Raw genomic sequence first — 113,558 nt, 5'->3', positions numbered from 1 at the left:
CCACTGTGTGGTTGTGGCGGTGTCCGTGGGCGTACTCGAGCGCCAGAGTGCTCTTGCCGACGCCGCCGAGGCCATGGATGACTGCAGTCCTGGCGGCTCGCTGACGTGGCTCCGCCTCGAACGTGCCGCGCAGCCGGCCCAGCATGTCCGTGCGGCCGAGACATAGCGAGAGCGGCGGCAGGTTGGTGAATCCGGCAGGCGCCTGGACATCGCGCGCCGAGTTCAGCAACTCGGTCGTGAGGACGGTGACTGGGCCGGTGACCGCCGTCTCGATGCGATGAGCGGCGACAGACCCGGCTCCTGTCGCCTGAAAGGTGAAGTTCGTCATCGTAGGGCCCGTCGCCCCCCGTCGTCGGCGATGTCCGCGGAGTGTTCTCTGCCGCTCCCCGGCGCGGCCCGGCCCGGAAAAGACTGCCGCACCGACGGCTTGCCGAGTGCACTCATTTCAGTCCCTTCTCCGGGCTGACCGGATGTCTTGCTCTTTCAGAATGGAGCGTACGTGGTCCCCATGCCGTGGGAAGTGGGCGCTGGTTGAATGCTGTGGTGATCGAACTGGTGGTTCTTCTGGCAGTGGCCGGGGTGACGGGGTGGGTGGTTCGTCGGGGAGCGGTGCGGCGGGGGGAGAGTGCCGCTCGGGGGGAGGAGGTCAAGGTTCCCTGTCTGCTCCGGCATCCGTCGGTCGAAGGGCGGTGGCTGCGGGGGCGGCTGGTGACAGGGCCGGCCGGGACGGGGTGGGAGGGGCGGACCAGGGCTGGTGCCGCCTTGTCCTTGCCGGACGGGCTGCGGTGCGTGGGGGTGCGGAAGCCGTCGTTGCGCGAGGCGGTGAAGATCAACGGGGGGTCCCGGATCGTCGAGTGCGCCTCGTCGGAGGGAGCCCTTCTTGTTGCCGTGATGCCGAACGAGTTGGATCACGTGCTCGCGGCCTTGGGAGCGGATCGGCTGGGGCGATAGAGGGGTTCGGGAGACGGTATGGGGTGGGTGTTGTGGTGTGGGGGGTGGGGGCCCAGGGTTGGGGGGGTGAAGTGAGGGTGTCGGGCCGGTTGGCCGGGCGTGTACGTGGAGGTGCGGGCGTGGAGCGGTTCACCGTTGTCGTCAACGGGGAAGAGCAGTACTCGATCTGGGCCGAAGGGCGCGAACTGCCCGCGGGCTGGCGGGACGCGGGTGTGACCGGGACCAAGGAGGAGTGCCTCGCGCACATCGACGAGGTGTGGACCGATCAGCGGCCGTTGAGTGTGCGGTAGGGGCGAGACGTCCTACGGATCCGGGGGGAGCCAGCCTCGTTGGACCGCCCTTGCTCCGGCCTCGAAGCGGCTGCGGGCGCCGAGGCGGTCCATGAGGACCGTGGCGATGCGGCGGGCCGTGCGGTGGGAGACGCCCAGGCGCTTGGCGATGCCCTCGTCCGTGTGGCCCTCGGCCAGCAGGCGCAGGGTCGCCGCCTCCTGGTGGTCGAGTTCGCCCTCGTCGCGGCGGGGTGCCTCGCCGAGCGGGCGGGCGTTCGCCCAGACCGTCTCGAAGAGCGTGCACAGGGCCGTCAGGATGCCCTGGCCGGTGAGGACGACCCCGCCCGCGCTGCTGTCCTCGCTGTTGACCGGAATGACGGCCGTCGTCCGGTCCACGATGGTCATCCGCAGCGGGAGCGTGGCGATCGTGCGGACCTGCCCGCCGAGCTCCGTCAGCCACTTGGCGTGCGCCACGCTCGCCGGGCTGTTGCGCACGCTGTCCAGGTAGATGGTCCGCATCGTGACGCCCCGGGTCAGGAGCCGTTCGTTGAGGGGGCGGGAGGCCGCCATGTTCGCCTCGGTCTGTGCGCCGCCGGGCGCGAAGACCGTCACCTCGGTCCGGACGTTCTCGGTGAGCACCGCGAGCCGGGCCCGGATCTCGTCCACGTCGGCGAGGTGCTCCACACCCACCGGCGGGTCGGCCGGGCGTAGTTCCTCGTACTCGGAGATCAGCCGTTCGGCCGCCGCCCGGGCGCCGGCGATCCGCTGGCGCTGGAGTTCGAACTCGGCCTGGCGCCGGGTGAGGAGGTACTCCAGGCCGACCTCGGGGTTGACCGCGCGGGGCGGCGTCGACGCGTCGGCCGGATGCCCGGTGGGGTACTGGGCGAGGGAGAGCTCGGCCAGCCGCTGCCAGGCCTCGCGTACGGACTCCTCCGGCATGCCGAGCCGTGCGGCCAGCGCGTCCGCCGGGGTCTCTGGGTAGGTGAGCATCGCCCGGTACACGGCCTCGGTCGGTTGATCCAGTCCCAGCGCTTCGAGCATGCGTTCCCCTCCGTTCGTCCCGGCCATTATCCCCGGGGTGGCCGAAACAGCACGGAGGGTGGCCCCATTGGGTCAGGACCCAATCCGGCCACGCGGAAGGCTTTCCTCCCCCTGTGACCAGCGGTGATGCTGAGGACACAGAGACCACGCCGTCACAGGGGGACGTTCTTCATGTTTCGCGATCGTATGGTCCGGGCTGCCTCTGTCCTTGTTGTCGCCACCGCCGCACTCGTCGCGCCCGCAGCCGTCGCGCAGGCCGACACCCCGGTGCCGCCGGCCGGGTCCGGGGTGTCCGCCGGGCCCGTCGAGCCGGTGTCGGACGGCACGGACGACATGGGCTGGCAGTGATCGTTCCGGCCCTTCCCACGCGGGACAGCGCATGGACCTGAAGCAGCTGACCACCTTTCACCGCGTCGCCACGATGCTCAGCTTCACCCGGGCCGCTGCGGACCTGAAGTACGCGCAGTCCAGTGTGACCGCCCAGGTCAAGAGCCTGGAGGTGGCGCTTGGCGTGGAGCTCTTCGAGCGGCTGCGGGGGCGCATCCGGCTGACGCCGGCCGGTGAGCGGCTCGTTCCGTACGCGGAGCAGATCCTCTCCCTCGTCGAGGAGGCCCGGGACCGGACGACCGGCCAGGGGGAGCCGTCGGGGGTGCTCACCATCGGCACGATGGAGAGCTTCACCTCCTACCGGATGCCGCCGGTGCTCGAGTACTTCCACCACCGCTACCCCCGGCTCCAGCTCGCCCTGCGCCCGAGCCTGTGCCAGGACACCTGCGAGTCGCTCCGGCAGGGCACCTTCGACCTGGGGTTCCTCATGGAGCCCGAGACCGAGCACCCGGGCGTCAGGACCGAGGTCCTGGGCTCCGAGCCGCTCGTCGCGGTCGCCGCGCCGGGGCATGTCCTCGCCGGCGCCCGTGACGTCTCCACCGGCGATCTGCGCACCGTGCCGATCCTGGCGCCCGAGCCGGGCTGCTCGTACGGGGCGATGTTCGAGGCGGAGCTCAACGCCGGGGCGGCCGAGCCCGTGCCGTTGCTGCAGTTCGGCAACATCGAGTCGATCAAGCGCGGGGTCTCGGCCGGTCTCGGCATCAGCGTGCTGCCCGCGATGGCGGTGGCCGCCGAGGTCGAGGCGAAGTCGCTGACGGTCCTCGACTGGAAGGCCCCGTTCGAGGTGTACACGCAGATCGCCTGGCGGTACGGCCGCCGGCTCACGCACGAGATGCGGGTGTTCATCGACTGGACCATCCGGTTCATGGAGCAGGAACGGCCCCGGCCGGCCTGCTGACGGCAGGGATCACAGAGTGCCGCGCGCGAGCAGTTCCTCCACGATCCGTACGGCGTCCAGCGCGCCCCCGACCCGGAGGTTGTCGGTGGCCAGCCACAGCCAGAAGCCGTCGGACGCGTCGGCGGCGACCCGGACCCGGCCCACATGGACGCGGTCCGGGTCCCCCAGGTCCGCCGGGGTGGGCGCCCCGGGGGAGTCGTGGACGGTGACCTCGGGCAACGCCCTCAGCAACGCGAGGAGTTCGGTACGGTCGACGGCCGCCCGGCACTCCACCCACACCGCCACGCCCTGCCCGCCGACCACGGGGACCCGGACGCACGTCGCCGTCACGTCGAGGCCGGGCAGGCCGAGCACCTTGCGGATCTCCTCGGTCAACTCCCGCTCCTGGCGGGTCGAACCGTCCTCCAGCGCGTCGCCGATGCCCGGCAGCACGTTGAAGGCGAGCGGCGGCGAGAACACCGCCGACACCGGGGTGGCCTGCGGGTCCTGCAGAACGGTCCGCGCGCCGTCCTGGAGCTCCTCGATCCCGGCGTGCCCCGCGTCCGACGCGCCCTGGTACGTACTGACCACGATCCGGCGGATCCCCCAGCGGCGCTCCACGTCCCGGACCACCCGCACCACCGGGACGGTGGCCGCGCCGGGCACCGCGATCACCCCGCCGCTCGGGCGCCGGTCCAGCAGGTCCGCGTCGAGCTCCGTGACGACCAGAGGCGTGTCCGGGGCCGTGCGGAAGGCGGAGGTGCTGTCGACGACCAGCGCGCCCTGCGCCACGGCGACCGGGACCCACTCCCGGCTGACCTCGGCGCCCGCGCAGAAGAACGCGAGGTCCACGGAGCGGAAGTCGAACCGGGTGAGGTCGGCGACCCGCTGGTCGTGGCCGTCGACCCGGATCGTCCGGCCCGCCGAGCGCGCGGAGGCCACCAGGTGCAGGTGCCGGTACGGCAGCCTGCGGTCCTCGATGAGTTCGAGCAGGGTCCCGCCCACCGCGCCCGTCGCGCCGACGACGGCGATGCGGGGGGCGGCCGGTGTGTCGGCCAGGAGCATGGGCTTCTCGGATCCGCTAGGCAGTGGCGCCACAGCTTCCCCGGCCGCTCCCCGGGCAGGAGGCGTCGGCGGTCGGCTGCGCGGCCGTGGGGACCGGACGTCGACCCTGTGGGAGTACGTGCCGGACCTACGGCAGTGGGGCGGGGCGCGATCGGCGCCGGTTCGATCATCGGGGTCGCCGGGGGGCTCGGCAACGGGCGCCCGCCAGGCATCTCCGATGGCTCCCATCAGTGGGAACGATCGGTTCGGGGCAGGGGGAACGATCGCTTCGGACCGTCGGCGAGCGTCGTCGAACACCTCATCGGAAAGTCCGAATCCCGGCATCGGAACTCCCGTCGGGCGAGCGTTGACCTGCACGTGGGCTTCGCGAAGGCTGTGGCCGGTCTTGATCGGTTGGAGGGGCGGTCGGACGCCGGCATCGGGCCCAAGGGCCGGCCGGAGGGGGTGGTCGGACGCCGGCATCGGCCTCAGAGGTCGGTCGGAGAGGCCGTCGCACGGCCGGAAGTCGGTCACCCACAGAACCACCGCACCACACACGGAGCGAGCCGGTGAGCCGGACGCACCACGCGAAACGGGGAGTTCATGCAGCAGGCCGTGAAGGTCGTCGGAATCGGGGGGTCCTCCCGGCCCGGCTCGACGGCGGAGCTGGGTCTTCGAGTGGTCCTCGCGGAGGCCGCGCGGCTCGGCGCCGAGGTCAGCCTCGTCGGCGGCGCCGACCTCGTCATGCCGCTGTACGACCCGAGGGCGGCGAGCTGCCCGCCGCCGGCGCGCCGGCTCCTCGACGAGGTGGCCTCGGCGGACGGTGTGGTCCTGGCCAGCCCCGCCTACCACGGGACGGTGTCCGGGCTGCTGAAGAACGCCCTGGACCACACCGAGGCGCTCCGGGACGACGCCCGGCCCTACCTGTCCGGCCGGGCGGTCGGCTGCCTCTCCGTCGGCATGGGCTGGCAGGGTGCGGTGACCACGCTCGCCGCGCTGCGGGACGTCGTGCACGCCCTGCGCGGCTGGACGACCCCGCTGGGGGTGGCGCTCAACAGCGCGACCGCCGGGTTCGGCCCCGACGGGCAGTGCGACGACCCGCACGTCCAGGGCCAGTTGCTGGCGATGGCCGGGCAGGTCGTGGAGTTCGCCGAGGCGCGCCGGGCCCATCAGGCGCTGCGGGCCGAGGCGGTGCCCACCCGATGACCGCCGACGCCCACTGTCCCGACGGCCGTACGGTCGCCATGCTCCCGCCGAGTCCCTGGATCCGCTGCTTCCACCCGAAGCCGGCCGCCCGGCACACCCTGGTCTGCTTCCCGCACGCGGGCGGGGCGGCCAGCTACTACTTCGACCTCTCCGCCGCGCTCGACCCGGACATCGAGATGCTCGCCGTCCAGTACCCGGGCCGTGAGAACCGCCTCTTCGAGGAGCCCGCCGCCACCGTGGCCGAGCTGGCCGACGGCGTGGTCGAGGCGCTGCGCCCCCGGCTGCGGCGCAGGCCGGCGTTCTTCGGCCACAGCATGGGCGGGGTCATCGGCTTCGAGGTCGCCCGCCGCCTGGAGCGGGCCGGCGGCCCCGCCCCGCACGTGCTCGTCCCCTCGGCGAGCTCCGCGCCCTCGGTCCGTACCGAGCGGCTGACCGCGGCCGGCGCCTCCCAGGGCGAGGAGGAGTCCGACGACGTCGTGCTCGCCCGCCTCATGGGCCTGGGCGGTACGCGCGAGAACGTGGGCCAGGACCCCGAGTTGATGCAGCTCGTCCTCCCGGCGATCCGGGCCGACCTGCGCGCCCTGGAGACCTACCGGGTCGCCGAGGGGGCCGTCGTCGACTGCCCGGTCACCGTCTTCGTGGCCGATGCCGACCCCGACGTACCGCCGGGCGAGGCGGACGCGTGGGCCGCCCACACCACCGCCGAGGCCGAGGTCCACCTCTTCGAGGGTGACCACTTCTACCTGGGCTCGCTGCCCCCGAGGTTCCTCACCCTGCTCCAGGACGCCGTCCGCCACTCTCGCCCCGGGACACCACACGCATGACAGCCATGGGATTCGTCGAGGAAGAACTCGCCCAGATGTGGGCCGAGCTGCTGCCCAGCAACCCCACCGACGTGACGCTCGACGCGGACTGGCACGCACGCGGCGGCAGCACGCCGGGCCTCCAGCCCCTCGCCGACCGGATCGACGACGAACTCGGCGTACGCGTCGGGCCGGAGGAGCTGGCGGGCGCCGCCACCCTCGCCGGGATGGCGAAGCTGGTACGGGACGCCATGGCGGCCCGCGCCGCGGCCGCCCGGACGACCGGAGTGCCGGCCGGGGGCCGCCCGGAGCGTCCCGTGCTCTCGTTCGCGCAGCAGCGCCTGTGGTTCATGCAGCAGATCGACCCCGACACCACGCTCTACAACGTGCCGACCGTGCTCCGGATGCGCGGCGCCCTGGACCGCGACCGGCTCGGCCGGGCTCTCGGCGCGCTCGTCGCCCGCCACGAGGTGCTCCGCACCACCTACGAGGCACCCTCGGGGATCCCGCACCAGGTCGTCGGGGAACCCGGAGAGCTCGCGCTGCCCTTCACCGATCTGTCCGGCTCCGCCGACCCGGCGGCCGAGGCGGAGCGCCTGACCGCCGAGGAGGGCCGGTGGGTCTTCGACCTCGCCGCCGCCCCACCCGTACGGGCCAGGCTGCTCGGGCTCGCGGCCGACGAGCACCACCTCGTGGTGACGTTCCATCACATCGTCATCGACGGCTGGTCGGTGGAGATCTTCTTCCGCGAACTCGGCCTGCTGTACGGGGACGAGAGCGCCGGGACCGTCCCGGCCCTGCACTACGCCGACTACGCCGCCTGGCAGCGCGCGTGGCTCCAGGGCGACACCCTGGACGCGCTCACCGCCCACTGGCGGACGGTGCTCGGCGAGAATCCGCAGGCCCTCGCCGTACCCACCGACCACCCCCGGCCCCGGCACCGCTCCTTCCGCGGAGCCGTCGTCACCCGCACCCTCGGTCCCGAACTGACGGCCCGCATCCGGCGGTTCGGCCGGACCGAGCGCGTCACGCTCAACATGACCCTGCTCGCCGGCTTCCAGGCGCTCCTCGCGGGCTGGGCCGGGGCCGACGACATCACCGTCGGCACCCCGGTCTCGGGCCGCACCCGGCCGGAGCTCCAGGACCTCGTCGGCTGCCTGATCAACATGGTTCCGGTCCGGGTCGGGCTGGAGGGGAACCCGGACTTCCGGGCGCTGCTCGCCCGTACCCGTACCGCGCTGATCGACGCCTCCGCGCACCAGGACCTGCCCTTCGACAAGCTGGTCGAGGCCCTGGTCTCCCGGCGCTCCCGCGACTTCCTGCCCGTCTTCCGGGTGATGTTCAGCTTCCTCAAGGAGCAGTCCGTACCGGTCTTCCCCGGCCTCGACCACTGCGCCCTGGACCTCACAGGCCCCCAGGACACCGCGAAGTACGACCTCAGCCTCTACGCGCAGGAGAGCGGCGCGGGCGTCGCGCTGACCCTCGAATACGACACCGATCTCTTCGGCCCGGACACCCCGGCCGAACTGCTGGCCGCCTACGAGCAGGCGCTGGACGACGCGACGACCTTCCCGGGCACACCGGTCCTGGACCTCGCGGCGGTCCGGTTCCGGGCGCCCGGCTCCGACGGCTCTGAGAGGAACACCCACCGTGACCGTTGACGGAGTGCCCACGGCAGGGCCGGGCACCATCGACGCCCGGTTCGCACGGCAGGCGGCGGAGCGGGGCGACGCGATCGCCGTGACCGGCACCGACGGCCGGCTCGGCTACCGCGAGCTCGACCGCGCCGCCAACCGCCTCGCCCACCATCTGCGCACCCTCGGCGTCGGCCCCGAAGTGCCCGTCGCCGTCTGCATGGAGCGCACCACGTCCCTCGTGACGGCGCTGCTCGCCGTGCTCAAGGCCGGTGGCGCGTACGTGCCCCTGGACCCGGCGAGCCCCGACGACCGGATCGCCTTCACCCTCGCCGACGCGGGAGCCACGGTCCTGGTGACCGACCGGGCCGGGCGCGGACTGCCCGTCGCGCACACGGTCGTGACCGGCCCCGACGGCACCGACCTCACCTCGTACCCGGACACCGCGCCCGAGCACCCCGGCACCGGCCCGAGCAGCCTGGCGTACGTCATCTACACCAGCGGCTCGACCGGCACCCCCAAGGGCGTCATGGTCGAGCACCGCAACGTGACCGGCCTGCTCGACGGCACCCGCCGCCACTTCGGATTCGGGCCCGACGACGTCTGGTCGATGTTCGCCTCCGCCGCGTTCGACGTGTCGGTCTGGGAGATGTGGGGCGCGCTCCTGCACGGCGGCCGCCTCGTCGTCGTACCGGAGGAGACCCGGCGCGCCCCGCAGGAGCTCCACGCGCTGCTGGGCCGCGAGCGGGTCACCGTCCTGAACCAGACGCCCGCCGCCTTCCGCCAGCTGATCCGGTACGAGGAGGAGGCGCGGGCCCTCGGCGGCGAGCCCGCCGCCCTGGACGCGCTGCGGCTCGTGGTGTTCGCCGGGGAGGCGCTGCCGCCCGAGATGCTCCGGCCGTGGATCGCCCGCCACGGCGACGAGAAGCCGGAACTGGTCAACATGTACGGGATCACCGAGACGACCGTGCACACCACCTACCGCCGGATGACCTCGGCCGACCTCGACTCGGGGGCCGGCAGCGTCATCGGCGGCGCCTTCGACGGCTGGACCATGACCGTCGCCGCGCCCGACGGGACCGAGGCGCCGGCCGGTGAGGCGGGCGAGCTGTTCGTCGGCGGCGCCGGAGTGGCCCGCGGCTACCTGGGCCGCCCCGCGCTGACCGCCGAGCGGTTCCTGCCCGACCCCGACGCGCCCGTGCCCGGTGCCCGCCGCTACCGCTCGGGCGACAGTGCCCGGCGCACGGCCGACGGCGACCACGTGTACCTCGGCCGCCTCGACCACCAGGTCAAGGTGCGCGGCTACCGCATCGAACTCGGCGAGATCGAGAACACGCTCACCCGGCACGCCGCCGTCCGCGACTGCGTGGTGACCGTCGACGAGGACTCCGTCGGCGAGCCGCGCCTCGTGGCGTACTGGGTGCCGTCCCCCGAGGGCGCCGCCGACGGCACCGTCGAGCTGCGCGAGCACCTGGGCCGGACCCTGCCCGCCTACATGCTGCCCAACGTCTTCGTCGCCCTCGACCGGCTGCCGCTGACCCTCAACGGCAAGGTCGACCGCCGCGCGCTGCCCGCCCCGGAGGCCGTACGCCCCGACCTGGGCGGCGCGTTCGAGGCGGCCGTGACACCCGTCGAGAAGGCGCTCTCGGAGATCTGGGCCGAGGTGCTCTCGGTCGACCGGGTCGGCCTGGACGACGACTTCTTCGACCTCGGCGGGCACTCGATGCTCGCGACCCAGGTGGTGGCCCGCACCAAGGAGCAGTTCGGGGTCGCCGCGACGCTACGGCTCTTCTTCGACGCGCCGACGGTGCGCGAACTCGCCCAGGCCGTCGAAGAGCTGCTCGCCGCACAGTCCACAACCCACCCGCACGGGGAGAACGCATGACGTACGAGCCGGAACTGCCGCTGCCCGAGCAGTCCGTGGCCATCATCGGGATGAGCGGCCGATTCCCCGGAGCCGGTGACGTCGACGCCCTGTGGCGCATGGTCGCCGCGGGCGAGGAGGGCCGCCGCGCCTACTCCGACGAGGAGCTGGCGGCCGCCGGGGTGCCCGAGGGGCTGCTCGCCGATCCGGCATTCGTGAAGGCGGGCTTCCCGCTCGACGGGTTCGACCGGTTCGAGGCCGAGTTCTTCGGCGTCACCCGCGCCGAGGCCGAACTGATGGACCCGCAGCACCGGGTGTTCCTGGAGACCGCGTGGCAGGCCCTGGAGCGGGCCGGTTACCCGGCGGGCACCTTCGAGGGCCGTACCGGTGTCTTCGCGGGCACCTCCGGCAGCGGCTACCTGCGGGAGCGGATCGACGCCTCCCGTGACGGCTCGGGCGACGGTTCCGGCGGCGAGGGCGCCGGCGGCGGGCGGATCTCCGACGAGATCCAGGTCGCCATCGGCAACGACCCCGGCATGCTCGCGCTGCGCGTCTCGTACAAGCTCGGCCTGACCGGCCCCAGCTTCACCGTGCAGAGCGCCTGCTCCTCCTCCCTGGTCGGCGTGCACCTGGCCGTGCAGTCGCTGCTCAGCCGGGAGTCCGACGTGGCGCTCGCCGGCGGTGTGGCGGTGCGGGAGTTCGAGCCGCGCGGCTACCGGTACGAGGAGGGCGCGATCCTCTCCACGGACGGCCGGTGCCGCCCGTTCGACGCGGACGCCTCCGGCACGGTCTCCGGCGACGGCGTCGCCGTGGTCGTCCTGAAGCGGCTGGAGGACGCGGTCGCCGACGGCGACCACATCCACGCCGTGATCCGTGGCTCGGCCGTCAACAACGACGGCTCCGCCAAGATCGGTTTCACCGCGCCGTCCGCGCACGGCCAGTCCGAGGTCATCGCCGAGGCCCTGGCGGTGGCCGGTGTCGAGCCCGGCACGATCCAGTACGTCGAGGCGCACGGCACCGCCACCCCGCTCGGCGACCCGATCGAGGTGCAGGCGCTCAACGAGGTGTTCGGGCCCGAGGCCGCGGCCGGAACGATTCACCTGGGCTCGGTGAAGTCCAACGTGGGCCACCTCGACGCGGCGGCCGGTGTCACGGGCCTGATCAAGGCCGCGCTCGCCCTGGAGCACCGCTTCCTCCCGCCGACCGCGCACTTCCGCGCCCCCAACCCCCGACTCGCCCTCGACAAGGGCCCCTTCACGGTCAGCGGCGAGGGCGCCCCGTGGCCCGCGCCGGCCGACGGCACGCCGCCGCGCGCCGGGGTGAGCGCCTTCGGCATCGGCGGCACCAACGCGCATGTGGTCCTGGAGGCCGCGCCCGTCGTGGAGAGCCTCCGCGAGGACGCCGCCGGGGACTGGCAGATCCTGCCGCTGTCGGCGCGTACCCCCGAGGCGCTCGCCACCGCCGCCGAACAGCTCGCCGACGCGCTCACGCTCACCCGCTCGCCCCTCGCGGACGCCGCCCACACGCTGCAGTCCGGCCGCGCCGAACTGCCGCACCGCCGCGCCGTCGTGGCCGACAGCCGGGAGGGCGCCGCTGCCGCGCTGCGCCAGGTCCGCGCCGGCACGGTCGCCGGCAAGGACGACACCGCGCCTGCCGTGGTCTTCCTCTTCCCCGGCCAGAGCGCCCAGTACCCGGGCATGGGCGCGGAGCTGTACCGCACCGAGCCGGTCTTCCGCGCCGCGTTCGACACCTGCGCCGAACTCCTCCTGCCCCAGCTGGGCTGGGACGTCCGGGACGTGGCGTTCGCCGCCGACGGCGAGGAGAGCCGGGAGCGGCTGCGGCAGACCCTCTACACCCAGCCGACCGTCTTCGCCCTCGACTACGCCACCGCGCAGCTCCTGCTCTCCTGGGGGATCCGCCCGGACGCGATGACCGGCCACAGCCTCGGCGAGTACGTGTCGGCCTGCCTGGCCGGTGTGTTCGGCCTGGAGGACATCCTGCGGGTGGTCGCCCGCCGCGCCCAGCTGATGCAGGACCTCGCACCCGGCCGGATGCTGTCGGTCCTCCTCGACGAGGAGGCGCTCACGAAGGCCGTCGAGGGAACCGGGGCGACGATCGCCGCGGTCAACGCGCCCGGCTCCTGCGTGGTCGCCGGCACGCCGGAGGAGGTCGCCGAGGCCCGCCGCGTCCTGGAGGCGCAGGGGGTGTCCGTACGGGAGCTGGAGACCTCGCACGCCTTCCACACCGCGCTGGTCGAACCGGCCCTGCCCGGCCTGGAGGAGGTGCTGCGCTCGGTCACCCTCCACGCGCCGCGCACGCCGTTCCTCTCCAACGTCACCGGCGCCTGGATCACCGACGAGCAGGCCACCGACCCGGCGTACTGGGTCGCCCACACCCGCCGCGCGGTGCGCTTCTCCGACGGCATCGCCGCCCTCGCCCAGCGCGGCCCCGCCGTGTTCGTCGAGGCGGGACCCGGCAGCCAGCTCGGCGGCCTGGTCAAGGCCCAGCCGGAGCACGGGCCCGTCGTCACCCTGCTGCGCAAGCCGCGGGCCGGCGCCGAGGAACGCCCCGAGGAGCGTGGCGTCCGCGAGGGCCTGGCCGAGCTGTGGAGCCGCGGCGTCCCGGTCGACTGGGCGGCGCTGCACACCGGCCAGGAGCGGCGCCGGGTGCCGCTGCCCGGCCACCCCTTCGAGGGCCGGAGCTTCCTGCTGCCCAAGGCGGCCGCCGCGACCACCGTGCGCACGGATCCGTCGAGATGGACCTACGCCCCGGTCTGGCACCGCGTCCCCGCGCCGTCCGCCCCGGAGGGTACGGAGCCCGCCTCGACCTGGCTGCTCCTGGCGGACGGCCGCGGCCTCACCGAGGAGTGGGCCGCCGCGCTGCGCGAGCGGGGCGAGAGCGTCACCACGGTCCGTAAGGCGGGGGCGTACGCCCGCACGTCGGTGCACGACTACGAGGCCGACCCGGCGCATCCCGAGCACCTGGGCCGGATCCTCAAGGAGCTGCGCCAGGAGGGGCTGAGCCCCGACCGGGTCCTGCACGCCTGGGCGGTCACGGACGGGGAGGACGCGGGCGGGCGTCCGGCGGCCGAGCGCCACGCCCACGGCATGGCCACCGGCTTCCACAGCCTCGTCTCGCTGGCCCAGGCGATCGGCGAGAGCGGCACCGGCACCCCCGTACGGATCGACGTGCTCACCGACCAGCTCCAGGACGCGCACGGCACCCCCGTGACGCAGCCGGAGCGGGCCGCCCTGTACGGCGCGGTGACCGTGCTGCCGCAGGAGTACGCGTGGCTGACCTGCCGGAGCGTCGACGTCGTCCCGCCCGTGGACGGCGCGGCGCGGACCCGGCTCACGGCGCAGCTGACCGCCGAACTGGCCGGCCCCGGCACCGAGGCGCTCGTCGCCTACCGGGGCACCCAGCGGCTGACCCGCGCGTTCGCGCCGGTCGAGCTGGCCCCCGTACCCGTCGAGCGGGCGTGGAAGGCCGGCGGCGGATATCTGGTCACCGGCGCCTCGGGGGAGGCCGGTCTCGGCTTCGCCGAGCAGCTCGCCGGGGCGGGCGCCCGTCTGGTGCTCGTCGGCGACCCGGCGTTCCCGGCACCGAGCGACTGGCCGGGCCTGCCCGCGGGGCCCGAGCGGGACCGCGCCGGGCGGCTCGCCGCGCTGCGTGCCGCCCACCCGGACGCCGTCACCTACCGGGCCGCCGACCTGGCCGACCCGGACCAGGCGCGGCGGACCGTCGAGGAGGCCCGCGCGCTGCTCGGCGGCGTCGACGGCGTCCTGCACTGCGCCGACGCGCGGGGCACCGGACTCGTGGCGCTCAAGTCGCGCGAGGACTTCGAGGCGGTGCTCGGCGCGCGGATCCGCTCGACCCTCCTCCTCGACGAGCTTCTCGCCGAGGACGCGCTGGACTTCTTCCTGGCGGGCTCGGCGACCACGGGCATCGTCGGCGGCTTCGGCCAGGCCGACAACTGCGCGGCCGCCGCCTTCCTGGACGCCTTCGCGGCGGCCGCCTCGGCCGAGGGCCGCACCGCGGTGACCCTCGACTGGGCGCAGTGGGAGTGGGACGACTGGTTCGAGCAGCAGATGGCCGGACTGCCCGAGGTGCGCGAGCTGTACGAGCGGCTGCGCCGCAGCCAGGGCATCCCGGTCGCGGACGGCCTGGCGCTCGCGCGCGCCGCGCTGGCCGGCGGGCTGCCGCAGGTGGTGGTCTCCCGGGCCGACTTCCAGGAGGTGCTCGCCGACCAGCAGGGGCTGACCGCGACCTCGTTCACCGACGCGCTCGGCAGCGGCCGGGCCGAAGCCGGCGACTGGGACCCGGCGACGGTGTGGCCGGACGACGAGCTGGCCCAGTCGGTGGCGCGGGTGTGGCAGGAGATGCTCGGCGCGGCCCCGACCGGCCCGGACGACGACTTCTACGACCTGGGCGGCAACTCGCTGTTCGCCATCCAGATCGTGGGCCGGCTGCGCCAGGCGCACGGCGACTTCCCGATGAGCGCCGTCTTCGAGGCGCCGACCGTTCCCGGGCTCGCGGCGGCGATCCGCGCCCACCAGGCCGAGTCCATCGGCCTGGACGAGTTCGAGGCGATGCTGCGCGAGGTCGAAGCCCTCTCCGCCGCCGAGGCCGAACAGAAGCTGAAGGGTGACAGCTGACCATGGCTGACGACACGACCACCGAGAACCAGGCCGCGCAGGCACGCGCCTTGCAGGAGCGGCTCGCGTCGCTGACCCCCGAGCAGCGGGCGGTCCTTGAGCGCTCGATGCGCGAGCGGGGCGTCAAGGGCCCCGCCGGCGTGGACACCGGCGAGCGGACGGGCGCGGGCCGGCAGCCGGCCGCCCCGCGCCGGACCCGGCGTGCGGGCAGCACGATGGAGTTCAGCCTGTTCTTCTTCTCCGGCGACGGCACGGCCGCGGGCCCGGGGAAGTACGACCTGCTGATGGAGAGCGCCCGGTACGGCGACGCCAACGGCTTCGCCGGGATCTGGGTGCCCGAGCGGCACTTCGTGGACTTCGGCGGGCTGTACCCGAACCCCTCCGTCCTGGCCGCCGCCATCGCCGTCCAGACCCAGCGGATCCAGATCCGCGCGGGCAGCTGCGTCCTGCCGCTGCACCACCCGGTGCGGGTGGCCGAGGAGTGGGCGGTCGTCGACAACCTCTCCGGCGGGCGGGCCGCGCTCTCCGCCGCCTCCGGCTGGCACCCCGACGACTTCCTCCTCGCCCCCGGCGACGGGCAGGCGCGCTACCCGCGCCGCAAGGAGGAGATGTTCGAGGCGATCGGCACGATCCAGCGGCTCTGGGCCGGTGAGAGCGTCGAACTGCCCCGCGCCGACGGCTCCTTGCAGTCCGTACGGACGCTGCCGCGGCCCCTCCAGGCCGAACTGCCCATCTGGGTGTCGGCGCAGGGCAGCCCCGAGACGTTCGTCAAGGCCGGTGAGGCCGGTGCGTACCTGCTGACCGGGCTCGTCGCCCAGCGGCCCGCCGACCTGAAGGACAAGATCGCGGCCTACCGCGAGGCCCTCGTCGGCGCCGGGCACGACCCGGCCCGCGCCAAGGTCACGGCGATGGTGCACACCTTCCTGGACGCCGACGTGGACACCGCCCGGGAGATCGTGAGGAAGCCGCTGACGGCGTACCTGAAGACCTTCCTGGCCCAGCAGGACAGCTTCGGCAGCGAGTACTCCAAGCTCTCCGAGGCCGAGCGGGACGTGATGCTCGACGCCACCTTCGAGCGCTACTTCGACTCCCTCGCGCTGCTCGGCACCCCCGACACGTGCGAGGCCCTGATCGAGGACCTGGTCGACATCGGCGTCGACGAGGTGGCCTGCCTGGTCGACTTCGGCCTCGCCAACGACCAGGTCGTCAAGGGCCTGGAACACCTCACCGAACTCAAGAACCGGTACCGGGCCACGCCCGAAGGAGAGCAGTCGTGACCGAACTCGCCAACCGGCTGGCCGGCCTCACCCCCGCCCAGCGGGCCCTGCTCGACAAGAAGATGCGCGAACGCGCCCAGGTACCCGCGACGAACGCCCCGATCCCGCGGCGTAGCGGCGGCGACCGGATCCCGCTCACCGTGGACCAGGAACGCATCTGGCTCATCCACCAGTTCGACACCGAGGACCCGCTGTACAACGTGTACTTCGCCTCGAAGCTGTACGGCGAGCTGGACCGGGACGCGCTGCAGCGGGCCACCGACGCGTTCGTCCAGCGCCACGAGGCGATGCGGACCACGTTCGAGCAGGACGGCCACGCGCCCGTCCAGGTCGTCCACGACTCCATGACGGTGACCGTCCGCCACGTCGACCTGCGCTCCGTCCCCGACGCCGAGCGGGACGCCGAGCTGACGCGTCTCGCCACCGAGGAGATGCGCGCCCCGTTCGACCTGGTCAACGGTCCGCTCCTGCGGATCGCGATACTGCGGACCGCCGACGAGGAGCACGTGCTCGTCGGCACCGTCGACCACCTGGTCTGGGACCGCGGCTCGATGGGCCTCTTCAACGCCGAGTTCGCCGAGTTCTACACGGCGTTCGCCACCGGCCGCGAGCCGAAGCTGCCCGAGATCGACGTGCACTACGCGGACTACTCGGAGTGGCAGCCGCAGTGGCTGCGCGAGGAGGTCGCCCACAAGCACCTGCCGTACTGGAAGAAGCAGCTCGAAGGCGCCGAACTCGTCCTGGAACTCCCCACGGACCGGCCGCGCCCGCCGCTGATGACCTCCAACGGCGCCCGCTACCAGTTCCCGCTCACCCCGGAGCTGACGCAGGCGATCCGGGACCTCGCCAAGCGCGAGGACGTCACGGTCAACATCGTGCTGCTCGCGGCCTGGCAGACGCTCCTCGCCCGGCTCAGCGGCCAGCAGGACGTCGTCGTCGGCACCACCTCCTCCACCCGAAGCAGGCCCGAGACCGAGCCGATGGTCGGCTACTTCCTCACCATGCTGCCGCTGCGGACCACCGTCGCGCCCGAGCTGACCGTGCGCGAGCTGCTCCAGGCGACCCGCTCCACGATGCTCGGCGCCTTCGACCACCACGACATCCCGTTCGGCACCCTCCTGGACGAGCTCGACCTCGAACGGGACCCCAGCCGCACGCCGATCTACCAGGCGTCCTTCATCCTCGTGGACTTCGTCCACGAGGACCCGCCGCCGATGGCCGGGCTGCGCGTCGAGGAGCTGATGCTTGACAACGCCACCGCCAAGGACGACGTGATGCTCGGGTTCCTCGACGACCCGGCGCTCGCCGCCGACCACTTCCACGGCCTCTTCGAGTACAACACCGACCTCTTCGACGAGTCGACGATGGCCCGGATGGCCCGGCAGGTGCTGCGCGTCCTGGAGCAGATGACGCAGGACGCCGGCCGTAGCGTCGGCGAACTGTCCCTGGTCGACGCCGCCGAGGCGCACACCCTCCTGGTCGAGTGGAACGACACCGCGGTCGAGCGCGAGCCCGGTCTCGCCCTCGACGACCTGGTGCGCCGCCAGGCCGCCGCCACCCCCGACGCGGTCGCCGTCTCCTGCGGCGCCGAGGAGCTGACCTACGCCGAACTGCTCGACCGCAGCGGCCGGTTGGCCGCCCACCTGCAGAGCCGGGGCGTGGCCCCCGAGACCGTCGTCGGCGTCTGCCTGGAACGCTCGGTGGACCTTGTCGTCGCCCTGCTCGGCGTCGCCATGTCGGGCGGTGCCTACCTGCCGCTCGACGCCGGCTATCCGGCGCAGCGGCTCGCGGACATGACCGGGGACGCGGGCGCCGCGTTCCTGCTGACCCGCTCCGGGCTGCTCGACGCGCTCGCGGAATGCCCCGGCGAGCGGGTCTGCCTGGACACCGACGCCGAGGCGATCGCGGGCGCGTCCGCCGAGCCCGCGCGTGCGGCGTCCGGCTTCGGCGAGGACCGGCTCGCGTACGTCATCTACACCTCGGGTTCCACCGGCCGCCCCAAGGGCGTCGAGGTCACCCACCGCAACCTGGTCAACCTGCTGCTCGCGATGGCCCGGGAGACCGGGCTCGGCCCGGGCGACACCCTCGCCGCCGTCACCCCCGTCACCTTCGACATCTCGGGCCTGGAGCTGTACGCCCCGCTGATCAGCGGCGCGCGGGTGCACGTCGTCACCAAGGAGCAGGCCGTCGACGGCCGGCGCCTGGCCGCGCTGCTCGGCGAGATCGGCGCCACCGTCATGCAGGCCACGCCCGCCACCTGGCACCTCCTCGTGGAGGCCGGATGGCAGCGCGACGGCTCGCTGCGCGTGCTCGTGGGCGGCGAGGCACTGCCCCCGTCGCTCGCCGAGCAGCTGGTGGTCGAGCCCGGCCGCACCTGGAACGTGTACGGCCCGACGGAGACCACGATCTGGTCCACCTTCCACCGCCTGGACAGCGGCACCGGGCAGATCTCCATCGGCCGCCCGCTGGACAACACCCAGGTGTACGTCCTCGACGAGCGCCTCGACCCCGTGCCGGTCGGCATGCCCGGCGACCTCTACCTCGGCGGCAGGGGCGTGGCCCGCGGCTACCGCGGCCGCCCCGGACTGACCGCCGAACGCTTCGTGCCCGACCCGTACGGGACGACCCCGGGCGCCCGCCTCTACTTCACCGGCGACAAGGCGCGGCTGCGCGAGGACGGCACCCTCGTCTTCCTCGGCCGTGACGACGGCCAGGTCAAGCTGCGCGGCTTCCGTATCGAACTGGGCGAGATCGAGGCCCGGTTGGAGGAGCACCCGGCGGTGCGCCGCGCGGTCGCCCTGGTCCGTGAGGACCGGCCCGGCGACAAGCGGCTCACCGGCTACGTCGAGAGCGCCGACGAGACGCTCGACGCCGAGCGGCTGCGCGAGCACCTGCGCGGCACGCTCCCCGACTACATGGTCCCGGCCGCGATCGTCCGCCTGGAGACCTTCCCGCTGAACACCAGCGGCAAGATCGACCGGCGCGCGCTGCCCGCCCCGGCGATCGAGCGGGACGCGGCGAACTACGTGGCGCCGCGCGACGCCGTCGAGCTGGAGGTCGCCCACATCTGGGAGGAGGTCCTCGGGGTCTCCCCGATCGGCCTGCACGACCGGTTCTTCGACCTGGGCGGCCACTCCCTGCTCGTGCTGCGCCTGATGGCGGAGATCGAGAAGCGGTTCGGGCAGCAGCTGCCGATGGCCGCGATCTTCCAGGGCGCCACCGTCGACCGCTTCGCCCGGATGCTGCGCGAAGGCTACCGGGCCGAGACCGGGGTCCACCTGGTGGAGCTCGGCTCCGGCACGGGCACCGGCTCCCCGGTGTTCTTCGCCCACCCGGCCGGCAGCGAGGTCGTCTGCTACCTGCCGTTCGCCGAACTCGTCGAGCCCGCGGGCCGGCCGCTGTACGCGCTCGCCTGTCCGCCGCCGGTCGACGGGAAGCTGCCGTTCGACGGCTTCGGCGACCGCGCCGCCCAGTTCGCCGCCCTGATCCGCGAGACGCAGCCCGAGGGCCCGTACACGCTGGCCGGCTGGTGCTACGGCGGCGCCAACGCCTTCGCCGTGGCGAGCGAGCTGGAGAAGGACGGCTCCGAGGTGTCCGTCGTCATGATGGACGCGCACGCGCCCGCCGTGGTCGAGCCCGGCTCGGAGCCCGACCCGGCCGAGATCGTCGAGGCGATCGCCGCCAACCTCCAGTGGGACTACGGCGACCGGCTCAAGCCCCTCGCCGAACTCCGGACCATGGACACGGACGGGCATCTCGACTACCTGCTCGACATCGCCCGCTCCTCCGGCTACGTACCGCCGGACGCCGGCCGCGAGCAGATCCGGGACATCCACACCCTGTGGGTCGCCAACCTGCGCCTGATGTGGAACTTCCGGCCCGCGCCCGTCAAGGGCAGAGTCACGCTGATCCGCGCCGCCGAGGAGACCTGGGACCTGGCGTCCTCCTGGCGGGAGCTGACCGGACAGTCCTTCGACGTCCGCACGGTCGCCGGAAACCACTACACGATGATGCGCCACCCCCACATCGAGGGCGTCGCCGCCGTGCTCAACGACGTACTGAACACCGGCACGCCCGGTGACGGAGGCGACCATGCTTGAGCTCCTGAAGGACCGCACCTACATCCGGTACTGGCTGGCCGTCGTCGCCTCCTTCCTCGGTGACGCCATCACGAAGATCACCCTGATCTACGTCGTGGCCACCGAGACCGACGACCCGGTCCTGTACGTGTCGCTGGTCGTCATCGCGCAGCTGCTGCCGTTCGGGCTGCTCGGCGCCTTCGTGGGCCCGCTCGCCGACCGGCTGCCGGCCCGGCTCCTCATGGTCGGCTCCGACCTGGTCCGGATCGTCCTCGTCCTCGCGATGATCGTCGTACGGGACTCCCCGCTGCTCCTGCTGGTGCTGATCCTGCTCAGCGGCATCGCCAAGGCCTTCTTCGAGACGGCCCGCATCACGGCGATCCCACTGATCGTGCGCGGGCACAGCATCCCGACGGCCGTCGCCCTCTTCCAGTCCACCAACCACACCCTGAACCTGATCGGCCCGGCGCTCGGCGGCCTGCTCATCGCCTTCGGCAGCGTCACCGTCGTCTTCGTCCTCGACGCGGCGACGTTCGCGATCTCCGCCGTCCTCCTCGCCAGCATGGCCGTGCTCCGGGAGGTGCCCGTGAAGGGCGCCGACAGCGGGCGCGAGGGGTACTGGCGGCAACTGCGCACCGGCGTCTCCGGGGTCCTCGCCGTACCGTCGCTGAAGTTCCTGGCCATCGTCATGGTCCCGGTGATGCTGGTCCTCGGCCTCTTCACCACCAACCTCAACTCCCAGCTCCTCAACGTCTTCGAGCTGCCCGCCACCAGCTTCGGCCTCGCGCAGGCCGGGTTCGGCGCGGGCAGCGTCATCGGCGCCCTGACCGGTCCGGCGCTGGTCCGCCGGTTCTCCGACCGGAAGCTGCTCATCGGCTCGATCGTGCTGTTCGGCGCCTCCCTGCTGCTGCTCGCCCCCACCGGGGCGGTCTGGGACGCCACCGACAGGAACGCGCTCGGCCTGGGCGTCGTCCTGGCGTGGTGCGTGCTCGCGGGCCTCGGCTCCGGCCTCTTCCAGGTGCCGGTCGCCAACACGCTGCTCAGCGACCTCCCCGAGGAGCTGCGCGGCCGGGGCGTCGGCCTGCTCAACGCCCTGATGGTCAACTTCACCGTCGTCGGCGTCGTGGTCGGCGGCCTGCTCGCCGGGCTCGTCGGCATCGCGGGCTCGATCGTCTGGGCCGGTGGCGTCCTGGTGGTCGCCGCACTGGTCCTGCTGGTCCCGCGAGGGCGCGGCCGCTCGGGCGCCACGGCCGGCACGCCGGAACCGGAGGCGGTCGCGTGAACGGCAGACACCTTCCCCTGAGCCCCGCCCAGCGGCGGCTCTGGGCCCTGGGCCGGCTCCGGCCCGGCGACCCGTTCTTCACCATCCCCTTCGCCGTCACCGTCGAAGGCCCCCTGGACGTGGCCGCTCTGGGGCGCGCCCTGGACGCCCTCGTCGCCCGGCACGACGCGCTGCGGGTACGGATCGTGCGCGGCCCGGACGGAGAGCCGGTGCAGGAGATCGGCGCACCGCCGGCGCTGGACCTCGACCGCGTCGAGGTGACGGAGGAGGAGGCGGCCGCCACGGCCGAGGCCTTCGCCGCCACCCCCTTCGACCTCGACGGCGGACCGCTGCTGCGGACGCGGCTGCTGCGCCTCGGCCCGGAGCGGCACCAGCTGCTCGTCGGCGTCCACCACATCGTCTTCGACGGCGCCTCGCTGGAGCTGTTCACCTCCGAACTCACGGCGTTGTACGGCGCGTTCGCGCGGTCCCAGGAAGACCCGCTGCCGCCCCGCGCCGTCGGGTACGGGGAGTTCCTCGCCCGGCGAGCCGCCGAGGACGAGCAGGCCCGCGCCGAGCGCCTGGCGTACTGGACGAAGCGCCTCGCCGGCGCCCCGGACCTGATCGAACTGCCCCTCGCCGGGCCGCGCACGGCCCGCGCCGGACACCAGGGCGGTCGCGTCACCGCGCACATACCCGCCTCCGTGGTCGAGCCGCTGCGTCAGCTCGCCCGGACCCGGCGCGCCAGCCTCTTCATGGTCCTGAAGGCCGCCGTCGACGTGGTGCTCAGCCAGTACGGCTCCACCGACGTGCTGACCGGCATGGCCCTCTCCGGCCGTGACACCACCGAGAGCGCCGGTGTCGTCGGCTACCTCACCCGGCCCGTGGTGCTGCGCGCGGACCTGTCCGACGACGCCGAGTTCACCGACCTCGTCGGCCGGGTGCGCGGCGACCTCCTCGACGCCCTGGACCACCCCGACCTGCTCGTCGACGAGGTCATGGACGAGCTCGGCCTCGCCCGCGATCCCAGCTACCACCCGCTGTACCAGGTCATGTACACGCACTCCCCGGCCGCGCCCGTGCACGAGGCGGCCGGCGTCCGGATCGGCGCCGCCGAGCTGCGGCTGCCGACCATGAAGACCGACCTGGCGATCGACACGATCGAGACCGAGGACGGCCTCCTCGCCCTCGCCGACTTCCGCCTCGACCTCTTCGAACCCGCCAGCGTCGAGCTGCTCCTGGCCCGGCTGCGCACCGTCCTGGAGCGGATCGGCGCCGACCCGCGCGCCCGGGTCTCCGCGCTGCTGCGCACCGAGGCCCCGGCGGCCCCGGAGGCGTCCGAGGACGACAGCTGCCTGCACGACCTGGTGGCCGAGCAGATCGCCCGTACCCCCGACGCCGTCGCCGTGACCGCCGGGGCGCGCGGCTGGACGTACCGCGAACTCGACCAGGCCGCCGAGCGGGTGGCCGCGGCCCTGCGGGCGCGCGGGACCGCTCCGGAGACCCCGGTCGGGGTCTGCGTGGCGCCGTCCTTCGCGCTGGCCGCCGCCCAGCTGGGCGTGGTCAGGGCGGGCGGGGTGTGCGTCCCGCTCGACCCGGCGCTGCCCGCGTTCCTGCTGCGGCTCGCCGTGGACGACGCGGGTCTGCGGACGGTCCTCGCGGACGCGTTCTCCGGTGCGCTGTTCGACCAGACCCGGGTGGACGTCCTGGACGCCGAGGAGCCGGACGGCGGCGAGAGCGCGCCGTCCCCCGTACGGGTACAGGCCGGCAACGCCGCCTGGATCCTGCGGACGTCGGGAACCACGGGAGAGCCGCGCGCCGTCGTCGCCGAGCACCGCAACCTGGTGTCCCGGCTGCGCTGGGCCCACCGGGAACTGCCCGCGGACGCGCTGGACGCGGTGACCCTGCTCGCCCCGCCCGACTCGCCGGCCGCCTTCCTGGAGCTGTTCGGCCCGCTGACCGGCGGCGGCCGGGCGGTCGTCCCGACCGGCCGCGACGAGGCGACCGTCCTCGCCACACCCGGCGAGCTGGACGGGCTCCTCACGGGCGGCCGCCCCACCACCGTCCTGACCCACGGCGAGCCCCTCTTCCCGAGGGCGCTCGACGCCGCGCGGACGGCAGGGGTCGACGTCCACCAGCTGTACGCCACCGCCGAGACCGCCGGCCCCGTGCTCGCGGGGCGCGCGGAGGCCGGGGACGCGGCGGGCTTCGGCCCCGTGCCCCTGGGCCTCCCCGCCGGGGCCACCGCGTACGTCCTCGACCGGTTCGGCGCGCCCGCCGTGCCCGGCGCCCTGGGCGAGCTGTACATCGGCGGCCCGGCCGTCACCCGGGGGTACCTGGACCGGCCGAGCCGTACCGCCGAGCGCTACCTGCCCGACCCGTTCGCCGCCGAGCCGGGCGCCCGGATGTACGCCACCGGTGACCTGGCGCGGCAGACCACCGACGGGCGCTTCGTCCTCGCCGGGCGGGCCACCGACCGCGTCCGGTCGCGGGGCGTGCCGGTCGCCGCCGTCGACGTCGAGGCCGCGCTGCTGGCCCACCCCGACGTCGTGCGCGCCCAGGTCCTCGTGGACCGGGCGGACGGCACCCTGGGCGCGGGCGTCGCCGCGCGGTCCGGCAGCGGTCTGACCGCCGACGCGCTCCGCACCCACCTGCGCGACCTGGCCCCCGGGTTCCTGATGCCCGCCCGGCTGCACGTCGTGGACGCCCTTCCGCTGCTGCCCACCGGCCGCCCCGACCGGGAGCGGACCGCCACGCTGCTCGCCGAGGCCGCCGAGCGGGCCCGCCGTACGGCCCAGGAGGGCGAGGCGCGTCCCGTCAGCGACACCGAGCGGACCGTGGCCGCCGCCTGGGAACACGTCCTCGGGCGGGCCGTCGGCCCGGCCGAGAACTTCTTCGACGTCGGCGGCAACTCCCTTCTCCTGATCCGGCTCCGCGACCGGCTCCACGCCGATCTGGGCCGTGACGTCGACGTGGTGGACCTGTTCCGCCACTCCACCGTCCGCGCCATGGCCGCCTTCTTCGGGGCCCGGATCCCGCACCAGCCGACCGCGGCCTCCGCGGCGGACTCCACGTCCGCCTCCGACTCCGCGCCCGCCTCCGCCAAGGAGCGCGCCCACGACAGGGCGCAGGCCCGCGCCGAGGCCATGCGCGCCCGCGGCCGCACCCGCCCGACCAGCACACCGACAGCGAGGAACCGATGAACCAGCGGCAACCACGCACGCTCTACCAGCTGTTCGAGGAGTCGGCGCTGCGCCACCCGGACCTTCCCGCGCTGGAGATCGGCGACGAGGTCCTCACGTACGGCGAACTGCGCGCCCTCGCCCTCACCCTCGCCGACCGCATCGCCCGCAAGCACGGCTCGCTGCCCACCCGCGTGGCCCTGGCGGCGAACCGTTCCGTCGCCGCGTACGCCGGCTACCTGGCGGTCCAGCGGCTCGGCGCGTGCATCGTCCCGCTGAACCCCGACTACCCCGAGCAGCGCAACCTCGACATCGCCCAGCGGGCCGGGGTCGAGGTGGCCCTGGTGGCGGGCAGGACCGCCGGGCTGTTCGCGCGGCTGCCCGAGCGGCACCGGCCGACCGTCCTCGAACTCGACGAGGCGGAGCGGGCGGACACCGCCCAGGTGGACGTGGTGGAGCAGGGCCTGCCGCCCGTGCCCACGGACGTCGACCGCGAGGCGTACCTGCTGTTCACCTCCGGCTCGACCGGCCGGCCCAAGGGGGTGCCGATCCGGCACCGGAACGCGGCGGCGTACCTCGCGCACACCATCGCGCGGTACGAGGTCGCGCCGGGCGCCCGGCTCACCCAGACCTTCGGCCTGACCTTCGACGCGCACCTTTTCGACCTGTTCGGGACCTGGGGCGGCGGCGCGACGATGGTGGTGCCGCTCGCCGCCGACCTGTTCCGGCCCGTCGACTTCATCGTGGAGCGCCGGCTCACCCACTGGTTCTCGGTGCCGTCCGTGGTCCGTGAGGCGCAGCGGCTCGGCAACCTGCCGCTGGGCCGCGCGGTCACCCTCAAGCACAGCATGTTCGGTGCCGAGCCGGTCACCGCGCAGCACGCGGAGCTGTGGCGGGCGGTCGCCCCGCACGCGCGGATCCACAACGTGTACGGGCCCACCGAGCTGACGGTCTGCTGCACCAACCACGGCCTGGACGGCGACAGCGCGGACTGGCCGGTGTTCTCCAACGGCACCGTCCCGATCGGCGTCGCGTTCCCGGAGATGGACCTCGTGCTGCTCGACGAGGACGGTCTTGCCGCCGACGAGGGCGAGCTGTGCGTGCGCGGACCGCAGCGCTTCGACGGCTACCTCGACCCGCGCGAGAACGCCGGCCGGTTCCTCTCGTACGAGGAGGGCGGCGGCCCGGCCGCCGTCTACGACGGCACCACGGAGCTGACCGACCGCCACTGGTACCGCACCGGCGACCGGGTCCGCCGCGAGAACGGCCTCCTCGTGCACTGCGGCCGGCTCGACCAGCAGGTCAAGGTGCGGGGCTTCCGCGTCGAACTGGGCGAGGTCGAGGCGGCGGTGCACCGGCACCCGTACGTCATCGACGCCGCCGTGCTCGCGCTGCCGGGCGCGGACGGAGAGACGGAACTGGTCGCGGCCTACGCGGGCCGCGAGGTGGAGCCCGCGCGGTTCGACGCGTGGCTGCGCGAGGCGCTGCCGCTGCACATGGTTCCCGGCACGCTCACGCACCTGCCCGACGGGCTCCCGCTCAACGACAACGGCAAGACGGACCGCAAGGCACTGGCGCGGATCCTCGGCACCTCGGAGGGGTCATGACCGACGCGCTGGAGTACCGGCGTACCGAACTGGCGGGCCTGGAACCGCTGGAGCTGCCCACGGACCGGCCGCGTACCGCGGTACGGACGGCCGGCACGGCCCAGGTCGACCGGCCGGTCCCGGACGGCACCACCCAGGCGCTGCGCAAGGCCGCCGCCGAGTACGGCACCGGCCTGCCGGCCGTCCTGCTGGCCGCCTACCAGGTGCTGCTCGGCCGGTGGTCCCGGACACGAGACCTCGGGGTCGGCGTACCGGACGAGTCCGGCGCGTTCGCGGTCGTCCGCGCGTCCCTGACCGGCGACCCCACCTTCGCCGCCCTGGCGGCGGCGGCGGACGCGGCCCTCACGCGCGGCCGGGACGCGGCGCAGCCCCTCGCCCGACCGGCCTCCGAGCCGGCCCCCGGCTCGGACACGAGCCGCCACCCGCTGGCGCAGGCGTTCTTCGGTGAGCCCGCCGAGGTCTCCGGCGGGTGCCCGCCGGACCTGGTCCTCGGGTACGAGGACGGGGACGGGCGGCTCGTCCTCCGCGTCGGGTACGCCACCGACCTGTTCGACGCGGCGAGCGCCGAGCGGTTCGCGGGGAACTACCTCACGCTGCTCACCACGATCGCCGACGCCCCGGACACCACGCTGAGCGGCCTCGACCCGCTGACCGCCGCCGAGCGCGAGCTGCTGGTGGACGACTGGGGCGTCGGCCGGTCCGGCGCCCCCATGGGGCCCGGTGTGGCCGAGCTGGTCGCCGAGCAGGCGCGCCGGACGCCGGACGCCGTCGCGGTCGTCTTCGGCGCGGAGGAGGTCACGTACGGGGAGCTCGACGCCCGCGCCGACCGGCTCGCGCACCACCTGCGCGGCCTCGGCGCCGGCCCCGACGTGCCCGTCGGCGTCTGTCTGGAGCGCGGCCCCGAGCTGATCGTGGCGCTGCTCGCGGTCCTCAGGTCGGGCGCCGCGTACGTACCGCTCGATCCGCAACACCCCGTGGACCGCCTGCGGTTCGTCCTCCAGGACACGGCCGCGCCGGTCGTCGTCACCCAGGAGTCGCTGCGGGAGCGGCTGTCCGGCCCGCGCACCCTCGTCGCCGTCGACACCGACCGCGAGGCGATCGCCGCGGCGGGAGCCGCGGGAGAGGCCGCGGGAGCCGTCGCCCCCGAGGCCCACGCGACACCCGAGCACCTCGCGTACGTCCTCTACACCTCCGGCTCCACCGGCACGCCCAAGGGCGTCGCCGTCACCCGGGGCGGCTTCCTCACCCTGCTCGCCGGGATGCGGGAGACCTTTCCCGCGCCGGCCTGCGAGCGGGTGCTCTTCACCACCTCCGCGACGTTCGACATCGCGGGCGTGGAGGTCTTCCTGCCGCTGATCACCGGCGGCCGGATCATCGGGGCGACCCAGGACCAGATCCACACCCCGCACGCCCTCGTGGAGCTGATCGACCGGCACGCCGTCACCCTCGTCCAGGCCACCCCGTCCGCCCTGCGGCCGCTCCTGGACGCCCTCGGCGACCGGCCGCGCGCCCTGGAGATCTTCGCCGCGGGTGAGGCGCTTCCGGCCGAGCTGGCCGCGCGGATGCTCCGCGTCGCCACCCGCGTCCTCAACGGCTACGGCCCGACGGAGACCACCGTCTACGCCTCCGTCGCCGAGATCACGGACACCACCGGGGTGATCCCCATCGGCCGCCCGACCGCCGGCACGCGGCTGTACGTCGTCGACGACACGGACCGCCCGGTCCCCGTCGGCGTACCCGGCGAACTCCTCGTCGGCGGCGCGGGCGTGGCCCGGGGCTACCTGGGGCGCGAGGACCTGACCGCCGAGCGGTTCGGCGCGAACCCCTTCGCCGAGGGCCGGGTCTACCGCACCGGCGACCTGGTGCGCTGGCTGCCCGGTGGCGAACTGGAGTTCCTCGGCCGCCTCGACCACCAGGTCAAGGTGCGCGGCTTCCGCATCGAACTCGGGGAGATCGAGGCCGCGTTGCTGGCCCACGCCGATGTCGAGGCGTGCGTCGTCACCGTCCGCGAGGACGTCCCCGGTGCCGCCCCCGGCGAGAAGGCGCTCGTGGCGTACGTCGTCCCCGCGCCCGGCGCGACCCCCGGCATCGGGGCGCTGCGCGACTGGGGCGGGCGGACCCTGCCCGGCTACATGGTGCCCGGCGCGTACGTCTTCCTCGACCGGCTGCCGCTGACCACCAGCGGCAAGACCGACCGTACGGCGCTCCCCGCGCCCGACGGCGAACGCACCGGCCTGGAGGCCGAGTTCGTGGCGCCGCGCACCCCCGCCGAGCGGGCGGTGGCCCGGGTGTTCGCCGAGGCGCTCTGGGCCGACGAGGTCGGCGCGCACGACGACTTCTTCGACCTGGGCGGCGACTCGCTGACCGCCACCCGGGTGGCGCTGAAGCTCCAGGAGGAGTTCGGCCTGGAGATCCCCGTACGGGCCCTGTTCACCCATTCCACCGTCGAGTCGCTGGCGCGGGCGCTGACCGCCGCGCGCCGCGCCGGCGCCTTCCCGGCCGGAGGCTGACCATGACCGGTACCGGTACGACGGGCACGCCCGTCCTCCTTGTCGTCTACGACGCCGGGAGCCTCGCCCCCACCCGTCTCGCCGAGGCGGCTCAAGGGGTGGGCTGCGCGCTCGTGTTCGTCACGGCCGACACCGCGCACGCGCAGGAGATGATCCCCACCCTGGAGATGGTCGGCACCGTCGTGAACACCGCGGGCCGCACCGAGACGGAGACCGTGGAGACGCTGCGGGCGCTCGGCCCGGCGGGCATCATCACGTTCAGCGAGTTCCAGATCGCGCCCACCGTCCGGCTCGCCGAGGCCCTCGGGCTGCGCTACCACCGCCCCGCCGATGTCGAGGCGATCACGCACAAGGACCTCCAGCGGGAGCGGTTCGCGCAGGCCGGCGTCGACAGCGTGCGCTTCCGGACACTCACCGGGCCGGAGCAGACCGACGAGGCGATCGCCCATGTCGGACTCCCCGCGATCATCAAGCCGGTGATCGGCGCGTCCAGCCGCAACACCGTGTCCGTCACCACCCCCGAGGAGTGCCGGGCGGTCATAGCCGGGATCTTCGCCGGCACCGACGGCGGGCCGGCCGAGACGGCCGTGATGCTGGAGGAGCTGCTCGTCGGGCGGCCGACCCCGGCGCCCTGGGGCGACTACATCGCGGTGGACTGCGTCGCCGACGGCGACGACGTCCGGCCGGTCTTCGTCACCAGCAAGTTCGCGCTGGCGGAACCGTTCCGCGAGCGCGGCGGCTACGGCGGTTTCTCCGTCGTGCCCGAGGACGAGGAGCGCGCGGTCCGCGACCTGGCGTGCGCCGCGGTGCGGGCCCTGAACATCCACGGCGTCGCCGACGTCGAGATCAAGCTGACCGAGGCCGGCCCCCGGGTCATCGAGGTCAACGGCAGGCTCGGCGCCTGGGTCGACGACCTCGCCGTCCGCTCCGGCACCTCCGACCCGGCGCGCGTCGCCGTCGCGGCGGCCCTCGGCCTCCCGTACGAGACGCCGGAGGTCAAGAGGGGCGGGCCGATCGCCTTCCACTACCTGACCGTTCCGCCGGTCGGGGCCCGCCGGGTGCGCGCCATCCGCAACGTCTCCGCGCTGCGCCGCCTCGCGCACGTCGACCGGGTCGTCGTGCTCGCCGAGCCGGGCGCCGACGTGGACTGGCGGATCGGCGCGCGCGGCAACACGGCGGCCGTCATCGGCTCCGCCGCCACCCATGAGGAACTGGCCGCGACCGTCGCCGCCATCGAGAGCGTGGACTGGATCGACTATGAGTGACCGCACCGGACCTCCCACCGGAACCCGAACCGGCCGCCCCTTCGCGGTGTTCGACCTGGACGGCGTCCTGGTCGACACCCAGGACGCCGAGAACGGCGGGCTCGCGTACGTCGGCGAGCTGATGGGCCTGCGCCTGGACAAGGAGCAGCGCGACGAGCTGTTCTCCGGCAAGAAGATGCAGGAGTGCCTCGACCTGATGGCGGATCTCACCGGGACCCCTCCGCCACGGGACGCCATGGCGATCGCCCGCGCCAAGTGCGAGGAGCTGATCGGCGACCGGATCGAGCCCATCGACGGCGTCGCGTACGCCCTGGAGCAGCTCGCCGCCACCCTCGGCGACCGGATGTGCGTGGCCTCCAACAGCCCGCTCGCCATCATGGAGAGCCGCCTGCGCAAGGCGGGGATCCTGCGTCACTTCGAGGGCCGGCTCTTCTCCGCGTACGACATCGACGCCTGGAAGCCCGACCCGAAGCTGTTCCTGTGGGCGGCCGAGCAGTGCGGCGTCGCACCCGACGCGTGCGTGGTGATCGAGGACAGCCCGGTCGGCGTCGACGCCGCGCTGGGGGCCGGGATGCGGGTGCTGCAGTACACCGCCGACCCGGCCACCGGGCCGCACCGCGAGGGCGCCGTCACCTTCCCGTCCATGCGCCTGCTGCCCCGACTCGTCCTCGAAGCCCACCTCATGGCGCCCGTCGCGCCCTCCCTCGCCGCTGCCGCACACCTCGGAGGCACCTCATGAACGACGTCCGCGTGAACGACACCCGCGTGAACGGCGCCCGCAGAATCATGGTCCTCGGCTCCGGCGACATCGGCCGCCGCGTCTTCCACGAGCTGGCGCACAGCCCGAACGAGCGCCACGTCCAGCTCGTCGGCCGCGACGAGGAGACCACCCTGCGCGCCGCCAACCTGACGCGCTTCTGCAGCGTCCAGCGCGGCCACACCACCACCGTCAGCCACGCGCAGACGGACGTCACGGACGTGGCCCGCACCGCCGAGCGGATAGCCGCCTTCGCACCCGACATCATCTTCCTGGCCGTCAGCTACCAGGCCTGGTGGGTCATCTCCACCCTGGAGCAGGCCGCCTTCCAGCGGGTGTACCGCGCCAACTTCGGCCCCTGGCTGCCGATGCACCTCGTGCCGGTGATGAAGGCCATGGAGGCGGTCCGGCTCTCCGGCAGCCACGCCCTCGTCGTCAACGCCGCCTTCCCCGACGCCGTCCACCCCGCGCTCGCCGCGATCGGCCTCTCGCCCGACATCGGCATCGGCAACGTCGCCAACAACGTCCCCGGCATCACGTCGGTGGCCGCCGACGAGCTGGGCCGCTCCACCGCCGACGTCGAGGTGCGCCTGGTCGCGCACCACTACGTCTCCCACCGCCTCTCCCGTACGGGCAACAGCGGCCCGGCGGCCATGGGCCTCGGCATCCGCGTCGACGGCCGGGACGTCACCGGCGAGCTGGACGTGGCGGCGCTCCTGAACCGCCTGCCCGCCGAGTACCGCCGCACCGGCGGCCTGCCCGGCCAGACGATGACCGCGTCCTCCGCCCTGAGCGTTCTGGAGCCGCTGGCCGACGAGCGCGACGCGCTGGTCCACGCGCCGGGCGCGGACGGGGCGCTCGGCGGCTACCCGGTGGCCATCGAGAACGGCAAGTTCCGGGCCGTTCTGCCGGACGGCATGACCCCGGAGGAGGCGCACGCCATCAACGTCTCCGGTCAGGTGCAGGACGGCATCAGCGAGATCCGCCCGGACGGCACCGTCGTCTTCGAGCCGTCGGCGATGGCGATCCTCTCGGAGGAGATCGGCTACGACTGCCCCGAGATGAAGCTGTCGGAGGCCGAGGGCCGCGCCCAGGAGATCGCCGAGCGTTTCGCCGCGTACCGCGATCGCACCGCGCGGTGACTCCGGCCCCTTCGCGGGGGTCGGCCGTCGGGCCGGCGCGCGTGTGGCAGTGGCGGGTCTCCGGGCACCTCACGGAGGCCGCCCGCCACGCGTCGGTCCTGGACGCCGCCGAACACGCCAGGCTCGCCGCCCTCCACACGGCGGCGGACCGCGACCGCTACCTCGTCGCCCATGTGTCGCTCCGCCGCATCCTCGGCGAGCGGCTCGACGTGGCGCCCGCGGCGGTCCGGATCGTCCGCCTGCCCTGCACGGACTGCGGCGGACCGCACGGCCGCCCCGTCGTCGCGGGCGACACCGGCGTGCACTTCTCGCTGTCCCACGCCGGTGACCTCGTGGCCGTCGCCGTGGCGGACGTCGCGGTCGGCGTCGACGTCGAGGAGGTGCCGCCGCCGGACGTCGTCGCGGCGACAGCGCCGACGGCGCTGCACCCCGAGGAGCTCCGCGAACTGGCCGCACTCCCCGAGGCCGCCCGCCCGGCCGCGTTCGCGCGCTGCTGGACCCGTAAGGAGGCCTACCTGAAGGCCACGGGCACCGGCCTCAACACACCGCCGGCCACGGTGCGCGTCGGCACCGGACACCGGCCCGTCGTCCTCCCCGGCCGGCACCAGGCCGACGTACCGACGCTGCCGGGGTACGCGGCGGCGGTGGCCACCCACGAAGACACACCCGAGCACGGCCGATCCGGGGAGGACGCACCCAGGGACGGCACACCCGAGCACGATCGAAAGGGACGACGATGAGGCTGCTGCTGCTCGGCGGAACGGACTTCGTGGGCCGCGCGGTCGCCGAGGCCGCGCGCGACCGGGGCTGGGACGTGACCGTGTTCCACCGGGGCGAGCACCCGGCCCCGCCGGGCGTCCAGGTCCTGCGGGGCGACCGCACCGCTCAGGACGGCCTCGGCGCGCTCGCCGAGGGGGAGTGGGACGCGGTCGTCGACACCTGGTCGGGCGCGCCGCGCACGGTCCGCGACACGGCCCGTCTGCTGGCCGACCGCGTCGGGCGCCACGCCTTCGTCTCCAGCCGCTCGGTGTACGCGTGGCCCGCACCCGCCGGACTCGACGAGTTCGGGCCGACGGCCGAGGGCGACCCGGACGCCGACGCCACGGACTTCGCGGCCGACAAGAGGGGCGCCGAGTTGGCGGTCGTCCGCGAACTCGGCGCCGAACGCGCGCTGCTGGTCCGCCCCGGCCTGATCCTGGGCCCGCGCGAGAACGCCGGCCGCCTGCTGTGGTGGCTGGCCCGGATCAGCCGGGGAGGCGTCGTCCCCGCGCCGGGCCCGCGCGACACCCCGCTCCAGTACGTCGACGCGCGCGACCTCGCGACGTGGCTCCTCGACGCCCTCGACAAGGGACTGCACGGCCCGTACAACCTGGTCTCCGAGCCGGGCCACACCACCATCGGCGAACTCCTCGACCTCTGCGTCCGCGTCACCGGCTCCGGCGCCCGCCTGCACTGGACCACCCCGGAGGCGATCGAGGCGGCCGGCGTCTCGCCCTGGACCGACCTCCCCATCTGGGCGCCTGTCGGTACGGACTTCCACGCGGCGGTCCACGCGGGCGACGTCACGCGCGCCCTCGCGACGGGCCTCGCCTGCCGCCCCGCCGAGGAGACCGTCGCCGACACCTGGGCCTGGCAACAGGGCGTACCAGCGGGCGAGCTGAGCACGGCCGACGGGCTGAGCGAGGACGCGGAGAAGAAGCTGCTGGCGGCCGGGAGCGAGGCCTAGGGGCCGTTCCGACAGGTGGGCGGCGGTGGCAAAGCGCGGCCGGAGAACGTAGAAAACCTGGAACGATGGCCCGCACGATCACGCCACCACCCCCGAAGAGGACGACACGATGAGCACCGCCTCCGAACGGATACCCGCCGCGGACGAACTGGCCGTGACCGAGCGGACCCGGCTGCGCCGGATGCGCCACAAGGGCAGCCACCGGCGGGCCGATCTGGAGGCGGTGCTCGCCGCCGGGTTCCTCTGCCACCTCGGCGTCACCGTCGACGGCACCCCGATGGTGGTGCCCACCGTGTACGGCACCGAGGGGGACTGCCTCTACCTCCACGGCTCCGTCGCCAGCCGCAGCCTGGTCCAGGCGCCCGACGCCACCGTCTGCGTCACCGTGACGCACGTCGACGGACTGGTTCTCGCCCGGTCCGTCTTCGAGCACGGAGTCAACTACCGGTGCGCGATGATCTACGGCGTTCCGCGCGAGGTGACCGACCCGGAGGAGAAGCTGCGCGGGCTGCGGGCGCTCACCGAGCAGAGCACGCCGGGCCAGTGGGAGTACGCCCGGCAGCCCAGCCGGAAGGAGCTGGCGGCGACCTCGCTGCTCGCCCTCGACCTCACCGAGGCGTCGGTGAAGATCGCCTCGGGCCCGCCGGACGACGGCGACAGCCCCGACGCGGAACTGGGTCTGTGGGCCGGGGTCCTCCCGCTCGTCACGACCTTCGGCACCCCCGTCCCCGACCCGGTCCTCCCGGAGGGCATCGCACCACCGGCGCACATCGCCGACCGCGCGGGCGGCCAGGTCGGCTGAAGCCTGCCTTCCCGACGCTCACCTACGCCAGAACAGGTGGTGCGTGACGCCGCTCGGGCTGGGCACCACCTCCAGGTGGAACCGGTCGAGGAGCTCGTCGGGCGACTCCCACAGCTGTGCGCCCGACCCGATCTCCATGTCGCAGACCGCCACGTGCAGGGTGTCCACGAGGCCGGCGTCGAGGAACTCCCGGACGGTGGTGGCCCCGCCGCCGAGCCGGACGTCCTTGCCCTCCGCGGCCTCCCGTGCCCGCGCGAGGACCGTGGCCGGGTCGGCGTCCACGAAGTGGAACGTGGTGTCGGAGAGCGAGAACGACGGACGCGGGTGGTGGGTCATCACGAACACCGGGGTGTGGAACGGCGGTTCGTCACCCCACCACCCACGCCACTCCAGGTCCTTCCAGGGCCCGCGCTGCGGACCGAACTTGTTCCGGCCCATGATCTCCGCGCCGATGTTGCGGGCGAAGTCCCGCGTGAAGTAGTCGTCGATTCCGCGGCTGCCGCCGTGGTCGGTGCGCATCGGCCAGCTCGCCGTGGCACCGGCCCAGGAGAACATGCTCCCGGGATCGGCGTGGCCGAAGGGCCTCTCGAGGCTCTGGTTCTCGCCGGCGCCGAAACCGTCGCGCGAGACGGTGAAGTTCATGACTCTGAGCAGCTGTTCCACGGGTCTCCTCCTGAGGCTGTCCGAAGGGCAGACCGCCCGTCCCGGCAGAACTCATCGCCGGCCACCGCCACCGGCACCCGCACCGCCCGGCGTGCGGGAGGGATGACCGCACGGCCAGTGGCCGAGCGGCGGCCCGTCAGTCGGCCAGGACGTCGATCTCCAGGCGGCCCAGGTGGTCCGGGTCCATCAGGACGTCCACGGCCGTGACGCGGCCGTCGATCACCGTGAAGGCGATCACCGACCGCACGTGGCCCTCCGGCTCACCTTCCGTGCCGCTCACCAGGCCGGCCGCGCCGTCCACCAGCGCCGGACGGGCCGTAAGGGCCCGCTCGGCGAGGCGCTCCGCGACCGCCCCGACGCCGTGGGCGGGCGTCGCCCCGGCCCGTACCGCCTCCGCGTCCGCCCGCAGGAGCACATCGTGGTCGAGGAGCGCGCGCAGCGCGAAGGGGTCCCCGTCCCGCACGGCGGCCAGCACCTGGCCGACGACCTCGCGCTGGCGCGGCAGGTCCGGCTCCGGCATCTCCTCCGCGTCCCGCACCCGCGTGCCCGCCCGGCTCACGAGCTGCCGGGTGGCCGCGGGCGCGCGCTCCACGACCTGCGCGATCCGGTCGACCGGCACGGCGAACATGTCGTGCAGCACGAACGCCACCCGCTCGGCGGGCGTCAGCGTGTCCAGGGCGGCGAACTCACGGGGCTCGTCCGCGGCCCACGGATCCCAGGGGTCGCTGCGCCGCGCCTCACGCGCCCGGAGCATCCGCAGACAGACAGCCGCGACCTCGACATCGGCATCGAGGTCGGCGCCCGTGCGGGCCTCCCGTACGGCCGCCTCCGCCCCGGCGGAGGAACCCAGCAGCCGGTACGCGATCGCCCGCGACCGCGACACCTGCTCCTCCTCGGTCAGGGACGACGCGCGATCGTCATGCCCCACCGCGTGCTCGGCCACCTGTCGGCCCCTGCCTCCTCAGCCACCCCACCTCAGTCGCCGTGGCCCGGCCCGCCGCTGCCGAAGCCGCCGCTGGAGATCCCGCCCCACTTGCGCTTCTCCTCGCTGGGCGGTTCGGGCGAGGTCTCCGTGCCCGACGTGCCGCCGTTCTTCAGCTCGTACGGCATGAGGCGGTGCTCACCGTCGGTGCGTGGCATCTCCGCCGGCCGGCGGTACTCGGACGTCTCGCCCGGCAGACCGCCCTCGGGCCGATGCGGCTGCTCCTCGGGATCGGGCGTCGGGGACTCCTTGTCCCTGATCCTCATCCCCAGCCAGAACGCGCCGATCAGTACGGCGACCACGATCAGGCCGCCGAGAACCTGGGCCAGCCCGGACTGCCAGACACCGGCCGCGGTCGTGACCCCTGCTGAATCCACGAGAAAAACGTTCATGTTCCAGAGATACCCAATCTGAGCAATCTAGGACATTCGAGTTCCCGCGAACTCGTACGAGCCTTGTCCGAAGGTCATGTGAAACATTTCCCGGGGCCCGTCGCGTCATGGGGGTGTAGGGGCGCGCATCGCGACGGAGGGGAGGGGCATGAGACAGTCCCGCGCGGACGAGTTCCTGGAGTTCGCAGCTGCCAGGACGGGTCATCTGTACCGGTCGGCGTGCCTGCTGACCAGCGGAGACACCCATCTCGCCGAGGACCTGGTGCAGGAGACGCTGGGCCGGATGTACGCCCTGTGGGGACGCGTGCACCGGATCGGCAACCCGGCCGGGTACGCGCAGACCGTCCTGGTCCGTACGTTCCTCAGCCACCGGCGGCGACGCTCCGCGTCCGAGCGTCCCCTGGGCGAGCTGCCCGACCGGGCCCCGGAGGGCGACGAGGATCCGACGCTGCGGATCGCCCTGCTCGCCGCGCTGGCGGCGCTCGCGCCGAAGGACCGGGCGGTGGTGGTGCTGCGGTACTGGGAGGACCGCAGCGTCGAGGAGACGGCCGACGCGCTCCAGGTGAGCTCGGCGGCGGTCCGTACCCGCTGCACGCGGGCGCTCGGCAAGCTCAGGGAGCGGCTCGGCGGCAGCATCGTCGACTTCGCACGCCGCTGACCAGGCACTTCGCAAGACCTTCGGCGCTCAAAGCTTCCGCATTCTTTCTTTCCTTCACTCATGAACCGGAGACGGTGATTCGGCATGCCTCTGAACGAGGGACACGACGGTTTCGAGGACGAGTTCGGTGAGGCCCTGCGCCGTACCGGTGACGGTTTCGCCGCCGAGGACGGCCGCGAGCTGGTGGCCGGTGGCCTGACCCGCGGCCGGCGCCGCGTGCGGCGCCGCCGCGTGGGCGCGGTGACCGGCGGGGTGGTGGCGTTCGCCGTGGTGGGCGTCGGCGGGGTCTACGCCGGTGGTCTGCTGGGTTCGGGCGGTGGTGGCGAGGCGAGCAAGGGCTCCTCGGTGGCCGCGCCGAAGGCCACGACCACCGCGCCTACGGCGCAGAAGCCCGGGATCGGGCCGTCGACCCTCAAGGTCAAGGACCTGGCGGCCGTCCTCAAGGCGAACACCCCCGCCGGCACGTGGACGATCGAGGGCGAAGGCGGGGTGGGCGAGTCCGTCGGCGGCGTCTACGACGACGGCAAGGGCAAGGCGGCCGTCTCCGTCGGCCTCTTCCGGGCGGGGGAGGGCGGGGAGGCCGGCGCGGACCAGGTGACGTGCCCGGACAAGGTGTACGTGCCGCACGACGCGTGCACCAGCGAGCGGCTGCCGAACGGCGACCGGCTGATGGTCTTCCAGGGGTACGAGTACCCGGACCGGCGCACGGACACGAAGAACTGGCGGGCGGTCCTGCTCACGCGGGACGGCTTCCTGGTCGACGCGAGCGAGTACAACGCGCCCACCGCGAAGGACTCCGCCGTCACCCGCACGAACCCGCCCTTCAGCCCGGCCCAGCTGAAGACGCTGGTGACGGCGGCGGGCTGGCGGCCGCTGTTCAAGCAGCTGGCGGTGCCGGTCTCGAAGCCGACCCCGGGGGCCGACCCGGTCGGCGCCCGGCCGCCGGAGCCGGACGGCGCGGCCGTCCAGGCGACCCTGCGCTCGCTGCTCCCGAAGCAGCTGACGGTCGTCTCCAAGGGCGGCGAGGGCGAGTTCGCGTACGTGGTCGTGAACGACGGCAAGGGCAAGAGCCTCGTCCAGATCAACGTCCAGAACGGCATGGACGACGTGGCGGGCCACATCGCCGCCGGCGGTACGAAGCTGCCGGACGGGCGGCTCGTGAAGGTGACCCAGGAGTCCGGCGAGAAGGGCGGCGCGGGCGTCGTCTCGTGGACGGCCGATTCCCTGACGAAGTCGGGCTTCCGGGTCGTGGTCTCCGCCTTCAACACGGGCGCCCAGCACGACGACGCGACCCGCAAGGCGCCCGCCCTGACCCTGGAACAGCTCAAGGCGATCGCCCTCAGCGACAAGTGGACGAAGTTCGCGGCGAAGTAGAGGGGGAGCGGCGCCGACGACGGCACGCTGAACCGTGCGCCCGGGCCGGGACCGACCCGGCGCCCCCCAACAAGGGCGTACCGCCGGCCAGCGCCCCGACCACACCACCCACTCCGATCTGCAAGAGTAACCAATCGCGGGGCGGGTGGGGGGGGGGGGGCGCCCCGCCCGCGCCCCGGCCCCCGGGGGCCCCGGGCGCCCCCCCCCCCCCCCCCACGGCCAAGGGGCCGGCCCTACTTGGCGTCCGCGTACCGCTCCACCGTGGCCGTCGTGAAGGGGAAGCGGACGGGGGTGGGGCCGAAGGCGATGCGGCCGGCCTCGTCCCCGGCCGCGCGGATCGCCTCGGTCACCGCCTGCGCCTCCTCCGCCGGGCAGTGCACGATCACCTCGTCGTGCTGGAAGAAGACCAGCTCGGCCCGCATCCCGGCCGTGGCGCGGCGCAGCGCGGCGAGCATCAGCAGGGCCCAGTCCGCCGCGCTGCCCTGGACGACGAAGTTACGGGTGAACCGGCCGCGGGCCCGGGCGTTCCCGGAGGCGTAACCGGGCGTGAACTCGCCCTCCCCGGCCGAGGGTTCGTCCCCGCTCTCCTGCGGGATCCCCGCCTCGTCGTCCTCGCCGGAGCCGACGGCCCGAGGGCTCGTCCGGCCGAGCCAGGTCCGGACGAGCCGCCCCTCCTCGCCGGCCTTCGCCGCGTCGTCCACGTAGGCAACGGCGCGCGGGAAGCGGCGGCGCAGGGCGGCCAGGTTCTTCAGGCCGTCTCCACTGGTCTGCCCGTAGATCGCGCCGAGCAGGGCGAGCTTGGCGTGCTCGCGGTCGCCGGAGAAGCCGCGGTCCGACAGCCGGGTGTACAGGTCGTCGGGGTGTCCGGCGACCTCCATCAGACCGGGGTCGCGGGAGATCGCGGCGAGGACCCGGGGCTCCATCTGGTCGGCGTCGGCGACGACCAGCCGCCAGCCCTCGTCGGCGACCACGGCCCGCCGGATGATCTTGGGGATCTGCAGCGCGCCGCCGCCGTTCGTCGTCCACCGTCCGCTGACCGTGCCTCCGGGCAGGTACTCGGGCCGGAAGCGGCCGTCGCGCACCCAGTCCTGGAGCCAGGACCAGCCGTGCGCGGTCCAGATCCGGTACAGCTTCTTGTACGCGACGAGGGGCGCGACGGCCGGGTGGTCGATCTCCTCCAGCTCCCAGCGGCGGGTGGACCGCAGCCGGATCCCGGCCTGGGCGAAGGCCTTGACGACGTCGGCGGGCAGGTCGGGGCGAACGCGGCGGCCGAACGCGGCGGAGACCTCGTCGGCGAGCTCGGCGAGGCGCCGGGGCTCGCCGCCGCCCGCGTACCGCTCGCCGAGCAGCTCGCTCAGGAGCTCCCGGTGCACGTCGGCCCGCCAGGGCAGACCGGCCCGGTGCATCTCGGCGGCGACGAGCATCCCGGCGGACTCGGAGGCCGTGAGCAGCCGCATCCGCCCCGGGTGCTCGGCCTTGTCATGGCGGGCCTGCTGCTCCGCGTAGACGGCGAGGAGGTCCTCGAAGGAGACGGGCGGGGCCGTGGGTCTCGCCTCGAAGAGGGAGTCCTGCGAGCCGGGCTCGGCGGCTCGCTGCGGCGGATCGGGCGGCACCGGAGCGTTTCGCAGCCGCGCGAGCGCGGCGGCGGCGGACCGGGGCTCGCCGAGCCGCCCCTCGTGGCCGAGCAGGAGCCCTTCGGCGACCTCGATGTCGTAACACCGCTCGACGCGCACCCCGGCGGCGAGGAGCCGGGGATGGATCTCGGTGGTGGACCGCCACACCCAGCGGGCGACACCGGGCCGGGAACGGACGGCCTCGACGAGGTCCGGCTCGCGCAGAACAGGCCCGGCGGGCAGCGCGTCGGGACCGAGGGGAACGAGCCGCGCTCCCTCCCCCTCCGCCTCGGCGGCCACCACCCACCTCTCGCTCACGGGTGCGAGTCTGGCACCCACCACTGACAACGCAGGGCAGCGACGGGCCCCGGCCGGCCCGGGCGTGGAGACGGGCAAGGCCGGCCGTGGCGAACGGACGGGGCGGTGACCCGGCTCCGACCCCGGTCACCGCCCCGTTCACCCACCTTCGCCGCTCAGCGCGTCGCGCGCCACGCGGGGAGGGCGGAGGCGGCCGCCGCGACCAGGGCGCAGGTGGTCGCCGTCGCGGCCACCGTCTGCCAGGGGACGAAGAGTGCGACCGGCGCCGAGAGGGTGGAGAGGGCCACGGCCTGGACGGCCAGACAGAGCGCCGTCACCGCCAGGCCCAGGACCGCCCCGATCGCCACCGCAAGCGCGGACTCGCCCGTCACGACCCGCACGACCTGGGCGCGGGTGGCGCCGGCCAGGCGGAGCGCGGCCAGTTCTCCGCCCCGTACCGACGTCGCCATCAGCAGCGTGTTGGCCAGCGCGATCACCGTGTAGACGAGCGCGATGCCGAGGACCAGGAGCAGGCCGAGGCGGGTCTCGCGGCTGGTCGTCGGGTGTTCGGCCCGTGCCCACTCCTCGACCGTGCGGACGGTCCCGCCGGCCCCGGAAAGCGCCTCCGGCGCCACGCCCCGCGCCTCGATCCGGTCCACGACCGCCCCCGGCGCGTTGGCCCGCGTCACGTACGGCCCGTTGTCGCCCGTTCCGAGCGCCAGGACCGCCACCACCCGCAGCGGCACCGGCCCGCTCCCGTCCGCGCGCCACACCTCCACCACGTCGCCGACCGTCCGCCGCTCGAACTCCTCGTTCACGACGATCGACCGGTCGTCCAGGTCGCCCACGTCGCCCGCCACCACCGGCAGCCGCGCCAGCTCCGCGAACGCCGCCGGGTCCGACACCGCCCGCGCCCCGTACTTCACCAGCGCCTCCGCCCCGTCCCGTACGAAGACGGAGGTGGCGCCCGTCGCCGACGCGCCCGCCACCGGCCGCAGTTCGTCCCCCGTCACCACCCACTGCGCCCGCGTCTGCTCCCGCGCCTCCGCCGCCTTCGTGCCGGTGACCGTCGTCGCCGACCCGAGCAGCGAGCCGGCCAGCGCCACCGTGACGAGGACCGGCGCGGCGACGGCTGCGGTACGGCGGACGGCCGCCGCGCTGTTCTCCCGTACGAGCATCCCCGTCACCCCCGGCAGCCGCAGCGCCCGCGCCACAGGCCGCACCAGCAGCGGCGAGAGCAGCGCGACGCCGGTGATCAGAAGCATCGGCAGGGTCGTGTACGTCTTGCGCTTCAGCAGCTCCGACGGCTCGGTCGCACATGTCCACACCAGCAGCCCCGCGCCCGCCACCAGCAGCCCCGTACCGAGCAGCGCCCGGCCGAGCGGCAGGACGTCCGTGTCGACGTCCGCCTCGCGCAGCGCCGCCGCCGCACCGACCTTCCCCGCCCGCCGCGAGGCGGCGAAGGCGCCGGCGAGGGCGACGGTCACCCCCGTCCAGAACGCGGTGTGGAAAGGCCACGAGGCCCCGCCGATCGCGAACCACTCCGGCGCGAACTCCTCCTCCACGAGCATCCGCGCCAGCCACGGCGCCCCCCACGCCCCCAGCGCGCACCCGGCGGCCGAGGCGAGCACCCCGACCCCCGCCGCCTCCGCGAGCAGCATCCGCCGCACCTGCCCCGGCGTCGCGCCCGCCATCCGCAGCAGCCCGAACTCGCGCCGCCGCAGAGCGACCGCGAACGCGAACGTGGAGGCCACGACGAAGACGGAGACGAAGGTGGTGACGCCTCCGGCGGTGCCGAGCAGGGCGTTGAGGGCGACGAGCGCCTCGGCGTCCCGCTCCGGTTCGGGGTCGGCGAGCCGCCGCTCGTTCCCGGTGAGGACCTGGGCCCGTTCCCCGACGACCGTACGCACCTCGGCGACGGGCCCGTGCACGCCGACGGCGTCGGGGCCACCGGCCGTCGTGACCGGCCAGCGGGCCTTCAGCTCGCCCAGCAGTTCGATATCCACAGGCTGTGGACGGTCGAGCTTCCGTGAGGCCGTGGCGGTGTCCGGCCCCCGCCGTACCTCGACGGTGACCGCGTCCCGCCCCTTGACGACGACCGGCGCGTCCGCGAACCGCTGCGGGGCGCGCTCGGGCGCGTCGAAGGTGGCGGAGAGGCCGAGACCCATGGTCGTCAGGAGCCCGACACCGAGGGCGAGGGCGACGAAACTGCCGAGGAAGGCGGCCCAGCGGGCCCGCAGTCCGGAGAGAACGACGGTCAGCACGGGAGAACCTCCTCGCCGGAAAGGTTCTCGGCACCGAGGGTGGGAGCCGCGCCGGAACGTCCGGAAGCGCCGGAGCCGCCGGAACGGCCGGAAGCGCCGGAGCCGCCGGAACGGTCGGACGCGCTGGAGCCGCCGGAACGGCCGGACGCGCCGGAGCCGCCGGAATGGTCGGACGCGCCGGAAGCACCGGAGCCGACGGAGCCGGCGAAACCGCCCGTACGGCCGCCCCTACCCGCACAGCCCACACCGTCCGCAGGGATCGCCGTCCCCGTCTCCAGTCCGGCCATCCGCGCCGCGACCCCCTCCACCGTGGGCCGGTGCAGCTCTCCCGCCAGGCGCCCGTCGACCAGGAAGACCACCCGGTCCGCGCGTGCCGCGGCCATCGGGTCGTGGGTGACCATGACGATCGTCTGGCCGTCCCGGTCCACGAGCTCCCGCAGCATCGTCAGCACCTCGCGGCTGGTGGTGGAGTCCAGGGCCCCGGTCGGCTCGTCGCCGAAGAGGACCGCCGGGCGCGTGATCAACGCCCGGGCGATCGCGACCCGTTGCTGCTGTCCGCCGGAGAGCTCGCCGGGCCGGTGCTTCTCCCGCCCGCCGAGCCCGACCCGTTCCAGCGCCGCCCGCACCTCGCCCCGCGAGATCCGCCGTCCCGCGAGCCGCAGCGGCAGGGCGACGTTCTGGGCGGCCGTCAGGGAGGGGAGCAGGTTGAAGGACTGGAAGACGAAGCCGATCCGGTCCCGCCGCAGGAGCGTCAGCCGCCGCTCGCTCAGCCCTTCCAGGGCGACCCCACCCACCTCGACCGTGCCGCCCGTGGGCCGGTCGAGGCCGGCCGCGCACTGCAGGAGCGTGGACTTTCCGGAGCCGGAGGGCCCCATGACGGCGGTGAAGGTCCCGGTACGGAAGTCCAGGTCGACGCCGTCCAGGGCACGGACGTCGCGGTGGTGGCGCCGGAGGCCGCTGAGTCGAACGGCGGTCTCGGAGCCGGTGACAGCGGAGCCGGAGGACGTACCGAAAGGCGCACCGGCGGAGGTCGTTGAGGTCATGGCTCAAGCGAACCGTTTCCGCGCCCCCCGATCACGACCCCTGGTGGGCCTCTGAACGGTAGGCCTGGCCCTACCCCCGAGGCACCGGTGACGAGCGGCGTGGTCCCCCTGGTTTCGTGGTTCCGTCCGGTGAGTCCATCCTGGAGGCAGCGCGCGGATCTTGTCAGGAGGCACATTCATGTACGAGGGGCTGACGGAGACGGGGCACGGCATGACGCACCTGATCAAGCAGCTGATGGACTGGTCGCTCGACCACCGTGCGGTGATCGGCCGGGCGCGCGAGGAATGGGACGCGAAGCAGCAGTGAGCGAGACGGTGGACCGAGCTCTCAGGACGGCCCTGTACACGGACGAGGACACGCCCCTGGACACGGCGGCGTCGCTGCTCGCGGCGGACCGGTCGGCGGACGCGGCACTGGCGCGCCGTGGCGAGGAGTTCGTACGGCAGGCATGGGAGCGGGGCTGGCAGCCGGCGGATCTCGTACGGCTGGTGCGGCGGGAGCTGGCGGAGGAGCACGTACGGCTGGCGGGGTCCTTGATCGCGGCGGAGACGGCGGGCTACGCCCACCTGCCGCACCGCTGGCCGTCCCAGCTGGCGGACCTGGAGACGACGCCGGTTCGCGCGGACCGTTTCTCCTCCGCGACGACGGCGCTGGAGCTGTACCGGCTGCTGGTCAGGCTGCCGTCCCTGGAGCCGGTGGGCCCGGTGCCGGGCGACGCGCTTCCGGCGCCGGCGGCGGGGGAGCCGCGGATGCTGACGCGGGTACGGGCGCTGCTGGCGAAGGCCGAGGCGACGGGGTACCCGGAGGAGGCGGAGGCGCTGACCGCCAAGGCCCAGGAGCTGATGGCCCGCCACAGCCTGGACGAGGCGGCGCTGGCGGCGCGTACGCCCTCGGGGGACGCGCCGGGGGCCATGCGGATCGGGGTGGAGCCGCCGTACGAGCAGGCGAAGGCGATCCTCCTTGACGCGGTGGCGACGGCGAACCACTGCCGGGCGGTGTGGAACGAGCCGTACGGCTTCTCGACGGTGGTCGGTTTCGAGGCGGATCTCGACCCGGTGGAGCTGCTGTACACCTCGCTGCTGGTGCAGGGGACGGCGGCGATGACGCGGGCGGAGGCGGAACAGCGGGCGGGCGGAAGGAAGCGGACGAAGTCCTTCCGGCAGTCCTTCCTTCTCGCGTACGCGAACCGCCTGGGCGCCCGCCTCGCGACGACGACCCGCCGCGTGGCCGCCGAGACCCCGACGCTCCTGCCGGCCCTGGCGTCCCGCGAGGTGGCTGTGACGTCCCGCGCGGACGAGATGTTCCCGCACACCCGCACGACGCGCGTGCGCGCCATGTGGGACGAGGCGGGCTGGACCCACGGCACCACGGCCGCCGACACCGCCCGCGTCCACCCCCACCGCGACGAACTGGACACTTCTTAGCCCTCCGCACGGCGACCCCGGTACCCGGGCCTCCCCTGGCGAGGCCTGGGGCTGCGGACCCCTACGGGGGAAATATCCCCTTTGGTGAGGGTTCGCCGATAGGCTCGGCGCATGAGCTGGCCGCGGGCCCTGAAAGCGACCGCCCGTTCCGGGCTCACCGTCGAGCGGCGCCGCCTCGAACCGCTCGTCGCCGCCCGCGCGGCCCTCGGCCTCGCCCTCGTCGTCGGCGCGGCGCTCGCGCTCCTGGGCCCCGCCGCCGCAGTCAGCTCCGCGTTCGGTGCCTTCCAGGCCGCCATCGCCACCTTCCAGCGTTCCTGGCGCCCCCGCCCCACCCTCGCCCTCGCCTCCGGCGCCAGCCTCGCCGTCTCCACCTTCCTCGGCTACGTCACCGGCGCCGGCGCCCACCCCGCCCTCTTCCTCGCCCTCCTCGTCGTCTGGACCTTCCTCTCCGGCCTCGCCTGGGCCGCCGGCCCGACGATCGGCATCATCGCCTCCTCCAACGTCGCGATGATGCTGGTGACCGTCACCCTCCCCACCTCCGTCGCCGGCGCCGCCGGCCACGCCGCCATGATCGCCGTCGGCGGCCTCGTCCAGGCCGCACTCGTCGTCCTTCTCCCCGTCCGCCGCTGGGGCGCCCAGCGCGACGCCCTCGCCGACGCCCTCGCCGCCGAGGCGGACTACGCCCGGCGCCTCCGCCACGACCCCACCGCCTCCTTCGACCCCGTCCCCCTCATGACCGCCCGCAGCGCCGCCGCCGTCACCCCCCGCCAGGCCCGCCGCCGCCCCGCCGAACTCCACGGCGCCCGCGGCCTCGCCGAGCGCATCCGCCCCGTGCTCGCCTCCCTCGCCGACCCCGCCGTCGGCGCCCCCGCCGAGGGCCCTGGGCGCGCCCGCGTCCGCGAACTCCTCGCCGCCGCGGCCGCCGTCCTGGACGCCGCCGCCCACGCGATCCGGCACGGCGAGCCCGTCGACCTCCCGCCCGCCGCCGTCGCCGCCCTCCGTACCCCCGACACCGGCGCCATCCTCAGCGGCCCTCCCCGCCGCGCCGCCGTCCGCCTCGCCGCCCTCCTCGACGACGTCGTCGAGACCGCCCAGCCCCGCACCGAGACCGCCTCCGACGCCCGCGCCCGCCCCACCCTCGTCCGGCTCGTCCCCGTCGTGGCCGCCCGCATGCGCGCCGAACTCCGCCCCGACTCCCAGGTCTTCCGGCACGCCGTCCGCGTCACCGCCGTCACCGCCGCCGGTTACGTCCTCGGCTCGGCCCTCCCCCTCGGCCACGGCTACTGGGCACCGATGGCCTCCGTGATGGTCATGCGCCCCGACTTCTCGCAGACGTACTCCCGCTCCGTCGCCCGCCTCGGCGGCACCCTCGTCGGCGTCGCCCTCGCCACCGCCGTCGTGCGGACGGCAGACCCCGGCGTGTACGCCTCCGCCGCGCTCGCCGTGGCCTGCGCCTTCGGGATGTACCTGCTGATGCGCACCGGGTACGCCATGAGCCAGGTGTGCGTCGCCGCGTACGTCGTCTTCCTGCTCGGCATGGGCGGTTCGGCCTGGACGCAGACCGTGTACGAACGCGTGGTCCTGACCCTCCTCGGCGGGGTCCTCGCGATGCTCGCGTACGCCGTCTACCCGGCCTGGGAGACGCCCCGCCTGCGCGGCCGCCTCGCCGACTGGCTGGTGTCCGACGGCCGTTACGCCGCCTCCGTCGTCGCCCACTACGCCCACCCGGCCGGCCCGGTCTGCGCCGATGTGCGCGAGGCGCTGCTCGACACCCGCGCCGCCCGGATCGCCTGGCAGGAGGCCCTGGACCGGGCGACCCACGAACCGGTGCGCCATCGCGGTCTCTCCCGGGCGGCGGCGGACGACGCGGGGCATGCCCTGGCCCAGTTCGGCAGGGTCGCCATGCTGATGGAGGCGCATCTGCCGGAACGCGGCGCCCCGCCCGTCCCGGCCGCGGCGACCCTCGCGGAGGCGCTGCGCCACGCGACGGAACGGGGCGGGAAGGCGGTACGGGAGGGCAGGGCGCCGGAGTGGGACGAGCTGCGCGAGGTGATCGCGAGCCACGGGCCCCTGCTGGAGGACCCGCTGCTGCGCAAGAGCGCCGGTCTGCTTCTGGACGCCTTGGACGCCCTGTCGGACGCCCTCGCCAGCCCCACGCCCCCCACCTGACACAGAGGGCCCGGCCCAGGGCCCGCCCCCCGAGTCCGCCTACCAGGAAGCCTTACGCACCCCCGGCAGGAACCCCGCGTGCGCCTGCTCCCGCAGCCGTACCCGGGAGATGCCGAACTTCCTCAGGTGCCCCCGCGGCCTCCCGTCCACCGCGTCCCGGTTGCGGACCCGCGTGGCGCTCGCGTCCCGGGGCTGGCGGCGCAGCTCCCGCAGCGCCGCCTCGCGTTCGGCGTCCGGAGTGGACGGCCGCCGGATGATCTCCTTGAGTTCGGCCCGCCGCGCGGCGTACCGCTCCACGACGTCCTTCCGGCGCTCATTGCGCGCGATCTTGCTCTTCTTCGCCATCAGACCCGCACCCCCCGCGCGCGGATCCGGGCCACCGCGGCCTCGATCCCGATCGTGTCGACGGTCTTGATCGCGCGGGCGCTCAGTGTCAGCCGGACGTACCGGCCCTCGCCGGGGAGCCAGTAGCGCTTCTTCTGGATGTTCGGGTCGAACCTCCGTGACGTGCGGCGGTGCGAGTGCGAGATGCGGTTGCCGAAGCCGGGCCGGGCGCCGGTCAGCTGGCAGTGGGCGGACAAGGGTGACCTACCTCTCCGAGGAGTTATTGGTAATGGGAACCATGTTCATTTACTGTACACACCATGGCCCGCAACGAACTCCGCCCGATCGTCAAGCTCCGGTCCACGGCCGGTACCGGCTTCACCTACGTCACCCGCAAGAACCGCCGCAACAACCCCGACCGCCTCACCCTGCGCAAGTACGACCCGGTCGCCGGCCGGCACGTCGACTTCCGAGAGGAGCGCTGAACCATGCAGAACGGCATCCACCCCGCGTACGGCCCGGTCGTCTTCCGTGACAAGGCCGCCGACTTCGCGTTCCTCACCCGGTCCACCATGACCAGCGAGAAGACGATCGAGTGGGAGGACGGCGACACCTACCCCGTCGTCGACGTCGAGATCTCCTCCGTGAGCCACCCCTTCTACACCGGCACCGCGCGTGTCCTCGACACCGCCGGCCGGGTGGAGCGCTTCGAGCGGCGTTACGGACGGCGCGAGGCGCGCTGATGTCCGCAGGCCCCTCCGTCACGCCCTCCCTCTGCGTCGCCGTCGTCGGCGGACTCCACGCCGACGCCCGCCGCGCCGCCGTGGACCGGCTCCTGGCCACCGTCCCCGGCAGCGTCGCGCTCCACCACGACCTCGCGACCGCCCCGGAGACCGGGACCGTCGCCCGTACGGTCCGCGACGCCACCGGGGTCCTGTCCACCGGCGAGACCCCGCTGGTCAACGACTGCGCCTGCTGCGCCCTGCGCGAGGACCTCGTCCCCGAGCTGCGGCGGCTCGCCGACGCCGGGCTCACCCGCCTGGCGGTCGTCGAGCTCTGGGACTCCGTCGAGCCCAAGGCGATGGCCGAGGTCGTGGTGGCGGCCGGACTCCGGCTCACCTCCGTGATCACAGCCGTCGACCCGGCGCTGGTCCTGCCCTACCTCGGCAACGGCGACGACCTCGCCGACGTCGGACTCGCGGCCGCCGCCACCGACCAGCGCACCGTGGCCGACACCTGGGCGCGCCAGCTGGAGTACGCCCCCGTCCTGGCCGTCGTCGACAGTCCCGAGGCCGACGAGGAGGACCGCGCGCTGCTCGCCCAACTCCACCCCACCGCCCGCCGGGTGGCCGGTACGGAACTGGCCGCCGCCGCTCTCGCGGGCTTCGACGTCGAGGCCGCCGCGGCCGCCCAGCATCCCGCCTGCGCGCTGCTGCCCCAGGAGGCCGACGACAGCGGGGTGACCACCTTCGTCTGGCACCACACCCGACCGTTCCACCCGGAGCGGCTCTACGCGGCGCTGGAGGATCTGACCTGCGCCGCCGCCCGCAGCCGGGGCCGGTTCTGGCTCGCCGACAAGCCCGACGTCCTGCTGCACTGGGACGCGGCGGGCGGCGCGCTCTGCGTCGAGAGCGCCGGCCCCTGGCTGGCCTCCCTGCCCGACGCCGCCTGGGAGATGATCCCGCCGATGCGCCGGGCCGCCGCCGCCCTGGACTGGCACCCCGAGCACGGCGACCGCTGCCAGCACCTCGTCTTCACCTCGCCCGGCCTGGACCGTGAGGCCCTCGCCGAGGTCCTCGACTCCTGCCTGCTCACCGACGCCGAGTACGCCGCCGGGCGCGAGGCCTGGAAGCTGCTCCCGCCCGCCTTCGACTCCCTCCTGGAGGTCTGACCCGTGCCCCCCAAGTCCCCCCGCAAGCCCGCCAAGCCGCGCCCGAACCCCCTGGACCGCGACGGCATCACGTACATCGACTACAAGGACACCGACCTGCTGCGGAAGTTCATTTCCGACCGGGGGAAGATCCGAAGCCGTAGGGTGACGCGGGTGAGTGCGCAGCAGCAGCGCCAGATCGCCCGGGCCGTCAAGAACGCCCGGGAGATGGCACTCTTGCCATACTCGTCGGTAGCTCGCTGAGTCGGGCCTGAGCGGGACGCGGGCCGGCCCAGGTCGCAGCCAGTCGCGTAGTCGACACGCCACCCCGCGTGCACGTGCATCTGCTCATGCATTGGCATATGAACACAGCTATGATCCGAGGAAGTTGACACCTGCAACAACCGTCTCGGGGAGCTACCAGTGCATCATGCGCATCACGCGTACAACGGCATGGCGGCCACGGAGCTCCAAGGTGTGGTGTGGCAGAAGAGCCGGCACAGCAACTCGCAGGGCTCCTGCGTGGAGTTCGCCAAGCTGCCGGGCGGGAACGTCGCCGTACGCAACTCGCGCCACCCGGACGGGCCCGCGCTCGTGTACACGCCCGCCGAGATAGAGGCGATGCTTCTCGGCATCAAGGACGGCGAGTTCGACCACCTCGTGTGATCCGTAGGGATACCGACGAGAGAGGGCCCCGGCGGCAATCCCGCCGGGGCCCTCTCTGCTTCACGAGCACGAGCTACACGCGTCACTCCGGCCCGATGCGGAAGAGCGCCCACACCACCTTGCCCTGGAGCGTCCCCGCCAGCGGGTGCCAGCCCCAGCTGTCGCTGAAGGAGTCGACGAGGAACAGCCCGCGGCCCGACTCCGCCGCGAAGTCCTCGTCCCCCTCCCGCGTCTCCGGGCTCTTGTGGCTCGGGTCGCGCACCGCGCAGACCAGTCGGCTCGTCCAGCGCATCAGGTGCAGGCGGACCGGGGGAGTGTGCCGGCCGCTCCCCTCCTGCGAGCCCCGCGCGCCCTCGGCGTCGTGGGCGGCCGCGTCCGAGGGGAGCGCGTGGCGCAGGGCGTTGGTGACGAGTTCGGAGACGACGAGGGCGACATCGTCGAAGCGTTCGGTGAGATCCCACTGCGCGAGCGTGGCCCGGGTGAACTTCCGTGCGCCGCGCACCGCTTCGTACGCGGGGGGCAGGGCGCAGGAGGCGGAGTTGGAGACGGCGGCGGGATCGATCGGCGGAAGCCCCTGCCGTAACGGCTCGAGCATGGTCGATCCATTCGTCCCCATGCGAGGCACTCCCGGGAATCGCGGCGAATCGCGGATGTGGTGCGGTTGCGCGGGGCCCATCGTTCCGAATGCGACCACTGGATGCAAGGGCAGATGCACGTGCACGCGCCCGGCCTGTCCGCGCACGAGCGGATTCTGTGCATATCTTCCCGCGCCACTTTCGCCTTGATCAGGAAGTCGCCCTGAAGTTGCCGTCTTTCCGTAATCGAATGTGTACGGGCTGAAGCGTTTAGTGGCACAATCCGGGGGCCCGAGACCCGCGAAGGAGAGGCTGGAGCCGTGACCGCAGTCGAATCGAGCGGAGCGAGCGGAAGCGTCGTGCGGCGCATCCTGCTGGGTTCGCAGCTGAGGCGGTTGCGCGAATCGCGCGGCATCACCCGCGAGGCGGCCGGCTACTCGATCCGTGCGTCCGAATCCAAGATCAGCCGTATGGAGTTGGGCAGGGTGAGCTTCAAGGCCAGGGACGTCGAGGACCTCCTCACGCTCTACGGGGTCAGCGACGAGGCCGAGCGGGGCTCGCTGCTCGGCCTCGCCCGCGAGGCCAACGTGGCGGGTTGGTGGCACAGTTTCGGCGATGTGCTGCCCGGCTGGTTCCAGACGTACATCGGCCTGGAAGGCGCCGCCTCCCTCATCCGGATCTACGAAGTCCAGTTCGTCCACGGGCTGTTGCAGACCGAGGCGTACGCGCACGCCGTCGTCAGCCGCGGCATGCCCGAGGCCCCGGCCGGCGAGATCGACCGCCGCGTCGCGCTGCGCCTGGAGCGTCAGAAGGTGCTCGTCTCCGAGCGCGCCCCGCACTTCCACGCGGTCCTCGACGAGGCCGCCCTGCGCCGCCCGTACGGTGACCGGGCCGTGATGCAGGGCCAGTTGCGGCATCTGATCGAGATCTCCGAGCATCCGCACATCACGCTCCAGGTGATGCCCTTCAGCTACGGCGGGCACGCGGGCGAGAGCGGCGCGTTCACGATGCTGAGCTTCCCGGAGTCCGACCTCTCCGACGTCGTCTACCTGGAGCAGCTGACCAGCGCGCTGTACCTCGACAAGCGCGAGGAGGTCGCCCAGTACGCGCGTGTGATGGAGCGGCTGGCCGACGAGAGCCCCGATCCGGCCGAAAGCCGTGATCTTCTCCGAGGGCTCCTCCAACTCACCTAGGACGTAAGTACGATGACGTGACATCAGTCGCTTCGCGTCACAGTCGCCACAGCGTCCGCCACCGCGGGTTAAGGGGTCTCGCCTCATGTCCTACTTCACCGACCTGGCTCACCAGTACATAGACGGCGAGTGGAAGCCGGGCAGCGGCTCGTGGGACATCATCGACTTCAACCCGTACACCGGGGAGAAGCTCGCCTCGATCACCGTCGCCACCGCCGACGAGGTCGACCGCGCCTACCGGGCCGCCGAGCGCGCCCAGCACGCGTGGGCCGAGACCAACCCGTACACCCGCCGGCTCGTCTTCGAGCGGGCCCTGCGGATCATCGAGGAGCGCGAGCGGGAGATCGGCGACACGATCATCGCCGAGCTCGGCGGTACGCGCCTGAAGGCGGACTTCGAGCTGCACCTCGCCAAGGAGTTCCTGCGCGAGGCGATCCACCTGGCCCTGCGCCCCGAGGGCAGCATCCTGCCCTCGCCGGTCGACGGCAAGGAGAACCGCGTCTACCGCCTCCCGGTCGGTGTCGTCGGCGTCATCTCCCCCTTCAACTTCCCCTTCCTCCTCTCCCTCAAGTCCGTCGCGCCCGCGCTCGCGCTCGGCAACGCGGTCGTCCTCAAGCCGCACCAGAACACGCCGATCTGCGGCGGCACGCTCGTGGCGAAGGTCCTGGAGGACGCCGGTCTGCCGGCGGGTCTGCTGAACGTCGTCGTCACCGACATCGCCGAGATCGGCGACGCGCTGCTGACCCACCCCGTCCCGAAGGTCATCTCCTTCACCGGTTCCGACAAGGTCGGCCGTCACGTCGCCACCGTCTGCGCGCAGCACTTCAAGCACGCCGTCCTCGAACTCGGCGGCAACAGCGCGCTCATCGTCCTCGACGACGCCGACGTCGACTACGCCGTGGACGCGGCCGTCTTCAGCCGCTTCGTGCACCAGGGTCAGGTCTGCATGGCCGCCAACCGGATCCTGGTGGACCGCACGGTGGAGGAGGAGTTCACCGAGAAGTTCGTCGCGAAGGTGAAGACCCTGCGCGTCGGCGACCCGGCCGACCCCGCCACCCACATCGGCCCGCTCATCAACTCCCAGCAGGCGGAGTCGGTCTCGGCCGTCGTCGAGCAGGCGGTCGCGGCCGGTGCGACGGCGCTGCTGCACGGCTCGGCCGACGGGAACGTCGTCTCTCCGTCGGTCCTGGGCGGCCTCCCGGCCGACGCGGCGGTCCTCGGCCAGGAGATCTTCGGCCCGGTGGCCCTCCTCATCCCCTTCGACGGTGAGGAGGAGGCGGTACGGATCGCCAACGACACCCCCTACGGGCTGAGCGGCGCCGTCCACACGGGTGACGTCGAGCGGGGTGTACGGGTCGCCAAGCGCATCCACACCGGCATGATCCACATCAACGACGGCACGGTGAACGACGAGCCGATCGTGCCGTTCGGCGGCGAGAAGCACTCGGGCGTCGGTCGGCTGAACGGCGACGCGATGATCGAGGCGTTCACCACCCAGAAGTGGATCTCGATCCAGCACGGCCGGACCTTCTTCCCGTTCTAGGTTCCAGGACCGTATCTGTCCTCAAGGGCTCGTAGCGTGAGGGGTGTCGGGGGAGGCCAGCCCCCGGCGCCCAACGAGACGTCTGGAAGGCGGACATCATGGTTGCTCTTGTTCCCGCGGAGGCCCAGGGTGACGAGCGCGGAGCGTTCCTCAACTTCGTGGAGGCCCAGCGGGCCGCGATCCGCCGCGCCGCCCTCGGCCTCACCGAGGAGCAGGCGGCGAGTCGCCCCAGCGCCAGCACGCTCAGCCTCTCCGGGCTGATCAAGCACGTCGCGGAGGTCGAGCTGAACTGGCTGCGGCTGGCGCAGCGGCGCGCGAACGAGAAGCAGCGGTCCCGGGAGACCTGGGCCGACGGCTTCCGGCTCGTGGAGGGCGAGAGCGTCGCCGAGACGCTGGCCTTCTGGGAAGGCGTGGCCAAGGAGACCGAGGACTTCGTCCGGACCGTGCCCAGCCTGGACGAGACCTTCCCGCTGCCGCCGGCGCCCTGGTTCCCGAAGGACGGCCAGGTCTCGATCCGCTGGATGCTGCTCCACCTCGTCCAGGAGATGGGGCGGCACGCCGGGCACGCGGACATCATCCGGGAGTCGCTGGACGGCAAGGACTCCTTCACGCTGATCGCGGAGGAACAGCGGCGGTGACGCGAGCGGTCTTGACGCGGCAGTGGCGATGATGCCCTCGGGGCGATGGCGCGTACCCTAGTCAAAATTGACTAGGAGGTGCGAGGGTGTCAGCGATCCGGCTACTTGTCCTCGGCGCGGTGCGCCAGCACGGGCGGGCCCACGGCTACCAGGTCCGTAACGACCTGGAGTTCTGGGGCGCGCACGAGTGGTCCAACGCCAAGCCGGGCTCGATCTACCACGCGTTGAAGCAGATGGCCAAGCAGGGCCTGCTGCGCGCGTACGAGATCGCGCCGAGCACGGCCGGCGGCCCGCCGCGCACCGAGTACGAGGTGACGGACGAGGGTACGGCGGAGTACTTCGCGCTGCTGCGTGAGGCGCTGACCACGTACGACCAGAAGATGGACGTCCTGTCCGCGGGGATCGGGTTCATCGTGGACCTGCCCAGGGCGGAAGCCGTGGAGCTGCTGAGGCGGCGGGTGCGGGCGCTCGACGAGTGGCGTGAGGCCGTCACGGAGTACTACACCCCCGAGGGCGGCCCGCAGCAGCTCGGGCACATCGGCGAGATCATGCACCTCTGGGTCCACTCCGCCGACGCGGGCAAGGAGTGGACGCTCGGGCTGATCGAGCGGATCGAGGCGGGCGCGTACACCTTCGCGGGCGAGGGTGAGCCCTTCGTGGGGGTGCTCGCCGAGGGTGAGGAGAACCCGTTCGCGACGGGCGAGCCGGACCCGGAGGGGGAGGCGTGAGTCCTCGGAGACGGAAATCCTCCGCATCCCTCCGGACGCGGAAAACTCTCTAATCAAGTTTGACTAATCGAGCCGACGGGCATACCTTCGGCTTAGTGGTCAAGTTTGACTACTGGGCTGGGAGGCTGGAATGACTGACGCGATCGTCGTCGAGGGCGCGCGGAAACGGTACGGGGACAAGCAGGCGCTCGACGGCCTCGACCTGGTCGTGGGGCGCGGCACGGTGCACGGGCTGCTCGGCCCCAACGGCGCGGGCAAGACCACGGTGGTACGGATCCTGGCCACCTTGTTGCGGGCCGACGAGGGCCTGGTGCGGGTCGCTGGATTCGACGTCCGGAGCCAGGCGGCCGAGGTGCGGCGCAGGATGGGGCTCCTCGGGCAGCACGCGGCCGTCGACGAGGAGCTGAGCGGCCGGCAGAACCTGGAGATGTTCGGGCGGCTCTATCATCTGGGCGCCCGCCGGGCGGGCGCACGGGCCGACGAGCTCCTGGAGCGGTTCGGGCTCGCGGACACCGGGCGCAAGCCCGTCAAGCAGTACAGCGGCGGCATGCGCCGGCGTCTCGACCTGGCGGCCTCGCTGATCACCGACCCGGAGGTGCTCTTCCTGGACGAGCCCACGACCGGGCTCGACCCGCGGGGGCGGGGCGAGGTGTGGGAGTCGGTGCGCTCGCTGGTGGGCGGCGGGACGACCGTCCTGCTCACCACGCAGTACCTGGAGGAGGCCGACCAGCTCGCCGACCGGATCTCGGTCGTCGACCGGGGCCGGGTCGTCGCCGACGGAACGGCCGACGAGCTGAAGACGAAGGTGGGCGGCGACCGCATCGACGTCGTCCTGCGCGACGCGGGGCGGCTCACCGAGGCGGCGGCGCTCCTGCCCGCGCCCGCCTCGGGGATCGCCGTCGACACGGACCGGCGGCGGATCAGCGCACCGGTCACGGACCGGATGGCGGCGCTGGCCGAGACCGTACGGGCCCTGGAGGCGGCCGGGATCGAGGCGGAGGACATCGCCCTGCGGCGGCCGACCCTCGACGAGGTCTTCCTCCACCTGACGGGCGACGAGGCACGGGACGCGGCGCGCGACGGCGTACGGGACGAGAAGAAGGCAACGGCGGAAGCGGGCTCGGAATCGGAGGCGACGGTATGAGCGTGGCGTATGTGATGAGCGACTGCTGGACCATGACCCGGCGGGAGCTGGCCCACTGGGCGCGTCAGCCGATCGTGATGGTGGTCGGGCTGGCCTTCCCGATCATGATGCTGCTGATGTTCGGCTACCTCGTCGGCGGAGGGCGGGGGATCGAGGGCGAGTACGTCGACTTCCTCGTGCCCGGCATGCTCACGCTGACGATGGTCTTCGGCCTCGAGGCCACGATGACGGCCGTCACGCAGGATCTCAACAAGGGCGTGATCGACCGGTTCCGCTCGATGCCGATGGCCGACGGGGCCGTCCTGGTCGGGCGTTCGGTCGCCGACATGCTCCAGTCCGCGGCCGGGCTGCTGCTGATGGTCGGCGTCGGGTGCGCGATCGGCTGGCGGGCACACGGCGGATTCGGGGCGTTCCTCGGAGCGCTGGGGCTGCTGCTCCTGCTCCGGTTCGCGATGCTCTGGATCGGGATCTTCCTGGCGATGGTCGCGGGGCGGCCGGAGTTGGTGATGGCCGTGCAGATCCTGGTCTGGCCGGTCGGCTTCCTCTCCAACGCCTTCGCCTCGCCCGAGTCCATGCCGGGGTGGCTGGGCACGGTCGTGGAGTGGAACCCGATGTCGGCGACGGCGACGGCGGTACGGGACCTCTTCGGCAACCCGGGCGGCGAGCCGGGCCACGCGCTTGCCGCGGTGGTGTGGCCGCTGGTGCTGCTCGCGGTCTTCTTCCCGCTGGCGGTACGGAGGTTCAGGCGGCTGAGCGCGTAGCGCCGGACGGCGACGGGTTCCGCCGCGGCGGCGCCGGAACCCGTCGCGCCAGGACGCCGCCCGCCTCCGCGCTCAGTGGTGGAAGGAGGTGGCGGCCCCTCGGTCCTGGGTCGACGGGCCGGGCTGGCGCCGGAGTTCGGGAAGGAGGCGCCGCAGGTCCTCGGTGAACAGTCCGGCGAGGTCGGCGGAGAAGCCGTTGCGGCACACCACGCGCAGCACCGACAGGTCCTCCCGGTTCGCGGGGAAGGTGTACGCGGGGACGAGCCAGCCGCGCTCCCGCATCCGGCGCGAGACGTCGAAGACGTCGAAGCGGGTCGTGTCCTCGGCGGTGGTGAACGCGAAGACCGGCAGCTGGTCGCCCCGGGTGAGGAGCCGGAAGTCGCCCATCGCCTCGATCCGTTCGGCGAGCCCCCGGGCGACGTCACGGGTGGCCTGCTGGACCGCCCGGTAGCCCTCCCGGCCGAGCCGCAGGAACGTGTAGTACTGCGCGACGACCTGGGCGCCCGGCCGGGAGAAGTTGAGGGCGAAGGTGGGCATGTCGCCGCCCAGGTAGTTGACGCGGAAGACGAGCTCCTCGGGGAGTTCGGCGGCCGAGCGCCACAGCGCCCAGCCGACACCCGGATAGACCAGGCCGTACTTGTGGCCGGAGGTGTTGATCGAGGAGACCCGGGGCAGCCGGAAGTCCCAGACCAGGTCGTCGTCGAGGAAGGGGGCGACCATCGCGCCGGACGCGCCGTCGACGTGGACGGGGATGTCGAGGCCGGTCCGCTCCTGGAGGGCGTCGAGCGCGGCGCAGATCTCCGCGACCGGCTCGTAGGAGCCGTCGAAGGTGGAGCCGAGCACGGCGACCACGCCGATGGTGTTCTCGTCGCAGAGCGCGGCGGCCGACTCCGCGTCCAGGTGGAAGCGGTCGCCCTCCATGGGGACGAGCCGGGGCTCGACCTCCCAGAAGGTGCAGAACTTCTCCCAGCAGACCTGGACGTTGATGCCCATCACCAGGTTGGGGCGGGCGCTGCCCGGGTAGCGGTCGGCGTTCCGCCCGGCCCAGCGGCGCTTGAGGGCCATGCCGGCGAGCATGCACGCCTCGCTGGAGCCGGTGGTGGAGCAGCCGACGGCGGCGCCGGGGTCCGGCGCGTTCCACAGCTGGGCGAGCATGGCCACGCAGCGCCGCTCCAGCTCGGCGGTGCGCGGGTACTCGTCCTTGTCGATCATGTTCTTGTCGCGGCACTCGGCCATCAGCACACCCGCCTGGGGCTCCATCCAGGTGGTGACGAAGGTGGCGAGGTTCAGCCGGGAGTTGCCGTCGAGCATCAGCTCGTCGTGGACGAGCTGGTAGGCGCTCGTCGGCGGCAGCGGTCCGTCGGGGAGCCGGTGGCGGGGCGGCGCCTCGGTCATGCCGCCGACCGGGTTGGCCTCCCCGTAGAACGGGTTGAGGGCGAGGTGCCGGTCGGTCTCGGGCTCGCCGTGACCCTTGTGCAGCGGCATCGGGACTCCTTCGGGGGTTCTCAGCGCAGCGGGGCGCCGGACTCGTCCAGTTCGAGTTGGGGGCGGCCGGTGACGACCAGCCAGGCGGGCAGGGAGGCAAGGCAGAGCAGCGCGAGCATGGCCGGGGAGGAGGCGAGGACCGCGGCGACGAAGAGGCTCAGCCAGCCCTGCCGGGTGGTCGCGAGCAGCACGCCGAGCACGGCGGAGGAGATGGCGACCGCCGGGTGGATCTCCGTGACCAGGGCCTGGGCCAGCAGGCCGAAGGCGACGCCGATGAAGACGGCGGGGAAGATCCGGCCGCCGACGAAGCCGCAGGAGGCGGCGACGAGCAGGGCGACGATCTTGACCACGGCCATCCGCGCCAGCTCGCCGGAGGACCAGCCGCCGATGTTCGACGCGAGCTCCTTCATCTCCTCCAGCCCCTTGAAGAGCGTCAGGTGCCCGCCGAGCGCGCCCAGCAGCCCGAGGACCAGACCGCCGGCCGGCAGCATCAGCATCGGGTGCCGCAGCCGTCGGAAGGCCCGGTGGACGTGGGGGAGGCCGTAGCAGCAGAGGAGGCCGAAGAAGGCGGCCGCGGTGGCGACGGTCAGCGAGGCGAGCAGATCGCCCCACCCCGGGTCGGCCAGCTGGGGCAGCGACAGGTCGAAGCTGGGGTGCGCGACCAGCGCCGTGGTCATGGCGCCCGCCCCGGCGGCGACGAGCGGCGCGAAGAGCCGGTCCCACAGCGAGCCGGGGCCCGGCTGGTGGACGAGCGCCTCGGAGATGACCAGGGCGGCGGCCACCGGGGTGCCGAAGAGGGCGCCGATGGTGGCGGCGGAGGCCAGGGCGACCCAGAAGGCGCCCGGCGCGTTCGGCTGCGCCTTGCGCCCGAGCCAGTAGGCGAGGGCGATGTTCGCGGCGATGATCGGGTTCTCCGGGCCGAGGCTGACCCCGCCCGCCAGCGTGAGCGTCCCCGCGAGCAGCAGCCCTGGGACGACCGAGGGGGCGATCGGGGCGTCGCCGAGACCGGCCGAGGACGGATCGGGGCCCGCGTGCCCGGGGACCTTCCAGACGACGAGGCCCACCGCGACACCGGTCGCGGTGAGCATCACGATGATCCAGAGGGACGAGAAGCCGCCGATGCCGAGAGCGTCCGGCAGGGTCTCCCACAGCACGTGCTGGAACTCCTCGGAGACCCAGCTGACCCCCAGGAAGAGCAGGCTCGCCAGCACGCCCACGACGAGGGCGGGCAGGACCTGCGGCAGCAGGACACGGACGGGCGCCTCGGGGACGCGGGGTGGGGGCGCGGACGACGGGGTATCGGGAGCCACCGCCCCACCATAGGTGTACAAATGCCGCACAACGCCCCGACAGTTGAGGGTGTCGCCCGCGGAACCGCGGCCCCGTCACGCATCCCACGTCACACGTCAGGCATCACGGAGCGCGCGTCAGCCATCGCGCATCCCGTGTCGCGCATCCCGCGTCACGTACGAGGAGCGATCACCGCCGCCGTCCCGTAGGCGCAGACCTCCGTCCCCACGTCCGCCGCCTCCGTCACGTCGAAGCGGAACATCAGCACGGCGTTGGCGCCGCGCGCCTTCGCCTGCTCCACCAGCCGCTCCATCGCCTGGTTGCGGGTCTCCACCAGGGTCTTCGTCAGGCCCTTCAGCTCCCCGCCGATCATCGACTTCAGCCCCGCGCCGATCTGGCTGCCCAGATGCCGCGAGCGCACGGTCAGCCCGAAGACCTCACCGATGACCTGCCGGACCTCGTGGCCGGGGACGTCGTTCGTGGTGACGACCAGCACGTCCGGGTGCGGCCCCTGGCCGCCGCCGTACTCCTCGATGCCCATCCGCATCCACCTCCTGGCCACCAGCCTCGGACCGGCGGCCCGCCGCCGCATCCCCGGAGGGGCCGGGCGGGGCCGTGGGCGGGGCCCGTGGAGGCCCGGTGGAACCCGGGGCGGTAAGAATGCGTTGATACTTTGGGGCAGCCGTCCCCCGCCCCCACCGACCGCAGGAGCCCGGAACCCCGTGAATACGCTTGCCCTCGGACCGAGCTGGCTGGACCCGGACTATCTGATTCAGACCTTCGGTCTGATCGGTGTCCTCGTCATCGTCTTCGCCGAGTCCGGCCTCCTCATCGGGTTCTTCCTGCCCGGCGACTCGCTGCTCTTCACCACCGGCCTGCTGGTCACCACCGACAAGCTGGACCAGCCGCTCTGGCTGGTCTGCACGCTCATCGTGGCCGCCGCGATCATCGGCGACCAGGTCGGCTATCTCTTCGGCCGCAAGGTCGGCCCGGCCCTCTTCAAGCGCCCCGACTCCAAGCTCTTCAAGCAGGAGAACGTGGAGAAGGCGCACGAGTTCTTCGAGAAGCACGGCCCGAAGTCGCTGATCCTGGCCCGCTTCGTGCCGATCGTGCGGACGTTCACGCCGATCATCGCCGGTGTGAGCCGGATGAACTACCGCTCGTTCATCACCTTCAACATCATCGGTGGTGTGCTCTGGGGCGCGGGCGTGACCATCCTCGGCGCCTCCCTCGGCAAGATCGAATTCGTGCACAAGAACATCGAGGCGATCCTGATCCTGATCGTCGCGATCTCCGTCATCCCGATCGTGATCGAGTACCTCCGCGCCCGCTCGCAGTCGAAGAAGGCCAAGGCCGCCCAGGGCGACGAGGACGGCAACGACACCCCCGGCGCCCAGAACCCGGGCGGCCGCGGCCGCCACGCCAAGCGCTGACCCTCCCCGGACGCGTCCCGTCCGGACCCGTCAGAAGCCCCTGGTCCGCTTCGCCGCACGCCGCGCCGCCGCCGCGCCCGGCGCCTGCATGAAGAGGCGGGCCAGCTCGCCTCCCAGGTTCACCCCGATCGCGATCGCCAGGGCCAGGGCCGCCGCCTTCGCCAAGGAGGCGAAGCCCTGGTCCAGGTTGTTCTGGGCGATGCCCAGCACCCCGAAGTACGTCGCCGAACCCGGCAGCAGCGGCCCGATCGCCGCCGTCACGTACGGCAGGGACGACGTGTGGTGGTAGCGGGCGGCCAGCTGCCCGAAGAGACCCACAAGGCCCGCCGCCACCGCCGTCGCCATCACCGCCGACCCGTCCGCCGTCACCGCGATCGACGCGTAGATGACCCAGGCCACCCCGCCGTTCAGCGTCGCGAAGAGCACCGTCGCCCGCGACTGCTGCAGCAGGATCGCGAACGTCGCGCACAGCACCATCGACGCCAGGATCTGCACCACCGGCCGCTCGACCGGGTTGAGGACGCCGTCCGGGTTCAGCTGCGCGTCGAACTGCACCGCCAGGTACAGCACCGACAGCACGCCCACCACGATCGCCACGAAGAAGTACCCGACTTCCAGGAGCCGGGCCGAGGCCGTGATGTAGAAGCCGGTCAGACCGTCCTGCACGGCCGCCACCAGCGCCCGCCCCGGGATCAGCGCGAACAGGCCACCCGTGATGACCGCGGAGGGCCGCAGATCCGCGTGGAGCAGCGTCAGCAGCACCCCCATCGCGGCCGGCGGCATCGCCGCCACCAGGAACTGGTAGAACTCCGGCAGCCCGCGCCCCGCGCACAGCCACGCCAGCCGGTCGCCGAGCACCGCGCCCAGGGCCGCCACCATGAAGACCGTGAACCCACCGCCCAGCAGCACCGAGGCGGCGCCCGCCAGCACACCGGCCGCCGACGACAGCACCCAGCCCGGGTAGGGATGCCGGTTGCGCCGGATCTCCGCAAGCCGTCGGTAGGCGTCCTCCGGGGAGACGTCGTGCTCCTCGGCGTTGATGTCGGCGAGGAGCTGGTAGACCGCCTCCAGCCGGGTGTAGTCCGTGCCCCGGCGCCGTACGGTCCGGTTCGCCGTGATCGGGTCGTCCACCAGCGACGGCTGGTGCGTGATCGACAGCAGCGTGAACGTCACCGTCGGCTCGCAGCGGTCCAGACCGTACGAACGGCAGATCGCGAACATCGCCGCCTCGACGTCCTCCGCGCCCTCACCGCCCGCGAGCAGCAGCTCGCCGATACGCAGGGTCAGGTCGAGCACACGGCCCACCGCGGGCCCCGCCTCGTCCTCCTTGCGCGCGATCTCCGGCACCGGCCGTTCACCCACCGGCAGCCGCAGCATCGTCCGCATCCGGTCCTGCCACGGAGCGTCCGCCGGCAGCCGCACCAGCGGCATCCCGTGGGCGGGCGTGAAGGCCGGCGGGGCGTGCTTCGCGGAGTACGTCGACGGCGGCGCGAACGCGGAGCCCTCCGGCTCCGGCGGCGGCTCAGGGACCAGCCCCTGGGGAACGGCGAACTCGGAGGTGGGGTGCTCCTCCTCCGGTACCACCGGCTGCTCCACCCCGGCAGGCGGGGTGAAGGCGCTGTGCGCCTCGTCCGACTGCGGCTTCCGGTCCTCCGGCCCGTCCGCCTCCACGACCACTCTGTTCGCCCTCACTCCCATTCGCACCTTCTGCCCAGTATGCGCACGGGCATACGACCTCACGCGAGACGGGCGGCGCCCCTCCGCAGAGGTGCACCGCCCGTCACGACGTCGAACGTGGGCCCACTCAGTGGGCGCCGCCCTGCGCCTCGAGGCGCTTGTAGGAGGCCTCGATCTCGGCCTCGGCCTCGGCGCGGCCGACCCAGTTGGCGCCCTCGACCGACTTGCCCGGCTCCAGGTCCTTGTAGACCTCGAAGAAGTGCTGGATCTCCAGGCGGTCGAACTCCGACACGTGGTGGATGTCGCGCAGGTGCTCCACGCGCGGGTCCGAGGCGGGGACGCACAGCAGCTTGTCGTCGCCGCCGGCCTCGTCCGTCATGCGGAACATACCGATGGCGCGGCACTTGATCAGGCAGCCGGGGAAGGTCGGCTCGTCCAGGATGACCAGCGCGTCCAGCGGGTCGCCGTCCTCGCCGAGGGTGTTCTCGACGAAGCCGTAGTCGGCCGGGTAGCTGGTCGAGGTGAAGAGGCGACGGTCCAGGCGGATACGACCCGTCTCGTGGTCGACCTCGTACTTGTTCCGCGACCCCTTCGGGATCTCGATGGTGACGTCGAACTCCACGGGTGGCTCCTCCTGAATCAACACATGTGAATGCCTGCGGCAACGCGCAGTGATTAAGTGTCCCTCACGCCTGTGTGTGATCGCGAAAGGGGCTGGTCAGCTATGCCGGAGCCGAAGACCTGGCAGCTCACGGCATGCTCTGCCGTACTCGGTCTGGCCCTGGCCGCCGGAGCGGTGACAGCCGCCGGACCGTGGGACAACGGTCAGCGTAAGGCCGAGCGCGCCCGGGCGGCCGCCGCGGCCCCGACAGGTGGCGCACATCACGCGCCCCCCGCCCCTCCGCGCCGCCCCGCCCCCGCGCCCGCCCCGAGCGCCGCCGGAGTGCTCCGCGCGCTCGACACGCCCCGGGCCGCCCGTCCGGGTGATCTCGCCGCCCTCCTGGTCCCGCTCCTCGCCGACCCCGGCCTCGGGCCGCTGCGCACCGCCTCGGTCGTCGACGCCACCACCGGCAAGCAGCTGTACGGGGAGGGCGCCACGACCGCCATGACCCCGGCCTCCACGATCAAGATCGCCACCTCGGTCGCCGCACTCTCCGCCCTCGGCCCCGACCACCGCATCCCGACGACCGTCGCCGCCTCACCGGACGGCCGCACCGTCACCCTCGTCGGCGGCGGCGACCCCACGCTCGACCGCGCCCGCCTGAAGGCCCTCGCGACCGACACCGCCCGCGCCCTCAAGGCCCGCGGGGTCACCTCCGTACGCCTCGCCTACGACACGAGCCTCTACCAGGGCCCCGCCCGCCACCCCATCGGCCGCAACGAGAACATCTCCCCCGTCAGCCCCCTGATGCTGAACGCCGGCCGCCTCGACGGCTCCACCAGCGGCACCACCCACTCGCGCAGCGACGACCCGGCCAAGGACACCGCCACCGCCTTCGCCCAGCTCCTCACCAAGGCCGGTACGAAGATCCAGGGCGCCCCCGCCCCCGGCCGCGCCCCCAAGCCCGCCGACGGCGCCAAGCCCGCGGCCCCCCTGGCCCGTACCGCATCCGCCCCGCTCTCCGCCCTCGTCGAGCGCACCCTCACCCACAGCGACAACGACCTCGCCGAGGCCCTCGCCCGCCAGACCGCCGTCGCCCGCGAGCAGCCGGCGAGCTTCACCGGCGCCGGCAAGGCCGTCCAGGCCGAGCTCACCGCCCTCGGCCTGCCCACCGCCGGCGCCCGCTTCGCCGACGGCAGCGGCCTCTCCCGCGACGACCGGCTCTCCGCCGCCCTGCTCACCGGCCTCCTCACCCGGGCGGCCGACCCGGCCCGGCCCGCCCTGCGCCCCGCCCTCACCGGCCTGCCCGTCGGCGGCTTCAACGGCACCCTCAAGAGCCGCTTCGACACCGGCCCCGCCCTCGGCGGTGCCGGACTCGTCCGCGCCAAGACCGGCACCCTCAAGGGCGTCAACACGCTCGCCGGAACCGTCGTCACCGCCGACGGCCGGCTCCTCGCCTTCGCCTTCCTCGCCGGCCGCACCCCCTCCGCCGGACAGGCCCAACCCGCCCTCGACCGCCTCTCCGCCGCCCTCGTCGCCCCAGGACGACCCGTACCGAACCTGCCCTGATCCGGCGGGAAGAACGTACGGTTGACGCATGACGAGCATCGGTGGTGCCGAGATGGTCGACTGGAATCTCGCGGTCGCGACCGCGACCCGACTGGTGAGGCCGGGCCCCGAGGTGACCCGCGACGAGGCCCGCGAGGTCGTCGCGGAGCTCCGCAGGCACGCCAAGGCGTCCGAGGAACACGTCCGCGCCTTCACCCGGATGATCCCCGACGGCCACGAACCACGGGACACCCCCGTCCTCGTCGTGGACCGGGCCGGCTGGGTCAAGGCCAACGTCGCGGGCTTCCGCGAACTGCTCGCCCCCCTCCTCGACAAGATGCAGGAACGCCGCTCGGGCACCCCCGGCTCAGCCGTGCTCGGCGCCGTCGGCGGCAAGGTCACCGGCGTCGAACTCGGCATGCTCCTGTCGTTCCTCGCCTCCCGGATCCTCGGCCAGTACGAGACCTTCGCCCCCGCCACCCGCGACCTGCCCGCCGGGGAGAACGGCGGCGGCCGCCTCCTGCTCGTCGCCCCCAACATCGTCCACGTCGAACGCGAACTCGCCGTCGACCCGCACGACTTCCGGCTCTGGGTCTGCCTCCACGAAGAGACCCACCGCACCCAGTTCACCGCCGTCCCCTGGCTCCGCGACCACCTCCAGGGCGAGATCCAGTCCTTCCTCGGCGCCACCGAGGTCGACCCCTCCACGGTCGTCGAGCGCCTCCGCGAAGCCGCCCAGACCCTCGCCGGAAGCCGCCCCGAGGGCGAAGAGGGCGAACCCGGCCCCTCCCTCGTCGAAATCGTCCAGACCCCCGAGCAGCGCGAGATCCTCGGCCGCCTCACCGCCGTCATGTCCCTCCTCGAAGGCCACGCCGACTACGTCATGGACGGCGTCGGCCCCCAGGTCGTCCCCTCCGTCACCGAGATCCGCGAGAAGTTCCAGCAGCGCCGCGCCCGCGGCGCCTCCCGCCTCGACCTCGCCCTGCGCAAGCTCCTCGGCCTCGACGCCAAACTGCGCCAGTACCGCGACGGCGAACGCTTCGTCCGCGCCGTCGTCGACGAGGTCGGCATGGACGGCTTCAACCGCGTCTGGACCTCCCCCAACACGCTCCCCACCAAGGCCGAGATCGCCGCACCGGCCGACTGGGTCGCGAGGGTGCACCGTAAGGCAGACTCGTGAGACGGGTGCGACGTATGACGGAAGAACACACCCCCAATCACCCATCCGAGGGACCGTAGACCCAGGGTGGGGCGTGCAATGCTCGGGTAACGGCCAGGTTCTGTCACCATCGACGCACTCTGAGTGACCGAACCCCCTCTTCCGACCGTTAAGACTCCGACCGAGGCACCCCACTCCTTCACGAAGGGCACCGGACATGGGTCCCCATCCTGCGGTCGCGGCGATACGCCTGGCGGTCCGCCGCGTACTCCACGACGTTCTCACCGAGCACCAGACCGACCCCGCCGCGACACCCGAGCAGCGCCCCCTCGTGCTCGTCGCCTGCTCCGGAGGCGCCGACTCCATGGCACTCGCCTCCGCACTCGCCTTCGAGGCCCGCAAGCTCGCCGTCCGCGCCGGCGGCATCACCGTCGACCACGGCCTCCAGGACGGCTCCGCCCAGCGCGCCGCCGAGGTCGCCGGACGCATGAGCGCGCTCGGACTCGACCCCGTCGACGCCGTCGCCGTCACCGTGGGCAGAGAGACAAGGGTGGCGCACAGCGCCTCGATCAGGGGTGGTGGCGGGCGACGGGCGGGCGGCCCCGAGGCCGCGGCCCGCGACGCCCGCTACGCCGCCCTCGACGAAGCCGCCGAACGCCACGGCGCCACCGCCGTCCTGCTCGGCCACACTCGCGACGACCAGGCCGAAACCGTCCTCCTGGGCCTCGCCCGCGGCTCCGGCATCCGCTCGCTGTCCGGCATGGCCGCCGTCTCCGGCCGCTACCGCCGCCCCTTCCTGGAGCTCGACCGGCAGACCGTCCGCAAGGCCTGCGTCGCCCAGGAACTCGCCGTCTGGGACGACCCCCACAACGCGGACCCCGCCTACACCCGCTCCCGGCTCCGCCACGAAGGCCTGCCCGCCCTGGAGAAGGCCCTCGGCAAAGGCGTCGTCGAAGCCCTCGCCCGTACGGCCCAGCTCTCCCGCGACGACGCCGACGCCCTCGACTCCTGGGCCGCCGACGCCGAAACCGCCGTCCGCGACGAGGCAGGCCGACTCGAATGCGCCAAACTCTTCGGACTCCCGCCGGCCGTCCGCCGCCGCATCCTGCGCCGCGCCATGATCGCCGAGGGCGCGCCCGCGGGATCCCTCTTCGCCCGTCACATCGAGGAGGTCGACCGGCTGATCACCGGCTGGCGCGGACAAGGCGCCATCAATCTGCCCGGCCGCGTCGAGGCACGACGGCAGGGTGGCAGACTGGTCATTCGGCAAGGCTGACGCAAGCTGCAACGAAAGTGACCCGGGTGAACGAGAAGGACATGGGCACCGACCTCAAGTCGGTGCTCATCACCAAGGAAGAGATCGACGCGAAGCTGGCCGAGCTGGCCGCGAAGATCGACGCGGAGTACGCGGGCAAGGACCTGCTCATCGTCGGTGTCCTCAAGGGCGCCGTGATGGTGATGGCGGACCTGGCGCGCGCGCTGTCCACCCCCGTCACCATGGACTGGATGGCCGTCTCCTCCTACGGCGCGGGCACCCAGTCCTCCGGCGTCGTCCGCATCCTCAAGGACCTCGACACCGACATCAAGGGCAAGCACGTCCTGATCGTCGAGGACATCATCGACTCCGGCCTGACGCTGTCCTGGCTGCTGTCGAACCTCGGCTCGCGCGAGCCCGCCTCCCTGGAGGTGTGCACGCTGCTGCGCAAGCCGGACGCCGCCAAGGTCGCGATCGACGTGAAGTGGATCGGTTTCGACATCCCCAACGAGTTCGTCGTCGGATACGGCCTCGACTACGCCGAGAAGTACCGCAACCTCCCGTTCGTCGGCACACTCGCGCCGCACGTCTACGGAGGCTGACGCCCGGGAACCCGTACCGCCCTTCCGCCGTTGGAGCAAGGGAAGGCGGTCACGGGTCACCTGGCTGAGGTACCGTCCGAAGAACAGCTTTTTCTCATAGCAGCTCTCACAGCAGCATTTACCTACGGGCAGGAGGGACGGGGCGTTCTCGCTCCGTATGGATGGACGTGAAGCGATACTTCCGTGGGCCGGTCATGTGGATCGTGCTGGCCGTCCTCGCCGTGGTCGTGCTGATGCAGGTCGTCGGCTCGTCCGAGGGCTACAAGACGGTGGACACCAGCAAGGTCGTCCAGGCGATCAATGACAAGCAGGCCGACCAGGTCAAGCTGACGACCGGCGACGAGCAGGTCATCAAGGTCGAACTCAAGAAGGACGCCGACAAGAACAAGTACGGCGGCAGCACCAAGATCCAGGCCAGCTACATCGGTGACCAGGGCGCCAACCTGACCACCACGCTCCAGGAGCAGTCCGCCGCCGGCGACCTCGACAAGGGCTACACCGTCTCCCCGGAGCGGCAGAGCCCCTTCCTGTCGGTGCTGCTCTCGCTGCTGCCCTTCGTTCTCATCGTGGTCGTCTTCCTGTTCCTGATGAACCAGATGCAGGGCGGCGGCTCCCGAGTCATGAACTTCGGGAAGTCCAAGGCCAAGCTGATCACCAAGGACACCCCGAAGACCACCTTCGCCGACGTGGCGGGCTCGGACGAGGCCGTCGAGGAACTCCACGAGATCAAGGAGTTCCTCCAGGAGCCGGCGAAGTTCCAGGCCGTCGGCGCCAAGATCCCCAAGGGCGTGCTGCTCTACGGCCCGCCCGGAACCGGCAAGACCCTCCTCGCGCGTGCCGTCGCGGGCGAGGCCGGCGTGCCGTTCTACTCGATCTCCGGCTCCGACTTCGTCGAGATGTTCGTCGGTGTCGGTGCCTCCCGGGTCCGCGACCTCTTCGAGCAGGCCAAGGCGAACGCCCCGGCGATCGTCTTCGTCGACGAGATCGACGCCGTCGGCCGACACCGCGGCGCCGGCCTCGGCGGCGGCCACGACGAGCGCGAGCAGACCCTCAACCAGCTCCTCGTCGAGATGGACGGCTTCGACGTGAAGGGCGGCGTCATCCTGATCGCCGCCACGAACCGACCCGACATCCTCGACCCGGCCCTCCTGCGCCCCGGCCGCTTCGACCGCCAGATCGCGGTCGACCGCCCGGACATGCAGGGCCGTCTGGAGATCCTCAAGGTCCACCAGAAGGGCAAGCCGGTCGCCCCGGACGTGGACCTGGGCGCGGTGGCACGCCGCACCCCGGGCTTCACGGGCGCGGACCTGTCGAACGTGCTGAACGAAGCGGCGCTCCTCACGGCGCGCAGCGACAAGAAGCTGATCGACAACCACTCCCTGGACGAGGCGATCGACCGCGTGGTCGCGGGCCCGCAGAAGCGGACCCGGATCATGTCGGACAAGGAGAAGAAGATCACCGCGTACCACGAGGGCGGTCACGCCCTGGTCGCGGCGGCCTCGCCGAACTCCGACCCGGTCCACAAGATCACGATCCTGTCCCGCGGCCGGGCCCTGGGCTACACGATGGTGCTCCCGGACGAGGACAAGTACTCCACCACCCGCAACGAAATGCTCGACCAGCTGGCGTACATGCTGGGCGGGCGCGCGGCGGAGGAGCTCGTCTTCCACGATCCGACCACGGGCGCCGCGAACGACATCGAGAAGGCCACGGCCACCGCTCGCGCGATGGTCACGCAGTACGGCATGACCGAGCGGCTCGGCGCGATCAAGTTCGGTGGCGACAACACCGAGCCGTTCCTGGGCCGCGAGATGGCGCACCAGCGCGACTACTCGGAAGAGGTCGCCGCGCTGGTCGACGAAGAGGTCAAGAAGCTCATCGAGACCGCGCACAACGAGGCGTGGGAGATCCTCGTCGAGAACCGCGACGTTCTCGACAACCTGGTCCTGCAGCTCCTGGAGAAGGAGACGCTGGGCAAGGAGGAGATCGCCGAGATCTTCGCCCCGATCGTCAAGCGCCCGGCCCGCCCGGCCTGGACGGGCTCGTCCCGCCGCACGCCCTCGACCCGTCCGCCGGTCCTCTCCCCCAAGGAGCTGGCCCTGACGAACGGCGCGAACGGCACCCCCGCGGTGGACACCACCAAGGCGATCGAGGTCGCCCCCGAGGAGGCCCCGGAGGCCTGACCTCCGCCACCCGGAATGGAAGCCGCGCCCCCACAGGTTTTAGCCTGTGGGGGCGCGGCACATTTCGCGCCACGAGTTTCAGACGGAACGAGGCACAGATGACCGATCCGGTGACGCTGGACGGCGAGGGCACGATCGGCGAGTTCGACGAGAAGCGCGCCGAGAACGCCGTACGAGAGCTCCTCATCGCGGTCGGCGAGGACCCGGACCGCGAGGGGCTCAGGGAGACGCCGGCGCGGGTGGCGCGGGCGTACCAGGAGATATTCGCGGGCCTGCGTCAGCAGCCCGAGGACGTCCTGACGACCACGTTCGACCTCGGTCACGACGAGATGGTGCTGGTCAAGGACATTGAGGTGTACTCGACGTGTGAGCACCATCTCGTCCCGTTCAGGGGCGTGGCGCACGTGGGATACATCCCCTCGACCTCCGGCAAGATCACCGGCTTGTCGAAGCTGGCCCGCCTCGTGGACGTCTACGCCCGGCGCCCCCAGGTCCAGGAGCGGCTGACCACGCAGGTCGCCGACTCCCTGATGGAGATACTGGAGCCGCGCGGTGTGATCGTGGTGATCGAGTGCGAGCACATGTGCATGTCGATGCGCGGCATCCGTAAGCCGGGCGCGAAGACCATCACCTCGGCCGTCCGCGGCCAGCTCCGCGACCCCGCGACCCGCAACGAGGCGATGAGCCTGATCATGGCGCGATAGTCCGCGCACGGGGGAGGCGGCAGGCCCGCCGGGGGCCTCAAGCCACCGGGGCCGTGCCCTTGCCGTTTTCCTCGTCCTCCGGGAGTTTGCAGACGCGCTCCAGGAAGAGGGCCGCGGCGATGACCGCGAAGCCCGCGAGGACCGAGAAGGCGGCGTAGATGGCCTGGTCGCGGCGGGACGGGATGTCGAGGGAGCCCAGGAGGAAGACGCCCGTGCCGCCGTACATGCCGGCGACCAGGGCGGCGACCAGGGCGCTCGCCTGGCCGAAGACCACCGCGCGGGCAGCCATCAGGGGCTCGACGCCCTTCGCGCCGGGGCGGCGCTCGCGCTGGGCCTTCAGGCGGGAGCGGATGGAGAGGGCCGTCGCGGTCAGGACGGCCGCGATCGACGCGAGGACGATCGGCGCCGCGAGCGGCACGCTCGGCAGGGTGCCGACCGCGTCCCAGAGGCGCGCGGCGCCCCAGGACAGGACCCCGGCCACGATGAACAGTCCGGCCAGAACCTTGAGCCGCAGTTGCTTCACCGAGTGTCCTTCGTGTCGTCTCGCGGGCGGTCTTCCACGAGCCTAACGACTACTCGGGCAGACGGAGTTCCAGGTCGACACGCGGCACGACTCCGTCCCGGCCGAGCGCCGTGAGGAGGGCCGCGACCGAGCCGAGGCCGGGGAGCTGCGCTTCGGGGTCCACGTCGTTCCAGGGCGCCAGGACGAAGGCGCGCTCGTGGGCGCGGGGGTGGGGCAGGGTCAGGACGGGGTCGTCGGAGACGACGTCCGCGTACGCCACGATGTCGACGTCGATCGTGCGGGCGCCCCAGCGCTCCTCGCGGACCCGGTGGAAGGCTTCCTCGACGGCGTGCGCCCGCTCCAGGAGGGAGCTGGGCGGCAGGGTCGTCTTCACCAGGGCGACCGCGTTGAGGTACGAGGGCTGGGAGCCGGGCTCGACGCCCCAGGGCTCCGTCTCGTAGACGCGGGAGACGGCCTTGACCCGCAGGCCCGGGGTGTCCTCCAGGGCGTCGACGGCGCCCTGGAGGGTCTCCAGGCGGTTGCCCAGGTTGGCGCCGAGGGCGATGACGGCCCACTTCGGGTTCGAGAGGGTCACGTCGGCGGCGTCCACCGCCTCGACGACGGAGGCGGGTACGGGCTGCACGGTGGGGTCGCTGTGCGTGGCTTTCATACTCGGCTCCGGGTGATGGTGATGGTCACGTCGTCGAAGGGGACCGTGATCGGCGCGTCCGGCTTGTGGACGACGACTTCGACCTCCTGGACGCCGGCGTGCTTGAGGCACTGCTGCGCGATCCGCTCGGCGAGGGTCTCGATCAGGTCCACGGGCTCGCCCTGGACGACGTCGACGACTTCTTCCGCGACGACGCCGTAGTGCACGGTCTTCGTCAGGTCGTCGTCGGCGGCCGCGGGGCGGGTGTCCAGGCCGAGGACGAGGTCGACGATGAAGGTCTGGCCTTCTTCGCGTTCCTTGGGGAAGACGCCGTGGTGTCCTCGGGCCTTGAGGCCGCGCAGCGCGACACGATCCACGCGAATCACTCCTGCTGTCGTAGTTCTTGTGGCCACGCAGCCGGGTGCGGACGGCCGGGTGTCCAGCATCGAATCTACCTGCGAGCACCGACAGCGCTTGCCCATGGGGGTTCGGGCGGCGGCCACAGGGGACTGGCTGCGGCCCCTACCCAGAGCACCGGATTCCAATCCCCGGCGTCACCCGAACGGCCCCCGGATCCCGTCAGGCGCCGGGCTCCTCGTCCTCCTCGTCGTCCGATTCGGCGAGGACCGGGGAGCCGTGGTGGGACCAGATCTTCCAGCCGTCGAATGTGCGGCGGAACACATTGGTGGCGACCACGAGCTGCCCGACGAGGGGCCCGAGCTCGGCGCCGTCCTCGGCCGGTCCGCCGCTGAGGATGTTCTCGGTGCAGGTGACCACGGCGACGTCGCCGCCGAGGGAGACCTTCACGTCCGTCAGGAAGAACTGGATGTACTCGGTGTTCGCCATGATCAGCGCGTACGAGCGGAGGACCTCGCCGCGCCCGGAGAGCACCGGCCAGCCGGGGTGGACGCAGCTGATGGGGGTGGCGCCGTCGTCGAGCCAGAGGGCGGTGATCGCCTCGAAGTCGCCGAGTTCCATCGCCTCGTAGAAGGCGGTGTTGGCGGCCTCGACCGCCGCGGTGTCGGTCTGGTGGGTCACCGGGCTCCTTCGACGGCCCTGGCGACCCGGACGGCGTCGGCGGTGGCCCTGACTTCGTGGACGCGGACGGCCCAGGCGCCCTCGTGGGCGGCGATGGCGGAGACGGCGGCGGTGGCGGCGTCCCGTTCGCGGGCGGGCGGTGGGGCGGAGCCCTCGTGGGCCAGGACGTGGCCGAGGAAGCGCTTGCGCGAGGCGGCCACGAGCAGGGGCCGGCCGAGGCCGCGCAGTTCGCGGAGGTGGGCGACGAGGGCCAGGTCGTGCGGGGCGAGCTTGGCGAAGCCGAGGCCGGGGTCGATCACGATCCGCTCGGGGTCGATGCCGCCCTCGACGACGGCCTCCACGCGGCGGCGCAGTTCGGTGACGACCTCGCCGACGACGTCGTCGTAGACGGCGAGGCTGTTCATGTCCTGGCTGAAGCCGCGCCAGTGCATGACGACGAAGGGGACCTCGGCGGCGGCGACGGCGGGGACCATCGCGGGGTCGGCGAGGCCGCCGCTGACGTCGTTGACGAGTGCGGCGCCCGCCTCGACGGCGGCGCGGGCGACCGAGGCGCGCATGGTGTCGACGGAGACGGTGACGCCTTCGGAGGCGAGGCCGCGGACGACGGGGACGACCCGGCGCAGCTCTTCGTCCTCGTCGACCCGGCTGGCGCCGGGGCGGGTGGACTCGCCGCCGACGTCGACGAGGTCCGCGCCCTCGGCGACGAGGTCGAGCCCGTGTTTGACGGCGGCCGTGGTGTCGAACCAGCGGCCGCCGTCGGAGAAGGAGTCCGGGGTCACGTTGACGACGCCCATGACCGCGCAGCGGTCCCACTCCGGCAGGCCCAAGGCCGTGCCTCGACCGATCGACGTACTCATACGCCCAGCGTAGGGCCCGGGCGGCCGGTCGGGCCTACGGGCCCGGGCCGTGCGCTCCCGCGGGCCGTGTGCCGCACGGGCCTCCGGCTCACGCCGCGTGGACCTCGCGGTCGGCCTGCGGGGCGACGATGTGGGCGCAGGGGCGGGGTTCGGCGGAGGCCTTGCGGCGGGCGAAGGGGCGGGGCAGTTCGAGGTTGACGAAGCCCTCGGCCTGCATGGCGGCGAAGCCGATACGGGGCAGGTCGCGGCTCTTGCGGTAGACGACGAAGCGGGGCTCCCAGCGGGGCCGGAACTTGGCGTTGAACTTGTACAGGGACTCGATCTGGAACCAGCGGGAGAGGAAGACGAGCAGTCCGCGCCAGAGCCGGAGGACGGGTCCCGCGCCGATCTTCTCGCCGCGGGCCAGGGCGGCGCGGAACATGGCGAAGTTGAGGGAGACGCGCTCGATGCCGAGGCGCGGGGACTCCTGGAGGGCGGCGACGATGAGGAGCTCGTTCATGCCGGGGTCGGCGGAGCGGTCGCGGCGCATCAGCTCGAGGGACATGCCGTCGGGGCCCCAGGGCACGAAGTGGATGATCGCCTTCAGGTCGCCGTACGCGGAGTCGGTGCCGTCCTCGTCGCTCTTGTGGGCGGTCGCTATCACCGCGTCGCCGTCGCCGGGGTCGCCGATGCGGCCCAGGGCCATGGAGAAGCCGCGTTCGGTGTCGGTGCCGCGCCAGTCGGCGGCGGCGCGGCGGACGCGGGCGAGTTCGCCGTCGCTGAGGTCTCGGACGCGCCGCACCTTGGTGGTGTAGCCGTTGCGCTCGATCCGCTTCACCATCTGGCGGACGTTACGCATGGCGCGCCCGGAGAGGGAGAAATCCGCGACGTCCACCACCGCCTCGTCACCGAGTTCGAGGGCGTCGAGGCCGGTCTCTCGGGTCCAGACCTCGCCTCCGGTCTCGGAGCAGCCCATGACGGCGGGGGTCCAGGAGTGGGCCTTGGCCTCGTCCATGAAGCGTTCGATGGCGCCGGGCCAGGCCTCGACGTCGCCGATGGGGTCGCCGCTGGCGAGCATGACGCCGGAGACGACGCGGTAGCAGACGGCGGCCTTGCCGCTGGGGGAGAAGACGACGCCCTTGTCGCGGCGGAGCGCGAAGTGGCCGAGGGAGTCGCGGCTGCCGTGCTTGGCGAGCAGGGCGCGCAGCCGGGTCTCGTCGTCCTCGGTGAGCCGGGCGGCGGGGTGCTCGGGGCGGAAGGCGAGGTAGATGGTGGTGAGGGCGGTGAGCATGCCGAGGGCGCCGAGGGAGTAGCCGACGGTCCAGTCGACGCCGTTGGTGTAGCCGACGGGGCCTTCGAAGCCGAAGAGTCCGTAGAGGACGTGTTCGAGGCGGTCGGTGAGGCTGGGGCTGCCGACGACGCGGCGCGGGTGGGCGCTGACGATGACGAGGCCGAGGAGGATCGAGCCGGCGCCCATGAGGACGAAGTTGGCGAGCGCCTTCCAGCGGCTGCGGGGGTCGGGCAGGGCGGCGAACTGGTCCCGGTGGCGTACGAGCAGGGCGAGCAGCGCGAGGGAGAGCAGGGCGCCGAGGACGGAGTGGCGCCAGACGAACTGGGCTACGGCGCCGAGCGGCAGGAGGACGACGGCGGCCCGCCAGGCGCGGCGCTTGTGGCGCTTGAGGCCGTGGGCGAGGAGCAGGAGGAGGACGCCGGCGCTGAGGGAGAGGGCCGCGCTGAGCGGGCCGAGGGTGCCGGGCAGTACTTCGGCGATGGCGTGCATCCGGCTGGCCCGGAAGCGCGGGAAGACGCCCGCGGCGATGTCGATCAGGCCGATGAGCGTGCAGGCCGTTCCGACGAGGGCGGGCACCTTCTCGGGGCGCGGTCCGCGCAGAATCCGGCGCACCCGAACCGGAACCAATCCTGACTTGTCCCCATCTACCGTGACAGACATCGCTTCCCGTGCTTCCCGTGGCTCCGCGAAAGATTGATTCTCCGGCGGCCGCGCGGTGGTCAGGGGCGGGCCGGGGCCGGAGGTTTGCGCCTTCTAGGACGGCTTCGCGGGGAGGCGGGTTCATTCACCCACAGGAATTTCTCAGGAAGAGGGCTCGGTCGTCTCATGGGTCTCACCAGCAACAAGGTCTTGGCGCTGGCGGTCGCGCTGGCGGTGGTGCTTTTCGTGGCCACGGTCTGGCTGTGGCCGCGGCTGGCGCGGGGCGGTTTCCGGGCCGTCCTCGGCAGGATCGGGCTGCTGCTCGCCACCCAGCTGGCGCTCTTCGCCTCGGTGGGCCTCGCGGCGAACAACTCCTTCCTCTTCTACGGTTCCTGGGCGGACCTCTTCGGCCAGGAGCAGGACATGGGGGTGGTCGTCGACCACTCGGCCGGCTCCAAGGACCTGAAGGTCGTCGGTACGCAGGCGCTGGACGTGCCCGGCGGCTCCAAGCCCTCGGTCGGCGGGCAGATACAGAAGGTCGTCGTCGCGGGCGAGAAGTCGGGCATCACCTCGCCGGCGTACGTGTACCTGCCGCCGGAGTACTTCCAGAAGGGGTACGAGAAGGCCACCTTCCCGGCCTCCCTGGTGCTGACCGGCTACCCGGGCACGGCGGAGAACCTGCTCAAGGGGCTGAAGTACCCGAAGACCGCCTTCCTCCAGGCCAAGGAGAAGAAGATGCGGCCGATGATCCTGGTGATGCTGCGGCCGACCGTGGCGCCGCCGCGGGACACCGAGTGCGTGGACATCCCGGGTGGGCCGAAGACGGAGACCTTCTTCGCGAAGGACCTGCCGAAGGCGGTCTCGGAGACGTACCGGGTGGGGACGAAGGCCCGGAACTGGGGGTTCATGGGGAACTCGACGGGCGGTTACTGCGCGCTGAAGATCGCGCTGCACCACCCCGACCGGTTCGCGGCGGGCGCGGGGTTCTCGGCGTACTACAAGGCGGCCGAGGACGTGACGACGGGCGACCTCTTCCACGGCGACGACAAGGCGCGCAAGCGGGCGGACCTGCTGTGGAGCCTGGACCACCTGCCGCAGGGCAAGTCGTCGTTCCTGGTGACGACTTCGAAGCAGGGCGAGGGGAACCTGAGCGGGACCCGCGCCTTCGTCAAGAAGGTGAAGGCCCCGGCGCGGGTCTCCTCGATCACGCTGGACAGCGGCGGGCACAACTTCAACACCTGGAACCGGGAGATCCCGCCCGGCCTGGTGTGGATGAGCGGGCGGCTCAGCGCGGACTGAGTGTCTTGGGGGGAGTGTTCTGCGCGTTCTCGGCCGGCGCCGGGGACGCCGCGCGCAGGGCCCGGTGGACGGCGGCCGGGGTGAGCACGCCCGCGTACCGGCCGCCTTCGGCGGGGTCGGTGACGGGCAGCCAGCCGGTGTCGTGCTGGAGCAGCGCGGCCAGTGCCTCCCGGAGGGAGGCGCCGAGCGGCACCGGCTCCGGGGCGGGGCGGGTGCGGCCGGGTTCGTCCGCGGCGACCCAGCCCGTGATGCGGCCGTCGGCGTCGAGGACGACGGACCAGGGGGCGCCTTCGGGTGCCGTGTCACCCGCGCGGAGCGCCGGGACCTCCTCCAGGGCGGCGGAGTCCACGGTGGTGACCGAGAGCCGCTTGAGGCCGCGGTCCGCGCCGACGAAGTCGGCGACGTACGGGGTGGCGGGGGCGCCGAGGACCCTGGCCGGGGTGTCGAACTGCTCGATCGTGCCCTGGCCGTAGACGGCGATCCGGTCGCCGAGGCGGACGGCCTCCTCCAGGTCGTGGGTGACGAGCAGGACGGTCTTGCGGACCTGCGACTGGAGGCGGAGGAACTCGTTCTGGAGGCGCTCGCGGACCACGGGGTCGACCGCGCCGAAGGGCTCGTCCATCAGGAGCACCGGCGGGTCGGCGGCGAGCGCACGGGCCACGCCGACGCGCTGGCGCTGTCCGCCGGAGAGCTGCTCGGGGTAGCGGGAGCCGTACGTCTTCGGGTCGAGGCCGACCAGGTCGAGGAGTTCGGCGGCGCGGGCGCGGGCCCGGGCGCGCGGGACGCCGAGGAGGTGCGGGACGGTCGCGGTGTTGTCGAGGACCGTGCGGTGCGGGAAGAGGCCGACCTGCTGGATGACGTATCCGATGCGGCGGCGCAGGTGGACGGGGTCGATCGCGGCTATGTCCTCGCCGTCGAGGAGGACGCGGCCCTCGGTCGGCTCGATGAGCCGGTTCACCATCTTCATCGTGGTGGTCTTGCCGCAGCCGGACGGGCCGACGAGCGTCACCAGTTCACCCTCGGCGACCTCGAAGGACAGGTCGTCGACGGCGGTCGTTCCGTCCGCGTACCGCTTGGTCACATGCTCGAACCGGATCATGTTCCCCATTCTGACCGCTGGGTGACAGGTGTGTGTGAAGGGCGTGTTGCCGCACCGTGAGGTCCTCGGCGATTGTCGGTGCCGGGGGTTAGGGTCGGTCATACATACGTTCGGCAACGGCTGGTGACCGGGGGGAGGGTACATGAGCGCGGCGAATTGTCTGGTGACGAACGACTGGATCTGCGGCGAGTATCTGCGCACGCGCAGCCAGGAGTTGACCGACGCGCTGCTCCAGCACGTGGGAATCACGGCCGTGTCCGTCCTCGTCGGCATCGCCGTCGCCTTTCCGCTGGCGCTGCTGGTGCGGGCGCGGCCGCGGTTCGCCGGGCCGGTGCTCGGCCTGACGACGCTGCTCTACACGATTCCGTCGCTGGCGATGTTCTCGCTGCTGCTGCCCTTCTTCGGGCTGTCCGCCGCGCTGGTCGTGACGGGCCTCGTGCTGTACTCCCTGACGATCCTCGTGCGGAACATGGTGGCCGGCCTGGACGCGGTGCCGGCCGAGGCGCGGGAGGCCGCCCGCGGCATGGGATACGGCTCGGGGCGGCTGCTCTGGGAGGTCGAACTGCCGCTGGCGCTGCCCGCGTTGATGGCCGGAATACGCATGGCGACGGTCTCCACGATCGCGCTCACGACGGTCGGCTCGATCGTCGGGCGGGGCGGCCTCGGCAACCTCATCGAGGACGCGCTGCCGACGTTCTTCAAGGCGCAGGTGCTCGCGGCCTCGGTGCTGTGCGTCCTGCTCGCGGTGGTCGCGGACCTGCTGCTCCTGGGCGTGCAGCGGCTGCTCACCCCGTGGACCCGCATACGTACGGCGCCGGGGGGCGAGTGAGCGGTGGGGATCGTGGCGGACGCCTGGAGCTGGCTGACCACCGGCGCCAACTGGGCGGGCGACGGCGGGGTGTGGCACCGCCTCGGTGAGCACGCGTACGTCAGCGGGATCGCGCTGCTGCTGGCCTGTGCGATCGCGCTGCCGCTGGGCCTCGCGCTCGGGCACGTCGGCCGGGGCGGCGCGCTCGCCGTCAACGTCTCCAACGTCGGGCGGGCGATCCCCGTCTTCGCCGTCCTTGCCCTGTTCATGGTGTCGCCGCTGCGCAACGCGGGGTATGTGCCGACGGTGATCGCCCTGGTGCTCTTCGCGATACCGCCGCTGCTCACCAACGCGTACGTGGGGATGCGTGAGGTGGACCGGGCGGTCGTGGAGGCCGCGCGGGGGATGGGCATGTCGGGCGGACAGCTCTTCCTGAAGGTCGAACTGCCCCTGGCCCGGCCGCTGATCATGACCGGGCTGCGGTCGGCCGCCGTGCAGGTCGTCGCCACCGCGACGATCGCGGCCATGGTCGGCCAGGGCGGCCTGGGCCGGATCATCACCGCCGGATTCAACACCTACAACACCCCGCAGGTGGTCGCGGGCGCCCTGCTGGTGGCACTGCTCGCCCTGGTCGTGGAGGTCGTCCTGGTGGGGGCGGACCGGCTGCTCGGCCGGCGCGCCTGAGCGCCCGCCCAGGTGATGCGTACGAACGCCTGGCACGGAACGAACCGCTTGTGCACGGAACGAACCGCTTGTGACACGGAACGACGACTAGGAGTGATCTCGTGAGCAGGACCTCGCGTATCGCGGGTGCGGTACTGGGTACGGCGGCGCTGACCGTCTCGCTCGCCGCGTGCGGCGGCGACAGCCTGGAGCAGGGCAAGGCGGGCGGCGGCTCCTCGTCCGGCGGGAAGAAGGGCTCCCTCGTCGTGGGTGCCGCCGCGTTCACCGAGTCCAAGGTGCTCGCGGAGCTCTACGCGCAGGTGCTGAACGACGCCGGATACGACGCGACCATCACCACCGTGAAGAACCGCGAGCTGTACGAACCGTCCCTGGAGAAGGGCGAGATCGACGTCGTACCGGAATACGCGGCGACGATCGCGGAATTCCTCAATGCGAAGGTGAACGGCCCGAAGGCGGCCGAGGAGAAGCCGGTCGCGTCCGGCGACGCGGCCGCCACGGTGGAGGCGTTGAAGAAGCTCGCCGAGCCGCGTGGCCTGAAGGTCCTCGCGTTCGGCGAGGCCGTCGACCAGAACGCCTTCGCGGTCTCGAAGGAATTCGCCGAGAAGAACAAGCTGAAGACGCTTTCGGACCTCGGTGCCGCCAAGGTGAAGGTGAAGATCGCGGCCGGTGACGAATGCGAGATACGGCCGTTCTGCGCGCCCGGCCTGAAGAAGACCTACGGCATCGACGTGACCGGGATCGACCCCAAGGGAGTCGGCACCCCGCAGGCCAAGCAGGCGGTCAAGGACGGTGTGGACCAGCTGGTGCTGACCACCACCACGGACGCGACGATCGACTCCTTCGGACTGGTCTTCCTGGACGACGACAAGAAGCTCCAGAACGCCGACAATGTGCTGCCGGTGGTCAATGCGAAGGACGCCGGATCGCCCGAGATCGCGGCCGCTCTCGACAAGATCACAAAGGCCCTCACCACGGCCGATCTCGCCGAACTGAACCGCAAGGTCGACGCCGAGCGCGCGAAGCCCGCGGACGTGGCGAAGACCTATCTGGAGTCGAAGGGCCTGGTCACGAAGTAAGGCCCGGGGGAGGGGAGTCGGCCCGGTTCCCGCCGGGACTCGGTCATGACGGCGAGAAGTGGCCAAGAGATTGCCGGGCCGACACCCCACACAGCGCCTACGCACGGTAAATTTCAGGCCATGCCACGTGGACGCCACCGCCATTCACCTCCCCTGCACAAGCTTCTGCCGCCCTCCGCGGTCGCCGGAGCGTCGGTCGTCTGTGCCGCGGGCGCCTGGCTGCTCGCCGATCCCGTGGCGTTGCGGCTGCTCGTGGCCGCCGCGGCGGCGGCCGCGGTCACCGGTGGCGTCATCATGCGCAGTTGGGACCGGAGCGCCGGCCGTCAGGTCGCGGAGCTGACCCGGGCGCGTACGGCGGACCAGTGGAAGACCGAGGAGCGGATAGCCGAGCTCGAAGCCGACCTGGAGGAGTCGCGCGAGCTGAGGGCCAAGCTGGACGCCAAGCTCCGCGCCAAGCGGGTCGAACTGGCCGGACTGCGCGGCGAGCACGCGGCGCTGCTGCGCCGGTACGCCACCGCCGAGACCGAGCGGGCCAGCGCCCTCGAAGGCCGAAGGCAGCTCGCCCTGGAGTCGTCCGTTCCGGCCAAGGAGCTGACGGCGGTCGGATCCACGCCCACCCCCGCCGCCTACCGCCAGGCCGCCGAGGCCCTGCGCGACCTCGCGCGCAACGCCGCCGCCCAGGAGGCCCGCCGTACGGCCGAGGCCGCCCGCAGTCGCGATCTCGCCGAGCGCGCCCGGGAGACGGAGGAGCCGCAGGGGAAGCACGCGGCGGCCGCCGGGAGCGAGCAGCACGCTCGACCGTCGACCGCCGTCGTACCCGCCCCCTCGACGGCCCTCTCGGCCGTCCCCTCCGCCGTCCCTGCGGTACGGGCCGTACCGGCCGCCTCCGCGATCGTCCCGTACGCCTCACGCCGCCCTGGCCGCCCCGAGGGCGGCTTCGACTTCTTCGGTACGCAGGCCCTTGAGGGCACGCGGAAGGCCGCGGCGGCCATCGAGGCCGTCCAGGACGCCGACCTGGCCGACGTCGTGGGCGAGGAGGTCCTCGCGACCGTCGCCCGCCGCACCCCCGAACAGCGGGCGATCGGCAACGTCATCGACCTGACCGCGCACGACGAGACCGAGCAGATCGACGTCGCCGAGCTGCGCGGAGTGGTCGGCTCTTGACGGTCCGGGCACTCGCCGCCGAGGACGTCCTCGCGCGGCGGGACGAGTGGATCGCCCTGTGCGCGCAGGCGTTCTGCGGCCCGCCCTGGCACGAACCGCCGCGCGGCGCCCTGCGGACGGTGGAGCGGCTGCTCGGCAGGGCGGCGTGGGGAGGGTCCGGCTTGCGCTGCGTCGCCTCGTTCGACGCCGAAGGCGCCGTGACCGGCTTCGCCGCCGGCTGGCTCGACACCGTGCTCTCGGGCGGCGCGCAGGAGGCCTTCGAACTCGCCGAACTCGTCGTCGCCCCCGCCCACCAGGGCCTCGGCCTCGGCCGCGCCCTGCACGACGCCCTCCTCGCCGACGCCCCCGCGCCGCGCCTGCTGATGACGCTCGACGTCCCCGAGCTGCGGGAGCGCTACGAACGCTGGGGCTGGGCCGTGGTCGAGCACAGGCGCCCGGAGAAGGACCCGAGGGACTTCGTGGTCATGCGTCACCACGCGGCCTGACCCGCGCGGCGCCGCCTACTTGTCGATGTCGCCGACGACGAAGAAGAGCGAGCCCAGGATCGCCACCATGTCGGCGACGAGCGTGCCCGGCAACAACTCCGTCAGCGCCTGGATGTTGTTGAACGACGCCGAGCGCAACTTCAGCCGGTACGGCGTCTTCTCGCCCTTGGAGACCAGGTAGTAGCCGTTGATGCCGAGCGGGTTCTCGGTCCAGGCGTACGTGTGACCCTCCGGGGCCTTGAGCACCTTCGGCAGCCGCTGGTTGATCGGCCCCTGGGGGAGATCCGCGAGCCGGTCGAGGCAGGCGTCCGCCAGGTCCAGGGAGTTGTGGGTCTGCTCCAGGAGGCACTCGAAGCGGGCGAGGCAGTCGCCCTCCTCGCGGGTGACGACCTTCAGCGTGTCCTGAAGCTCCCCGTAGGCCAGGTACGGCTCGTCGCGCCGCAGGTCGAAGTCGACACCGGAGGCACGGGCGATGGGCCCGGAGACGCCGTACGCGTGCACCGCCGTCGCGGTCAGGACGCCGACGCCCCGGGTACGGCCCCGGAAGATCTCGTTGCCGAGGACCAGCTTGTCGTACACGTCCATCCGCGACCGCACGTCCGCGACGGCCGCGCGCGCCCGGTCCAGCCACCCGGCGGGCAGGTCCTCCTTGAGGCCGCCGACCCGGTTGAACATGTAGTGCATCCGGCCGCCGGAGACCTCCTCCATCACGGCCTGGAGCTCCTCGCGCTCCCGGAACGCGTAGAAGACCGGGGTGATACCGCCCAGTTCGAGGGGGTACGAGCCGAGGAACATGAGGTGGTTGAGCACCCGGTTCAGCTCGGCGAGCAGCGTCCGCGTCCAGACGGCCCGCTCGGGCACCTCCATGCCGAGCATGCGCTCGACGGCCATGACGACACCGAGCTCGTTGGAGAAGGCCGACAGCCAGTCGTGGCGGTTGGCGAGCATGACGATCTGCCGGTAGTCCCGCGCCTCGAAGAGCTTCTCGGCGCCCCGGTGCATGTAGCCGATGACCGGCTCGGCCCGCTGGATCACCTCACCGTCGAGAACCAGCCGCAGCCGGAGCACGCCATGGGTCGAGGGATGCTGCGGCCCGATGTTCAGCACCATGTCGGTGCTCTCCGCCGCCCCGCCGATTCCGACCGTCGTCTCCGTCATGGGAGCAGTATCCCTGCCGAGCCACCCCCAGAGGGAACCGTCCCGCAGTACGGTCCCCACCGCCCCCACCGTTGTGGGCAATCGTCCGGCAGGGCGATCGGGGTCCCCCTGCTCGAGCGAAGCCGAGAGCTTGGGGGAGGGTGGGCACAACCCACGGGGGCGGTGCCTTGTCGTGCCCCTCGCCCGGGGGCGGTGCCCTTCAGGCCCCCGCACCGCCGTCGCCGACCCGCCGCGTGAGCCACAGGAAGTCCCCCAGCCCACCCCGCCCCGTCAGCTCGGCCGCCTCCCCCGCCGCCGCGAGCGCCCGCACATACGCCCCCGGATCACTCGTCGCGAGCGACAACGCCGGACGGGCGCCGCTCACGCCCAGCCCCCGCAACGCCTCGCGCTGGCTCTCCACGTCCCCGCCCCCGCCGGTCGAGGCGCACGCGTCCATCGCCACATGGGCCGTCACGTCGCACGACCCGTCCGGCACCGGCGGCACCTCCCGCCCGCCCCGGAACCCCGTCAGCGTCCCGAACGGCGGCCTGGACCCCCGTACATGCCCGTAGTCCACCGCCACCGCCCGCCCCGCCGCCACGCGGCCGACCGCAGCCGCCCACGCCTCGTCCCGCGTGCGCCCGATCTCCGCCCGCTCGCCGGGCTCCGTCAGCGGCCACCATCGCTCCAGCCACTCCGCGTCCGGCCCCTCGACCGCTCGCCCGAGGCGCTCCGCGCCGTCCGCCGCCCGCACCTCGATGTACCGCACGACCCCCGAGTCGTCCACGGCCGCCACGTCCACCGGCACGTTGTCGAGCCACTCGTTCGCGAAGAGCAGCCCCCGGATCCCCTCCGGCACCCGGTCCGTCCACGCCACCCGGGGGTCGAGCCCGGCCGGCCGCTCCGCGCGCTCGACGCCGTACGCCCGTACCGAAAGCCCCAGCGCGGAGGCGGCCGCGAGGACGCCCGTCACCAGCTCGCCGCGCCCGGCGCCGACGTCCACGAACGTGACCTCGTCCGACCCCAGCTCCTCCGCCACCTCGCCCAGCAGCCGGGCGACCGCCCCCGCGAAGAGCGGGGAGGCGTGCACCGAGGTGCGGAAGTGACCCGCAGGGCCCTCAGGGCGCAGAAAGAAGCCCCCAGGGCCGTACAACGCCTGCTCCGTGGCCTCGCGCCACCCCTGCCACTGACACGTCTCATCCGTCACGAGCCCCAGTCTCCACCTTGGGGAGTACGGCCCTCGCGTCAAGGATCGACCCCACGGTTGACCCCTGCACCTATCCGCTTTCCCTACGCTGGGTGACGTGCAGCGCCTCTACGACTTCATCCGCAGACACCCGACAGGCGTCGACAGCTTCTGGGCCGTCGTCCTCTTCGGGTTCTCCCTGCTGTGGGTGGGCTCGTCCTACCCCCCGATCGGGCACCCCGTCGCGTACGGCGTCGTCGCGCTGCTGCTCTCCCTGGTCGTGGCCCTGCGGCGGCGCGCGCCCGAGAAGACGCTGGTGCTCACGGTCGTCCTGGGCGTCGTCCAGCTCGCCTTCGGGCTGATGCCGTTCGTCGCCGACTTCGCGATGCTGGTGATCATCTACACCGTCGCCGCGCACGACGGCCCGCGCTGGGCCTCCCGCCTCGCCCTGGCCGGCGGTCTGAGCGCCGCGACGCTCTCCCAGCTGCGCTGGCCGGAACAGGAGGAGATCGGCTCCACGGCGGCCCACGTCTTCTTCACGATCATCATGACCGTGCCGTTCGCCCTCGCCTGGGTGCTCGGCGACTCCCTGCGTACCCGCCGCGCCTACTTCGCGCAGCTGGAGGAGCGCGCCTCCCGCCTGGAGCAGGAGCGCGAGGCGCAGGCCAAGGTCGCCGTCGCCGCCGAGCGCGCCCGGATCGCCCGCGAGCTGCACGACGTCGTCGCGCACAACGTGTCGGTGATGGTCGTCCAGGCCGACGGTGCCGCCTACGTCCTGGACGCCTCGCCCGACCAGGCCAAGCAGGCCCTGGAGACGATCTCCTCGACCGGCCGGCAGGCGCTGGCCGAGATGCGCCGGCTGCTCGGCATCCTGCGCACCGGCGAGCACAAGGAGGCGGGGGAGTACGTGCCGCAGCCGGACGTCGAGCAGATCGAGGACCTGGTCGAGCAGGTCCGGGGGGCCGGTCTGACCGTGGACTTCCGGATCGAGGGCACCCCGCGCCCGCTGCCGAGCGGCGTCGAACTCACCGCGTACCGGATCGTGCAGGAAGCGCTCACCAACACCCGCAAGCACGGCGGTCCGGACGTCGGCGCGAGTGTCCGTCTGGTCTACTTCGACGACGGTCTCGGGCTGCTCGTGGAGGACGACGGGCGCGGCGCGACCCACGAGATGTACGAGGACGGGGGCGCCGACGGCCGGGGCCACGGCCTGATCGGCATGCGGGAGCGGGTCGGCATGGTCGGCGGCACCCTGGACGCGGGACCGCGCCCCGGGGGCGGTTTCCGCATCAGTGCCCTGCTCCCGCTCAAGCCCGCCCACTGACGACCCTTAAGGATCTCCATGTCCATCCGCGTGATGCTCGTCGACGACCAGGTGCTGCTGCGCACCGGCTTCCGCATGGTGCTCGCCGCTCAGCCGGACATGGAGGTCGTCGCCGAGGCGGGCGACGGCGTGGAGGCGCTGGAGGTGCTGCGGTCCACGGCCGTGGACGTGGTGCTGATGGACGTCCGTATGCCCAAGCTGGACGGCGTCGAGGCGACCCGGCGGATCTGCGCGGAGCCCGGTGCGCCGCGCGTCCTGATCCTGACCACGTTCGACCTCGACGAGTACGCCTTCTCCGGTCTGAAGGCGGGCGCGAGCGGTTTCATGCTGAAGGACGTGCCGCCGGCGGAGCTGCTCGGCGCGATCCGCTCCGTGCACAGCGGCGACGCGGTGGTGGCCCCGTCCACGACCCGCCGCCTCCTGGACCGCTTCTCGCCGATGCTGCCGTCCTCGGGGAAGGAGCCGCAGCACAAGGAGGTGGAGCGGCTCACCGAGCGGGAGCGGGAGGTCATGCTCCTGGTCGCCCAGGGCATGTCGAACGGCGAGATCGCCGCCCGACTGGTGCTGTCGGAGGCGACGGTGAAGACGCACGTCGGCCGGATCCTCACCAAGCTGGACCTGCGCGACCGCGTGCAGGTGGTGGTGCTCGCGTACGAGACCGGCCTGGTGCGGGCGGGCGGCGGGGCGGGCTGAGCCGCTCCGGCCGAGGGCGGCGCGGGCGCTAGCGCAGGACCGCTTCGAGGAAGTCGCTGCCCAGGCGGGCCACGACGGTCACGTCCAGCTGGTGCAGGACGTACCGGCCGCGGCGCTGGGTGGTGAGCAGTCCGGCCTTCTTCAGGACGGCGAGGTGCCGGGAGACCTCCGGCGCGGTGATGCCGTACGCGTCGGCCAGCTCGCTCGTCGTGAACGAGGCGCGGGCGAGGCTGCGGCACATCCGCATCCGCATCGGGTGCGCGACGGCCTCGAGCCGGAGCTTGACGGTCTCCACGGGCGCGGTGCCGGCGATTTCGCGGGTGGAGACGGGGTACTGCACCACCGGCTGCCAGCCCGGCGCGTGCAGCGCGAAGAGGTGTGGCCGGCCGAAGGCGGTCGGCAGGAACGTGACCCCCGAGCCCTGCGCGGTCGTACGGCCGTGGAGCAGCTTGTCGATGACGATCCGGGCGCCGTGGGCGTCCTCCTCCAGGCTCATCGCCGGGGAGGCGTCCGCGACCGCTTCGGCGAGTCCCTTGCGGCGCAGCAGCTCGGTCTTGTGGCGGGCGTCGGCCGCGAGCTGGACCCGGACCCGGCTCCAGGTGTCGGCGAAGAACGCGTCGTCGCAGTCCTCCATGAGGCGGCGGATCCACGCGCGCGTGCCGGGCGGGTCGGCGAGCATCCGCTCCACGAACGCGGCCTGGCGCGGGCCGCGCGCGGCGGCCAGGTCGAGGGCGCGGCGGCGGGCGGGCCGGTCGACGAGCGGGGAGGGCAGGCCGTCGCCGTACTGGCTGTTGCAGGAGATCTCCAGCGCCGCGCCGACGAACCTCTCGTCGTCGATCCGGTCGAGGTCGTCGAGTTCCTCGGCGAGCGTCGGGCGCGGGCGGGCGGGCAGCAGGAGGTCGGACCGGGTGGAGCGCCACATGAAGTCGGCCTCGTGCATCCGGTCGGCGAGCTCGGGCTTGAGGGCGGCGGCGGTGGTCGTGGCCCAGCCGTGCAGACCGGAGTGGTGCGCGGGCTCGGCGAGCGCGTGCAGCGCGGCGCCGAGCTCGGCGAGCGGGGAGGGACAGAAGACGATCCGCTCGTGCGGCAGCCCGGTGATGTCGATGGTCACGGTCACGGTCCCCATGGTGCGCGACGCCCGGCGGGTGCTGTCGCGTCGTTTGACATCGCCCGTCAATCGGCGCGACCGCGCGTTCTGGGCGGCCGCATCGTGAGGTCATGAACGCGATGCACCAGTACCTCTTCGACACCTACCGCGCCGCGCAGCACGACGAGCGGATGCCGCCTCTGCCCGGTACCCACGACGTCGCGGCCCTCCGCGCCCTCCGTGACCGCCGCCGCTTCCGCGCGGTCCTGGCCGGGCGGCCCGCCCGGGGCCGCCTCCGTACGGCGCTGAGCCGCCGATTCCCCCCGAAGGCCTGCTGAGCCGCCCCACTAAGGCAGCAGCGCGAGGAACGCCCGTACCGCCTCCCGTACGTCCGTCTCCGTCCACGCGAGGCCCGGCTCGCCCACCGTCACCTCCGCCATCGCCACCCCCGGTGGGCCGCCCGCGCCGGGGCTGCGCCAGCGGCGGAAGAGGACCGTGTCGGTCGCCTCGGTCAGCGCCACGGACGCCGCCGTCAGGACGTCCGGGGGGTACGGGAGCCAGACCTGGAACTGGTGCGTGTGCGGGGGTTCCGGGTGCACACGGAACCACGGCACCCCGGCCTCCTCGAAGGCCGCCCGCAGCCATCCCGCCACCACGCGCGCGTGCGCCACGTACGAGGGCAGACGGGGCAGCTCCCGGTCCAGGCCCCGCAGGGCCGAGACGGCCGCCGGGTACTGCTGGAAGACCTGGCCCCCGTACCGGTGCCGCCACACCCGGGCCTCCTCCATCACGTCCTCCGGGCCGGCGAGGGCCGCCCCGGAGAGGCCGCCCAGGGACTTGTAGAAGGACACGTACACGCTGTCCGCGAGCCCCGCGATCTCCCGCAGGCCGCGCCCGAAATGGGGGGCGCACTCCCACAGCCGCGCGCCGTCAACGTGCACCGCCGCCTCCCGCTCGCGCGCCGCCTCCACGACCTCCACCAGCTCGTCCCAGGACGGCAGCACGAACCCGGCGTCCCGCAGCGGCAGCTCCAGCATCAGCGTCCCGAACGGCTCCGGATGGTCCCGTACCTCATCGGCGGTCGGCAGCCTGGGCTCGTCCGTCGGGTGGACCGTCCGCAGCCCGCTCACCGTCTCCAGGGCGCCGCTCTCGTGGACCTCGGGGTGGGCGAGCGGGTGCAGGGCGACGACCGGGCTGCCGGTCCGCCCGGCCCAGCAGCGCAGCGCCACCTGCTGGGCCATCGTCCCGGTGGGGAAGAACACCGCCGCCGGCAGCCCGAGCTCCCGGGCGACCCGCCGCTCGACCTCCTCGACGAGACCGTCGCCGTACGCGTCGAGGTGGCCGCCGTCGTCCTCGGTGTCCCCGGCCCAGTCGGCGAGCTGCCGCAGGCGGTCCCCGACCGTGCCCTCGACCGGCGAGTGCGCCAGCTTCCGCCGCGCGGAGCCCCACAGCTGCGCCTGGTACCGCCGCGTTTCGGCCGCGTCCATCGGCTCGTCCACCGGCTCGTCCGACCGGCCGCTCATGTCCTCGCCCACGCCCTCGTCCACGCCTTCGCCCATGCCTTCGTCCACGCCTTCGCCCGAGCCTTCGTCCATGGCCGATCATCACACCACCGCCCACACCCTGTGGACAGTCACGGAGGAGGACGAAACGCTGGCGTAGCATGACCAGAAATCGTCCGGTACCCCCCGCGGACTGGAACGGAAGGCCGTTGCCGCGTGAACCAACCAGCTGAGTCCCGAGCAGAACCCCGAGCGGAAGACCGACCCGCCCGACTCACCGTCGGCGTCGTCGGAGCCGGCCGGGTGGGACCCGCCCTCGCCGCCGCCCTCCAGCTCGCAGGACACCGCCCCGTCGCCGTCTCCGCCGTCTCCGACGCGTCCGTCCGGCGCGCCGCGGACCTCCTCCCCGACGTGCCGATCGTGCCGCCCGGCGAGGTGCTCGCCCGGGCCGAGCTGGTGCTGCTGACCGTTCCCGACGACGCCCTGCCGGGCCTGGTCGAGGGCCTCGCCGACACCGGTGCCGTACGGCCAGGTCAGCTGCTCGTGCACACCTCCGGGCGGTACGGCGTGAAGGTCCTGGACCCCGCCCGACGGGCGGGTGCCCTGCCCCTCGCCCTGCACCCCGCCATGACCTTCACCGGCACCTCCGTGGACGTCCAGCGGCTCGCCGGATGCTCCTTCGGGGTGACCGCGCCCGTGGAGCTGCGGCTGGCCGCCGAGGCCCTGGTCATCGAGATGGGCGGCGAGCCCGAGTGGATCGCCGAGGAGTCCCGCCCGCTCTACCACGCGGCCCTCGCCCTCGGCGCGAACCACCTGGTCACGCTGGTCGCCCAGTCCATGGACCTGCTCCGCACGGCCGGCGTCGTCGCCCCCGACCGGATGCTCGGCCCGCTCCTGGGCGCCGCCCTGGACAACGCCCTGCGCTCCGGCGACGGGGCGCTCACCGGCCCCGTCGCGCGTGGGGACGCGGGCACGGTCGCCGCTCATGTCGCCGAGCTGCGCAAGCACGCGCCCGGCACCGTCGCCGGCTATCTGGCGATGGCCCGCACGACCGCCGACCGGGCGCTCGCGCACGGCCTGCTCAAGCCCGAGCTCGCCGAAGACCTGCTGGGTGTGCTCGCCGACGGGGAGACCGACCGATGACATCGACGACCTTCGCCCTGGTCCGTACGGCGGACGAACTCCACGCCCTCGCGGCCCGCCGCACGGCGACCCCCGGCGCTCCCGCGGCGGCCGAAAACCACCGCACCGCCGTCGTCATGACCATGGGCGCGCTCCACGAGGGGCACGCCACCCTCGTCCGCACGGCCCGTGAGCACGTCGGCCCCGACGGCTTCGTCGTCGTCACCGTCTTCGTCAACCCGCTGCAGTTCGGCGCGGGCGAGGACCTCGACCGCTACCCCCGCACCCTGGACGCCGACCTCGGGACGGCCGAGGAGGCCGGCGCCGACGCGGTCTTCGCGCCCTCCGTCGACGAGGTGTACCCCGGCGGGGAGCCGCAGGTCCGGATCAGCGCGGGCCCCATGGGCGAGCGCCTCGAAGGCGCCTCCCGGCCCGGGCACTTCGACGGCATGCTCACCGTCGTCGCCAAGCTGCTCCACCTCACCCGTCCCGACGTGGCCTTCTTCGGCCAGAAGGACGCGCAGCAGCTGGCCCTGATCCGCCGGATGGTCCGCGACCTGAACTTCCCGGTGGAGATCGTCGGCGTGCCGACCGTCCGCGAGTCCGACGGCCTGGCCCTCTCCAGCCGTAACCGGTACCTCTCCGCCGGCGAGCGCCGCACCGCCCTCGCCCTCTCCCGTGCCCTGTTCGCCGCCGGAGACCGGCTCGCCGCCCAGCACGCCCTGCGCGCGCGTGCCGCCTCCCTGCCCGGCGCCCAGAACCGGGCCGACGCCCGCGCGGAGGCGCTCTCCCGGCTCGGCGAGGCTCGTGCCGCGGCCGACGCCCACGCCGTCGCCCAGGTGTCCGAGGGCGGCGGCGCCGAAGCCGTACGGGCCGCGGCCCGCGCCGTCGTCGACGAGGCGGCGAAGGCCGAGCCGCCGCTCACCCTCGACTACCTCGCCCTGGTCGACCCGGCCGACTTCACCGAGGTCGCCGACGACCACGACGGCGAGGCGATCCTCGCCGTCGCCGCGCGCGTGGGCAGCACGCGGCTGATCGACAACATTCCGCTGATGTTCGGAGCCACCTCGTGACTGGAATACGGCTGCACGCCCCCGAGCCGGGCTGGTCCATCGACGCCGACGTCGTCGTGGTCGGCTCCGGTGTCGCCGGGCTGACCGCCGCCCTGCGCTGCACCGCCGCCGGACTGCGCACGGTCGTCGTCACCAAGGCCCGCCTGGACGACGGCTCCACCCGCTGGGCGCAGGGCGGCATCGCCGCCGCGCTCGGTGAGGGCGACACCCCCGAGCAGCACCTGGACGACACCCTCGTCGCGGGCGCCGGGCTCTGTGACACCGAGGCCGTCCGGCTCCTGGTCACCGAGGGCCCCGACGCCGTCCGCCGCCTGATCGCCACCGGTGCCGACTTCGACAAGACCGCGGACGGCGAGATCGCCCTGACCCGCGAGGGCGGCCACCACCGCCGCCGGATCGCCCACGCCGGCGGCGACGCGACCGGAGCCGAGATCTCCCGCGCCCTGGTCGAGGCGATACGGGACCGGGGCGTGCGCACCGTCGAGCACGCCCTCGTCCTGGACCTCCTGAAGGACGCGGAGGGCCGCACCGCGGGTGTCACCCTCCACGTCATGGGCGAGGGCCGTGAGGACGGCGTCGGCGCCGTGCACGCCCCCGCCGTGGTCCTCGCGACCGGTGGCATGGGCCAGGTCTTCTCCGCCACCACGAACCCGGCGGTCTCCACCGGCGACGGCGTCGCGCTCGCCCTGCGCGCCGGGGCCGAGGTCTCCGACCTGGAGTTCGTCCAGTTCCACCCGACGGTGCTCTTCCTCGGCCCCGGCTCCGAGGGCCAGCAGCCGCTGGTCTCCGAGGCGGTACGGGGCGAGGGCGCCCATCTCGTCGACGCGGACGGGGTCCGCTTCATGGTCGGCCAGCACGAGCTGGCCGAACTCGCCCCGCGCGACATCGTCGCCAAGGCGATCATGCGCCGTATGCGGGAGCGGGACGCCCTGCACATGTACCTGGACGCCCGGCACTTCGGCGCCGAGATGTGGGCCACGCGCTTCCCGACGATCCTCGCGGCCTGCCGCGCCCACGGTATCGACCCGGTCACCGAACCCATCCCGGTCGCCCCGGCGGCCCACTACGCCTCCGGCGGCGTCCGCACGGACCTGAACGGCCGGACCACCGTCCCGGGCCTCTACGCGTGCGGTGAGGTGGCCTGTACGGGTGTCCACGGCGCCAACAGGCTCGCGTCGAACTCGCTCCTGGAGGGCCTGGTCTTCGCCGAGCGGATCTCCGACCGGATCGCGGCGGACCTCACCGGGGCCGCCCGGGTGTCCCGGCCCCCGGTCACCGCGCCCCACGCGCGCGTGGTGCCGGTGCTCGCGCCCAAGCTGCGCGCCGACATCCAGCGTGTCATGAGCGCGAACGCGGGCGTGCTGCGCTCCGAGGAGAGCCTCCGCAGGGCGGCCGGAGCCCTGGAGACCCTGGCCACCGACGCCGTCACGAACCACCTCGCCGAGTCCGTCGAGCCCCGCACCGAGTCCTGGGAGACGGCGAACCTCCTGGAGGTCTCGGAGGCCCTGGTGACGGCCGCCCTCGCCCGCGAGGAGACCCGCGGCTGCCACTGGCGCGAGGACCGGCCCGAGCGCGACGACGAGGCCTGGCGCCGCCACCTGATCGTGCGCCGCGAGCCCGGGGGCGAACTGGCCGTCCACCCCACCGCCACCGCAGAATTTCCGCCCGTAACCGCCGATGTCGCCGACGCATCCAAGGAGCCGCAGTCGTGAGCACGCCCGAAGAAGCACGTCCGCAGCCCGTGGACGTCCCCCTCATCCAGATCAGCGCCCCCAGCGAGGAGACCGGCGGCTGCGGTGACGGCTGCGGCTGCACCGACGAGGTCTACGAGAGCGGCCTGGACCCGGCGCTCGCGCAGCTGCTCGCCGACGCCGGCCTCGACCCGGTCCAGGTCGAGGACATCGCCCACCTGGCCATCGAGGAGGACCTCGACGGCGGCGTGGACGTGACCACCGTCGCGACCGTCCCCGAGGACGCGATCGCCACCGCCGACTTCACCGCGCGCGAGGCCGGCGTGGTCTCCGGCCTGCGGATCGCCGAGGCCGTGATGTCGATCGTGTGCACCGACACCTTCGAGGTCGAGCGGCACGTCGAGGACGGCGACCGCGTCGAGCCCGGCCAGAAGCTCCTGAGCGTCACCACCCGTACCCGTGACCTGCTCACCGGCGAGCGCAGCGCGCTGAACATCCTGTGCCGTCTCTCCGGCATCGCCACCGCCACGCGCGCGTGGGCGGACGTCCTGGAGGGCACCGGGGCCCGCGTCCGCGACACCCGCAAGACCACGCCGGGCCTGCGCGCCCTGGAGAAGTACGCGGTGCGCTGCGGCGGCGGCGTCAACCACCGCATGTCGCTGTCGGACGCCGCGCTCGTCAAGGACAACCACGTGGTGGCCGCCGGCGGCGTCGCGCAGGCCTTCAAGGCCGTACGGGAGCAGTTCCCGGACGTGCCGATCGAGGTCGAGGTCGACACGCTGCACCAGGTCCGCGAGGTCCTGGACGCGGGCGCGGACCTGATCCTGCTCGACAACTTCACCCCCCTGGAGACCGAGGAGGCGGTCGCCCTGGTCGCCGGCCGGGCGATCCTGGAGTCCTCCGGCCGCCTCACCCTGGAGAACGCGGCGGCGTACGCGGCGACGGGCGTGGACTACCTCGCGGTGGGAGGGCTCACGCACTCCTCCCCGATCCTCGACATCGGCCTCGACCTGCGCGAGGTGCGGGCCTGATGCTGCTCACCATCGACGTCGGCAACACGCACACGGTCCTCGGTCTCTTCGACGGCGAGGAGATCGTCGAGCACTGGCGCATCTCGACCGATTCGCGCCGTACGGCCGACGAGATGGCGGTCCTGCTCCAGGGCCTGATGGGCATGCACCCGCTGCTCGGCGTAGAGCTGAGCGACGGCATCGAGGGCATCGCGATCTGCGCGACGGTCCCCTCGGTGCTGCACGAGCTGCGCGAGGTGACCCGGCGGTACTACGGCGACGTCCCGGCCGTCCTCGTCGAGCCCGGCGTCAAGACGGGTGTACCGATCCTCACGGACAACCCGAAGGAGGTCGGCGCGGACCGCATCATCAACGCGGTCGCGGCGGTCGAGCTCTACGGCGGCCCGGCGATCGTGGTCGACTTCGGCACGGCGACGACGTACGACGCGATCACCGCCCGCGGCGAGTACGCGGGCGGTGCGATCGCGCCCGGCATCGAGATCTCGGTCGAGGCGCTCGGCGTCCGCGGCGCGCAGCTCCGCAAGATCGAGCTGGCCCGCCCGCGCAGCGTGATCGGCAAGAACACCGTCGAGGCGATGCAGTCCGGCATCGTCTTCGGCTTCGCCGGTCAGGTCGACGGCGTGGTGGCCCGGATGAAGCGCGACCTGGTGGGCCGCGACGGCGACCCGTCGTCCGTGACCGTGATCGCGACGGGTGGCCTCGCCCCGATGGTCCTCGGCGAGGCCGCCCAGATCGACGAGCACGAGCCCTGGCTGACCCTGGTCGGCCTGCGCCTGGTGTACGAGCGCAACGTCTCCCGGATGTAGCCGCTGGGGCCCCGGGACCGGTCCTGCGGCCCCGGCCCGCTCCGTCGCAGGCAGTCGTCGGCGCGCCGCGCCCGGGGATGATCGGTAAACGAAATTTGTCCGATTAGCGCGTATCGTCACCTCATGCCCACGCCATACGGATCCCGCGGCGGCATGGCGTTCAGCGCGGACGAGCTGCGTGTGCTCCGACGCGCCCTTGCCACCGCCCTCAACCCCGTCCCCCTTCAGGACGAGGACGTCCAGGACTGTCTGCGCCTCGCCGAATCCGTGGACGACGCCGTCCGCGAGGCAGGCCGGCTCCGGGCGTTCCTCCTCGCCGAACTGACCCGGTACCGCGAGGCCCTGCCCGGCTCGCTCACCGGCTATCTGGAGCTTCTCCAGGACGCCCTCGCAGCGGGGTACGACCCCGGTGCCGACGACCTCGCCGCCCTGCGCGCCCTGCGGCAGAACCCGCGCGCCGCCAGTCTCCTGGAGCGCTGCCAGATCCTCGCCGAACGTTCCGTACGCGCCCGCCTCGCCCGCGTCTCCCAGGCGGCGGTCCCCGCGCCCGCGCCGCCCACCCCGGCGCTCCTCGCGCCCCCGGCGCCCCGCGTCCGGCTGCTCGCCCTCCCCGGGGGCCGCGCCGCCGACCAGCCCAAGCCGCCCGCCACGCCGAAGCCGCCCGCCCCGGCCAAGCGTCCGGCGCCCAAGCCCTCCGAGGTGTTCCCGCCGCGCCGACGCCCCGTACCCCCGCCCCCACCCGAGGAACGCGCCGCCGGATAGCTACCCTGGACGCCATGGACTACGTATCCGCGCTCCTGCCCCCCGTCGTGATGGCCGTGTTCTTCACCGCGCTCGTCGTCACGATCGTGAAGAGCCAGGGCGGCCCCAACAAGGCCAAGGAGGACGCGGCCGTGGACGCGGCCCTCGCCCGCGCCGAGGCCACCCGTCAGGCGGACGGCGCGGCCTCGTAGCCCGCGCAGCCCCGCCCGCGTCGAAGGACGTACGACAGCTTCCAGGTCGTACGTCCTTTTTGTTGCGTTTCCTCCGTCAATAACCGTCCATTCCCGCTTCGCGGACTATGGTGGCCGTGTGCCCCGTCAATTGGGAGAGCTCGAAGACGCCGTCATGACACGCGTCTGGCAATGGAACCGGCCGGTGACCGTCCGGGAAGTCCTGGAGGATCTCCAGCAGGAACGGTCCATCGCCTACACCACCGTCATGACGGTAATGGACAATCTCCATCAGAAGGGCTGGGTGCGCAGGGAAGTCGACGGGCGCGCCTATCGATATACGGCGGTCTCCACGCGCGCCGCCTACTCGGCCGCACTGATGAACGAAGCCTGGGCGCAGAGCGACAACCCCGCGGCCGCCCTTGTCGCGTTCTTCGGCATGATGTCCAGCGAGCAGCGCGAGTCCCTCAACGACGCGATCCGGGTCGTCGGCTACAACGCCGCCGAGCCCGCCGCCCCACCTGCGGAAGAAGCCCCCGGGGGCACGGGTACGGGCGCCGCGGCCGGCCCGAGCGGTTCCGTCGGCGAGGGTGCCGAGGGAACCGGCGACACCGGGCGATAACGTCCCCCCATGCCGTCGTCCCCCGCCGCTTCAAAAGCCGTCACCGTTCGTCGCGCCCGCACCGCTGATGTCGCCGCCGTACGCCGCCTTGTCGATCCGTACGTCCGCCGGGGCATCCTGCTCGACAAAGCGACCGTGACGCTTTACGAGGACATCCAGGAGTTCTGGGTCGCCGAACGCGACGAGGACGCCGTCGTCGTCGGCTGCGGCGCGCTCCATGTGATGTGGGAAGACCTCGCCGAAGTCCGCACTCTCGCCGTCGACCCCGAGTTCAAGGGCGCGGGCGTGGGACATCACGTGCTCGACAAGTTGCTGCACACCGCGCGTTGGCTCGGGGTACGCCGGGTATTCTGCCTGACCTTCGAAGTCGACTTCTTCGCGAAGCACGGCTTCGTGGAGATCGGTGAGACTCCGGTCGACGGAGATGTGTACAGCGAGCTCCTGCGTTCCTATGACGAGGGTGTCGCCGAGTTCCTCGGTCTCGAACGAGTGAAGCCGAACACCTTGGGCAACAGCCGCATGCTTCTGCACCTGTGAACGTAACGATCGCTCCGAACCCGCTCGGGAACCCGAACGGAACCTCTATGTCCGAATCGCGCACGTTTCCCGCGTTGCCGGGCTTCTGAACCTCTCCCAGGGGTTTGTGTTTTTCAAGGAAAAGCGGTTTCCTTTCCGCGTACTGCATTTTCGATGAAAGGAAATCCGGTGGCACAGAAGGTTCAGGTCCTTCTTGTCGACGACCTCGACGGTGTCGAGGCGGACGAGACCGTGACGTTCGCGCTGGACGGCAAGACCTACGAGATCGACCTCACCACCGCCAACGCGGAGAAGCTCCGCGGCCTGCTCGAGCCGTACACCAAGAGCGGTCGGCGCACCGGTGGCCGCACCGCCGGTACGCGCGGCAAGGGTCGCGTCGCTCCCGGTGCCGGTCCGGACACCGCGAAGATCCGCGCGTGGGCCAAGGAGAACGGCTACAACGTGAACGACCGTGGCCGCGTTCCGGCGGAGATCAAGTCCGCCTACGAGGACGCGAACCGCTGACGGGTCAGCTGCTGAGCACTCAGCAGCCGCACCCGGTGGCACGCCGCCGCGGCGGCGGCCACCAGCCGTACGAGACAGGGGGCGGCCGCATCCGCCCGCACGGCGGGCCGCAAGGCCGGCAGCGAGGGTTCCACCGCGCGGCCCGGCTCGGGCGCGCGCAGCCATACCGTGGCGCCCGGTGCGCCGGAACCGCTCCATCCTGGGGGAACAGGAGCGGTCATCCGGCTGCCGGTGCCCAGCGCGGTGAGATCGAGCGAGATCCCACCCCATTCCAGCCAGTCGAGCAGCCCCGGGAGCTCCTCCGCGCTTCCCGCGGCCACCAGTAGCCGCATCCGCCGCCCCGCCAGGGCCACCGGCCCGGCGGTACCCGCGCCCGTCCTGCGCAGCACCGCGCGGCCGGCCTCGGCGGGCAGCTCCAGGACGTCGAAGCGCACCCCCGTCACCAGGCCCACGGGCGGACCCGCCACCGTCGCCCAGCCGAGCCTCTCCTCGTACCAGCGCGCCGGATCGCCGTCGAGCGGCGAGCGGGGCGGCGGCACGCGCGGGGCGGTGAAGGACATGCCCGGGGAACGCCCCCGCGGGCGCCTTGGTTACGCCGTCGGTGACGCAATGTCCTTGATCCACTGCGCACCGTGTCCGCGATGGGGGCGTACGAGTGCATTCGGCAGCGCAAGGATGTTCGCCCGTAGCGGAGGGAACCGGGGTGTGCCGCATGGAGTGTCAGTGCCTGCGGGTAAGACATTCCTAGTGAGGAGGGACGACTCGCGGGGATTCGCGTCTCACGTTCGCCATCGGCGTACTGGCGGCGGGGGTAACTGCTTGGCCTGCGGGAACATCGTCTCGCACCATCGAGTTGGAGCATTTGTCGGCTGTTCGGCAGCAGGTCTCCCCACGGACAAGGGGGTGATCCGGACGGATGTCGGCAGTTGGAATGAGCGGTCCCCGCTTGCGGGACTAAGCTGCGGAAGGACAGGGAGGGGATCGACCCCTAACTGACTGACCGCTCTGAGGAGCGATTAACGATGTTCGAGAGGTTCACCGACCGCGCGCGGCGGGTTGTCGTCCTGGCTCAGGAAGAAGCCCGGATGCTCAACCACAACTACATCGGCACCGAGCACATCCTCCTGGGCCTTATCCACGAGGGTGAGGGTGTCGCCGCTAAGGCCCTGGAGAGCCTCGGGATTTCGCTCGAGGCGGTCCGCCAGCAGGTTGAGGAGATCATCGGGCAGGGGCAGCAGGCCCCGTCCGGCCACATCCCCTTCACCCCGCGTGCCAAGAAGGTCCTGGAGCTGTCGCTCCGCGAGGCCCTCCAGCTCGGCCACAACTACATCGGCACGGAGCACATCCTGCTCGGCCTGATCCGCGAGGGCGAGGGCGTCGCCGCCCAGGTCCTCGTGAAGCTGGGCGCCGATCTCAACCGGGTGCGGCAGCAGGTCATCCAGCTGCTCTCCGGCTACCAGGGCAAGGAAGCCGCCACGGCCGGCGGTCCTGCCGAGGGCACCCCCTCGACGTCCCTGGTCCTCGACCAGTTCGGCCGCAACCTCACCCAGGCGGCCCGCGAATCCAAGCTCGACCCGGTCATCGGGCGCGAGAAGGAGATCGAGCGGGTCATGCAGGTGCTGTCCCGCCGTACGAAGAACAACCCGGTTCTCATCGGCGAGCCCGGCGTCGGCAAGACCGCCGTCGTCGAGGGCCTGGCGCAGGCCATCGTCAAGGGCGAGGTGCCCGAGACCCTCAAGGACAAGCACCTCTACACCCTGGACCTCGGCGCGCTGGTCGCCGGCTCCCGCTACCGCGGTGACTTCGAGGAGCGCCTGAAGAAGGTCCTCAAGGAGATCCGCACCCGCGGCGACATCATCCTGTTCATCGACGAGCTCCACACCCTGGTGGGTGCGGGTGCCGCCGAGGGCGCGATCGACGCCGCCAGCATCCTCAAGCCGATGCTGGCCCGTGGTGAGCTCCAGACCATCGGTGCGACCACGCTCGACGAGTACCGCAAGTACCTGGAGAAGGACGCCGCGCTCGAGCGCCGCTTCCAGCCCATCCAGGTCGCCGAGCCGTCGCTGCCGCACACCATCGAGATCCTCAAGGGTCTGCGCGACCGGTACGAGGCCCACCACCGGGTCTCCATCACGGACGAGGCCCTCGTCCAGGCCGCGACCCTGGCCGACCGGTACATCTCGGACCGCTTCCTGCCGGACAAGGCGATCGACCTGATCGACGAGGCCGGATCCCGGATGCGTATCCGCCGGATGACCGCGCCGCCGGACCTCCGCGAGTTCGACGAGAAGATCGCCGGTGTCCGCCGGGACAAGGAGTCCGCGATCGACTCCCAGGACTTCGAGAAGGCGGCGTCTCTCCGCGACAAGGAGAAGCAGCTGCTGGCGGCGAAGGCCAAGCGGGAGAAGGAGTGGAAGGCCGGCGACATGGACGTCGTCGCCGAGGTCGACGGCGAGCTGATCGCCGAGGTCCTCGCGACCGCCACCGGCATCCCGGTCTTCAAGCTGACCGAGGAGGAGTCCTCGCGTCTGCTCCGCATGGAGGACGAGCTCCACAAGCGCGTCATCGGCCAGAAGGACGCCGTCATCGGCCTCTCGCGGGCGATCCGTCGTACGCGAGCCGGTCTGAAGGACCCGAAGCGTCCCGGTGGCTCGTTCATCTTCGCCGGCCCGTCCGGTGTCGGTAAGACCGAGCTGTCCAAGGCGCTCGCCGAATTCCTCTTCGGCGACGAGGACGCGATGATCTCCCTCGACATGTCGGAGTTCAGCGAGAAGCACACGGTTTCCCGGCTCTTCGGTTCCCCGCCCGGATACGTGGGCTACGAAGAGGGCGGACAGCTCACCGAGAAGGTGCGCCGCAAGCCGTTCTCCGTCGTCCTGTTCGACGAGGTCGAGAAGGCCCACCCCGATATCTTCAATTCCCTTCTCCAGATCCTGGAGGACGGTCGCCTGACCGACTCCCAGGGCCGGGTCGTGGACTTCAAGAACACGGTCATCATCATGACGACCAACCTCGGGACCCGGGACATCTCGAAGGGCTTCAACCTGGGCTTCGCGGCCCAGGGCGACACGAAGTCCAACTACGAGCGGATGAAGGCCAAGGTCAGCGACGAGCTGAAGCAGCACTTCCGCCCGGAGTTCCTGAACCGTGTGGACGACATCATCGTCTTCCCGCAGCTCACCCAGGACGACATCCTGCAGATCGTCGACCTGATGATCAGCCGGGTGGACGAGCGCCTCAAGGACCGGGACATGGGCATCGAGCTCTCCCAGGCCGCGAAGGAGCTGCTCGCCAAGAAGGGTTACGACCCCGTCATGGGCGCCCGGCCGCTGCGCCGGACGATCCAGCGCGAGGTCGAGGACTCGCTCTCCGAGAAGATCCTCTTCGGCGAGCTGCGCCCCGGTCACATCGTGGTCGTGGACGTCGAGGGCGAGGGTGAGGAGAAGAAGTTCACCTTCCGCGGCGAGGAGAAGTCCGCCCTGCCGGACGTCCCGCCGATCGAGCAGGCGACGGGCGGAACGGGCCCGAACCTCTCGAAGGACGCGTAAGCGTTCCGATCGCACGACAAGGGCGGCCCCGGACTCGGAAGAGTCCGGGGCCGCCCCTTTTCTCATGTGCGGAGTTCGACGACGGGGGAGAGGTGCTCGGTGCCGGTGAGTGCGGCCCCGCGTATCTGGAGGAGGTCGAGGCGCTCCAGCTGTGCGAGGGGCGTGACGTCGTAGACCCGTCCGGGACCCGTGTCGGACAGGACCAGCCCCCGCAGGCCGGGGAAGCACCGGGCGATCAGAGCGAAGGGCGGGTCGGCCTCCTCGCCGTAGAGGAGCAGGTGGTCCACTTGGGGCAGCAGGAGTGAACCGGGGCAGGAGCCGAGCGAGCGCGTGCCGATCGTGAGCTCCCGGAGGCTCGGGGTCCCGGCGATGGCGTGCCAGTCCTCGTCGGTCGGCGTGTAGAAGCCGAAGAGGTGGAGGAACCTCAGCCGGGGAAGCCGGCTCCGGGCGCCGGGCTCCGCCGTGGGACGACGCTCGCACAGGAGCCGCCCCAGGCTGTTCTCGGCCGTGGTCGCCGTGCACTGAACGGATTCCACCTCGGCGAGCACGGGGCCGAGCGCGGCCACGCCCCGACCGGTGACGCCGTACCGGATGTCGAGGGCCTGCGGCCGTAGATCCAGCCGGACGAGTTCGGCGATCTGCTCGTCGGAGCGGAGGGTGAAATCGAGCTTGCCCGGATCGAGGTGGGCGATGATCTCCTGCGCGTACTGCCGTGAGTCGAATCGGGACCACCCCCAGATCAGTTGCGATCGGACTTTGAGCGCCGGGTGTTCGACGAACCGGGCCAGGTACGGCAGCGCGGCGTCGTCGGCGATGTGGGTGGCCGTGGTCACCGCCCCGAGCGCCTCCGTCTCGGTCAGACCCTCCGGCCCCGGCAGCAGGTCCAGGACCGCCCGGCCTACGGAAGCCAGCTCCCGCGCCTCCTCCGGCCCGCTCGGCGGAATGACCGCCGCCGTCCGCGCCAGGATCCGCTCCCGGATCTCCGGTGCCACCTCCGTCGCGTGGTCGAGCGCGGTCGCCGCCACGACCAGGATCCGGAGCTGCCTACGGCGGTCCGGTGCCGCGTCGACCGCGCGGAGCAACTCCTCGAAGATCTCCGCGCATTCGCGTGGGCGGGCGTGGCCGACGGCCATGCGGATGACGTCGTCCCACTGGTCGTCCGCCGCGTGCCGGACCAGGACGCCGATGTCCCAGCGGTCCACGAGGGCCTTCGCCGCCAGGTAGTCCTGGAAGGTGCGGTGGACGAAGTCGACCGTCTCCTCGGTCGGTTCGCGCAGGAGCCCGCTGCGGTGGAGCAGGTGTGTGAAGACCGCGCCCGGCTCGTACCCGGCGGCCTCCGTGATGGCCGGCACGGCCTCCCGTACGACCGACTCCGCGTGCGAACGGTCCATCGTCGTGCGGCCGTTGAGTGTCAGCCAGTACGCGATCCGCTGGATGAGCTGGATCTGCGGGGCCTCGCCCAGCTCGATCCCGTACGGCGTACCCATGTCCCGCTCGCGGTCCCGGCGCGTGAGGAGCATCGACAGGGCGGCGTCGTACAGCGCCTTCCGGCCGCGCGGCAGGAAGCCCCGGCGGGCTCGGTGGAGGGCACAGATCAGGCCGCACATCAGCGGGTTCGTGGCCAGCTGGGCGACGTCCGAGGTGGTCCGCAGGGCGTCGAGGAGGGGCTGCTCGTACGGTGCGGCCTCCGGCCCGGCCGCCTTGTGCCAGCGGCGGACGAAGGTGGCGACCTCCGCGGTGGACATCGGGGCGAGAGTGAGCTCGGTGAAGCCGTCGGACGCCAGCCAGTCGTCGCGTACGGCGGTGGGGCGCGAGGTCACGAGCCAGCGGTTGCCGTCGTAGGTGTCGAGGAGGTCGCGGAGCCAGCGGCGGGCACGCTCGCGCTCGGCCTCGGGGATCTCGTCGATGCCGTCGACCAGGACGAGGCCGCGCCCGGCGGCGAGAACCCGGTCGGCCCAGCCCTCGGGCGGGGAGAGGGGACAGTCGACGGCCGAGAGGAAGCGGTCGGGGGCGGGGAGCCGCTCGCCGTGGCGGGTGAGGGTGCGGAGGGGGAGGACGAAGGGGATCCGGTCGCGGAGGTACGCCATGTCGTCCGCGAGGTCCTCGCGGGTGGCCGAGACGGCCAGCCACTGGACGAGCGTCGTCTTCCCGGACCCGGCGAGACCGCGCAGCAGCACCTTGTCCTGGCGGGCGAGGGCCTGGTCGGCGCGGCCGCCGGTCGCGGAGAGGGCGTGGATCCGTTCGTTCCTCAGGTACTGGAGCGCCTGGTCCTCCCCGGACCCGGGGACCACCAACGTCCGCATGTCGTCGATGTCGGCCAGCAGCGCCCGGCCCTCGGCCCCCATCCGATCGGAGAACGTCGCCTCCAGCGACAGGTACGCCACGTCCAGCGGCCACTTCTCCGGCGCGCCCTGCAGTTCGACGCCGTAGATGGTGAGGCTGCCGTGCCTCTTCGCCACGTACGCGAGGTACCGCCGCTCGAACTCGGCGTCGCGGGCGTCCACGCGGGGCGTACGGCGGATGACCTCGTCGACCTTGGCGGTCAGCTCCGCCTGGCCCCGGGTCTGCTCCACCAGCGTCCGGGCCACGAAGGTGGTCCGCTGGGTGAAGAACTCCAGGATCTGGACGCAGGCCCACTCGGTGAGCGTGTCGAGGAAGTGGACGGAGTCCGTCGACAGGCCGTCCGGGGGCGGGGCCGCCGCGCGCAGGCGCTTGGCAAGGGCCGTGGGGCCGAGGTGGACGGCCTGGACGTCGTCCATGTCGAGGTCGCCGAGGGCCAGCAGGGTGGCGGCCAGGGTGTCGGTGAGCGCCTCGGTCTCGTCGGCGGGGAACGGCGGCTCGCCGGGGCCCGCCACGGCGCGCTCGACGAGGGTGCCGGCGAGCTTGCGGACGTCCTTCTCCGTGAGGGTGCGCTTCTCGCCGCGGAAGGAGACGAGCCCGGAGAGCCGGATGCGCCGGGCGGCACCCGGAAGGCCCGCTCCGGGTCCGTCGCTGACCAGCAGTTTCCTCAGGAGTGGGCCCATCGCCGACGAGGCGAGGCGGGTGCCGATGAGTAACGGATCCATGGGTGTCCCCCCTGTGGTGCGCGACGGCGTCAGCGTAGTGCGGGACGTGATCGAGAAGGGCCTGGTTGCGTGACCCAGGTCGCATTCGCGGGGGGCCCGCCGTGACAAGGCGCACAGGCGATTTGAGGGGTACTAACCGGGATAGTGCCGCCGTTTGGTGTCAGTTCAGGACGTTCAGGACTCCCGGCTCGGGACTTTGGTCCCGAGAGGTGCCGAACCGTGCGGGAAGCGGCCTGATGGTCCGTTTCGGGCGGAGTCGACATGCGGATAAACCGCTTCTCTTGGGCTGGTTTGTCCGATTTCGTAGGCCAGGTTTGAAGTCGTCAAGAGCTGAACTTCCCCGCCCGTTGCTACGACGCAATGTCGTAGATGGGGTGTTTTACGCCGGATGGGGGTCCGGGTTACCAAGGATGAGCAACAGCCCGCCCGGCGCACCGCTCGCGTCGGGTCCCGTTCTGTCCGGAGGTTTTCCCCCGTATGTCGAAGCGCGTCATGAACCCCGCCGCCCGAGTCACCGCCGTCGCCCTCGCCACCGCGGGTCTGGGAGTGTCGCTGGTGGCCGGAGCAGGGTCCGCCTTCGCCGCCGAGGGCAAGGCCACCCTCGCGACTGCCGCGACCGGTGCGTCCGCTGCCGTCGCCGCGCAGGCCGACGCTCAGGCGCACGCCGCCACCGTCAAGCAGGCTGCCGCCGCGAAGGCCGCCGCTGCCAAGCAGGCCGCCGCCGCCAAGGCCGCAGCCGCGAAGAAGGCCGCTGCCGCGAAGAAGGCGGCCGTCGCCAAGGCGGCCAAGGCCGCGCCCGTCGCCGCCAAGAAGGCCCCCTCCTGGGTCAAGCCGGTCAGCTCCTACACGCTGACCGCCAGCTTCAACCAGGGCGGCGCCATGTGGGCCCACAAGCACTCCGGCCAGGACTTCGCCGTTCCGGTCGGCACCCCGGTCAAGGCCGCCGGCGCCGGCACCGTCGTGAAGGCCGGTCCGAACGGCGGCGGCGACGGCCCCGCGTACGGCAACGCCATCGTCGTCAAGCACGCCAACGGCAAGTACTCGCAGTACGCGCACCTGTCGAAGATCAACGTGCACCTCGGCCAGAAGGTCGCCGCCGGCCAGAAGATCGCCTCGTCCGGCAACACCGGCAACTCCTCCGGCCCGCACCTGCACTTCGAGATCCGTACGACCCCGAACTACGGCTCCGCGCTCAACCCGGCCGCGTTCCTGCGCTCGGTGGGCGTCACCATCTGACCCGGCACACTCCCTACGGCGCCTGATGCGCCTGAGTGAGCAGATCGAGGGCGACCTCGAGGACGGCTTCGTGCTTCTCCTCGGTGTCGCCCTCGACGTTCTGCATGAAGAACGTTCCCGCGTGCAGCGTGAAGATCGCGCTGACGCAGCGGACCCGGTCGGTCATCGAGAAGTCCGGCTCCTGCACCAGGCCGGTCAGCTCGATCATGCGCTCCTTGAAGGTCATGCCGACGCTCAGCTCGCGCACGGCGGCCTGGTTCTCCTGCATGAAGCGGAACAGCGGCGCGGCGTCCCGCAGTGCCCGCTGGTAGCGACGCAGGACCTCCCGGCGGGTCTCCAGCGTGCGGGGCTGCGTCCGCGCCCACTCGATCAGCTCGTCCATGGGGCGGGTGAGGTCCTGGAAGAGACCGATGAGGATGTCTTCCTTGGTCTTGAAGTGGTAGTACAGCGCCGCCTTCGTGACGTCGAGCCGCTCGGCGATCTCGCGCAGCGAGGTCTTCTCGTATCCCTGCTCGGCGAAGAGTTCGAGAGCCACGTCCTGGATGCGCTGGCGGGTGTTGCCTCTGGCCATGGTCTGCTCGCTCCCACACGCTTCTACTTACTTGACGCCCGGCTAGTTGGACGTCTACCTTCCCCAGTGTAGTAACTAGCCGGTCGGCAAGTAAGCGCCCAGGTGGGTGCCGGGGAGCAGGGGACATGACCACCACACCAGAACCGACGACGGCCGAAGGGGCGGAGCGGCCGCGCAGTGTCCGCGTCGTCCTCCTCGCCCTGATGATCGCGATGTTGCTCGCGATGCTCGACAACATGATCATCGGCACCGCGATGCCGACCATCGTCGGCGAGCTCGGCGGCCTGGCGCACCTCTCCTGGGTCGTCACCGCCTACACCCTGGCCACCGCCGCCTCCACCCCCATCTGGGGCAAGCTCGGCGACATGTACGGCCGCAAGGGTGTCTTCCTGACCTCGATCGTGATCTTCGTGATCGGCTCGGCGCTCAGCGGCATGGCCCAGGACATGGGCCAGCTCATCGGCTTCCGCGCGGTCCAGGGACTGGGCGCCGGCGGTCTGATGGTCGGTGTCATGGCGATCATCGGCGACCTGATACCGCCCCGTGAGCGCGGCAAGTACCAGGGCATGATGGCCGGCGTCATGGCCCTCGCCATGATCGGCGGACCGCTGGTCGGCGGCACCATCACCGACCACTGGGGCTGGCGCTGGTCGTTCTACATCAACCTGCCGCTCGGCGCCGTCGCCCTCGCGATGGTCTCCGCCGTCCTCCACCTGCCGAAGAAGGCCCGCGACCGCTCCACCCGGATCGACTTCCTCGGCGCCGCCCTGCTGACCGTCGGCATCACCGCGATCGTCCTGGTCACCACCTGGGGAGGTACGGAGTACGCCTGGGGCTCCGCGACCATCGTCGGCCTCTCGGTCACCGGTGTCCTCGCGCTCGCGGCGTTCCTCCGGGTCGAGACCCGCGCGGCCGACCCGGTCGTCCCGCTGCACATCTTCCGCAGCCGCAACTTCACCCTCATGTCGGTGATCGGCTTCCTCACCGGCTTCGTGATGTTCGGCGCGGTCCTCTTCCTGCCGCTCTTCCAGCAGTCCGTGCAGGGCGCCTCCGCGACCAACTCCGGTCTGCTGCTCCTGCCGATGCTGCTGGCGATGATGGTCGTCTCGCTGGTCTCCGGCCGGATCACCACCAACAGCGGCAAGTACAAGATCTTCCCGATCATCGGCACGGCGCTGATGGTGCTCGGCCTGTTCCTGCTCGCGCAGATGGACACCGGCACCTCCCGCCTCACCTCCGGGATCTACATGGCGGTACTCGGCGCCGGCATGGGCTTCCTGATGCAGATCACGATGCTCGTCGCGCAGAACAGCGTCGAGATGAAGGACATGGGCGTGGCCTCCTCGGCGACCACCCTCTTCCGTACCCTCGGCTCCTCCTTCGGCGTCGCGATCATGGGCGCGCTCTTCACCAGCCGCGTCCAGGACGAGATGGCGGCGCGCGGCGGCTCGGAGCTGACCCAGCAGTCCGCCCAGCTCGACGCGGCCTCACTCGCCAAGCTGCCGGAGGCCCTGCGCGAGGCCTACCAGCACGCGGTGGCCGCCGGCACGCACTCCGCGTTCCTGGTCGGCGCGGCGGTCTCGGTCATCGGCTTCGTCCTCGCCTTCCTGGTCAAGGAGGTCGCCCTGCGCGGCGCCGGCCCGGCGAACAAGCCGCAGGCGCAGGACGGCGAACAGACGAAGGTCGCCGAGACCGTCTAGTCCGCGAACTTGATCATCGGGAAGCTGCCCGTGTTCGTCGGCGCGTGGTCCGGCAGCCAGAGCACCGCGATCGCGCCGCCCGCCCCCTCCGGAGTGCCCTCGGGAGCGGCGTTGCGGAACGTCAGCCGGGCCCCGAGGACCCGGGCCTGCCCGGCCGCGATCGTCAGGCCGAGCCCGTGCCCCTGCCCCGCGCGGTCGCTCGCCCCGGTGCGGAACCGGCTCGGGCCCTCGCGCAGCAGCGCCTCGGGGAAGCCGGGGCCGTGGTCCCGTACGCGTACCACCCGGCCCTCGATGGTGACCTCCAGCGGCGGCTTGCCGTACCGGTGCGCGTTCGCCAGCAGGTTGCCCAGGATCCGCTCCAGGCGGCGCGGGTCGGTGCTCACCCACGACTCGTGGACGACGTGCACCACGGCCTCCGGGTCGAGCGCCCGGACCCGCCGCTCCACGAACTCGCCGAGCGCGATCTCCTGGAGCTCGGCCCGCTCCGAGGCGCCGTCGAGCCGGGCGACCTCCAGGACGTCCTCGACCAGCGTCCGCATGGCCTGCGCCCGGTCCCGTACGAGCTCGGTGGGGCGCCCGGGAGGCAGCAGCTCCGCCGCCGTGAGCAGACCGGTCACCGGCGTGCGCAGCTCGTGCGCGATGTCGGCGGTGACCCGGCGCTCGGCCTCGATCCGCTCCTGCAGCGCGTCCGTCAGGGCGTCCACCGCGCGGGCCAGCTCGTCGGTCTCGTCGCGTACGACCCCGCCGATCGCGTCCCGTACCCGTACGTCCGTGTTGCCCTGCGCGACCCGGCCGGCCGCCGCGGCGGCCTTGCGCAGCCGGCGCGAGAGCTGGCCGCCGATGAGCACACCGAGCGCGCAGCCGCCGAAGACGACGGAGACGGAGCCGATGATCAGCGCCCGGTCCAGATCCTTCATGATCGTCGCGCTGCGGTCGGCGAACGGGATGTGCAGGGACAGCACGTCGCCGTTGGCCAGCGGCACGGCCGCCCAGACGTCGGGCGGACCGCCGTGGCTGTGCTCCTGGACGAACGTGCCGCGCCGCTTGTCGCGCATCAGCTGATCGAGCTGGGGCGGCAGCAACGGATCGTTGATCTTGGTGCCGAACCGCGGCTCCTTCGGCTTGGAGCTCTCGTACATCCGCTGCGCGAAGAGGAGCCGCTCCATCTGCACCTCGCGCGCGTTGTCGAGCATCGAGACGCGCGCCGAGTTGTGGACGACCAGGCTGAGCGTGACCGCGATGAGCGCGCCCACGGCGGCGATGGCGACGGCGATCTTCCAGCGGACACCGGTACGGAGGGCGGGCGGCTTCACCCGCTCACCTGCTTCTCAGGCATCGGGGGTGCTCATCCCTTGAGCTTGTAGCCGAAGCCGCGGACCGTCTCGATCCGGTCCTGGCCGATCTTCGTACGCAGCCGCTGGACGTGGACGTCCACGACCCGGGTGTCGCCGCCCCAGCCGTAGTCCCAGACCCGCTCCAGGAGCTTGTCCCGCGACAGGACCGTGCCCGGCGCGGACGAGAACTCAAGAAGCAGCCGCATCTCCGTCGGGGTCAGCCCCACCGGCGCGCCGCCCTTGCGGACCTCCATGCCCTCGGTGTCGACCTCCAGGTCCCCGAAGACCAGCAGGCCGCCCTCGGGCCCCTCGTCCTCGCCCGCCTCGCCGGCCGCCGGGCCGCCGGCGTGGCCGAAGCGGCGCAGCACGGCCCGGATCCGGGCCACGAGCACGGAGCCGTCGAAGGGCTTGGTCACGTAGTCGTCGGCACCGGCCTCCAGGCCCAGGACGACGTCGATGGAGTCGGCGCGCGCGGACAGCATGATCACGGGCACGTTCGACTCGTCCCGGATGCGGCGGCACAGGCTCACGCCGTCCATGCCCGGCAGCATCACGTCGAGCAGCGCGATGTCGGGGCGGTCCGCCCGGAACGCCTCCAGGCCCGACAGGCCGTCGGGCATGGCGGTCACCGTGAAGCCGTCCCGCTCCAGCGCGAGCTGGGTGGCCTCGCGGATGACGTCGTCGTCCTCGACGAACAGCACATGGGTCTCGGCCATCGCTCGCCCTCTCACTTCACGTTCTTCTTCAGCTGCCGCTCGGCTCGACCGTCGGCGGGCCGTCGATGCCACCGTCGCCGACCGCGCGGCTGTAGTCGTTGTGCACCCAGTCGTGCTGGGAGAACTTGCTTCCCGCCCATCGGTACGTGATCACGTCCTCGCCCGAGGGATAGGCGACCGGGTCGCCCTTGGCGTACACCTGCTTGGTCACGACCAGATCGCCCCGGTCGATCGTGGCGTACACGGCCGCGTCCTCGACCATGAAGACGTTCTTGTACCCGTCGCCGTCCTCGCGGTACACGTAGGTGCCGATGCCGACGGCGTCACCGCAGGTCATCACGTTGACGACGACATCGGGCGAGGCGCCGCCGGTCAGGCTCCCGTACGAGGTGTCCACGGGGTACGCGTCGGCGACACAGGGCTTCAGATCGTCCTTCACGCGAGAGGCGATCTTCGGGTCGCCCTTGATCAGCGCGATCGGGTCGACCCGCTTGGCGGGCATCTGGCTGGAGGAGGCGGACGGCGAGGACGGGGCCGGGGCGGCCGAGGCCACCTCGTCGGCGCGGGCCGCGCCCTCGTCACGGGAGCCCGTACCGCCGGTGGAGCAGGCGGTCAGGGACACGCCGACGGCGGCGAGCACGGCCCCCGCCGTGATGCTCGCCGCCTTGACGGTCCCGCGACGCGGGCCGCCGGACCCGTCGTCGCCGTCGATTCTGGCGCCTAGGCCGCGCACCGGTCCTGCCCCCGTTCGTCACGTCGTACGGTCGAGCGCTCCAGAGCACGGGCGTCGTCGACACCACGGCTCTCCAGTTCCTGGCGCAGTCGGGCCAGGGCGCGGTGGAGCGTGGACTTCACCGTACCCGTCGACATGCCGAGCGCTGCCGCCGTCTCCTCCGTACTCATCTGCTCCCAGTGCCGCAGGACGACCACACTGCGCTGCTTGGGCGCGAGCACCTTGAGGATGTCCATGAGCAGCGCGCGGTCGGCGTGCTGCTCGGTGGCGTCGTCGACGGACGCGTCGGGCAGCTGCTCGGTGGGAACCTCGTCGAGCTTGCGGGCGCGCCACCACTCGGTACGGGTGTTGATCATCACCCGGCGGAGGTAGGCGTCGGCGAGCGACTTGTCCGCGATGCCGTCCCAACGGCCGTACGTGCGGACGAGGGCGGTCTGGAGGAGGTCCTGCGCGTCGACCGGGTCGGGGACGAGCCGACGGGCGCTGCGCAACAGCGCGTCCTGCCGAGTGCGTACGTACTCCTCGAAGTCGAGCACCTCGCCGTGCGACATACCGACCGCCTCCATCCCCGTGACCAGCCCGTTCTGCTTGACGTCGATGACGCTACGGACCACTTGTCACGAGCCTGTGCGCCCCAGCCGACGACGGACGCACGGCTGTCCATCGGTTGTGTAACAGGGGCCCGGAATGGGTATAGGGGCCGGCGCCCACCCCCCGCCGTGCGGGCCCGCCGTGGTTAGGGCGGTAACCCACCCACCCACGCCCCCGCCCCCGTGTGGGCAATCGTCCCGCTGGGCGGGACGGGTGGGCACACGGGACGGCGCCCTGGCGGGCGCTTCCGCTCCCTGAGCCTGCCGCCCACGGGTCCGGCGCCGTGGCGGGGGCCTCCGCTCCGGAGCTGGACGCCCACGGGACCCCGGGCCCCCGCGCCCACGTAACCCCGCCCCCGTAAAGGATCGGCCCCGCCGTCAGCCCTGCGGCAGCCGGTACTCCGAGTCCCCCAGCGGCTCCACAAGCCCATCCGCGACCAGCCCGTCCAGCGCACGCGCCCGCTGAACCGGCTCGTCCCACACCGCGTCCAACGCGGCCTGCGACACCGGCCCCGCCGAGTCCCGCAGAACGGCCAGCAGACGCCCCCGCACCTGGCGGTCCGTGCCCGCGTACGTCTGCCCGCGCCGAGGCGGCCCGTCGTGGGCCGGCTTCCCGGCCAGCCGCCAGACGCACCGGTCGGCGATCGGGCACCGCCCGCAGTCCTCGTTCTTCGCCGTGCACACCAGCGCGCCCAGCTCCATCGAGGCCGCCGCCCAGCGCGCCGCCGTCCCCTCGTCGTCCGGCAGCAGCTCCCGCGCGAGCCTGCGCTCGGCCGCGGTCGTGGCGTTCGGCGGGTACTGCACGCCGGTCGCCGCCCGGGCGAACACCCGGCGCACGTTCGTGTCGAGCACCGGATGCCGCTGCCCGTACGCGAACGAGGCCACCGCCGCCGCCGTGTACTCCCCGATCCCGGGCAGCGCGAGCAGTGCCGCGTGCTCGCTCGGCACATCGCCGCCGTGCCGCTCCGTTATGGCCACCGCCGCCCCGTGCAGCCGTAGCGCGCGCCGCGGGTAGCCGAGCCGGCCCCAGGCGCGGACGGCCTCGCCGGGCGCCTCGGCGGCCAGGTCGGCCGGCCGTGGCCAGCGCGCCAGCCACTGCTCGTACACCGGCAGGACCCGTACGACCGGGGTCTGCTGGAGCATGAACTCGCTGACCATCACGCCCCACGCCCCCGCCTCGGGGCGGCGCCAGGGCAGGTCACGGGCGTGCCGGTCGAACCACGCGAGGACGGGCCCGTGCAGGGCGGAGGGCACCGTGAGGGCCGGGGCTTCGAACGCGGAGGCATCGACGGAGGCGACGCCCGGCGAAACGGCCGACGAATCAGCGGGGGCAACGGCGGAGGCAACGGAGGAAGAGGCATCGGTGGAAGTCATCGCACCCCCGATCCTGGCACGTTCCTGGCACGTTCAGTACGCGCCGTGGCGCACGCCCTCGGGGCGCGTGGAGGCGTGCGGGCGCGGCTCGCGCCCCGCGCACCACACCGCGGCGCCGTTCCGGCTCGACCGAGCCTTCTCCACCAGCACCCGGACCGGCCGGTCCGCCCCCAAGGACCACGATCACGACCACGGTCACCCCCTACGAAAGGGGGAGTGGATGTGATCATCGGCAAAACTTGATGCCTGGGGCGGCGGGTGGGGCGGGAGTTGGCGCCGATCTCTCGTAAGGTTCGTGGCGTGGGATCACTGCGCAATCCGGTCGGGCCGCTTCCCTCCTCCATCTACTGGCGACGGAGGGCGGTCGCGCTGTGCCTGATCGCCCTCGTGGCGCTCGTCGCGCTCTGGGCCGCCACATCCGGTGGCGGTGGCGGCAAGAAGCCCAACGACGCGGCCAACGGCTCGTCTCCCGCGCCCTCGATCACCCCCGGACCCTCCGGCTCCGGTCCCGCGATCAGTGAACAGCCGGGCGGCCGGGACGAATCGGGGGAGTCCGGCGAGAACTCCGGCAACGGCGGCGACGGCGGTACGGACGCCGGCACCGGCACGGACGCGGGCACCGAGGGCGGCGGCAAGAACGGCGACACGGACGGCGCGGGTGGCGACGGCGGAACGGGAGCGAGCGCGGGCCAGCAGGTTCCGGCCAATTCTCCGCTGCCCAACTGTGCCCCCTCGGCACTGCAGTTGACCCTGCGCAGCGCCAAGGTCTCCTACGCGCCCGGCGAGAAGCCGCGTTTCCACCTGGTCGCCAAGAACACCTCGGCCACCGAGTGCAAGGCCGATTTCGGCCCGAAGAACGCGGTTCTGACGATCAGTGACAACCAGGACGACGAGGTCTGGTCCTCGCAGGACTGCCCGCGCCCGGCCGCCTCCGTCCTGCTCCGGATCCCGGCGGGTGCGACGGTCACGCACACCGTGGAGTGGGACCGTGCTCAGAGCGCCCCGCAGTGCGCCACGCCCCCGGCGGGCCCGGTGGGACCGGGCACGTACCTGGTGGAGGCGGCCATGCCGGGCGTGACGGTCTCCCCGGCCTCCTTCACGCTGGCCAAGGACTGACCGCGGAACATCGCGAGGCATCGCCGTACATGGCAGTGCGTCGCCGTCCTGCCGGTACGGAGAAGGGGGGGGGCGGGGGAACCCGGGCCCCCCCAGGGCCGAACCGGCCCCGTGGAATACAGTGTGTTATAAAAAAAATAAGCGGGCCGCGCACGAATAA

101 protein-coding genes and 1 pseudogene (1 of these 102 running past the window's edge) are annotated in these 113,558 nt (G+C 72.6%); 66 read left to right on the top strand and 36 right to left on the bottom strand.

Annotated features, from left to right (window positions below; genetic code table 11):
- A protein-coding gene (locus ACWF79_RS17975; protein WP_453729060.1) for a tetratricopeptide repeat protein crosses the window boundary here: on the bottom strand, nt 1-328 show its 5' portion. It extends 2,873 nt beyond the left edge of the window; the window shows 328 of its 3,201 coding nt (coding positions 1-328); it begins with the start codon at nt 326-328; the stop codon falls past the left edge of the window.
- 712 nt (nt 329-1,040) lie between these two features.
- Between ACWF79_RS17975 and ACWF79_RS17970 the strand changes: the two genes are divergently transcribed.
- Nucleotides 1,041-1,241: an MbtH family protein gene (locus tag ACWF79_RS17970; RefSeq protein WP_453729059.1), complete on the top strand. Its 201-nt coding sequence runs from the start codon at nt 1,041-1,043 to the stop codon at nt 1,239-1,241.
- A gap of 12 nt (nt 1,242-1,253) precedes the next feature.
- Here ACWF79_RS17970 and ACWF79_RS17965 read toward each other — a convergent pair whose 3' ends face one another.
- On the bottom strand, nt 1,254-2,261 hold the full coding sequence (locus ACWF79_RS17965) for a helix-turn-helix domain-containing protein (protein WP_453729058.1): 1,008 nt from the start codon (nt 2,259-2,261) through the stop codon (nt 1,254-1,256).
- Between the two features lie 171 nt (nt 2,262-2,432).
- Between ACWF79_RS17965 and ACWF79_RS17960 the strand changes: the two genes are divergently transcribed.
- Complete coding sequence (locus tag ACWF79_RS17960; RefSeq protein WP_453729057.1) at nt 2,433-2,609, top strand: hypothetical protein; 177 nt, start codon at nt 2,433-2,435, stop codon at nt 2,607-2,609.
- 31 nt (nt 2,610-2,640) lie between these two features.
- Nucleotides 2,641-3,546: a LysR family transcriptional regulator gene (locus ACWF79_RS17955; RefSeq protein ID WP_453729056.1), complete on the top strand. Its 906-nt coding sequence runs from the start codon at nt 2,641-2,643 to the stop codon at nt 3,544-3,546.
- Nucleotides 3,547-3,555: 9 nt separating this feature from the next.
- On the opposite strand, the gene ACWF79_RS17950 is transcribed toward ACWF79_RS17955, so the two are convergent.
- Complete coding sequence (locus ACWF79_RS17950) at nt 3,556-4,590, bottom strand: aspartate-semialdehyde dehydrogenase (protein ID WP_453729055.1); 1,035 nt, start codon at nt 4,588-4,590, stop codon at nt 3,556-3,558.
- 582 nt (nt 4,591-5,172) lie between these two features.
- Here ACWF79_RS17950 and ACWF79_RS17945 point away from each other — a divergent pair.
- The 17 genes from ACWF79_RS17945 to ACWF79_RS17865 all read left to right on the top strand — a co-directional run bounded on the left by ACWF79_RS17945 (nt 5,173) and on the right by ACWF79_RS17865 (nt 34,339).
- Nucleotides 5,173-5,775 (top strand): NADPH-dependent FMN reductase, encoded by a 603-nt coding sequence (locus ACWF79_RS17945; protein ID WP_453729054.1) that lies wholly within the window; start codon nt 5,173-5,175, stop codon nt 5,773-5,775.
- Entirely contained in the window at nt 5,772-6,599 is an 828-nt protein-coding gene (locus ACWF79_RS17940) for a thioesterase II family protein (protein WP_453729053.1), read from the top strand. Before ACWF79_RS17945 ends, ACWF79_RS17940 begins: the two co-directional genes overlap by 4 nt.
- Entirely contained in the window at nt 6,596-8,239 is a 1,644-nt protein-coding gene (locus ACWF79_RS17935) for a condensation domain-containing protein (RefSeq protein WP_453729052.1), read from the top strand. Before ACWF79_RS17940 ends, ACWF79_RS17935 begins: the two co-directional genes overlap by 4 nt.
- On the top strand, nt 8,229-10,097 hold the full coding sequence (locus ACWF79_RS17930) for an amino acid adenylation domain-containing protein (protein WP_453729051.1): 1,869 nt from the start codon (nt 8,229-8,231) through the stop codon (nt 10,095-10,097). Before ACWF79_RS17935 ends, ACWF79_RS17930 begins: the two co-directional genes overlap by 11 nt.
- Complete coding sequence (locus ACWF79_RS17925; protein ID WP_453729050.1) at nt 10,094-14,731, top strand: type I polyketide synthase; 4,638 nt, start codon at nt 10,094-10,096, stop codon at nt 14,729-14,731. The genes ACWF79_RS17930 and ACWF79_RS17925 overlap by 4 nt, the downstream gene beginning before the upstream one ends.
- 2 nt (nt 14,732-14,733) lie before the next feature.
- On the top strand, nt 14,734-16,008 hold the full coding sequence (locus tag ACWF79_RS17920) for a MupA/Atu3671 family FMN-dependent luciferase-like monooxygenase (RefSeq protein WP_453729049.1): 1,275 nt from the start codon (nt 14,734-14,736) through the stop codon (nt 16,006-16,008).
- Entirely contained in the window at nt 16,005-20,108 is a 4,104-nt protein-coding gene (locus tag ACWF79_RS17915; protein ID WP_453729048.1) for a non-ribosomal peptide synthetase, read from the top strand. Before ACWF79_RS17920 ends, ACWF79_RS17915 begins: the two co-directional genes overlap by 4 nt.
- Complete coding sequence (locus ACWF79_RS17910; RefSeq protein ID WP_453729047.1) at nt 20,101-21,369, top strand: MFS transporter; 1,269 nt, start codon at nt 20,101-20,103, stop codon at nt 21,367-21,369. The genes ACWF79_RS17915 and ACWF79_RS17910 overlap by 8 nt, the downstream gene beginning before the upstream one ends.
- Complete coding sequence (locus ACWF79_RS17905) at nt 21,366-24,551, top strand: condensation domain-containing protein (RefSeq protein ID WP_453729046.1); 3,186 nt, start codon at nt 21,366-21,368, stop codon at nt 24,549-24,551. The genes ACWF79_RS17910 and ACWF79_RS17905 overlap by 4 nt, the downstream gene beginning before the upstream one ends.
- Nucleotides 24,548-26,137 carry an amino acid adenylation domain-containing protein gene (locus tag ACWF79_RS17900; RefSeq protein WP_453729045.1) on the top strand — a complete coding sequence of 530 codons (1,590 nt, stop codon included), beginning with the start codon at nt 24,548-24,550 and terminating at the stop codon, nt 26,135-26,137. Before ACWF79_RS17905 ends, ACWF79_RS17900 begins: the two co-directional genes overlap by 4 nt.
- Nucleotides 26,134-28,647 carry a non-ribosomal peptide synthetase gene (locus ACWF79_RS17895; RefSeq protein WP_453729044.1) on the top strand — a complete coding sequence of 838 codons (2,514 nt, stop codon included), beginning with the start codon at nt 26,134-26,136 and terminating at the stop codon, nt 28,645-28,647. The genes ACWF79_RS17900 and ACWF79_RS17895 overlap by 4 nt, the downstream gene beginning before the upstream one ends.
- Nucleotides 28,648-28,649: 2 nt before the next feature.
- Nucleotides 28,650-29,912 (top strand): ATP-grasp domain-containing protein, encoded by a 1,263-nt coding sequence (locus ACWF79_RS17890; protein WP_453729043.1) that lies wholly within the window; start codon nt 28,650-28,652, stop codon nt 29,910-29,912.
- Nucleotides 29,905-30,651, top strand: a complete 747-nt coding sequence (locus ACWF79_RS17885) for an HAD family hydrolase (protein ID WP_453729042.1) — start codon at nt 29,905-29,907, stop codon at nt 30,649-30,651. The genes ACWF79_RS17890 and ACWF79_RS17885 overlap by 8 nt, the downstream gene beginning before the upstream one ends.
- The gene (locus tag ACWF79_RS17880; RefSeq protein WP_453729041.1) at nt 30,648-31,811 is read left to right on the top strand and encodes a hypothetical protein; all 1,164 of its coding nucleotides are present in this window, start codon (nt 30,648-30,650) and stop codon (nt 31,809-31,811) included. The genes ACWF79_RS17885 and ACWF79_RS17880 overlap by 4 nt, the downstream gene beginning before the upstream one ends.
- Nucleotides 31,808-32,551: a 4'-phosphopantetheinyl transferase family protein gene (locus ACWF79_RS17875; protein ID WP_453729040.1), complete on the top strand. Its 744-nt coding sequence runs from the start codon at nt 31,808-31,810 to the stop codon at nt 32,549-32,551. The genes ACWF79_RS17880 and ACWF79_RS17875 overlap by 4 nt, the downstream gene beginning before the upstream one ends.
- Nucleotides 32,548-33,537 (top strand): NAD-dependent epimerase/dehydratase family protein, encoded by a 990-nt coding sequence (locus ACWF79_RS17870; RefSeq protein WP_453729039.1) that lies wholly within the window; start codon nt 32,548-32,550, stop codon nt 33,535-33,537. The genes ACWF79_RS17875 and ACWF79_RS17870 overlap by 4 nt, the downstream gene beginning before the upstream one ends.
- Nucleotides 33,538-33,646: 109 nt before the next feature.
- A complete protein-coding gene (locus tag ACWF79_RS17865) occupies nt 33,647-34,339 on the top strand; it encodes a pyridoxamine 5'-phosphate oxidase family protein (RefSeq protein ID WP_453729038.1) in 693 nt (230 codons plus the stop codon).
- A gap of 18 nt (nt 34,340-34,357) precedes the next feature.
- Here ACWF79_RS17865 and ACWF79_RS17860 read toward each other — a convergent pair whose 3' ends face one another.
- The 3 genes from ACWF79_RS17860 to ACWF79_RS17850 form a co-directional block, all read right to left on the bottom strand.
- The gene (locus ACWF79_RS17860) at nt 34,358-35,002 is read right to left on the bottom strand and encodes a dihydrofolate reductase family protein (protein ID WP_453729037.1); all 645 of its coding nucleotides are present in this window, start codon (nt 35,000-35,002) and stop codon (nt 34,358-34,360) included.
- Nucleotides 35,003-35,138: 136 nt separating this feature from the next.
- A complete protein-coding gene (locus ACWF79_RS17855; protein WP_453729036.1) occupies nt 35,139-35,945 on the bottom strand; it encodes an RNA polymerase subunit sigma-70 in 807 nt (268 codons plus the stop codon).
- Between the two features lie 32 nt (nt 35,946-35,977).
- Nucleotides 35,978-36,376, bottom strand: a complete 399-nt coding sequence (locus tag ACWF79_RS17850; protein WP_453729035.1) for a DUF6479 family protein — start codon at nt 36,374-36,376, stop codon at nt 35,978-35,980.
- A gap of 148 nt (nt 36,377-36,524) precedes the next feature.
- Between ACWF79_RS17850 and ACWF79_RS17845 the strand changes: the two genes are divergently transcribed.
- Nucleotides 36,525-37,034 (top strand): SigE family RNA polymerase sigma factor, encoded by a 510-nt coding sequence (locus ACWF79_RS17845; RefSeq protein WP_453729034.1) that lies wholly within the window; start codon nt 36,525-36,527, stop codon nt 37,032-37,034.
- An 84-nt stretch (nt 37,035-37,118) separates the two neighbouring features.
- Nucleotides 37,119-38,408, top strand: coding sequence for a hypothetical protein (locus ACWF79_RS17840; RefSeq protein WP_453729033.1), 1,290 nt, complete (start codon nt 37,119-37,121; stop codon nt 38,406-38,408).
- A gap of 233 nt (nt 38,409-38,641) precedes the next feature.
- Here the strand turns inward: ACWF79_RS17840 and ACWF79_RS17835 are convergent, their stop codons facing one another.
- From ACWF79_RS17835 to ACWF79_RS17825, 3 genes and pseudogenes are all read right to left on the bottom strand, one after another.
- On the bottom strand, nt 38,642-40,339 hold the full coding sequence (locus ACWF79_RS17835) for a bifunctional 3'-5' exonuclease/DNA polymerase (RefSeq protein ID WP_453729032.1): 1,698 nt from the start codon (nt 40,337-40,339) through the stop codon (nt 38,642-38,644).
- A gap of 155 nt (nt 40,340-40,494) precedes the next feature.
- Nucleotides 40,495-42,582 carry an FtsX-like permease family protein gene (locus ACWF79_RS17830; RefSeq protein WP_453729031.1) on the bottom strand — a complete coding sequence of 696 codons (2,088 nt, stop codon included), beginning with the start codon at nt 42,580-42,582 and terminating at the stop codon, nt 40,495-40,497.
- 269 nt (nt 42,583-42,851) lie between these two features.
- Nucleotides 42,852-43,625: pseudogene (locus ACWF79_RS17825) on the bottom strand (ABC transporter ATP-binding protein); the annotation flags it as partial.
- Nucleotides 43,626-43,803: 178 nt separating this feature from the next.
- Between ACWF79_RS17825 and ACWF79_RS17820 the strand changes: the two are divergent.
- From ACWF79_RS17820 to ACWF79_RS17810, 3 genes are all read left to right on the top strand, one after another.
- Nucleotides 43,804-43,932: a hypothetical protein gene (locus ACWF79_RS17820; RefSeq protein ID WP_453729030.1), complete on the top strand. Its 129-nt coding sequence runs from the start codon at nt 43,804-43,806 to the stop codon at nt 43,930-43,932.
- The gene (locus tag ACWF79_RS17815) at nt 43,911-45,050 is read left to right on the top strand and encodes a DUF2786 domain-containing protein (protein WP_453729029.1); all 1,140 of its coding nucleotides are present in this window, start codon (nt 43,911-43,913) and stop codon (nt 45,048-45,050) included. The genes ACWF79_RS17820 and ACWF79_RS17815 overlap by 22 nt, the downstream gene beginning before the upstream one ends.
- A 111-nt stretch (nt 45,051-45,161) precedes the next feature.
- Nucleotides 45,162-47,219 carry an FUSC family protein gene (locus tag ACWF79_RS17810; RefSeq protein ID WP_453729028.1) on the top strand — a complete coding sequence of 686 codons (2,058 nt, stop codon included), beginning with the start codon at nt 45,162-45,164 and terminating at the stop codon, nt 47,217-47,219.
- A 39-nt stretch (nt 47,220-47,258) separates the two neighbouring features.
- Here ACWF79_RS17810 and rpsN read toward each other — a convergent pair whose 3' ends face one another.
- The gene (gene rpsN / locus ACWF79_RS17805) at nt 47,259-47,564 is read right to left on the bottom strand and encodes a 30S ribosomal protein S14 (RefSeq protein WP_453729027.1); all 306 of its coding nucleotides are present in this window, start codon (nt 47,562-47,564) and stop codon (nt 47,259-47,261) included.
- The gene (rpmB, locus tag ACWF79_RS17800; protein ID WP_453729026.1) at nt 47,564-47,800 is read right to left on the bottom strand and encodes a 50S ribosomal protein L28; all 237 of its coding nucleotides are present in this window, start codon (nt 47,798-47,800) and stop codon (nt 47,564-47,566) included. Before rpmB ends, rpsN begins: the two co-directional genes overlap by 1 nt.
- A 63-nt stretch (nt 47,801-47,863) precedes the next feature.
- On the opposite strand from rpmB, the gene rpmG reads away from it, so the two are divergent.
- The 5 genes from rpmG to ACWF79_RS17775 all read left to right on the top strand — a co-directional run bounded on the left by rpmG (nt 47,864) and on the right by ACWF79_RS17775 (nt 50,079).
- On the top strand, nt 47,864-48,028 hold the full coding sequence (gene rpmG, locus ACWF79_RS17795; RefSeq protein WP_453729025.1) for a 50S ribosomal protein L33: 165 nt from the start codon (nt 47,864-47,866) through the stop codon (nt 48,026-48,028).
- 3 nt (nt 48,029-48,031) lie between these two features.
- Entirely contained in the window at nt 48,032-48,286 is a 255-nt protein-coding gene (locus tag ACWF79_RS17790) for a type B 50S ribosomal protein L31 (protein WP_453729024.1), read from the top strand.
- Nucleotides 48,286-49,434: a CobW family GTP-binding protein gene (locus ACWF79_RS17785; RefSeq protein WP_453729023.1), complete on the top strand. Its 1,149-nt coding sequence runs from the start codon at nt 48,286-48,288 to the stop codon at nt 49,432-49,434. The genes ACWF79_RS17790 and ACWF79_RS17785 overlap by 1 nt, the downstream gene beginning before the upstream one ends.
- Nucleotides 49,435-49,437: 3 nt before the next feature.
- Nucleotides 49,438-49,677: a 30S ribosomal protein S18 gene (gene rpsR / locus ACWF79_RS17780; protein ID WP_137988604.1), complete on the top strand. Its 240-nt coding sequence runs from the start codon at nt 49,438-49,440 to the stop codon at nt 49,675-49,677.
- Nucleotides 49,678-49,866: 189 nt separating this feature from the next.
- Nucleotides 49,867-50,079, top strand: a complete 213-nt coding sequence (locus ACWF79_RS17775) for a DUF397 domain-containing protein (protein ID WP_361957001.1) — start codon at nt 49,867-49,869, stop codon at nt 50,077-50,079.
- 82 nt (nt 50,080-50,161) lie between these two features.
- Here the strand turns inward: ACWF79_RS17775 and ACWF79_RS17770 are convergent, their stop codons facing one another.
- Nucleotides 50,162-50,695: an ATP-binding protein gene (locus ACWF79_RS17770; protein ID WP_453729022.1), complete on the bottom strand. Its 534-nt coding sequence runs from the start codon at nt 50,693-50,695 to the stop codon at nt 50,162-50,164.
- Between the two features lie 279 nt (nt 50,696-50,974).
- On the opposite strand from ACWF79_RS17770, the gene ACWF79_RS17765 reads away from it, so the two are divergent.
- From ACWF79_RS17765 to ACWF79_RS17740, 6 genes are all read left to right on the top strand, one after another.
- Nucleotides 50,975-51,847 (top strand): helix-turn-helix domain-containing protein, encoded by an 873-nt coding sequence (locus ACWF79_RS17765; protein WP_453729021.1) that lies wholly within the window; start codon nt 50,975-50,977, stop codon nt 51,845-51,847.
- An 85-nt stretch (nt 51,848-51,932) separates the two neighbouring features.
- Nucleotides 51,933-53,390, top strand: coding sequence for an aldehyde dehydrogenase family protein (locus ACWF79_RS17760; RefSeq protein WP_453729020.1), 1,458 nt, complete (start codon nt 51,933-51,935; stop codon nt 53,388-53,390).
- Nucleotides 53,391-53,488: 98 nt separating this feature from the next.
- Entirely contained in the window at nt 53,489-54,028 is a 540-nt protein-coding gene (locus tag ACWF79_RS17755) for a DinB family protein (RefSeq protein ID WP_453729019.1), read from the top strand.
- 86 nt (nt 54,029-54,114) lie between these two features.
- Nucleotides 54,115-54,756 (top strand): PadR family transcriptional regulator, encoded by a 642-nt coding sequence (locus ACWF79_RS17750; RefSeq protein WP_453729018.1) that lies wholly within the window; start codon nt 54,115-54,117, stop codon nt 54,754-54,756.
- A gap of 130 nt (nt 54,757-54,886) precedes the next feature.
- Nucleotides 54,887-55,900, top strand: coding sequence for an ATP-binding cassette domain-containing protein (locus ACWF79_RS17745; RefSeq protein ID WP_453729017.1), 1,014 nt, complete (start codon nt 54,887-54,889; stop codon nt 55,898-55,900).
- Nucleotides 55,897-56,661 (top strand): ABC transporter permease, encoded by a 765-nt coding sequence (locus ACWF79_RS17740; RefSeq protein ID WP_453729016.1) that lies wholly within the window; start codon nt 55,897-55,899, stop codon nt 56,659-56,661. Before ACWF79_RS17745 ends, ACWF79_RS17740 begins: the two co-directional genes overlap by 4 nt.
- A 72-nt stretch (nt 56,662-56,733) precedes the next feature.
- Here ACWF79_RS17740 and ACWF79_RS17735 read toward each other — a convergent pair whose 3' ends face one another.
- The 3 genes from ACWF79_RS17735 to ACWF79_RS17725 form a co-directional block, all read right to left on the bottom strand.
- Nucleotides 56,734-58,146 (bottom strand): glutamate decarboxylase, encoded by a 1,413-nt coding sequence (locus ACWF79_RS17735; RefSeq protein ID WP_453729015.1) that lies wholly within the window; start codon nt 58,144-58,146, stop codon nt 56,734-56,736.
- Nucleotides 58,147-58,166: 20 nt separating this feature from the next.
- Nucleotides 58,167-59,456 carry an ion channel protein gene (locus tag ACWF79_RS17730; protein ID WP_453729014.1) on the bottom strand — a complete coding sequence of 430 codons (1,290 nt, stop codon included), beginning with the start codon at nt 59,454-59,456 and terminating at the stop codon, nt 58,167-58,169.
- A gap of 152 nt (nt 59,457-59,608) precedes the next feature.
- Nucleotides 59,609-59,977, bottom strand: coding sequence for a YbjQ family protein (locus ACWF79_RS17725; protein WP_453729013.1), 369 nt, complete (start codon nt 59,975-59,977; stop codon nt 59,609-59,611).
- A 181-nt stretch (nt 59,978-60,158) separates the two neighbouring features.
- Between ACWF79_RS17725 and ACWF79_RS17720 the strand changes: the two genes are divergently transcribed.
- The gene (locus ACWF79_RS17720; RefSeq protein ID WP_453729012.1) at nt 60,159-60,869 is read left to right on the top strand and encodes a DedA family protein; all 711 of its coding nucleotides are present in this window, start codon (nt 60,159-60,161) and stop codon (nt 60,867-60,869) included.
- Nucleotides 60,870-60,899: 30 nt separating this feature from the next.
- On the opposite strand, the gene ACWF79_RS17715 is transcribed toward ACWF79_RS17720, so the two are convergent.
- Nucleotides 60,900-62,546 (bottom strand): threonine/serine ThrE exporter family protein, encoded by a 1,647-nt coding sequence (locus ACWF79_RS17715; RefSeq protein ID WP_453729068.1) that lies wholly within the window; start codon nt 62,544-62,546, stop codon nt 60,900-60,902.
- 127 nt (nt 62,547-62,673) lie between these two features.
- Nucleotides 62,674-63,168, bottom strand: a complete 495-nt coding sequence (locus tag ACWF79_RS17710; RefSeq protein ID WP_019888410.1) for an inorganic diphosphatase — start codon at nt 63,166-63,168, stop codon at nt 62,674-62,676.
- Between the two features lie 102 nt (nt 63,169-63,270).
- Here ACWF79_RS17710 and dacB point away from each other — a divergent pair, with 102 nt between their 5' ends.
- From dacB to folE, 6 genes are all read left to right on the top strand, one after another.
- A complete protein-coding gene (gene dacB / locus ACWF79_RS17705; RefSeq protein WP_453729011.1) occupies nt 63,271-64,716 on the top strand; it encodes a D-alanyl-D-alanine carboxypeptidase/D-alanyl-D-alanine endopeptidase in 1,446 nt (481 codons plus the stop codon).
- A gap of 28 nt (nt 64,717-64,744) precedes the next feature.
- Complete coding sequence (locus tag ACWF79_RS17700) at nt 64,745-65,875, top strand: zinc-dependent metalloprotease (RefSeq protein ID WP_453729010.1); 1,131 nt, start codon at nt 64,745-64,747, stop codon at nt 65,873-65,875.
- Nucleotides 65,876-66,071: 196 nt separating this feature from the next.
- Nucleotides 66,072-67,130 carry a tRNA lysidine(34) synthetase TilS gene (gene tilS, locus ACWF79_RS17695; protein ID WP_453729009.1) on the top strand — a complete coding sequence of 353 codons (1,059 nt, stop codon included), beginning with the start codon at nt 66,072-66,074 and terminating at the stop codon, nt 67,128-67,130.
- 41 nt (nt 67,131-67,171) lie between these two features.
- Nucleotides 67,172-67,711, top strand: coding sequence for a hypoxanthine phosphoribosyltransferase (gene hpt / locus ACWF79_RS17690; protein WP_132917781.1), 540 nt, complete (start codon nt 67,172-67,174; stop codon nt 67,709-67,711).
- A 161-nt stretch (nt 67,712-67,872) separates the two neighbouring features.
- On the top strand, nt 67,873-69,894 hold the full coding sequence (gene ftsH, locus ACWF79_RS17685) for an ATP-dependent zinc metalloprotease FtsH (protein ID WP_453729008.1): 2,022 nt from the start codon (nt 67,873-67,875) through the stop codon (nt 69,892-69,894).
- A gap of 98 nt (nt 69,895-69,992) precedes the next feature.
- Complete coding sequence (gene folE / locus ACWF79_RS17680; protein ID WP_453729007.1) at nt 69,993-70,598, top strand: GTP cyclohydrolase I FolE; 606 nt, start codon at nt 69,993-69,995, stop codon at nt 70,596-70,598.
- A gap of 37 nt (nt 70,599-70,635) precedes the next feature.
- Here folE and ACWF79_RS17675 read toward each other — a convergent pair whose 3' ends face one another.
- The 6 genes from ACWF79_RS17675 to ACWF79_RS17650 form a co-directional block, all read right to left on the bottom strand.
- The gene (locus ACWF79_RS17675; RefSeq protein WP_453729006.1) at nt 70,636-71,121 is read right to left on the bottom strand and encodes a DUF3180 domain-containing protein; all 486 of its coding nucleotides are present in this window, start codon (nt 71,119-71,121) and stop codon (nt 70,636-70,638) included.
- A 49-nt stretch (nt 71,122-71,170) separates the two neighbouring features.
- Nucleotides 71,171-71,770, bottom strand: a complete 600-nt coding sequence (gene folK, locus ACWF79_RS17670; protein WP_453729005.1) for a 2-amino-4-hydroxy-6-hydroxymethyldihydropteridine diphosphokinase — start codon at nt 71,768-71,770, stop codon at nt 71,171-71,173.
- Nucleotides 71,767-72,126 (bottom strand): dihydroneopterin aldolase, encoded by a 360-nt coding sequence (folB, locus tag ACWF79_RS17665; protein WP_158988273.1) that lies wholly within the window; start codon nt 72,124-72,126, stop codon nt 71,767-71,769. The genes folK and folB overlap by 4 nt, the downstream gene beginning before the upstream one ends.
- 202 nt (nt 72,127-72,328) lie before the next feature.
- Nucleotides 72,329-72,787, bottom strand: coding sequence for a nuclear transport factor 2 family protein (locus ACWF79_RS17660; RefSeq protein WP_453729004.1), 459 nt, complete (start codon nt 72,785-72,787; stop codon nt 72,329-72,331).
- Complete coding sequence (folP, locus tag ACWF79_RS17655; RefSeq protein WP_453729003.1) at nt 72,784-73,644, bottom strand: dihydropteroate synthase; 861 nt, start codon at nt 73,642-73,644, stop codon at nt 72,784-72,786. The genes ACWF79_RS17660 and folP overlap by 4 nt, the downstream gene beginning before the upstream one ends.
- A gap of 88 nt (nt 73,645-73,732) precedes the next feature.
- Nucleotides 73,733-75,574, bottom strand: coding sequence for a phosphatidylglycerol lysyltransferase domain-containing protein (locus ACWF79_RS17650; protein ID WP_453729002.1), 1,842 nt, complete (start codon nt 75,572-75,574; stop codon nt 73,733-73,735).
- Between the two features lie 165 nt (nt 75,575-75,739).
- Here ACWF79_RS17650 and ACWF79_RS17645 point away from each other — a divergent pair, with 165 nt between their 5' ends.
- Nucleotides 75,740-76,852, top strand: a complete 1,113-nt coding sequence (locus ACWF79_RS17645; RefSeq protein WP_453729001.1) for an alpha/beta hydrolase — start codon at nt 75,740-75,742, stop codon at nt 76,850-76,852.
- Here ACWF79_RS17645 and ACWF79_RS17640 read toward each other — a convergent pair.
- Nucleotides 76,839-77,951, bottom strand: a complete 1,113-nt coding sequence (locus ACWF79_RS17640) for an ABC transporter ATP-binding protein (RefSeq protein ID WP_453729000.1) — start codon at nt 77,949-77,951, stop codon at nt 76,839-76,841. The two genes, ACWF79_RS17645 and ACWF79_RS17640, sit on opposite strands and share 14 nt — an antisense overlap.
- Before the next feature lie 142 nt (nt 77,952-78,093).
- Here ACWF79_RS17640 and ACWF79_RS17635 point away from each other — a divergent pair, with 142 nt between their 5' ends.
- The 5 genes from ACWF79_RS17635 (at nt 78,094) to ACWF79_RS17615 (ending at nt 82,168) form a co-directional block, all read left to right on the top strand.
- Nucleotides 78,094-78,780, top strand: coding sequence for an ABC transporter permease (locus ACWF79_RS17635; RefSeq protein ID WP_315892571.1), 687 nt, complete (start codon nt 78,094-78,096; stop codon nt 78,778-78,780).
- A 3-nt stretch (nt 78,781-78,783) separates the two neighbouring features.
- Nucleotides 78,784-79,443: an ABC transporter permease gene (locus ACWF79_RS17630; RefSeq protein WP_453728999.1), complete on the top strand. Its 660-nt coding sequence runs from the start codon at nt 78,784-78,786 to the stop codon at nt 79,441-79,443.
- 101 nt (nt 79,444-79,544) lie between these two features.
- Nucleotides 79,545-80,519 carry an ABC transporter substrate-binding protein gene (locus ACWF79_RS17625; RefSeq protein ID WP_453728998.1) on the top strand — a complete coding sequence of 325 codons (975 nt, stop codon included), beginning with the start codon at nt 79,545-79,547 and terminating at the stop codon, nt 80,517-80,519.
- 120 nt (nt 80,520-80,639) lie between these two features.
- Nucleotides 80,640-81,683, top strand: coding sequence for a hypothetical protein (locus ACWF79_RS17620; RefSeq protein ID WP_453728997.1), 1,044 nt, complete (start codon nt 80,640-80,642; stop codon nt 81,681-81,683).
- Nucleotides 81,680-82,168 carry a GNAT family N-acetyltransferase gene (locus ACWF79_RS17615; RefSeq protein WP_453728996.1) on the top strand — a complete coding sequence of 163 codons (489 nt, stop codon included), beginning with the start codon at nt 81,680-81,682 and terminating at the stop codon, nt 82,166-82,168. The genes ACWF79_RS17620 and ACWF79_RS17615 overlap by 4 nt, the downstream gene beginning before the upstream one ends.
- Nucleotides 82,169-82,183: 15 nt before the next feature.
- Here the strand turns inward: ACWF79_RS17615 and ACWF79_RS17610 are convergent, their stop codons facing one another.
- Together ACWF79_RS17610 and ACWF79_RS17605 are read right to left on the bottom strand one after the other, a co-directional pair.
- On the bottom strand, nt 82,184-83,326 hold the full coding sequence (locus ACWF79_RS17610) for an NADH-quinone oxidoreductase subunit D (protein ID WP_453728995.1): 1,143 nt from the start codon (nt 83,324-83,326) through the stop codon (nt 82,184-82,186).
- 199 nt (nt 83,327-83,525) lie between these two features.
- Nucleotides 83,526-84,512 carry an SAM-dependent methyltransferase gene (locus tag ACWF79_RS17605; RefSeq protein WP_453728994.1) on the bottom strand — a complete coding sequence of 329 codons (987 nt, stop codon included), beginning with the start codon at nt 84,510-84,512 and terminating at the stop codon, nt 83,526-83,528.
- A 97-nt stretch (nt 84,513-84,609) separates the two neighbouring features.
- Here ACWF79_RS17605 and ACWF79_RS17600 point away from each other — a divergent pair, with 97 nt between their 5' ends.
- A complete protein-coding gene (locus tag ACWF79_RS17600) occupies nt 84,610-85,815 on the top strand; it encodes a sensor histidine kinase (protein ID WP_453728993.1) in 1,206 nt (401 codons plus the stop codon).
- 18 nt (nt 85,816-85,833) lie between these two features.
- Nucleotides 85,834-86,508 carry a response regulator gene (locus ACWF79_RS17595; protein WP_453728992.1) on the top strand — a complete coding sequence of 225 codons (675 nt, stop codon included), beginning with the start codon at nt 85,834-85,836 and terminating at the stop codon, nt 86,506-86,508.
- A 28-nt stretch (nt 86,509-86,536) separates the two neighbouring features.
- On the opposite strand, the gene ACWF79_RS17590 is transcribed toward ACWF79_RS17595, so the two are convergent.
- Nucleotides 86,537-87,634 carry a DUF5937 family protein gene (locus tag ACWF79_RS17590; RefSeq protein WP_453728991.1) on the bottom strand — a complete coding sequence of 366 codons (1,098 nt, stop codon included), beginning with the start codon at nt 87,632-87,634 and terminating at the stop codon, nt 86,537-86,539.
- A 92-nt stretch (nt 87,635-87,726) separates the two neighbouring features.
- Here ACWF79_RS17590 and ACWF79_RS17585 point away from each other — a divergent pair, with 92 nt between their 5' ends.
- Complete coding sequence (locus ACWF79_RS17585) at nt 87,727-87,933, top strand: hypothetical protein (protein WP_453728990.1); 207 nt, start codon at nt 87,727-87,729, stop codon at nt 87,931-87,933.
- A 9-nt stretch (nt 87,934-87,942) separates the two neighbouring features.
- Here the strand turns inward: ACWF79_RS17585 and ACWF79_RS17580 are convergent, their stop codons facing one another.
- A complete protein-coding gene (locus ACWF79_RS17580; RefSeq protein ID WP_453728989.1) occupies nt 87,943-89,190 on the bottom strand; it encodes a threonine aldolase family protein in 1,248 nt (415 codons plus the stop codon).
- Between the two features lie 123 nt (nt 89,191-89,313).
- Here ACWF79_RS17580 and ACWF79_RS17575 point away from each other — a divergent pair, with 123 nt between their 5' ends.
- The 10 genes from ACWF79_RS17575 to ACWF79_RS17530 all read left to right on the top strand — a co-directional run bounded on the left by ACWF79_RS17575 (nt 89,314) and on the right by ACWF79_RS17530 (nt 97,415).
- Nucleotides 89,314-90,240, top strand: coding sequence for a Rossmann-like and DUF2520 domain-containing protein (locus ACWF79_RS17575; protein ID WP_453728988.1), 927 nt, complete (start codon nt 89,314-89,316; stop codon nt 90,238-90,240).
- Nucleotides 90,237-91,292 carry a pantoate--beta-alanine ligase gene (gene panC, locus ACWF79_RS17570; RefSeq protein WP_453728987.1) on the top strand — a complete coding sequence of 352 codons (1,056 nt, stop codon included), beginning with the start codon at nt 90,237-90,239 and terminating at the stop codon, nt 91,290-91,292. The genes ACWF79_RS17575 and panC overlap by 4 nt, the downstream gene beginning before the upstream one ends.
- Entirely contained in the window at nt 91,289-93,004 is a 1,716-nt protein-coding gene (locus tag ACWF79_RS17565; protein WP_453728986.1) for an L-aspartate oxidase, read from the top strand. Before panC ends, ACWF79_RS17565 begins: the two co-directional genes overlap by 4 nt.
- Complete coding sequence (gene nadC / locus ACWF79_RS17560; RefSeq protein WP_453728985.1) at nt 93,001-94,014, top strand: carboxylating nicotinate-nucleotide diphosphorylase; 1,014 nt, start codon at nt 93,001-93,003, stop codon at nt 94,012-94,014. Before ACWF79_RS17565 ends, nadC begins: the two co-directional genes overlap by 4 nt.
- Nucleotides 94,014-94,820, top strand: a complete 807-nt coding sequence (locus ACWF79_RS17555) for a type III pantothenate kinase (protein WP_453728984.1) — start codon at nt 94,014-94,016, stop codon at nt 94,818-94,820. The genes nadC and ACWF79_RS17555 overlap by 1 nt, the downstream gene beginning before the upstream one ends.
- Before the next feature lie 153 nt (nt 94,821-94,973).
- Nucleotides 94,974-95,582 (top strand): hypothetical protein, encoded by a 609-nt coding sequence (locus tag ACWF79_RS17550; protein WP_453729067.1) that lies wholly within the window; start codon nt 94,974-94,976, stop codon nt 95,580-95,582.
- Between the two features lie 14 nt (nt 95,583-95,596).
- A complete protein-coding gene (locus ACWF79_RS17545; RefSeq protein WP_362414199.1) occupies nt 95,597-95,773 on the top strand; it encodes a hypothetical protein in 177 nt (58 codons plus the stop codon).
- Nucleotides 95,774-95,927: 154 nt separating this feature from the next.
- Complete coding sequence (locus ACWF79_RS17540; RefSeq protein ID WP_453728983.1) at nt 95,928-96,374, top strand: BlaI/MecI/CopY family transcriptional regulator; 447 nt, start codon at nt 95,928-95,930, stop codon at nt 96,372-96,374.
- Between the two features lie 9 nt (nt 96,375-96,383).
- The gene (locus tag ACWF79_RS17535; protein ID WP_453728982.1) at nt 96,384-96,911 is read left to right on the top strand and encodes an amino-acid N-acetyltransferase; all 528 of its coding nucleotides are present in this window, start codon (nt 96,384-96,386) and stop codon (nt 96,909-96,911) included.
- Between the two features lie 168 nt (nt 96,912-97,079).
- Nucleotides 97,080-97,415 carry a histone-like nucleoid-structuring protein Lsr2 gene (locus tag ACWF79_RS17530; protein ID WP_315892591.1) on the top strand — a complete coding sequence of 112 codons (336 nt, stop codon included), beginning with the start codon at nt 97,080-97,082 and terminating at the stop codon, nt 97,413-97,415.
- On the opposite strand, the gene ACWF79_RS17525 is transcribed toward ACWF79_RS17530, so the two are convergent.
- Nucleotides 97,394-97,975 (bottom strand): SCO3374 family protein, encoded by a 582-nt coding sequence (locus tag ACWF79_RS17525; RefSeq protein WP_453728981.1) that lies wholly within the window; start codon nt 97,973-97,975, stop codon nt 97,394-97,396. The genes ACWF79_RS17530 and ACWF79_RS17525 overlap by 22 nt on opposite strands.
- Before the next feature lie 462 nt (nt 97,976-98,437).
- On the opposite strand from ACWF79_RS17525, the gene ACWF79_RS17520 reads away from it, so the two are divergent.
- The gene (locus tag ACWF79_RS17520; protein ID WP_453728980.1) at nt 98,438-100,963 is read left to right on the top strand and encodes an ATP-dependent Clp protease ATP-binding subunit; all 2,526 of its coding nucleotides are present in this window, start codon (nt 98,438-98,440) and stop codon (nt 100,961-100,963) included.
- Between the two features lie 62 nt (nt 100,964-101,025).
- Here the strand turns inward: ACWF79_RS17520 and ACWF79_RS17515 are convergent, their stop codons facing one another.
- The gene (locus ACWF79_RS17515) at nt 101,026-104,028 is read right to left on the bottom strand and encodes an NACHT domain-containing protein (protein ID WP_453728979.1); all 3,003 of its coding nucleotides are present in this window, start codon (nt 104,026-104,028) and stop codon (nt 101,026-101,028) included.
- A gap of 477 nt (nt 104,029-104,505) precedes the next feature.
- Here ACWF79_RS17515 and ACWF79_RS17510 point away from each other — a divergent pair, with 477 nt between their 5' ends.
- A complete protein-coding gene (locus ACWF79_RS17510) occupies nt 104,506-105,264 on the top strand; it encodes a M23 family metallopeptidase (protein ID WP_453728978.1) in 759 nt (252 codons plus the stop codon).
- Nucleotides 105,265-105,277: 13 nt separating this feature from the next.
- Here ACWF79_RS17510 and ACWF79_RS17505 read toward each other — a convergent pair whose 3' ends face one another.
- Nucleotides 105,278-105,835: a TetR/AcrR family transcriptional regulator gene (locus ACWF79_RS17505; RefSeq protein WP_453728977.1), complete on the bottom strand. Its 558-nt coding sequence runs from the start codon at nt 105,833-105,835 to the stop codon at nt 105,278-105,280.
- 125 nt (nt 105,836-105,960) lie between these two features.
- On the opposite strand from ACWF79_RS17505, the gene ACWF79_RS17500 reads away from it, so the two are divergent.
- Nucleotides 105,961-107,535, top strand: coding sequence for an MDR family MFS transporter (locus tag ACWF79_RS17500; protein WP_453728976.1), 1,575 nt, complete (start codon nt 105,961-105,963; stop codon nt 107,533-107,535).
- Here ACWF79_RS17500 and cseC read toward each other — a convergent pair.
- From cseC to ACWF79_RS17475, 5 genes are all read right to left on the bottom strand, one after another.
- Complete coding sequence (gene cseC / locus ACWF79_RS17495) at nt 107,532-108,848, bottom strand: two-component system sensor histidine kinase CseC (protein ID WP_453728975.1); 1,317 nt, start codon at nt 108,846-108,848, stop codon at nt 107,532-107,534. The two genes, ACWF79_RS17500 and cseC, sit on opposite strands and share 4 nt — an antisense overlap.
- A 32-nt stretch (nt 108,849-108,880) precedes the next feature.
- Nucleotides 108,881-109,585 (bottom strand): two-component system response regulator CseB, encoded by a 705-nt coding sequence (gene cseB, locus ACWF79_RS17490; RefSeq protein ID WP_453728974.1) that lies wholly within the window; start codon nt 109,583-109,585, stop codon nt 108,881-108,883.
- Between the two features lie 28 nt (nt 109,586-109,613).
- The gene (locus ACWF79_RS17485) at nt 109,614-110,318 is read right to left on the bottom strand and encodes a hypothetical protein (RefSeq protein WP_453728973.1); all 705 of its coding nucleotides are present in this window, start codon (nt 110,316-110,318) and stop codon (nt 109,614-109,616) included.
- Entirely contained in the window at nt 110,306-110,869 is a 564-nt protein-coding gene (locus tag ACWF79_RS17480) for a SigE family RNA polymerase sigma factor (RefSeq protein ID WP_361855712.1), read from the bottom strand. The genes ACWF79_RS17485 and ACWF79_RS17480 overlap by 13 nt, the downstream gene beginning before the upstream one ends.
- A gap of 417 nt (nt 110,870-111,286) precedes the next feature.
- A complete protein-coding gene (locus ACWF79_RS17475) occupies nt 111,287-112,282 on the bottom strand; it encodes an A/G-specific adenine glycosylase (RefSeq protein WP_453728972.1) in 996 nt (331 codons plus the stop codon).
- 300 nt (nt 112,283-112,582) lie between these two features.
- Here ACWF79_RS17475 and ACWF79_RS17470 point away from each other — a divergent pair, with 300 nt between their 5' ends.
- Nucleotides 112,583-113,398 (top strand): hypothetical protein, encoded by an 816-nt coding sequence (locus ACWF79_RS17470; protein ID WP_453728971.1) that lies wholly within the window; start codon nt 112,583-112,585, stop codon nt 113,396-113,398.
- Nucleotides 113,399-113,558 lie beyond the last annotated feature (160 nt).

This window comes from Streptomyces sp. NPDC054975, assembly GCF_053609105.1.
Note: the sequence above shows the minus strand (reverse complement) of the source record. Positions and strands in the feature narration are given on the sequence as shown.

Bases quoted from the DNA above. Each gene is read 5' to 3' on its own strand.
- ACWF79_RS17610 (WP_453728995.1), bottom strand. From the start codon at position 83,326: ATGACGGAGACGACGGTCGGAATCGGCGGGGCGGCGGAGAGCACCGAC.
- ACWF79_RS17850 (WP_453729035.1), bottom strand. From the start codon at position 36,376: ATGAACGTTTTTCTCGTGGATTCAGCAGGGGTCACGACCGCGGCCGGT.
- ACWF79_RS17945 (WP_453729054.1), top strand. From the start codon at position 5,173: ATGCAGCAGGCCGTGAAGGTCGTCGGAATCGGGGGGTCCTCCCGGCCC.
- ACWF79_RS17785 (WP_453729023.1), top strand. From the start codon at position 48,286: ATGTCCGCAGGCCCCTCCGTCACGCCCTCCCTCTGCGTCGCCGTCGTC.
- ACWF79_RS17745 (WP_453729017.1), top strand. From the start codon at position 54,887: ATGACTGACGCGATCGTCGTCGAGGGCGCGCGGAAACGGTACGGGGAC.
- ACWF79_RS17635 (WP_315892571.1), top strand. From the start codon at position 78,094: ATGAGCGCGGCGAATTGTCTGGTGACGAACGACTGGATCTGCGGCGAG.
- ACWF79_RS17540 (WP_453728983.1), top strand. From the start codon at position 95,928: ATGACACGCGTCTGGCAATGGAACCGGCCGGTGACCGTCCGGGAAGTC.
- ACWF79_RS17725 (WP_453729013.1), bottom strand. From the start codon at position 59,977: ATGGGCATCGAGGAGTACGGCGGCGGCCAGGGGCCGCACCCGGACGTG.
- ACWF79_RS17520 (WP_453728980.1), top strand. From the start codon at position 98,438: ATGTTCGAGAGGTTCACCGACCGCGCGCGGCGGGTTGTCGTCCTGGCT.
- ACWF79_RS17645 (WP_453729001.1), top strand. From the start codon at position 75,740: ATGGGTCTCACCAGCAACAAGGTCTTGGCGCTGGCGGTCGCGCTGGCG.
- ACWF79_RS17585 (WP_453728990.1), top strand. From the start codon at position 87,727: ATGAACGCGATGCACCAGTACCTCTTCGACACCTACCGCGCCGCGCAG.
- ACWF79_RS17870 (WP_453729039.1), top strand. From the start codon at position 32,548: ATGAGGCTGCTGCTGCTCGGCGGAACGGACTTCGTGGGCCGCGCGGTC.
- ACWF79_RS17525 (WP_453728981.1), bottom strand. From the start codon at position 97,975: ATGTCCTTCACCGCCCCGCGCGTGCCGCCGCCCCGCTCGCCGCTCGAC.
- folP (WP_453729003.1), bottom strand. From the start codon at position 73,644: ATGAGTACGTCGATCGGTCGAGGCACGGCCTTGGGCCTGCCGGAGTGG.
- ACWF79_RS17640 (WP_453729000.1), bottom strand. From the start codon at position 77,951: ATGATCCGGTTCGAGCATGTGACCAAGCGGTACGCGGACGGAACGACC.
- ACWF79_RS17775 (WP_361957001.1), top strand. From the start codon at position 49,867: ATGGCGGCCACGGAGCTCCAAGGTGTGGTGTGGCAGAAGAGCCGGCAC.
- ACWF79_RS17845 (WP_453729034.1), top strand. From the start codon at position 36,525: ATGAGACAGTCCCGCGCGGACGAGTTCCTGGAGTTCGCAGCTGCCAGG.
- rpsN (WP_453729027.1), bottom strand. From the start codon at position 47,564: ATGGCGAAGAAGAGCAAGATCGCGCGCAATGAGCGCCGGAAGGACGTC.
- ACWF79_RS17960 (WP_453729057.1), top strand. From the start codon at position 2,433: ATGTTTCGCGATCGTATGGTCCGGGCTGCCTCTGTCCTTGTTGTCGCC.
- ACWF79_RS17890 (WP_453729043.1), top strand. From the start codon at position 28,650: ATGACCGGTACCGGTACGACGGGCACGCCCGTCCTCCTTGTCGTCTAC.
- ACWF79_RS17475 (WP_453728972.1), bottom strand. From the start codon at position 112,282: ATGACTTCCACCGATGCCTCTTCCTCCGTTGCCTCCGCCGTTGCCCCC.
- ACWF79_RS17965 (WP_453729058.1), bottom strand. From the start codon at position 2,261: ATGCTCGAAGCGCTGGGACTGGATCAACCGACCGAGGCCGTGTACCGG.
- panC (WP_453728987.1), top strand. From the start codon at position 90,237: ATGACATCGACGACCTTCGCCCTGGTCCGTACGGCGGACGAACTCCAC.
- ACWF79_RS17895 (WP_453729044.1), top strand. From the start codon at position 26,134: ATGACCGACGCGCTGGAGTACCGGCGTACCGAACTGGCGGGCCTGGAA.
- ACWF79_RS17620 (WP_453728997.1), top strand. From the start codon at position 80,640: ATGCCACGTGGACGCCACCGCCATTCACCTCCCCTGCACAAGCTTCTG.
- ACWF79_RS17810 (WP_453729028.1), top strand. From the start codon at position 45,162: ATGAGCTGGCCGCGGGCCCTGAAAGCGACCGCCCGTTCCGGGCTCACC.
- dacB (WP_453729011.1), top strand. From the start codon at position 63,271: ATGCCGGAGCCGAAGACCTGGCAGCTCACGGCATGCTCTGCCGTACTC.
- ACWF79_RS17755 (WP_453729019.1), top strand. From the start codon at position 53,489: ATGGTTGCTCTTGTTCCCGCGGAGGCCCAGGGTGACGAGCGCGGAGCG.
- ACWF79_RS17925 (WP_453729050.1), top strand. From the start codon at position 10,094: ATGACGTACGAGCCGGAACTGCCGCTGCCCGAGCAGTCCGTGGCCATC.
- ACWF79_RS17940 (WP_453729053.1), top strand. From the start codon at position 5,772: ATGACCGCCGACGCCCACTGTCCCGACGGCCGTACGGTCGCCATGCTC.
- ACWF79_RS17740 (WP_453729016.1), top strand. From the start codon at position 55,897: ATGAGCGTGGCGTATGTGATGAGCGACTGCTGGACCATGACCCGGCGG.
- ACWF79_RS17880 (WP_453729041.1), top strand. From the start codon at position 30,648: ATGAACGACGTCCGCGTGAACGACACCCGCGTGAACGGCGCCCGCAGA.
- ACWF79_RS17510 (WP_453728978.1), top strand. From the start codon at position 104,506: ATGTCGAAGCGCGTCATGAACCCCGCCGCCCGAGTCACCGCCGTCGCC.
- ACWF79_RS17865 (WP_453729038.1), top strand. From the start codon at position 33,647: ATGAGCACCGCCTCCGAACGGATACCCGCCGCGGACGAACTGGCCGTG.
- ACWF79_RS17500 (WP_453728976.1), top strand. From the start codon at position 105,961: ATGACCACCACACCAGAACCGACGACGGCCGAAGGGGCGGAGCGGCCG.
- ACWF79_RS17760 (WP_453729020.1), top strand. From the start codon at position 51,933: ATGTCCTACTTCACCGACCTGGCTCACCAGTACATAGACGGCGAGTGG.
- tilS (WP_453729009.1), top strand. From the start codon at position 66,072: ATGGGTCCCCATCCTGCGGTCGCGGCGATACGCCTGGCGGTCCGCCGC.
- ACWF79_RS17505 (WP_453728977.1), bottom strand. From the start codon at position 105,835: ATGGCCAGAGGCAACACCCGCCAGCGCATCCAGGACGTGGCTCTCGAA.
- ACWF79_RS17910 (WP_453729047.1), top strand. From the start codon at position 20,101: ATGCTTGAGCTCCTGAAGGACCGCACCTACATCCGGTACTGGCTGGCC.
- ACWF79_RS17770 (WP_453729022.1), bottom strand. From the start codon at position 50,695: ATGGGGACGAATGGATCGACCATGCTCGAGCCGTTACGGCAGGGGCTT.
- ACWF79_RS17550 (WP_453729067.1), top strand. From the start codon at position 94,974: ATGGCGTTCAGCGCGGACGAGCTGCGTGTGCTCCGACGCGCCCTTGCC.
- ACWF79_RS17815 (WP_453729029.1), top strand. From the start codon at position 43,911: ATGGGACGCGAAGCAGCAGTGAGCGAGACGGTGGACCGAGCTCTCAGG.
- ACWF79_RS17885 (WP_453729042.1), top strand. From the start codon at position 29,905: ATGAGTGACCGCACCGGACCTCCCACCGGAACCCGAACCGGCCGCCCC.
- ACWF79_RS17920 (WP_453729049.1), top strand. From the start codon at position 14,734: ATGGCTGACGACACGACCACCGAGAACCAGGCCGCGCAGGCACGCGCC.
- ACWF79_RS17955 (WP_453729056.1), top strand. From the start codon at position 2,641: ATGGACCTGAAGCAGCTGACCACCTTTCACCGCGTCGCCACGATGCTC.
- ACWF79_RS17480 (WP_361855712.1), bottom strand. From the start codon at position 110,869: ATGTCGCACGGCGAGGTGCTCGACTTCGAGGAGTACGTACGCACTCGG.
- ACWF79_RS17590 (WP_453728991.1), bottom strand. From the start codon at position 87,634: ATGGGGACCGTGACCGTGACCATCGACATCACCGGGCTGCCGCACGAG.
- ACWF79_RS17790 (WP_453729024.1), top strand. From the start codon at position 48,032: ATGCAGAACGGCATCCACCCCGCGTACGGCCCGGTCGTCTTCCGTGAC.
- ACWF79_RS17595 (WP_453728992.1), top strand. From the start codon at position 85,834: ATGTCCATCCGCGTGATGCTCGTCGACGACCAGGTGCTGCTGCGCACC.
- ftsH (WP_453729008.1), top strand. From the start codon at position 67,873: ATGGACGTGAAGCGATACTTCCGTGGGCCGGTCATGTGGATCGTGCTG.
- ACWF79_RS17700 (WP_453729010.1), top strand. From the start codon at position 64,745: ATGACGAGCATCGGTGGTGCCGAGATGGTCGACTGGAATCTCGCGGTC.
- folK (WP_453729005.1), bottom strand. From the start codon at position 71,770: ATGAAAGCCACGCACAGCGACCCCACCGTGCAGCCCGTACCCGCCTCC.
- cseB (WP_453728974.1), bottom strand. From the start codon at position 109,585: ATGGCCGAGACCCATGTGCTGTTCGTCGAGGACGACGACGTCATCCGC.
- ACWF79_RS17545 (WP_362414199.1), top strand. From the start codon at position 95,597: ATGGACTACGTATCCGCGCTCCTGCCCCCCGTCGTGATGGCCGTGTTC.
- ACWF79_RS17515 (WP_453728979.1), bottom strand. From the start codon at position 104,028: ATGGATCCGTTACTCATCGGCACCCGCCTCGCCTCGTCGGCGATGGGC.
- ACWF79_RS17555 (WP_453728984.1), top strand. From the start codon at position 94,014: ATGCTGCTCACCATCGACGTCGGCAACACGCACACGGTCCTCGGTCTC.
- folE (WP_453729007.1), top strand. From the start codon at position 69,993: ATGACCGATCCGGTGACGCTGGACGGCGAGGGCACGATCGGCGAGTTC.
- ACWF79_RS17580 (WP_453728989.1), bottom strand. From the start codon at position 89,190: ATGGACGAAGGCTCGGGCGAAGGCGTGGACGAAGGCATGGGCGAAGGC.
- ACWF79_RS17735 (WP_453729015.1), bottom strand. From the start codon at position 58,146: ATGCCGCTGCACAAGGGTCACGGCGAGCCCGAGACCGACCGGCACCTC.
- ACWF79_RS17535 (WP_453728982.1), top strand. From the start codon at position 96,384: ATGCCGTCGTCCCCCGCCGCTTCAAAAGCCGTCACCGTTCGTCGCGCC.
- rpmG (WP_453729025.1), top strand. From the start codon at position 47,864: ATGGCCCGCAACGAACTCCGCCCGATCGTCAAGCTCCGGTCCACGGCC.
- ACWF79_RS17820 (WP_453729030.1), top strand. From the start codon at position 43,804: ATGTACGAGGGGCTGACGGAGACGGGGCACGGCATGACGCACCTGATC.
- hpt (WP_132917781.1), top strand. From the start codon at position 67,172: ATGGGCACCGACCTCAAGTCGGTGCTCATCACCAAGGAAGAGATCGAC.
- ACWF79_RS17950 (WP_453729055.1), bottom strand. From the start codon at position 4,590: ATGCTCCTGGCCGACACACCGGCCGCCCCCCGCATCGCCGTCGTCGGC.
- ACWF79_RS17900 (WP_453729045.1), top strand. From the start codon at position 24,548: ATGAACCAGCGGCAACCACGCACGCTCTACCAGCTGTTCGAGGAGTCG.
- ACWF79_RS17935 (WP_453729052.1), top strand. From the start codon at position 6,596: ATGACAGCCATGGGATTCGTCGAGGAAGAACTCGCCCAGATGTGGGCC.
- ACWF79_RS17840 (WP_453729033.1), top strand. From the start codon at position 37,119: ATGCCTCTGAACGAGGGACACGACGGTTTCGAGGACGAGTTCGGTGAG.
- ACWF79_RS17650 (WP_453729002.1), bottom strand. From the start codon at position 75,574: ATGTCTGTCACGGTAGATGGGGACAAGTCAGGATTGGTTCCGGTTCGG.